Here is a 111,192-nt window from a genome sequence, read left to right on the forward strand (position 1 = left end):
CGGCGATGTCGAGTTTGTCGAGGGCGGCCTTGGCGCGGATGATGGCGGCGGAGTCACTGGCGGTGACGGCGCGGGCTTCAACGGCGGCGGCGGCACCGGCACCGTCGAGACGGTCCATGGTGGCTTCGGCGTTTTGGGTGGCGGTGGTGCCTTTGGTGGCTACTTCGCCTTCATCTTCTTTGTCGAATTCGTCCCAGCTCAGCATGACGTGTCGTCTCCTGCGTGAGGGCTCAAAGGTGCCCGTGTGAAACCGGATGGTGGGGTGTCACACGGCCCTGAGGCCGCGGTGGATCTTAAGGAATCGTTTGTTGCAGCTTGTGCACGCATTAAACGCAATTGGGTGTTCGGGTGCTCTGCGTGAGGCTTGAGGTGCGGAGCGGTGGATGCTTGCTCCAGCGGGATGCCTCAGGTCTGGCTCTCCATCCCTGTGTAAAGGGATATTGCAGGCCCGATTTACCCGCGCATTGTAGGGGAAAAAAAGCGGTTTGTGTTGGGGGGGATGGTCATGGATCGCGGACAAAAAGCCTGCTATTTGAGCCAGAGTGAGGGTTTACAGGGGGTTGGCGGGGTGATGGGCGGTGGAGGTATTTTGTTGGGGCTGGAGAATGGTGGCTTTTGCTGATTGCAGTGGTGTGGCGGCTATCGCTTTCGCGAGCAAGCCCGCTCCCACATTTGGATTGAGGTGTGGTCGGGATTGGTCCTTGGCCGCAAGAACGATTTCTTGCGGCGGCCAAGATCCGGGTTTGATTCTAACTTGAGACGTTATTAGCCGTTAGAGCAACCGTTGCCCATCACTTGATAATTAAGAATATGTCGCTGGCCGTGGGAATCTTCATATTCCATCTTCACCGGCACAACTTCGCATACTTCCGGAATAGTGCTCATGAATAAAACTTTGGCTACGTCGAGGTGGGTGCTGTAGGTGTAGTCCTCGACAATCGGGGCGTTCTGGCCGGCCAGTTCGGTCGGGGCTTCGTCGGCCAGGGCGGCGGTGGCGCACAAGCTGCTGAGGGCCATGACTACTAAAGCTTTCATTGCGTATTTACCTTTTTACGGTCGAAAGGGAGCACGGGCCCTTGTGAGGCCACGTGTGTAACTAGAGAGTTGGAAAGTTCGGATTAACGTTGCCTTCGTGGGGGCTGTTGCGTTGTTAATCGCGGTGCCTTGTTAGCGGAGTTGATTTTAGGCGTGCGGGTTATATTCATATACCCGTGCTTTTGATAAACACTGTTGGCCATTTTTGTAACAATCCCGTGGTAAAGCTTTTTTCATAAACCCGCAAAGCGCCACGGGGCGCGGGCCAGAGCGGCACAGGGGGATAGCAGGGCAAAATGTAGGGGCTTGTTACTACCATCGTCGAATGGTTCTATGGGGCGCCCCCGGCTACAACAGGGCCATACAACAACAACTATGTCACCGAGGTAAGAAAGATGAGTGCGGCTTCCCTGTACCCCGTTCGCCCCGAAGTAGCAGCCAACACGCTGACCGACGAGGCGACCTACAAGGCCATGTACCAGCAGTCGGTGGTCAACCCCGATGGTTTCTGGCGCGAGCAAGCCAAGCGCCTCGACTGGATCAAGCCTTTCACCACGGTGAAGCAGACCTCGTTCGACGATCACCATGTCGACATCAAGTGGTTCGCTGATGGCACCCTGAACGTTTCCTACAACTGCCTGGACCGTCACCTCGCCGAGCGCGGCGACCAGGCGGCCATCATCTGGGAAGGCGATGACCCTTCCGAAAGCCGCACCATCACCTACCGCGAACTGCACGAAGAAGTCTGCAAGTTCGCCAACGCCCTGCGTGGTCAGGACGTACACCGCGGCGATGTGGTGACTATCTATATGCCGATGATTCCCGAAGCAGTGGTGGCCATGCTGGCCTGTACCCGTATCGGTGCGATTCACTCCGTGGTGTTTGGTGGTTTTTCGCCGGAGGCCCTGGCCGGTCGCATCATCGACTGTAAGTCGAAGGTGGTGATCACCGCAGACGAAGGCATCCGCGCCGGTAAGAAGATTTCCCTCAAGGCCAACGTCGACGACGCCCTGACCAATCCGGAAACCAGCAGCATCCAGAAAGTCATCGTGTGCAAGCGCACCAATGGCAACATCAAGTGGAACCAGCACCGCGACATCTGGTACGAAGACTTGATGAAAGTGGCGGGCACTGTGTGCGCGCCCAAGGAGATGGGCGCCGAAGAAGCCCTTTTCATCCTTTATACCTCCGGTTCAACCGGCAAGCCCAAAGGCGTGCAGCACACCACCGGCGGCTATCTGCTGTATGCGTCCCTGACCCATGAGCGCGTGTTCGACTACCGCCCGGGCGAGATCTACTGGTGCACCGCCGACGTCGGTTGGGTCACCGGCCACACCTATATTGTCTACGGTCCGTTGGCCAACGGCGCGACCACGCTGCTGTTCGAAGGTGTGCCGAACTATCCGGACATCACTCGGGTAGCGAAGATCGTCGACAAGCACCAGGTCAACATTCTCTACACTGCACCGACCGCCATCCGCGCCATGATGGCCTCCGGCACCGCCGCCGTGGAAGGTGCCAACGGCAGCAGCCTGCGCTTGCTGGGGTCGGTGGGTGAGCCGATCAATCCGGAAGCCTGGGACTGGTACTACAAGAACGTCGGCCAATCCCGTTGCCCGATCGTCGACACCTGGTGGCAGACTGAAACCGGCGGCAACATGATGAGCCCGCTACCGGGCGCCCATGCGCTCAAGCCGGGTTCGGCGGCGCGGCCATTCTTCGGCGTGGTGCCGGCACTGGTGGACAACCTGGGCAACCTGATCGAAGGTGCCGCTGAAGGCAACCTGGTGATCCTCGACTCGTGGCCAGGCCAGGCCCGTACGTTGTACGGCGACCATGACCGCTTCGTGGACACCTACTTCAAGACCTTCCGTGGCATGTACTTCACCGGCGACGGTGCGCGCCGCGACGAGGACGGTTACTACTGGATCACCGGGCGCGTGGATGACGTGTTGAACGTGTCCGGCCACCGCATGGGCACCGCCGAGATCGAGAGCGCCATGGTCGCGCACCCGAAAGTCGCCGAGGCGGCGGTGGTGGGTGTCCCACATGACATCAAGGGCCAGGGCATCTATGTGTATGTCACCCTCAAGAATGGCGAAGAACCCAACGAAGCGCTGCGCCTGGAGCTGAAGAACTGGGTGCGCAAGGAAATCGGGCCGATTGCCTCGCCGGACGTGATCCAGTGGGCGCCGGGCTTGCCGAAGACCCGTTCGGGCAAAATCATGCGCCGTATCTTGCGCAAGATCGCCACGGGTGAGTACGAGGGCTTGGGCGATATCTCCACCCTGGCAGACCCGGGAGTGGTGGCGCATTTGATCGATACGCACAAGACCATGAACGTCGCGTAACACGAGGTTGGTCAGGTAAGGCCCCATTCGGTGTAAGCCGGGTGGGGCTTTTTTGTGGGGCGCAGTTCGATACCACTGAAAAAAACGGGTCCCATAGTTGGATTGCATTTCAAATCAGGGCCGGTGAGCTGTCTGACGGCCTTACTCAACACAGAGGCCAATAAATATCGGTTTCTCTCGTGGGAAGTTTCCGAATGTTACCGCCGACCCTGAATGTGTAACCCCACGCTCAAACATGAGGCAAAGTGCTACGCCTGCGCGTCTGAAAACCGCGTTTTAGACATGCCTGGAAATTAGATTAAACGCCAGACTTGCCGTGCTAGAAGGGTTTGCGAATAATAGGCCCGCAATTTGCAGCATCAGCAGGTTTAATGTCTTTTGTCTCTGCATAAAATCCAGGGACTGTCAATGAGCTGGATCCGCTTTCTCAGTGCTTCTGTAAATTGTTGTCGCATTGAGGAAATATCGGCTTCCGGCCTGTCGTTAGAATGCCGATCACTCGCTCGTCGTCTCCGGTGTGTATCCGGTGTAAGACGCAGCACCGCTATTCGGTTTCCCTTACGTCGCATCGTGGGCCATGGCTCATACTGCTGTTTTGCCCTATACCGATGGAGTCCCAAGATGAAGAAACTCGTGCTGTTGGGCGCCCTGGCGCTGTCCGTGCTGTCCATGCAGGCTTTCGCCGAAGGCAAGCCTCTGAAAATTGGTATCGAAGCGGCTTACCCTCCGTTTGCCTCCAAGGCACCGGATGGCAGCATCGTGGGTTTTGACTACGACATCGGCAATGCGCTGTGCAAGCAGATGGACGTCAAGTGTACTTGGGTCGAACAAGAGTTCGACGGCCTGATCCCGGCGCTGAAAGTACGCAAGATCGACGCGATCCTGTCGTCCATGTCCATCACCGACGACCGCAAGAAGTCCGTGGACTTCACCACCCGCTACTACCTGACCCCGGCGCGCCTGGTGTTGAAGGAAGGCACCACCGTCAGCGACAGCCTGGTCGAGTTGAAAGACAAGAAGATCGGCGTGCAGCGCGGTTCGATCCACGACCGTTTCGCCAAGGAAGTGCTGGCTCCAAAGGGCGCCACCATCGTTCCTTACAGCACCCAGAACGAAATCTACCTGGATGTTCAAGCCGGTCGTCTCGACGGTACCGTGGCTGACGCGACCCTGCTGCAGGACGGCTTCCTGAAGACCGACGCGGGCAAAGGCTACGCGTTCGTCGGCCCGGCGTTCACCGACGTCAAATACTTCGGTGACGGTGTCGGCATCGCGGTACGCAAGGGCGACAAGGAAAACCTGGACCGCATCAACGCAGCCATTGCCGCGATCCGTGCCAACGGCGAGTACAAAAAGATCCAGGACAAGTACTTCGATTTCGATATCTACGGCGCTGACGCCAAGTAAATCGTCGCAGCTGTCTGTCCCAAATGGCGCAAGCAACAGAATTCCTGAGGTTTGCGCCATTTTTTCATCCCCCTTTTCGAGGACCTGAATCATGTTGAAAGGCTACGGGGCCGTCATCCTCGATGGCGCATGGTTGACGCTTCAGCTCGCCTTGTCGTCCATGGCCTTGGCCATTGTTCTGGGTCTGATCGGGGTTGCATTGCGCCTGTCGCCGGTGCGTTGGCTGGCCTGGCTGGGTGACCTTTACTCCACGGTGATCCGCGGGATCCCCGACCTGGTGCTGATCCTGCTGATTTTCTACGGCGGTCAGGACCTGCTCAACCGCGTCGCGCCGATGCTCGGCTATGACGACTATATTGACTTGAACCCCCTGGCCGCCGGTATCGGCACCCTGGGTTTCATCTTTGGCGCCTACCTGTCGGAAACCTTCCGTGGCGCCTTCATGGCCATTCCCAAGGGGCAGGCTGAAGCCGGCCTGGCGTATGGCATGAGCAGCTTTCAGGTGTTTTTCCGGGTGATGGTGCCGCAGATGATCCGTCTGGCGATCCCCGGGTTCACCAACAACTGGCTGGTCCTCACCAAGGCCACCGCGCTGATTTCGGTGGTGGGCCTGCAAGACATGATGTTCAAGGCCAAGCAGGCGGCAGACGCCACCCGCGAGCCTTTTACCTTCTTCCTCGCAGTGGCGGCGATGTACCTGGTGATTACCAGCGTCTCGTTGCTGGCGCTGCGTCATCTTGAGAGGCGCTACTCGGTAGGCGTAAGGGCGGCTGATCTATGATCTTCGACTACAACGTCATCTGGGAGGCCATGCCGCTGTACCTTGGCGGCCTGCTGACCACCCTGAAACTGCTCGCCATTTCGCTGTTCTTCGGCCTGCTCGCTGCCTTGCCCCTGGGCTTGATGCGGGTGTCCAAGCAGCCGATCGTCAATGGCGCCGCCTGGCTCTACACCTATGTGATTCGCGGCACGCCGATGCTGGTGCAGCTGTTCCTGATCTACTACGGCCTGGCGCAGTTCGAAGTGGTGCGCGAAAGCGTCCTGTGGCCGCTGTTGTCCAGTGCCACGTTCTGTGCGTGCCTGGCCTTTGCGATCAACACCAGCGCCTACACCGCCGAGATCATCGCCGGCAGCCTCAAGGCCACGCCCAATGGTGAAATCGAAGCGGCCAAGGCCGTGGGCATGTCGCGCTACAAGCTGTACCGCCGCATCCTGTTGCCGTCGGCCCTGCGCCGTGCGCTGCCGCAGTACAGCAACGAAGTGATCATGATGCTGCAGACCACCAGCCTGGCCTCCATCGTCACCCTGATCGACATCACCGGTGCCGCGCGCACGGTCAACGCCCAGTTCTACCTGCCGTTCGAGGCGTATATCACCGCCGGTGTTTTCTACCTGTGCCTCACTTTCATCCTGGTGCGCCTGTTCAAGTTGGCCGAGCGCCGCTGGCTGAGCTACCTGGCTCCACGGAAGCATTGATATGGAACGTATCGATCACCTGTTGCCCTGGGGGCACCTGGGCTGCGAGCGCCAACTGAGCGTGTTTCGCTTCGGCAGTGGCGAGCGCAAGGCCTATATCCAGGCCAGCCTGCATGCCGATGAGTTGCCGGGCATGCGCGCCGCCTGGGAGCTGAAAAAACGCCTCGCCGAGCTGGAAGCACAAGGCGCCCTCAACGGCGTGATCGAGCTGGTGCCTGTGGCCAATCCAATGGGCTTGGGTCAGTTGCTGCAAGGCAGTCATCAGGGGCGTTTCGAGATTGGCAGCGGCAAGAATTTCAATCGCGATTTCGTCGAGCTGAGCGAGCCAGTGGCGGCGCGGGTCGACGGCAAACTGGGAGATGATCCCCACGCCAACGTGCGCCTGATCCGCCAGGCCATGGCCGACGTACTCGACGCGCTGCCCGAGCCGAGCAGCCAGTTGCAAGGCATGCAGCGCCTGTTGCTGAGCCATGCCTGCACCGCCGATGTGGTGCTCGACCTGCATTGCGATGCCGAGGCTGCGCTGCACATGTACGCGCTGCCGCAGCACTGGCCGCAGTGGCGTTCACTGTCGGCGCACCTGAACGTGAAGGTCGGCCTGCTGGCGGAAGACTCCGGTGGCAGCTCGTTCGATGAGGCCTGTTCGCTGCCGTGGTTGCGGTTGTCGCGCCTGTTCCCGCAGGCGCAGGTGCCTTTGGCTTGTCTGGCGACGACCCTGGAGCTGGGCGGTCAAGCCGATACCGGCCGCGACGAGGCGATCTTTCATGCCGAGGGCATCCTCGCGTTCCTCGCCGAGCAGGGCCTGATCAAGGGTGAATGGCCTGCGCCGCAACACGAACCCTGCGAAGGCGTGCCGTTCGAAGGCACCGAATTGCTCTTCGCCCCCCACGCCGGCGTCATCAGTTACCTGCGTCAAGCCGGTGATCGGGTGGAGGCGGGCGACCCCTTGTTTGAAGTGATCGATCCCCTGACCGACCGCGTGAGCATCGTGCGCGCGGGTACGTCCGGGGTGTTGTTTGCCGTTGAACGGCTGCGTTATGCCCAAGCGGGTTTCTGGCTGGCCAAGGTGGCGGGGCGCGAAGCGCTGCGGCACGGGCGCTTGCTCAACGACTGACCACCTGTTTTTGTGAGAACCGACCGCATGTACAAACTTGAAGTCCAAGACCTGCATAAACGCTATGGCAGTCATGAAGTGCTCAAAGGCGTGTCCCTGGCCGCCGCGGCTGGTGATGTGATCAGCATCATCGGTTCCAGTGGTTCGGGCAAAAGTACCTTTTTGCGCTGCATCAACCTGCTGGAGCAGCCCCACGCCGGCAAGATTCTGCTCAACAACGAAGAGCTGAAACTGGTGGCCAACAAGGACGGCGCCATGAAGGCCGCCGATCCCAAGCAGTTGCAGCGCATGCGTTCGCGCCTGTCGATGGTGTTCCAGCATTTCAACCTGTGGTCACACATGACCGCGCTGGAAAACGTGATGGAAGCGCCGGTGCATGTATTGGGCGTGTCGAAAAAAGAGGCCCGCGAAAAGGCCGAGCATTACTTGGCCAAAGTCGGCGTGGGTCATCGTAAGGATGCGTTCCCCGGGCATATGTCCGGTGGCGAACAGCAGCGCGTGGCCATCGCCCGTGCCCTGGCGATGGAGCCCGAGGTGATGCTGTTCGACGAACCCACCTCGGCACTGGACCCCGAGCTGGTCGGCGAAGTGCTCAAGGTGATGCAGGACCTGGCCCAGGAAGGCCGTACCATGGTGGTGGTGACCCACGAAATGGGCTTTGCCCGTGAAGTGTCCAACCAGTTGGTGTTCTTGCACAAAGGCATCGTCGAAGAGCGTGGCAACCCGCGTGAAGTGCTGGTGAACCCGCAGTCGGAGCGCCTCAAGCAGTTCCTGTCCGGCAGCTTGAAATAATCAAGGCTGCTTTTGTGCATTTAAGTAGTGCATGCTCCACAGTCTTGAGTTTGGCCTTGATCCCCTGTGGGAGCTGGCTTGCCTGCGATAACGGTCTATCAGAAACAGATTTGCCCACTGATGACCGCTATCGCAGGCAAGCCAGCTCCCACCTTTGATCGCAGTTTGTTTTGAGATTTGTTTTGGTTTCCGGGCTAGCATTGGCCTTTGTCTTCATTACCGTTACTCGCTTCGGATAGCACTCCATGACCGCCCATAAAATTGGTTTCCTGATCTGGCCCAGCACAAAGGCACTGACGCTTGCGCTGGCTGAGGAGGCCTTGCGCGTGGCGCAGCGGGTGCATCCGGAGGTGGTCTACGAGCTGTCGTTCCTGCTCGCCGAGCCTGCCACCGACGGCGCCTGGCAATTGCCGGGCGAGGCATGGGCCGGAAAGCTCGAAGGTTTCCAGAAACTGTTCCTGCTGGCGGACGAACCGCCGACCGTGGTCGCCTCCCAACTGAGCACCGCCCTCAAGCAGTTGGTGCGCGCCGGGTGTGTGATCGGCGGCTTGTCCGCCGGCGTTTATCCATTGGCCCAGCTCGGTCTGCTCGACGGCTACCGCGCCGCCGTGCACTGGCGTTGGCAGGACGATTTCGCCGAGCGCTTCCCCAAGGTCATTGCCACCAGCCATCTGTTCGACTGGGACCGCGACCGCTTGACCGCCTGCGGCGGCATGTCGGTACTCGACCTGCTGCTGGCGGTGCTGGCCCGTGACCACGGTGCCGAGCTGGCCGGGGCTGTTTCCGAAGAGCTGGTGGTGGAGCGAATCCGCGAAGGCGGCGAGCGCCAGCGTATTCCGCTGCAAAACCGCCTGGGCTCCAGCCATCCGAAGCTGACCCAGGCGGTGCTGTTGATGGAAGCCAATATCGAAGAACCGCTGACCACCGACGAAATTGCCCAGCATGTATGCGTGTCGCGACGACAACTCGAACGCATTTTCAAGCAATACCTCAACCGCGTCCCCAGCCAGTACTACCTGGAATTGCGTCTGAACAAGGCGCGCCAGATGCTTATGCAGACCAGCAAGTCGATCATCCAGATCGGCCTGTCGTGCGGCTTCTCCTCGGGGCCGCACTTCTCCAGTGCCTACCGCAACTTCTTTGGCGCCACCCCTCGCGAAGACCGCAACCAGCGCCGCAGCAGCAGCCCGTTCGAGCTGTCGTCGGTGCCTGCCGAGCGTGGCTGAGTCACCTCATTCTTCCTGCATCGGCGCAAACGGCTGTGGGAGTGGGCTGCCTTGTTCATCCCGTGTAGCTTCGTCCACCTGAAACTCAATGCCTGTGCGCTCGAAGTAGCGCCTGAGGTAGTTCAGGCTTTGGGCTGACAGCGGGTTACCGCTCAAATCGCAGTCGCCATCGAAGGGAGGAATCATTTCCAGCAGGTCGGCGGGGATCTCCGAGATCTGGTTTTGGCTCAAGTCCAGCGTTTGCAGTTCGGCCAGTTGGAACACTCCGGGCGGCATTGTGCGAATCTGCGTGCTTCGCAGGTGCAGGGAGGCCAGCTGGTTCATGCCAGTGACATCGGGGGGTAGGGTCAGAGGATTGTGGCTCATGTCGACGATGTCCAGGGTGCTCAAGTCGGCGAAAGCGCGCGCGGTGTCGGCTGTCAGGCTGATGGCGCAGTCGTTCAGTTCAAGGGTGGACAGTTTGGGCATGCTGAACAGTGCATCAGGCAACGTCCCCAGGGCGCAATGGTGCACGTTCAAGGTTTGCAGGTTGGGAAAACACCTTAGCGTGCCGTCCAGAGAAGTGGTGGTGCCGTTCCCGGTGAATTCGAATCGCGAGATATGTTCAAAACGCGCACTCAGTTGCGGCAACGCGCCCAGAATCGGGGTGTCGAGGCTCAGGCTATGGGTCAGTTCATCCTCGAGGTTTTCTTCGTCTTCCGCACTTTCGCGGCGCCAGGCTTGTTCCAGCAGGGTCTTGAAGTTACCTCGTTCCAGTTGTTCCCGGGCTAGGGCGGCGTCATCCAGCGCGACATCCAGGATCGGGTGACGCTGCGGTACATCCACGACCCATTCCTCAAGGTCTGTGGTCAGTTGTGCATACTCGGCCTCAAGGCGTGTGAGATGCCCGGCGACATCGTCCATGGCGCCGGGCAGCATGAAGACAAAACGATTCGCTTCGTTCTCCAGCAGCAGCGGGTAGAGCGCCTCGACTTTTTCGCGTTCGGCCAGCGGGCTTTGGATATTGAAAAACTCTCCGGTGCGTTGGCAGTAGGTCTTGATCAGCTCAAGGCTGCGGCGCGATAGCGGGTTGGCGTAGAGGTTGACGTTGTGGGTTGCCGTGACAGGCAGCGTGATGCTGGTATCGGGCAGCTCTTCGATGGCGTTGAAGCTCAGGTTGATGACTATGGACCGGTCTTGGCTCAGCAAACCTGGAGGAATTTGTCGTAGGCCGGTGTCTTGCAGCATGACACCCTTGAGGCGGGTCAACTGACGGAAGTCCGGCACGAGACCAAGCGGGTTGTGGGCCAGGTCCAGGTGTTCCAGGCGGGTCATGCCTGCCAGCGCCTGGCGGCTGGTCTCTGACAGGGTGACGCCGCAGCGTGACAGATCCAGGTGCGTGAGCGAGGGCAAGTCGAATACCGATGGTGGAATATCCCCCAGTTTTGCGTTCTGGATACCGAGAATATCCAGTGCCGTAAAGCTCTTGAGAAAGTTATTGGGCACTAAAGGACCGCGATTGCCGTCGATGCTCAGGTAGCCAATATGCTTGAACCTGGCACTCAGCGCAGGCAGGTCTCCAGCCAGGACCGGAGGCAGCGATAGCACATGCACCTGTTGTGTGTCCTGCGGCGTTTCCCGGCGCCAACTTTTTTCCAGCAGGCGATGCAGGGCCTGCCGTCTGGCTTGTTCAAGGTCCGGCAACTCTGCCTGGCTCGACCACTGGGCCAGCTCTTTGAGCAGGGTTTGCAACTCATCGGCCAATCGTGCCAGTTCGCGCCTGCCGGCTTCGATATCCCCGGGCAGACTGAAGATGAACTTGTTGACCTCATCGTTATTGAGCGAGGGGAAGAGCAGGCGTGTATCCCGCTGGTCGACGTCGGCAGCGTCGGCCTCCCAGTAAGTGGCATGACGCTGATAGTAGGTTTTGATGCGCTCCAGTGTGGGCAACGAAAATGGGTTGTCGGACAGGTCGAAACGCTGACTGATCGAGGGCGACAGATCGAACAGCGTGGGCGGGAGTTCGCGGATGCGGTTGCCACTCAGGAAAACCGTTTCCAGGTTCTGCAGGTTCAGCAGGCCGGTGGGTATTCGATCAATCCCGGTACTGGACAGGTCGAGTACTTGCAGATCGCGCATCGCTTGAACATCCGGTACCTGGCCCAGGGGGTTCTGGTGCAGGTTCAACGCTTCCAGGCGGCTCATCGTTGCCAGTTGCGCGGCGCTTTCGGCGGTCAGGGTGATATGGCAATTGTCCAGGCTCAAGACACGCAGGTTTGGCAACGTGTTGATTGCGGACGGCCATTCGGTGAGGGGAATCTCCCGGATTTCCAGGTGTCGCACACGAGGACATCGTTCGATAAAACGTGCGACCCCCAAGGTACCTTCGGTGCCCAGGATCGACAGAAGCGAGATGTGCGTCAGCTCATTGCCCAACTCGGGCAGTTCACCCAGGATTGGCCATTCAAGGCGCAGTGTGAACCCGTCACGCGCAGGGTCCTCGTAGTAGTTGTCGGCCTCGGTTTCGCGGCGCCAGCTGCGCCGTATCTGCTCGGCAATGTGGCGGCGGTTTTGCCGCTCGTAGCGGCGCCGGCCCGCACTGAGAGGGGTGCCGGTGCGGGGATGTTGCGCCGGAATGTTTTGCTGCCAGTCCGATAGCGACGACTCGAGTTGTGCGTAGTCGGCTTCCAGTTCCGTGAGGGCTGCATCCGTACCGCCGGGGTGCGCTTGCAAGTGATCGATCAACTGTTGGATCTGTTGCTCTTGCAGAATGGGAAACAGCGTCCGCGCGCGCTGTTGCAGTGTGGGCGGCTGGGCCGGGGCCGGGGCTTCGCCGGCGTAGCCTTCGGTGTTGCCGAGCAGTCGCAGGGTTTCGATGCGCATGGGTTCGGCCTTGGGTGTGTCGAGCAGCACGCGCAACGTGTCGCGTGCCAAGGGGCCCCGGGCCAGGTGCTGGCGCAGCTTGAGTCCGTCATGGATCTCGATGCCCAGTGCTTTTCGTTGTGCATCGGGCAGGGCGTGCAGAATGGCGCCGTACAGGTCGGTTTCGCCGAACAGTGCGTGACTGCCTTCGTACGGCGCGTACAGGCCCGAGTCGAGGCGAACCAGTGTCCTGCGGACAGGCGCGTCAGCCGGGCCAATGGCATTCCACAACGCGCCATCGACACTGAGGTGCCGGGCTTCCAGGTAAACCTGGTCCGACCAACCCGGCAGCAGTCGCAGGGTGTTAAGGGCCAGCCGGTCCGTGTCGACGCTCTGCTGCGAGTCCAGATATAGGCCTTCGTAGGCACGGTTGAGCCGCACTTCCTGGAGCGCGGCCTGGGCCAGGTCGGCCAGGCGGGGTGGGGTGCGTCGCTGGTCCATTGCCTCCAGCTCCGCGCCGCTTGCGTCGCTCACCAGCCGATCTGCCACGCTCACCGGCAACCCCGGCGTGCTTTCCAGCAACTGTCGGGTGTAAGGCGTTGTGGCGTAGCCCAGCACACCGTAACGTGAGTCGAACAACGACGCGCGATGGCGTTCGGCCTGTTCTGCCAGGCGTTTGCGCAGATGGCGGGTGCGGGTGTCCAGGCTTAGTTGCGGATCACCGATGCGTTCGCTGAACTGGGTACGCAGTTCATCCGGTGTCAGGCGTTCGAGGACCGCCCTGAGCAGATCGTCGTTTTTCAGCTGGGCCTCGTGGATTTGCACCGCAGGTTTGGTCTGATCGCCAAACCTCCAGGTGACTTGACCCTGAGCGTTGAGAACACGCAGCGATTTGCCGGGCGGCCAGTTGCCGTGGGTGGTCAGCAGTTGCAGCAGGTCCTGGGGGTCGATGCTGCGCCACGCCTCGGGGGCGTCACTGCGCAGGTTATCGATCAACTGCTGGAGCTCGCGGTCGATGCGCAGGCGCGCCAGGCTGTCGTCAAGCAGGGGCGGCACGGGTTGGCAATCAACGTGCATCTTGCGCAGCGCGTTTTCCTGCACGCCACTCAGGCTCAGGGCGAGTTCGCGATCTGCCGCGCTCAACCCCTGTGCCTTGTGGCCCAGGCGGCGCAACAGGGTGGCGCGGTCCCATTGCAGTGGGCGCTCCAGCTCGGTGTGCCAGGCGCCTGCGTGATTGTGACGCACCAGAGGGGCATAAGCGTCGGGGCGTGTGGGGTGTTTGATCCTGTAATGCGCGCTGTTGGCGGTTTTTTCCACGGCGTACAGTTTGCCCTCCAGTGCCAGCATCGATTCACTGCGTACACTGTGCAGGCCGTGCTCATTACGACTCGTGCCTGACGGCAGGCTGAGGTCACGTTGATAGGGTGACAGGTCAGGCTTCCAGTAGCGTGTATTGCCGTTGGCCAGGGTCACCGGCTTGAAGCGCTCGATGAATTTGACCACCTTCTCGGGCAACGCTTTACGTAACTCCGCCACGCCAATCGTGCTGCCGACGCCGAAGCCGCCCAGTTCCACCAGCGATTGGAGAACGCTCATCAAATGGCTGAAGGCCTCACGTGTATCACCTTCGGCCCAATCGACTACCCCCTCGAATACCTCGTCGAGCAGTTGATAGGCCATGTAGCCCAGCATCAACTCGCCCAGCCCGGGAATGAACGGCGTGACGACCAACAGCGCGGCGTTGAGGATCGATGCTGCCACGTTCACAAAGGAGTCCCACAGCGCCCAGCGGGCCTTACGATCGACATCGGCGGTCGCCACCGCCTGGCTGCGCGCATCGTTGAGGATTTGGTTGAGTTTCTGCTGATACAGGTGCAGCCACACGTCACCGTTGATCGGTGTGACGACAAATTGCAACTTGGGGTCGTCAGTCGGTTGCATTCGCCAGGGGGCCAGGCCGCTGCCGGGTTTGGGGGGATGCCAGGTGATTCGCCCCAGGCGTTGGCTCAGGCCGGCGAAAAACACACCACGGTGTTCGTGGGCGACAAAGCGGCTGAAAAAGGCTTGATAGTCAGGGTCGCGCAGTTGTTGCGTGATGGCCTGCTTGAAGGCCAATGGCGAGGCATATTCTTTGAGGGGATGCTGCGGGTCGTCGGGCACATAGGCCAGCAGGCGCGGTACTGAGCGGATGCGTTCCAGATCGGGGGAGAGCAACAGAATGCCGCTCAGCGGTGCCCCCATCATGGTCAAGTCCTGGCAGCGCAGGGGCAGGTCGCCCAGTTTCAGGTCGCTATGGCCCAGCAGTAAGCGTTCGATCTGCTGCGCGTAATCGTCCTGGATATCACCGCGCAGGCGTGCCAGTCGCAAGGCTGTACGCAAGGCGGCTTTCTGGCTGGCGACCACTTTGAGTTTCAGGACTGCCGCGCTGACCGGCTCGGTCATGCCCAATTGCTCGCGCAGATAACGCTGATATGTTGCACCGATGTCGAGTTCGCGGCACAGGCTGGTGAACGTGTAGACCGTGAGGGTTCGTCGCAGGGTTGGCAGGGTTTTGAATTGCCCGCTGGCGGAGGGGCGGGTGATGAAGGTGGAGGCGGGTTCGAACGCGCCTTCCACGGTTTCATCGTGTTCGAAGTTATGCAGCGCGGCATCCAGCAGGGACACGGTCCAGGTGCGTGCGCCGCCGGATGGGATCCCAAGCCAAGGTGTTTTAAGGGGAATGTAGAGGTGCAGAAAGGTCTCTGTGCTGTCGATGTCCAGACCGTAGCGGGTCGACAGCGCCTGTTCCAGCATCTCTTGGGCAAATGCCTGAGGGCTTTTTACGCTTTTGAGTGCGTCATCCACCGCATTTTGCGCCTGCCAGTGAGCGGCATTAAGGCGCTTGAATTCGACGTCTGGCGGCAAGGGGCGCGGCGTGGCTTGGGCCAGTGCTTGTCGTTTGGCGCTGGAGGCCATGCCCAGCCAGGCTGGAATGGCGCTTTTGAGGGGCTGATAGTGGCTGTCGGGTTGGGTGGGGGCAGTGGGTATAGGCATGCTGAAGCTCTGATGGACAATAAAGCGCCTCAGTAGATCAGCGTGTTTCACGCCGCCGGCCTTAGATAGTTAGTTTAAACTGCGCCATTGCGATGCTATTTGTCGCATTGGCGTAAACCCGCCAAAATCGCGGGTTGGCGCTATAAGAAGTTGTCGCTTGGCGACAAGGCCGCACTGAAAACTGTCCTTACAATCCCTGCATCGCCCGCCAGTTCCAGGCAGGCGTTCCTCTTCAGGAGACTCCGATGTCCGTTGAGCAAGCCCCGGTGCAACGTGCCGATTTCGACCAGGTCATGGTTCCCAACTACGCCCCCGCCGCGTTCATCCCCGTGCGTGGCGAAGGTTCCCGCGTATGGGACCAGGCGGGTCGCGAGCTGATCGACTTTGCCGGCGGCATCGCGGTCAACGTATTGGGCCACGCCCACCCGGCGCTGGTCGGTGCCTTGACCGAACAGGCCAACAAGCTGTGGCACGTCTCCAACGTTTTCACCAATGAGCCGGCCCTGCGCCTGGCGCACAAGCTGATCGACGCCACCTTTGCCGAGCGTGTGTTCTTCTGCAACTCCGGTGCCGAGGCCAACGAAGCGGCATTCAAGCTGGCCCGTCGCGTCGCGTTCGACCGCTTCGGCAGCGAGAAGTACGAGATCATTGCCGCGCTGAACAGCTTCCACGGGCGTACCCTGTTCACCGTCAACGTCGGTGGCCAGTCGAAGTACTCCGATGGTTTCGGCCCTAAAATTACCGGCATCACCCACGTTCCTTATAACGACCTGGCAGCGCTGAAAGCCGCTGTTTCGGACAAGACCTGTGCCGTGGTGCTGGAGCCGATCCAGGGCGAAGGCGGCGTGTTGCCGGCCGAGCTGGCTTACCTGCAAGGCGCCCGTGAACTGTGCGACGCCAACAATGCGCTGCTGGTGTTCGACGAAGTGCAGACCGGCATGGGCCGCAGCGGTCAGTTGTTCGCCTACCAGCACTACGGCGTGACGCCCGATATCCTCACCAGCGCCAAGAGCCTGGGGGGTGGTTTCCCGATCGCCGCGATGCTCACCACTGAAGCGCTGGCCAAGCACCTGGTGGTCGGCACCCACGGCACCACCTATGGTGGCAACCCGCTGGCGTGTGCAGTGGCCGAGGCGGTGATCGACGTGATCAACACCCCTGAGGTGCTGAATGGCGTCAAGGCCAAGCATGATCAGTTCAAGGCGCGCCTGGAGCAGATCGGCAAGCAGTACGGCATTTTCACCGAAGTGCGCGGCATGGGCCTGCTGCTCGGTTGCGTGCTGAGCGATGCGTTCAAAGGCAAGGCCAAGGACGTGTTCAACGCCGCCGAAAAAGAAAACCTGATGATCCTGCAAGCCGGTCCCGACGTGGTGCGCTTCGCCCCGAGCCTGGTGGTGGAAGAGGCGGACATCCAGGAAGGCCTGGACCGTTTTGAGCGTGCGGTGAAGGTGCTGACGCAAGGCTGATAGCGACACATTTATTGGCCGGACCGTTTCCAAGTGTGGGAGCGGGCTTGCCCGCGATAGCGGTGGATCAGCATCTGATCTATCAACTGACAAACTGCTATCGCGGGCAAGCCCGCTCCCACATTGGTCTTCGGGTGAGTCCCGACGGTGTGTCCGGTATTTTTTTCCTCTGTGAGTTTTCGAGTTAAGGAGTGACACCATGCTGGTGATGCGCCCCGCGCAAATGGCTGATCTGGGCGAGGTACAGCGTCTGGCTGCGGACAGCCCGATTGGTGTCACCTCCTTGCCGGACGATGTGGAACGCCTGAGCGACAAGATCGCGGCCAGCGAAGCGTCCTTCGCGGCCGAGGTGAGCTTCAACGGTGAAGAAAGCTACTTCTTCGTGCTCGAAGACACCGAGACCGGCAAGCTCGCCGGCTGCTCGGCCATCGTCGCGTCGGCCGGTTATTCCGAGCCTTTCTACAGTTTCCGCAACGAGACCTTCGTGCACGCCTCCCGCGAGCTGAAGATCCACAACAAGATCCACGTGCTTTCCCAGTGCCACGACCTTACGGGCAACAGCCTGCTCACCAGTTTCTACGTGAAACCCGAGCTGGTGGGTTCGCCGTGGTCGGAGCTCAATTCCCGTGGCCGTCTGCTGTTCGTCGCCAGCCATCCCGAGCGTTTTGCCGACTCGGTGGTGACCGAGATCGTCGGTTACAGCGACGAGCACGGTGACTCGCCGTTCTGGGACGCCATCGGTCGTAATTTCTTCGACCTCAACTACGCCGAGGCCGAGCGCCTGTGCGGGCTGAAAAGCCGCACCTTCCTCGCCGAGCTGATGCCGCACTACCCGATCTACGTGCCGCTGTTGCCGGATGAGGCGCAGGAAGCCATGGGCCAGGTGCACCCACGGGCACAGATCACCTTCGACATCCTCATGCGCGAAGGTTTCGAGACCGACCACTACATCGACATCTTTGACGGTGGCCCGACGCTGCACGCCCGGGTCTCGGGGATTCGCTCGATTGCCCAGAGCCGCGTGGTGCCGGTGAAGATCGGCGAGATGGTCAAGGGGGCGAGCCGCCAGTACCTGGTGAGCAACGCGCAACTGCAGGATTACCGCGCGGTGATGCTGGAGCTGGACTACGCGCCCGGCAAGCCGGTGACTCTGGACCTGGCAGCGGCGGAAGCCCTGGGCGTCGGCGAAGGCGCGAGCGTGCGCCTGGTAGCGGTTTAAAAGCGGAGTTTTGCGGGTGGCTGACAACAGCGGCCCGTTCGAGGAGATAGCATGATCGTTCGTCCCGTACGCAGCAGCGATTTACCCGCCCTGATTGATCTGGCGCGCAGCACCGGCACCGGCCTGACCACCTTGCCGGCCAATGAAGCGCGCCTGACCCATCGAGTGGGCTGGGCTGAAAAGACCTTTCGCGGCGACGCCGGGCGTGGCGATGCCGACTACCTGTTCGTGCTGGAAAACGACGAAGGCCGCGTGGTGGGCATTTCCGCCATCGCCGGTGCCGTCGGCCTGCGCGAGCCGTGGTACAACTTCCGGGTGGGCCTGACCGTCAGTGCGTCCCAGGAATTGAATATCTACCGCGAGATTCCGACGCTGTTCCTGGCCAACGACCTCACCGGCAATTCCGAGCTGTGCTCGTTGTTCCTGCATGCCGATTACCGCAGCGGGCTCAACGGTCGCATGCTGGCCAAGGCGCGCATGCTGTTCATTGCCGAGTTCCCGCAACTGTTCGGCAACAAGATCATTGCCGAGATGCGCGGCGTGTCCAATGACGCCGGGCGTTCGCCATTCTGGGAAAGCCTGGGGCGCCACTTCTTCAAGATGGAATTCAGCCAGGCCGACTACCTGACCGGGGTGGGCAACAAGGCGTTCATCGCCGAGTTGATGCCGAAGTTTCCGCTGTACACTTGCTTTTTGTCCGAGGACGCGCGCAGCGTGATCGGCAAGGTGCATCCCGACACCGAGCCGGCGCTGAGCATGCTCAAGAGCGAAGGCTTCAGCTATCAAGGCTATGTCGACATCTTCGACGCCGGCCCGGCGGTGGAGTGCGAAACCAGCAAGATCCGAGCGGTACGCGACAGCGAGACCCTGGTGCTGGCGATCGGCACGCCGGGAGACGATGCCACCCCGTTCCTGATCCATAACCGTAAACGTGAAGATTGCCGCATCACCGCCGCCCCTGCACGGCTGGCGGCAGGCACGCTGGTGGTCGACCCGCTCACCGCCAAACGCCTGCAACTGATCGCGGGTGATCAAGTGCGTGCCGTACCGTTGTCCGCTGCCCGGGAGTCCAAGTCATGAGTTCGTTGTATATCGCTGGGAGCTGGCTGGCTGGCCAGGGTGAACTGTTCGAGTCGCGCAATCCGGTTTCCCAGCAGGTGTTGTGGGCCGGTCATGGCGCCACGGTCGAGCAGGTCGAGTCCGCCGTGCAGGCCGCGCGCCAAGCGTTTCCGGCCTGGGCCCGGCGCCCGCTGGAAGAGCGTATTGCGATTCTGGAGACCTTTGCCGCCACCCTGAAAAGCCGGGCCGATGAGATCGCCCGGTGCATTGGCGAGGAAACCGGCAAGCCGCTGTGGGAGTCGGCCACTGAAGTCACCAGTATGGCCAACAAGATCGCCATCTCGGTACAGAGCTACCGCGAACGCACCGGCGAGAAGAGCGGGCCCCTGGGCGACGCCACTGCCGTGCTGCGTCACAAGCCCCACGGCGTGGTGGCGGTGTTTGGCCCCTATAACTTCCCGGGACACTTGCCGAACGGGCACATCGTGCCGGCGTTGCTGGCCGGCAACACCGTGTTGTTCAAGCCCAGCGAACTGACGCCGAAGGTGGCCGAGCTGACCGTGCAATGCTGGATCCAGGCTGGCTTGCCGGCGGGCGTGTTGAACCTGCTGCAAGGTGCGCGGGAAACCGGTATCGCCCTGGCGGCCAACCCGGGTATCGACGGTCTGTTCTTCACCGGTTCTAGCCGCACAGGCAACCATCTGCACCAACAGTTCTCGGGGCGCCCCGACAAGATCCTGGCCTTGGAAATGGGCGGCAACAACCCGCTGGTGGTGGACGAAGTGGCCGATGTGGACGCGGCGGTCTACACCATTATCCAGTCGGCGTTCATCTCCGCCGGCCAGCGTTGTACCTGTGCGCGTCGTTTGCTGGTACCGCAAGGCGCGTGGGGCGATGCCTTGCTGGCGCGCCTGGTGGTGGTCAGCGCCACCCTTGAAGTCGGTGCGTTCGACCGGCAGCCGGCGCCGTTCATGGGTTCGGTGATTTCCCTCGCGGCTGCCAAAGCCTTGATGGACGCCCAGGAGCTGCTGCTGGCCAACGGCGCGGTGGCGTTGCTGGAAATGACCCAGCCCCAGGACCAGGCTGCATTGCTGACCCCGGGCATCATCGACGTGACCGAGGTGACCGAGCGTGAAGATGAAGAGCTGTTCGGCCCGCTGTTGCAGGTGATCCGCTACGCTGATTTCGAAGCGGCGATTGCCGAGGCCAACAACACGCAGTACGGCCTGGCGGCCGGTTTGTTGTCGGATTCCGAAGCGCGTTACCAGCAATTCTGGCTGGAAAGCCGCGCCGGGATCGTCAACTGGAACAAACAACTCACCGGCGCCGCCAGTACCGCGCCGTTCGGTGGGGTCGGAGCGTCGGGCAACCACCGCGCCAGCGCGTATTACGCGGCGGATTATTGTGCATATCCGGTGGCGTCGCTGGAGACTCCAAGTCTGGCAGTGCCTGCGACGCTGACGCCCGGTGTAACACTCAAGTGAAGGTGGCACCGATCTAATGTGGGAGCTGGCTTGCCTGCGATACAGACGACTCGGTCTTTCAGTACAACCGAGGTGATGCTATCGCAGGCAAGCCAGCTCCCACAGTTAATCGGAATGACAGATATAGATCTGCAGTTGATGCCTATAAAAATACAGATGTTCGTGGAGCCTCGCCGATGAAATCCTATGAAGTCAATTTTGACGGTCTAGTGGGGCCGACCCATAACTACGGCGGTTTGTCCTATGGCAACGTCGCGTCCCAGAGCAACAGCCAGCAGTCTTCCAACCCGAAGGAAGCGGCGTTGCAGGGCCTGCAAAAAATGAAGGCCCTGATGGACATGGGTTTTGTGCAGGGGGTGCTGGCGCCGCAGGAGCGGCCTGATGTGGCGGCCCTGCGCAACCTTGGCTTCAGCGGTACCGATGCGCAAGTGATCCAGCAGGCGGCCAAGCAGGCCATGCCGTTGCTGGTTGCCAGTTGCTCGGCGTCGAGCATGTGGGTGGCCAACGCCGCGACCGTCAGCCCGAGCGCCGATACGGCGGATGGCCGCGTGCATTTCACCGCTGCCAACCTCAACTGCAAATATCACCGCAGCATCGAACATCCGACCACCAGCCGTGTGCTGGGGGCGATGTTTGCCGATCAGCAGCACTTTGCCCACCACGCGGCGTTGCCGGCAGTGGCGCAATTCGGCGATGAAGGCGCAGCCAACCACACGCGTTTCTGCCGCGACTACGGCGAGGCGGGCGTTGAATTCTTCGTGTTTGGGCGCAGTGCTTTCGATACCCGTTACCCTGCACCGCACAAGTATCCGGCGCGCCAGACGCTGGAAGCGTCTCAGGCGGTTGCCCGTTTGCACGGCCTGAAGGACGAGGGCGTGGTCTACGCCCAGCAGAACCCGGCAGTGATTGATGCGGGCGTGTTCCACAACGACGTGATTGCGGTGGGCAATGGCGAGGTGTTGTTCTATCACGAGGATGCCTTCCTTCAGACCGAGCAGATGCTCGCCGAGCTGCAGAGCAAGCTGGGCAAGCTGGGCGGCCATTTCCAGTCGGTATGTGTGCCGCGGGCCCAGGTCAGTGTCGAGGATGCGGTGCGTTCCTACCTGTTCAACAGCCAGTTGCTGAGCCGTGGCGATGGTTCGATGCTGCTGATCGTGCCCGAAGAATGCCGTGCCAACGAGCGTGTCTGGCAATACCTGCAAGGCCTCACCAGCTCCGGTGGCCTGATCCGCGAAGTGAAGGTCTTCGACCTCAAGCAAAGTATGCAGAACGGTGGTGGCCCGGCGTGCCTGCGTTTGCGCGTGGCCTTGAACGAAACCGAACTGGCGGCGGTCAATCCTGGCGTTATCATGACCGCGCCGTTGTACGACACGCTGACCCAGTGGGTCGACAAGCATTATCGCGACAGCCTGACCGAGTCCGACCTGGCTGACCCGCAATTGCTGCTAGAGTGCCGGACGGCATTGGATGAACTGACGCAAATCCTTAAACTGGGCTCGGTTTATCCTTTCCAGATCAATTAACGCCACTTTTTTACACCCATGGCTGAGAGCTATTTATGACCACCGACACCCTGAAGCTGATTCTCGAAGACACCGACGGCACCCAGCTGGAAACCTCCTGCACCCGCGTCGCCGTGGTCTGGCAGGGCAAGGAAATCTGGATCCAGCACGACGGTCGCGGCCAATTGCTGATCGGTGTGGACGTGGAAGAGGGTGACGCCGAGTACGCCAACCTGCTGATGCGTCCATTGGCCACCAACCTGATGAGCCTGCAACTGGAAATGGAACCCGCCGACCTCGAAGCTGACGACGATCACGTCCACGGCCCCGGCTGCAACCACTAAGGAAGCTGCTTATGCTCGCCCTCGGCAAACTGCTTGAACTGACCCTCGCCGGTCGTGAACCGGCGCAAAAAATTCAACTGACTGTCGACGGCGTGCAGATGCGCTGGCTCAGCGAGGGCGCGCTCGAAGTACGCCCGCCTGAAGCGAAGGACAACGGCAGCGACCTGTTGCTGTCGTCCGGCATCCATGGCAACGAAACGGCGCCGATCGAGCTGCTCGACCGCCTGTTGCATGGCATTGCCCGGGGGGAGATCAAACCCCGCACCCGTATTCTGTTCCTGTTCGGCAACCCCGAGGCCATGCGCCGGGGCGAGCGTTATCTCGAACTGGACATCAATCGGCTGTTCAACGGCCGTCATGAAAAAAACATCGGCCCCGAAGCGATGCGTGCCGCTGAACTCGAGCAATTGGCCCGCAGCTTTTTCAGCCTGCCGGGGCGTTCGCGCCTGCACTATGACCTGCACACCGCCATTCGTGGCTCCCGGATCGAACAGTTCGCGTTGTACCCGTGGAAGGAGGGGCGTCAGCATTCACGCCATGAGCTGGCGCGGCTGCGCGCTGCCGGCATGGAGGCGGTGCTGTTGCAGAACAAGACCTCGATCACCTTCTCGGCGTTTACCTACGAGCAGTTGGAGGCCGAGGCGTTCACCCTGGAGCTGGGCAAGGCGCGGCCATTCGGGCACAACCAGGGCGTGGACGTGTCACGCCTGGAAAACCGCCTCAAGCAGTTCATCGAGGGCAACGAGCCTACGTCCGACAGCCTGGAAGGTTTGCAGCTGTTTGCCGTTTCACGCGAGGTCATCAAGCACAGCGACGCGTTTATCCTGCACCTGCCGACAGACGTGGAAAACTTCTCGCCACTGGCGCAGGGGTACCTGCTGGCCGAAGACGTGGCCAAGACCCGTTGGGTGATCGAGGAGGAGGGCGCACGCATCATCTTCCCCAATCCGAAAGTGAAGAATGGGCTGCGGGCGGGGATATTGATTGTGCCGACCACCGAGGCCAGCCTGGCCTAAAAGAAAACCCGGTGCGTGCACCGGGTTTTTTATGCCTCAGACCGCGACGGCGCGAGGCTCGCTGCGACGGATCGCACGGACTTTCTGCAGGGTGTCGGCGCAGGTACGCGCGGCTTCCTGGCCCTTGTGCACGAAATGATCGTGGAAGAATGCCTGGTGTTCGCTGCCTGCGTGGAAGTGGTGCGGGGTCAGGGACACCGAGAACACCGGCACTTCGGTTTCCAGCTGAACCTGCATCAGGCCGCTGACCACCGATTGGGCCACGAAGTCGTGACGGTAGATGCCACCGTCCACCACCAGCGCGGCGGCCACGACGCCGGCATAGCGGCCGGTCTTGGCCAGCAGCTTGGCGTGCAGGGGCAGCTCAAAGGCGCCGCCGACTTCGAAGAAATCGATGTCCGATTCCTGATAGCCCTGGGCGATGATTTCGGCGAGGAAGCCTTTGCGACTCTGGTCGACAATGTCCTTGTGCCAGCAGGCTTGGACAAATGCGATACGTTCGCCGTGATGGTGTTTGGTCTTGCTGTCGATAGCGGTGGGTTGCATGTTCTGACTCCTGTTTAAGAAAAAAACAGGGCGTTATGAATCGAATGGGATTTAAGGGTACGCGAGCACGACAGGTGCGCGGCCCTCAGGTGCCAATCCCGTTCTCTCTTCATCCGGACTATGACCGTCGGCCCCGGGATCACACCGGGTCTGCTGACCTTGTCGCCGTCCTGCGTGAGCAGTTCGAGGCGCCAAGCGCTCGCGGGCTATGCACATTGCGCGCAATTACCGCCGGTGGGGAATTGCACCCCGCCCTGAGAACGTTGCCGCCAGAACCCTGGCGGCGGAGAGTTTTTAACACGGTTTTTCCAAAACTGCACCACCGCTGTATCGATAAGCTATATCGGTTTGTTTGGTTGGTATTCGATTGAAGGTGCCACGGGGCTTGATATTCCGTGGCGTTGCCCGCAGTAATCTGCCATAGAAAGGACTTTCCCATCCCCTCAGAGGCCTGCTCCATGACTGTGATTGACCTGCGCAGCGACACCGTGACCCAACCCACCCCCGGCATGCGCGAGGCAATGGCCGCGGCGCTCAGTGGCGATGACGTGTACGGTGAAGACCCCAGCGTCAACCTTCTGGAAGCCGAGTTGGCCAAGCGCCTGGGGCTTGCCGCCGCGTTGTTCGTGCCCACCGGCACCATGAGCAATCTGCTGGCGTTGATGGCGCATTGTGAACGGGGCGAGGAATACATCGTCGGCCAGCAGGCCCATACCTACAAATACGAGGGCGGCGGCGCAGCGGTGCTCGGTTCGATCCAGCCGCAGCCGCTGGAAGTGCAGGCGGACGGTTCTCTCGACCTGGACCAGGTATTGGCCGCGATCAAGCCCGACGATTTCCACTTCGCCCGCACCCGCCTGCTCGCCCTGGAAAACACCATGCAGGGCAAGGTGCTCCCCCTGGAGTACCTGGCCAGGGCGCGGGCGTTTACTCGTGAACATGGCCTGGCCCTGCACCTGGATGGCGCGCGTATCTACAACGCGGCGGTCAAGTTGGGTGTGGATGTGCGAGAAATTGCCCAGCATTTCGATTCGGTGTCGGTGTGCCTGTCCAAAGGGCTCGGTGCGCCGGTGGGCTCGGTGCTGTGCGGTTCCACGGCGTTGATCGCCAAGGCGCGACGCCTGCGCAAGATGGTCGGTGGCGGTATGCGCCAAGCGGGTTTCCTGGCGGCGGCGGGGCTGTATGCACTGGATCATCAAGTGCAGCGCCTGGTGGATGACCACGCCAACGCACAATGGTTGGGGGATGAACTGCGCAAGGCCGGCTACACGGTAGAGCCGGTGCAGACCAACATGGTCTATGTGCAGATCGGCGAGCGAGCGCAGGCGCTGAAGGCATTTGCCGCCGAGCGCGGGATCAAGTTGAGCGCCGCACCGCGCCTGCGCATGGTCACGCACTTGGACGTCAGCCGGGCGCAGATCGAGCAAGTCGTGCAGACATTCGTCGACTTTTCCCGAAAATGACAGTGCAGACCGTCTAATTGACTGTCTCTATCGCATAAACACGCTGTACCACCGGCAAAGGGCCGATATAATGCGGCCCTTTGCCGTCGCTTCGTCTGATGATGTTGCGCACTGGCCTTTGGCCGCAGCCTCCGTGGAAGAACCTAATGAAAAGCGCAGAAATCCGTGAAGCCTTCCTTCGCTTCTTCGAAGAGCAAGGTCACACCCGTGTCGCCTCCAGCTCCTTGATCCCAGGCAATGACCCTACCCTGCTGTTCACCAACGCGGGTATGAACCAGTTCAAGGACTGCTTCCTGGGCCAGGAAAAGCGCGCCTACACCCGCGCGGTCAGCAGCCAGAAGTGCGTGCGCGCCGGTGGCAAGCACAACGACCTGGAAAACGTCGGCTACACCGCCCGTCACCACACCTTTTTTGAAATGCTCGGCAACTTCAGCTTTGGCGATTATTTCAAGCAGGATGCGATCAATTTTGCCTGGACCTTCCTGACCGGCGTGCTGAAGCTGCCGAAGGAAAAGCTCTGGGTCACGGTGTATGCCAGCGATGACGAGGCCTACGACATCTGGACCAAACAGGTCGGCGTACCCGCCGAGCGCATGGTGCGTATCGGTGACAACAAGGGGGCGCCTTACGCGTCCGACAACTTCTGGACCATGGGTGATACCGGCCCGTGCGGTCCTTGCACCGAGATTTTCTACGACCACGGCGCCGACATCTGGGGCGGCCCGCCGGGCTCGCCAGAGGAAGACGGCGACCGTTATATCGAAATCTGGAACAACGTGTTCATGCAGTTCAACCGCACCGCCGATGGCGTGTTGCACCCGCTGCCAGCGCCGTCGGTCGACACCGGCATGGGCCTGGAGCGGATCAGTGCGGTGATGCAGCACGTTCACTCCAACTATGAAATCGACCTGTTCCAGAGCCTGCTGAATGCGGCTGCCAAGGCCATCGGTTGCGCCAACGAAGAACAGGCGTCGCTGAAAGTGGTGGCGGACCACATTCGCTCCTGCGGTTTCCTGATTGCCGACGGCGTGCTGCCGTCCAACGAAGGCCGTGGCTACGTGCTGCGTCGCATCATTCGCCGTGCTTGCCGCCACGGCAACAAGCTGGGCGCCAATGGCAGCTTCTTCTACCGGATCGTCGCGGCCCTGGTCGCCGAGATGGGCGAAGCCTTCCCGGAGCTCAAGCAGAACCAGGCGCATATCGAGCGCGTGCTGAAAGCCGAAGAAGAGCAGTTCGCCAAGACCCTGGAACAGGGCCTGAAGATCCTCGAGCAGGACCTTGCCAACCTGCAAGGTTCCGTGGTGCCGGGCGATGTGGTGTTCAAGCTCTACGACACCTACGGTTTCCCGATGGACCTGACCGGCGACATCGCCCGCGAACGCAACCTGACCCTCGACGAGGAAGGTTTCGAGCGCGAGATGGAGGCCCAGCGCGTGCGCGCACGTTCCGCCAGTTCCTTTGGCATGGACTACAACAGCCTGGTCAAGGTTGACGTTGCCACCGAGTTCACCGGTTACAGTGCCACCAGTGGTGTGGCCAAGGTGGTTGCCCTTTATAAAGAAGGCCAGTCGGTCGATGTATTGAACGAAGGCGACGACGGTGTGGTGGTCCTGGACCAGACCCCGTTCTACGCCGAATCCGGTGGCCAGATCGGCGACTGCGGTTTCCTCAAGGCGGCTTCCGGTCGTTTTGATGTGCGTGATACCACCAAGACCGGTGGCGCGTTCCTGCACCACGGTGTACTGGCTTCGGGCAGCCTGACAGTCGGTGCGCCGGTGGACACCCAGGTGGATGCCGATGTGCGCCACGCCACCTCGCTGAACCACTCGGCTACTCACTTGCTGCACGCGGCGCTGCGTCAGGTACTGGGCGAGCACGTTCAGCAGAAGGGTTCCCTGGTGGACAGCCAGCGTCTGCGCTTCGACTTCAGCCACTTCGAAGCGATCAAGCCTGAGCAGATCAAGGCGCTGGAAGATATCGTCAACGCCGAGATTCGCAAGAACACTGCCGTTGAAACCGAAGAAACCGATATCGAGACCGCCAAGGCCAAGGGCGCCATGGCGCTGTTCGGCGAAAAATACGGCGACAGCGTGCGTGTGCTGAGCATGGGTGGCGATTTCTCGGTGGAACTGTGCGGCGGTATCCACGCCAACCGTACCGGCGATATCGCCTTGCTGAAAATCATCAGCGAAGGCGGCGTGGCGTCCGGTGTGCGTCGTATCGAGGCGGTGACAGGCGCTGCGGCCCTGGCCTACCTGAATGCGGCTGAAGAACAACTCAAGGAAGCGGCCAGCCTGGTCAAGGGCAGCCGCGACAACCTGATCGACAAACTGTCCGCTGTGCTGGAGCGCAACCGCGCCCTGGAGAAGCAGCTGGAGCAGTTGCAAGCCAAGGCAGCCAGCGCGGCGGGCGATGATCTGTCGGCGGCTGCGGTGGACGTCAAGGGCGTGAAGGTCCTGGCCGCGCGCCTGGACGGTCAGGACGGCAAGGCGTTGTTGGCCTTGGTCGATCAGTTGAAGAACAAGCTCGGTCGCGCAGTGATCCTGCTCGGCGGTGTCCATGAGGAAAAGGTCGTTCTGGTTGCCGGTGTAACCAAGGACCTGACTGGCCAACTCAAGGCCGGTGATTTGATGAAGCAAGCCGCCGCGGCAGTGGGCGGGAAGGGCGGTGGTCGTCCGGACATGGCGCAAGGCGGTGGTGTAGACGCTGCCAGCCTGGACGCGGCCCTGGCCCTGACCGTGCCGTTTGTCGAGGCAGGTATTTAAGGCACTGATAACCGGCCCGTGGTCTAGTCGCGGGCAGGTTCGGTGCTGGTTGATTGGATATTAGGCGCCCCTTTACGGGCTGAGGCGGCTTAGAAATGGCTTTGATCGTACAGAAATTTGGAGGCACCTCGGTCGGCTCTGTCGAAAGAATCGAGCAGGTCGCCGACAAGGTTAAGAAATTCCGCGATGCCGGCGATGACCTGGTGGTGGTGCTGTCGGCCATGAGCGGCGAGACCAATCGCCTGATCGATCTGGCCAAGGCAATCAGCGGCGATCAACAGCCGCTCCCGCGTGAGCTGGATGTGATCGTGTCCACCGGTGAGCAAGTCACTATTGCCTTGCTGGCCATGGCGCTGAACAAGCGTGGTGTGCCGGCGGTGTCCTACACTGGCAGTCAGGTGCGAATCCTCACCGACAGCGCGCATACCAAGGCGCGAATCCTGCAGATCGACGATCAGAAAATTCGTACTGATCTGAAAGCCGGTCGCGTGGTAGTTGTAGCGGGCTTCCAGGGTGTGGACGAGCAGGGCAACATCACCACCCTTGGGCGTGGCGGTTCGGACACCACCGGTGTGGCCCTGGCGGCGGCCCTCAAGGCTGATGAGTGCCAGATCTACACCGATGTGGATGGCGTCTACACCACGGACCCGCGTGTCGTGTCCGTGGCCCAGCGCCTGGACAAGATCACCTTCGAAGAGATGCTGGAAATGGCCAGCCTCGGTTCCAAGGTGTTGCAAATCCGTGCGGTGGAATTCGCCGGCAAGTACAACGTTCCGCTGCGCGTATTGCACAGCTTCAAAGAGGGTCCGGGCACCCTCATTACTATTGATGAAGAGGAATCCATGGAACAGCCGATCATTTCCGGTATCGCTTTCAACCGTGATGAAGCCAAGCTGACCATCCGTGGCGTGCCGGACACCCCGGGCGTGGCGTTCAAGATCCTGGGCCCCATCAGCGGCGCGAACATCGAAGTGGACATGATCGTGCAGAACGTTTCGCACGATAACACCACCGATTTCACCTTCACCGTGCACCGCAACGAGTACGATGCGGCGGAGCGGATCCTGCAGAACACCGCGAAGGAAATCGGCGCCCGTGAAGTGGTCGGCGATACCAAGATTGCCAAGGTGTCGATCGTGGGCGTGGGCATGCGCTCCCACGCCGGCGTGGCCAGCCGCATGTTCGAAGCGCTGGCGAAGGAAAGCATCAACATCCAGATGATCTCCACGTCGGAAATCAAGGTGTCGGTGGTGATCGAAGAGAAATACCTGGAACTGGCTGTACGCGCGCTGCATACCGCTTTTGAGCTGGACGCTCCGGCCCGACAGGGCGAGTAACGCAAGGCCGGAAAGGCGCGGATTTCCGCGCCTTTCATTTTTTTGTGGGGCGCATGTTCTTTTGCGTGGGCTCGACAATACTTAGGCGGTAGGGCTACGGCTTCCGGGTTGTAGGTCGAAGGCCTTTTTTTTGCAGACTGTTGTTCCTGAACTGAAATGCGTGAGGAGAAAGGTATGCTGATTCTGACTCGTCGTTGCGCAGAAAGCCTGATTATCGGTGATGGCGAAATCACCGTGACCGTGCTCGGCGTCAAAGGCAATCAAGTGCGTATCGGGGTTAACGCTCCGAAAGAAGTATCGGTCCATCGCGAGGAGATCTACCAGCGGATCAGCCATGAGAAGAAAGAGAAAGAGCAACAGCAACGTCGGCAGCTGACCGACGAAAACGACGAAGAGAAGGATGATTGAGGGGTAGGGTACCAAGCCTTTAATTTTTATCGTTTTTTATGTTTGCAAACGGGGATGAACGTGGTTAATATACGCCCCGTGTTGCGGAGAGCTGGCCGAGTGGCCGAAGGCGCTCCCCTGCTAAGGGAGTACACCTCACAAGGGTGTCGGGGGTTCGAATCCCCCGTTCTCCGCCATTATTTGCTTAGTACGTTGCAATCTGGATTTTTCGGTAAGTTGTTGAAATTACTAGAAAAAATCGCTTTACATAGAGATTGAACGGCCTATAATGCGCGGCAACAAATGCACTCGTAGCTCAGCTGGATAGAGTACTCGGCTACGAACCGAGCGGTCACAGGTTCGAATCCTGTCGAGTGCACCATACAAACAAAAAGCCCGCCAAGTGCGGGCTTTTTGCCGTCTGGGGTTTGTGTAGGATTCGTCCCGGGTTTCATCTTTTTCTCCCTCCCCATGTGTTTTCATCTATGGCTGTGTCGTCGCAGTTTCATAGGTGTGGACAATACTTAGCTTTGGCTCGCAAGCGCTTGTTCTTTCCAGTTTTTTAACATTTAAAGCGGTTGGGCGGTGTATCATTGCGCCCGTCAGCCCCGCCGGGGCTTGTGGAATACCTCCATGGACTTACCCAGTAGTTACTCAGTACCCCGTTTCACCAATCATGAATTGACTGATTGATCCTTCCGGCGTGCCCCGCTGCTGGGAGTGGAGTTCGCCTATGACCGAAGTAGAAGTAAAGAAAACACAAGAAAGCCTGCAGGATCGCCTTGCTCAAGTCATCGAGCTGCTGCAGCGCCAGCGCGTGGTCGAAGACCTCACGCACCGCCAGGAAGGTCCTAATCAGGATCGCGTCGAAAACCTGGTTCATCGGCAAAACCTGGTCGAGCTGCAACGCAAGCTCGATGACCTGCACTCTGCAGACGTCGCCTATATCCTTGAAGCCTTGCCGCTGGATGATCGACTGACCCTCTGGCAGTTGGTCAAGGCAGATCGCGACGGCGACATCCTTCTTGAAGTATCCGACTCGGTGCGTGAAACCCTCATCGCCGACATGGACGATCACGAGCTCCTGGCGGCCGCCAAGGAGATGGATGCTGACGAACTGGCCGACCTGGCCCCTGAGCTGCCTCGTGATGTTGTGCATGAGCTGATGGAAGCCCTCGATGGTCAGCAGCGTGAGCGAGTCCGCTCCGCGCTGTCCTATGACGAGGATCAGGTTGGCGCCCTGATGGACTTCGAAATGGTCACCATCCGCGAAGACGTCAGTCTGGAAGTGGTGCTGCGTTACCTGCGCCGACTCAAGGAGCTGCCGGGGCATACCGATAAACTGTTCGTGGTCGATTACGAAGGCATTCTCAAGGGGGTGCTGCCGATCAAGCGCCTGCTGGTCAACGACCCTGAGAAGCAAGTGGCTGATGTTATGGCCAGCGATCCGGTGAGTTTCCACCCGGACGAAGACGCTTATGACGCCGCGCAGGCGTTCGAGCGTTACGACTTGATCTCGGCTCCGGTCGTCGACAAGAACGGCAAGCTGATCGGCCGTCTGACCATCGATGAAATGGTCGACTTGATTCGTGAAGAGAGTGAAACCGAAGTCCTCAACATGGCCGGTCTGCGTGAGGAGGAAGATATCTTTGCTTCGGTCTGGCGCTCTCTGCGCAACCGTTGGGCATGGCTGGCGATCAACCTGATCACGGCGTTTATCGCCTCTCGGGTGATCGGGCTGTTCGAAGGCTCCATCGAGAAGCTGGTGGCCCTGGCTGCGCTGATGCCGATCGTGGCGGGTATCGGTGGTAATTCGGGCAACCAGACCATCACCATGATTGTGCGTGCCATGGCGCTGGACCAGGTGAACACCGGCAACACCTCACGGCTGATGCGCAAGGAATTGGCGGTGGCGCTGATCAATGGTGTGGTGTGGGGCGGGGTGATTGGTGCGGTGGCCTACATGCTGTATGGCAGTTGGTCCCTGGGGGTGGTGATGACCGCGGCCATGACCCTCAATCTGTTGTTGGCGGCTTTGATGGGGGTATTGATCCCCATGACCCTGGCCCGCCTTGGACGCGACCCTGCAATGGGGGCCAGCGTGATGATCACGGCGATGACCGACAGCGGTGGCTTCTTTATCTTCCTGGGCTTGGCAACCATCTTCCTGCTTTGATCTTCCCGGCATGCCGGCTCCTTTGCAGGAGCTGGCTTGCGAGCGATCGCATCATCTCGTGATAGGTCAAGTCGCACGGGGCGCCAGCACGCCAATGTCTGCGCAAATTCCAGGCAAAAAAAAGCCAGCACAAGGCTGGCTTCGGCTTTCAGTTGCAGATCAATTGGCTTCTGCGGCCGCTTCAACGTCGTGCGCAATAAGCGAGACGAGAGCATTTTGCTGGCGGTGGGAGAGCTGACGAAAGCGCTGCAGCAGTTCGCGTTCGTGCAGCGACAGCTCGGGGCTGTCCAGGCGCATGCTCAACTCGTCGCCCAACGCACCTTCCTGAATAAGGCTCTGCTCCAGGCGCGCGATGATTTCGGAGTTCATGCTGCGGTGATGATTGCGAGCCACCTCGGCAATGCGTTCCCGCATTCCGTCTGGCAGACGTACGACGAACTTGTCAGCCGTACGGCTGGAATAAATTGCCTGTTTCAATGGGCGCATATATTTAACCGGTTAGTTCAGGGGAGCGGTTTTTGGAATTGGCCGCAAGATGTGTGTTAGGACAAGGCTTGCAGCCAAATGTTCAACCTGAATTGCAAAGAGGCCGCATCATGCCTCAGATTTGCCAGTTCCTTGGCGTCAAATCTGTGACAAATATTGAACTGCCTAAAGGCTTTATGCCAGCACTCATTTACATTTTTGCGGACTGGTTGGAAATCTTTTTCATCAGGACTGCCGTCAGTCAATCTTCACGCAAGCCCAGCCGCAACAGGGTCAAGGGCGCACATCCTATAGCAAAGTGGCCTTTTGCCCTTATTTTTAAGACTAGTGGCAATTTGCCGATTTACGAGGTTGAGGCGACATAAGGTATAGGCGTCGGCGGGAGGCAAAGGTTCAGCGCAAAATCGGGTCGAATTTGATTCGTCGGCCCATCACAAGGGCGATCAACAGCAGGCTGGCGCATACACCGCTTGCGATGAATGCCGTGGTCTGCACGTCCTCGGGACTGGTTGACAGGCCAAAGAGGGCGGTGCTCAGGGTCAGGCAAAGAAATAGCCAGGCAGGTTTGCTCATGAAAGCTTCCTCAGAAAACCCAGTGTTCAGTGGCGGGTGCTGACTGTGTGCCTTGGGTCTGGCGAATCGGCGATTGCGCGTTGGCGTTCATCACTGCCAGTTGCGGGCGTTGCTGAAGGTGATGAGGAACGGGTTGGCTGATCCGCGCCGTGTCATCGCTGTTCGCCGACTGGAAATGAAACATGACCAGCGCAGCCAGGGCCACGGTATTGAGGGCTAACAGGAGGGCGCTGTTCATGATCGAATTCTCCGCAGGCGGCGTTGCCGGATTGAGGTTGCAGGAGAAATATTGCAGATGCCGTGCCAAGACTTTATTCGAATAAAATCAACGAGTTAAGTCTATTTTTGAGGCGTGGCGGGTTGCAATTTGCAATACCTTGATTTTGCGGGAGTGCATTTTGCACGATCGCACCAAGCACCCGGAATTGCTGGGTAGAACGGGGGGGGGGCTGGACAAGGATCGGCCTACATTCAAAAAGCCTACGGACGACATGACAAAACTCACCCTGGCCGTTAACATGCACGCCGTCCGTCGCCGCGCCCTCTGGCCCGATGGCTGTCATTTGTCCCAGTAGCTCAATTGGATAGAGCATCCCCCTCCTAAGGGGAAGGTTGGCCGTTCGAACCGGCCCTGGGACACCATATAAATCAAGCCTTTTAGGCCGTCAGCCGAAATTGTCATTTGCTTCGTGACAGCAGGGTGACAGCATCAGGCACAGAAAGCCCCGCTAGGAAATCATCCTGCGGGGCTTTTTTCGTAGGAATGCTAGCTGCTGGCAAGGAGGCTTTATGAAGTACGGTAGAAACGAGCAGTGTTTCTGTGGGTCAGGAAAAAAATATAAGCATTGCCACCTGGGGCGCGAGCAAGAACCGCGTGTGAACCCTTGGGACATAAGTGCTGCTGTGAGAAAGGAATTCTCCGTAAAGCTTTGTTCTGCGCCTGATGTGATGCATGAAAAATGCTCTGGCAAAATAATTGCTGCTCATACCGTGCAACGCTCAGGAAGCCTGAGCGAGATCGCAAGGGATGGTCATGTTTTGACCTTTGTGCCCTCTTTTGAAAATCTCACAAAGCACAAGGGGCTCCTTCATCCCGAACTGGTTGGAATTCGTAAAGCTTCGACATTCTCCGGTTTCTGCTCGACGCACGACGACGAGCTGTTCGCACCAGTAGAGAAAGAGGTTTTTGGCGGGAGCCAGCAGCAGTGCTTTTTGTTGGCCTACCGGGCATATGCAAGGGAGATATATACGAAGAGGGCGGCTGCGGAGACAGCAAAGCTGCAGAAAGATCTTGATCGGGGCCGATCACTAGACACCCAAATGTCTATGCAGATGTTTAATTTCACCCAAGGGCTCGGCCTAGACGCAGCATTGAGGGATATCGAGCATCACAAACCGCGGTTTGAGGTGCCACTTCTCAGCGATGATTATTCCGTCGTTCGATCGTACATCATCGATTTAGAGGGGCCTCCACCAGTCATGTGTAGTGGCACCTACCCGCCTGAAAGAGATTTCGAAGGAAAGCGGCATCAAGATCTGGTGGATATCACTGTTACGCCTCACCTGCTTAGCGTGACGTCTTTCTATGGAGGTGAAAACGGTCATGTTGTCTTTACGTGGCTACCAGAAGACGATCCTGTCTGCCTTCCGGTGATTCAAACCCTCGAGAAGATTAGCGATGAGGATCTCTCCTCAAGGATCGTTTGCTTTCTATTCGAACACTTTGAGAACCTGCATATATCACCCAATTGGTGGGAATCGCTCGAAAAAGCCACTCAAAATGCGCTGATACAGCGAATGATGGGTGATATGCCTACTATGTTTGGTGCGCCGCGCTTGAGGCATGCGAAATGCCAGATACCTTCGTGGAACGTTATAAATCGTTACCGCGTCGGGTGCTGAGTGCTACGACTGGCGCTCACCCTTGCTCAGACATTTCTTTGATTCGAAGCACCGTAGTAGTCGAGCAATCCGCGTGCCTGGCTGTCGCCCGAATACCTAAACCAGCCTTGAGCAACTCCTTCACCCGCTTGTGCAAGTCGGCATCCACTGGCCGACCCTGGTACTTACCAGCGGCCTTAGCCCTCTCTATGCCCTGGGCCTGTCTATCGCGGCGCTGCTCGTAATCCTTGCGCGCGATCGCGGCCATCATCTCCACCAGCATTGAGTTGATTGCACCCAACATCCGGCCGGTGAACTCGTCGCCCTTGGTGTCCTGCATTCCCTGGTGGCTGGTCGGCAGGTCGAGCGCGACGATGCGCAGGCCCTTGGAGTCGATAGCGGCTTTGAGCTTTTGCCAGTCCTCAACCGGCAGGCGGGAGAGACGGTCTATCGACTCCACTAGCAGCACGTCACCCTTGCGCGCATCTTTCAACAGGCGCAGCAGCTCCGGCCGGTCGGCGGTGGCGCCGCTGGCGTTCTCCAGGTACACGCTAGCGATGACCTTGTTATGGTCGCTGGCGAACTGCTCGAGCGAGGCGCGGGCGCGGCCGGCGTCTTGCTCTTCGGTGGAGGCTCGGAGGTATGCGCGGATGAACATGATGGATGCCTGTATCAGTTAGGGCGTTCTACTAATACTGTTGCACTTTGGGTGTTACTTATCAAGCGGAAAGCCCGAAAAAGGCAAAATAAGGCTGTATCTGGATAGGCATACCCGGGATGACAGTGTGCTGTTGAAGCGAAGGGGGGGGGGCAAAGCGGAGGATTAAGCAGAGGGGCGGCAGCAAAGCCACCCCTATTAGCGATGTTAGCGAGGCCGCCTTGGAGGTTCAGGCGGGCGCGGCTGGCTTGGACGAGGCTTGTCGTCTCGCACAAATCTCATCGGTGGCGGTGGTGGTGGTGGCGGCTTCTGCGTGGTCATCTCGACTACCTATGGATGGTGGTACAAATAAAACGGTATGAACGATAGCAGGGCGAATAAGATTGTAGCTGCCATGAACGTCGACAGTTCATTCAAGTATTCCAAACGCCTATCATTATTAAGCGCGTTCGTAGTTGATCCAGTAACGTATTGATTATAGATGAAGATAGACATTTGTTTTTCTGTCTCTTCCACTCCGTCTTCGAATTCTGCGTATAGCTTAAGCATCGAGACCCTATAAGCCTCGATCTCTTCCAGTGTGGATAGGGCTTTGTCGAACACGCGGAGATTCCAAGCTCTCCAGAAATTCCATACGCCGACAGCCAAGCATATGCAGGCATACCAGTAGAAAATCCAGAAAAACACAGCCACGGTGCCGACAGTGCTTATTGGGGCCTTATCAAGCATGTAGGAGAAAAAGCTAAGTAGGGCCACCAATATCGCGAGTGGCAAACTCAGCCTCGCAATGAGCTTCTCTTTTCTTTCGAGCTCGTAGTAATAAACCTTTTCAGCGAAACTGAATCGCTCCTTGTCATCCATTTGACCAGTATCCATTTTAGTTATATGAGCGATTACAGAGACGAAGGTCGGATATCCGTACCATTCTGTGTGCCAGAGATTCGGTACTTCTGAACTTCGCCCGCGGTCAGTTCTGAGGCCGTTTCTTTAACAGGTTGTCCGATTTGCATTGCGCAAAGACCGCTGCCCTCATCGTCACCAGCTATCCCGACAATATGTCGACCTGGCTTAACCTGGAATTTCACCACCTCGCCGGTGTTGATGCGGGCGACCTTTTTCCCGTCAATGAGCACGGTCGCCATACAGCCACCCGAAGCCCAAAACCCGTTATCCCGGCTTACCACCAACGTAGCACCACCCGGGACGGCGGCCTGGTAGGCATAGACCCGATCGGCAGGCACGCGCTTGGCCGAACCAGGTTCCACCGGCGTGCTTGAACAGCCTGCCAGCAACACGGCAGCGGCGGTGAGCAGAATCCTGTGCATATTTCTTCCTCATGTGTTGATGGCTGACTTTATACCAGTCTGGCTACATCTGGTCTTCGGAGTAAATGCCAGCGCTGATTACCGCACTGCCAACGATCATCCGCCCGTATAGCAGCGGCACAGGGTTACCCTGAACACTGGTGTTGACCGGGCCGTTGAAGCTGTAGCTGGGCCGGTTATTGGGGCCGTCCTGGGTGCCAAGTCCTTTGGCTTGAGGGCTCAGCATCTGAATTACACCACCTGCAGTAAGGGCCAAGCCGGGGGCAAGAGTTGCTCCATTTGTGAATGGCGAGAGGGCGATCAGCACCACGCCAACAATTGTTTGCAGTAGGCCGGCGCGCTTAGATCCAGCGATCACCGGGACGATCCGAATTACGTCGCAACCTGCCGGCTTATCCAAGTCGCCATCGCCAATGTTTTGCTTGCCTACGAAAACGGCGTACCTGATGCCTCTTGATGCGCTCTCTGTCATGTGCCGCTCAAAACCTGGGAACTGTCGGAAGTACCCCATGACTGCGCGCACGGATGATCCTGCCTCCGTGCATATAGGGTGTCCTCGCTTGCCAGTGATACGGACGAGGCCACCCGATACGATGACGGTCTGCTTTTTTTCTGTGTGCGCTGACATAGGTCAATTTCCCTTACGCAAGATTGAGGTCTTTGGACAACCTGGCGCGGCTGGCCTGGCAGTCTTTGGTTAGTTGCGGGGTGATTGCGGGGTGGTCCTGATAGCTACAGCTGGTTGCCCTGGCGTTTCTGCATGACTTACGCAGTATCTCGGCCGAGATTGCCGCCTCTGCGTAGGTGAAGAACGGGCCGTCAACCTGGTGTTTCTGACCGTTGTTCGTGATCCGAACTTCGTAGGCAATATGCGCTGCTGCAGACTCATGGCGCTCCAGCGCTACAACTCCGCACGCCTCGGTAAAGCGCTCTTGAAAAGTCACTTGCTGGTACTCCCGATCGTTGGTGCGGTCGTTTCATCAAACACAGCACTGAGCGTGTCTTCTTTGCGGGCTTCGCCTCCACCAGCGGCCTCCGCGGCTAGCTCATCCATGAGGTCACTGATTGCGCGCACGTCCCTGTTGAATTGGGTGGTACCGGTCTGCTGGCGCAGCTTGGCCACCTGGCTACGGATGCTCATCGCTGCATACCATCCATCTGCTGGCGGAGCTCTTCGACGGCCTTCTGTAGCTCTGCTACCTCGATCACTCGCGCGACGGCACCCAGGCCCTCAATGAGGGAACGGCCTTGATCGGGAGGAAGGTTGCCTGCCGCCACTGCGCGCAAGATCGACTTGGCTGCGCTGGGTAGGTCGGTGTCGTCAAGGTCGAAACTGACCACCTCGGCGGTGGCCTTAACTGGCGGTACCAGTCTCTCGAGGATCAGGCGGCACGCCTGCATATCGCCCTTCTTGGCGGCTGCCAGGATCTTTTTGGTTACTGCGTCGGCACCCGCCGCGAGCTTCTCCCGGATGGCCTGGGTCTGGCCTGAGCGCCCACCAGGGTTGCCGGAATGACCGGGAGCGAATCGCCCCCCGGCAACTCGGCCGGGCGCCGCCTCTGCTGGTGGCAACGTCTTGGCCAATGCTTAAGCCTCCGCGCCCTGAATTTGCTTCTTGAGCGCCTCGTCGGCCTCTTCCTCTTCTTGCTTGACCCGCTCCAGGCGCTCTTGGATGCGCTCAATGGTGGATTCTGCCGGGCCCTGCACCAGCTCTTTTGCAGCCTCGCCGGCAGCATCGACACGCTCATCCAGACTGATACCTGCGTCGGCACTGATCAGGCCAAAGGCTGTGCGGAGCGCGTCCTGCGCGGCGTCTGCCGCTTCGGTCAGGTCGGCGATCTCTTGCGCTTCGCGTGGATTGGCGCGCACCAGGGCCTCCTTGGTGATTCGGGCATACCACTCGCTGCTGACTCCGCTCAGCTCGCGAGGGAGGCGAAGCGCGGCGTCAACGTAGGCTTTGTCAGTGCCCGCCAGAAGTGTCGCGTTGCGCTCTGGTGGGCTCATGGCGCGCAACTGGGCCGCCAGGGCCAGGTCGATCTGGACGGCGATAGGGTCGTTATCCCGGTACGGTTTAACGGCGGTCAACTTGTCGGCGCGCTCTTTGACCTTTTCCTTGTACTTCTGAAAGTCGCGCTGCAACTGCCCCAGGAAGTACAGCCGATCCTTCGCAGTTGCGCGGATGTCTTCCTGCTTCGCACTATCTGAGCGGCGGTCGTCGTTGGTGATGCCCATTGCCGCGATCTGCAGGCCCTCCACGTGATTTCGAGCCTCGCGAGCGACCGCGTACAGGTCTGCAAAGGGGCCGGTTTCGGGGAATTTCCACATACCTACCAGGCGGCTCTTACCACCAGATTCAGCGCGTAGTGTTTTCATCTCAGTTCGTTTCTCCAATTTTGTGAGGGTCAGTCCCAGCGCTTCGGCGCAAGGTCTTTAACGTCTACGTCCGCTAGGTCAATCACGCGGAAGTCGACGTAGCCATTACGGCCGTGGATGCGATACCCACCTGTAGGGACGGGATCAATGCTGATGCCGAGGAACTGGGCACGCCGGCGGACGATTTGGCGGATCTCTTCGACGCTGCTTTTCATTTGGTCTAGTTCCGCTATGCCGAAAGGGTGTCTGTGGTGGCGATCAGCGGGCGGTTTTCAACGAGCGCGATCAGAAGGGCGCTTGCCTGGACGCTGCCCTGGTCGGCCGCTGTGCGCAGACGCCCCCAAGCGGCTTTGACTTCGGCGCGGGTTGGTTTGGCCTGGTGGCCGCGGGGCTTGGTAGTGGTCGACATGATCAATCCTCTGTGAGCTGTTGAAAGCCTTGCAAAGCTCACATTAGGCAGTATCTGGCCGCATATCCAGTGCTTTTAGGGTGCACCTAAGGTGCTACACGGAACGGGATTGAATGGGACTGAAATAGTTGGTTTTGGCGGAATTGAAGAGGGTGTTTCTGTTGCAGTAAATCGAGAGTAGTCAAAGTGATACAGGGCCGGGATTTCGACTCAGTCCGACCTCAGATTGAGGATGGATCGGGGAGGGCTGAACTACCGTTTTGGTATGTCAGGTTTCCGCGCCACGTTTTGCAATATGTGAAAACGTGGCGCGGCGACAGGTCACTTATCCTGGATCTGGTTCGGCAAGCGAGTACCGTAATGATCTGGCGGGCTGTCTAGATTGCTTAGCAGATTTGAAAGCAAGTCGTAATCGGTTTCCAGCTCATAAAGCTTTTTGTAGCTGTGATTTTGATCACCGAGCGTGTCAAAAAAGCTGCTTTTTACCTCAGCTAAAAGCGTCTGCAGTTCTTCCAAGTCATCAACAGCGACGGCCAGGTCCTGTGACGAAAGGTAGACCAGCGTTCTATCGGGGTTATACATCGTCGGAAGCCGGCCATGACTTACGCACAGACCGCGCACCTCATCGAATTTAGCGTTCGCCGCATACGTGTCCCAGTTGAATTTTGGACGTGCCATCCTTTTGCTCCTTCTAATTAGCGATCCGTGAGGGTAGCAGTCAATATTCACATTTCAATATTGCAGCGATCTTTGGTGTTGCACCTGCTCCTACCTGCTGTCAGGCGTCTCTGAGTGGAGCCAGGACGAATTCAACCTCAACGCGGTCTGCTGGCTCGGTTTTGCCGGCGTCAGTCCTGGCCCTGCGACTGGTGTAGATGTCACCACACTCTTTGGCGGCCTGCTCCATCAGTTTCATCGCCATCACCAGGTGCCCGCGTGCCTCGGCCTCTTCAAGCATCCGTCCAAGCGCTCGCAGCCTCATGGATCGGTTGGCGATCGGCTCCTTGACCACCTCAGACCGGAAACCGCTCCTGGTGTCTTCGAACAGCGTCACCCAGCGCTTTGCCAGGCCTTTGCTGCTCCTGCGTGTCGGGTCGTGGGTCTCGACCTGCTGGCGCGACACGACCACGCCGAAGCCATCCTTAACAGCGGTCGCGACCTGTGAGGGAGAGTCGAAGCACGCCAGGGATTGGACGATAAAGGCTTTGATTTCGTTGTTGAGCGCGGCCATGGGCTGGAATCTGTCTAGGGTCTGTCAAGAATAGACCAATGGTTGCCCATAAAACCAAACGAGACAATGCCTAGTTTTCAGCAACCATTACTCGGAGTTCTAATGGCTCTATGCGGGAGCTCTAGCAGTGGGCGTCCACTGATTAAACCTGCTCCGTGGATCTGCATGAGAACGGAGCAGGTTTATTGATGGATATTACCAAGGTGTATTTTTAATTGCGTTAAATACATCTAGCTCTTCTTTGGTGGGCTTCCGCTCGGTTTCAGTTACGTATCCAAGTATTCGCCTGAAGTAGTCGGTTATGTTTATTAATTGGTCTTTTCCATTGTCGTTGCCCATCTTTCTTGATTTAACTAGTATGTCTGTTTGGGCGCCGGTCTTTGGATCGGAGAATGTGATGTTTTTTTGCTGCGGAATCGGGCTGTCTAGAATAAGAAACATTTCATCCTTAGCTCTCTCCGCACAGTCCAGCAGCATGATTGCGTTGGTGGTTCGTCCCATCCAGCCTACACCTGCATCCACGTAGCGCATCTGGCGGTGTGTGGCCACATCGTTGTAGATGCATTGAATCTCTGTCACGAAGGACATCTGAAGATTTTCAGAGCTTTGCATCAATATGTAATTGACGAAGTAGCTCCCGTCGAAAAGTCCATAGTCACAAGACCAGTCCACGTATCCCTCTGCGTCCTCAAGTCTGCTCTGCTCAGGGTTGGAAAATTGAGCTACTGACTCCAGCAAAGTAAACATACCGGCATCGAAATCAGTCCGAAAATCAGCATACATTTTGTCTCGCAAGAACATCGGTATCTTGCAGTCATCTAACAACACTGGGATCGTGACTACTCGCTTTTCGTCAAGCTCTCGAAATAATCCCGCAGTGAGCTCTTTTTTACACCATTCGGATTCGACCGAAGCTTTGGATAGCATAATAAGTAAAGCGCTAGAGCCCTCAACTGCCTCCTGAACCTTATTGATTATTGAATCGCCTGCTCGCAACTCCCATCGGTCAATCCATACGCTCGTTCTTTTTCGGACGAGGTGTCCAGCAATTAAATCAATTTTATCTTTGTCCGCGTGCGAATAACTAACGAAAATCGGCATACCTTTCTCATCCCTTGATCCAGCCCAGCGCCGGTTATCCGTGATACCTCAGTTTTGAAGCAAGTGCTAGTGGCTGACTGTTTCCCGGCCATACGGTCCGATTCGGCTCATATGGTCTGTTTCGCAGCGCTCGGAAGGCGTACTGAGAAAATCGGATCCACTACCAATCTGCCAGATAGACCAAACCGTCTCAGTGAGACCAAATCGTCACACAACGAGATAATTCACCGCCTTTTAGAGTGTATGCAGAGTTTTCACCTGGAGTTGCGTCGAGATACCCTGAGAAGTCAGGACATCTCAGGAGCCCCTATGTCAGTCATCGATTGCGATTACCTGCCCGATCCATCCAAGACCACATTCCCGCCCGAACTGGCGCTGCTGATCGTGCGCAAGGCTGCATCCATGGCCGAGGCGTTCGAACAGCAGGCCCTGGACCAGTTGACCAAGGATGCAATCTCAGCGATATCCGCCGGCGCCGATCCGCGCCAGGTCATCCGGCAGATGCGGCTGTAACTGCCGGCAAAGGCGAGTGTCGTTTCCAGGAACGAGACCCCTTTTACGACCTTCTCGCGAAACTACCGGATTCCAGCAGATAACGGCAAATCGGGAGTTCCCACTTTGCCGTCTACCTACGCTGTGTTGATGTAGGATTGCGGTCATCAAACACGAAGGGAGAATCGGAATGGATGAAGAGCTGATACGCCAGGTGCGGGAGTTAATCGATAACTTCCCACCGCGGCCGGACCTAGACGCGCTCATCGAAAGTGGCGATTTAATCAAGGTTGCTGGCGGGTACCAAGTACCGACGGAGAAGGGCCTCAAAGCAATTGAGAAGTATACAATCGGCGTCACGATCAGCAATAAGGGAAAGCCTCCGGTTTACCGCCTGAGTATCCAACGAAAGCGAAAACCCACCGTTTGACGCGTCGTGTCCGTCTCCTATGTCCTCAACGCCGAGTGCATGGGAGATGCGAGCATTACTGCTCACATCTCGCTGGCGTGGTGTCAAATTCTGAGCTCATCCTCAGAATGAGGCAGGAAGAGCTGGGCCCTGGGCCAGGACGAGTGTGCTGGCCTAGCTAGTTATTTCAGCCCCGCGCATCTCGTCCAGGTTCGTCCTCCTCGACCCTGAATCGCCAGTACCGATCCGGTTTGACCCATACGACGTTATCCGGGGTCAGCTTGCGGAATGCAGCGAGGACACTCTTTCCGAGAACCTGGTTTCCGTCTGCGTTCTCGGTCAATAGCTCTTCATGTCCAGATTTGACGAGACGGTCCACTACATCGTCTTGGTAGATGCATCCGTCACGCTCGATTTCTGAGAGCATCCATTGTGCGACTGCCGCGGCGTCCATCATTTGGCCTCAGGAACTACGCGTTCCAAAGACTCTGGGGGAAACCGACCGCTTTCGAGCTTCTTCCCCGCAAACCATTGACACCTGTAGATGGTGGGGCGGCTTTCCTGAAGCTGAACGGTCATATCTGGACCGCCTGACTTCAGTTTGACGATTTCACCAACTTCAAACTCGATTTCTTCCGCCATTGCTTTCAATCCTCGTAAGCAGGGGACATCCCTGTACTTCCCATATTGGGGCTGGCCATTTGCTTTCAAGTGGCATATGGCTGCAGTCGCTGGACCTGCAATTATTTTGCACTCTCCTATTGCGTGACTAGTAACGGAGGTATATCTTTGATTCATCGTAACTAGTAACAGGGTGGATAGATGACAGATCAAGCCAAGCCCCCGCGGTCAGCAGCAGCCAGGCAGCGGGACTACAAAGAACGCCAACGCGCGGCCGGCTACAAGCTGACAGCAGTGTGGATTCACGAAGAGACGGAGCAGGAGGGTAAGCAGGCGGCACGCGATGGGAAGCCACTCAATCCGATGGAGTCGAAAGACCCCTTGAGCTGGGCGGCAGGCTGGATCAGCGAGAAGGGTAAGCAGTAGGTGAACGGATCGTTCACCCCGGCAATCGGCTGAAGATCTAGCCGATTGAATCGATGGCTCAGTTTTGAGCCATCACAGAAGAGGTGCCAAGCCGCTGCGTCAACAGCGGCCTGGCGATCACACGACGAAGCTTAGAGGCACACGTCATGCAATTTAAACAGAATACCATCCAAATTCTGGATGCGCGCGGCCAGATCATCGCCACCATGGCGCTGCCGGCCAACATCAAGCTCACCGAGCTGGCCCCGTTGAAGATCCTGGGCGACATAAGTTTCAAGGTTCTGCCAGGCGCCGCCCCATCACGCGGGATCTGCTTAGGGGGTGTCGTATGAGCAACCTCCCGGCTGTTTTGGTGCTTGAAGGCGAGATCGTGCGCGACGTGTTCATCAGCTCCGAAGAAATGGCGCGCATGAATAAGGCTCGCGCCACTTTCAAAGAGCTGCACGCAATACTCATGGGTCATGTGATCCCGGCACTTGGCGGTTTCGATAACCCGGTCGCCACTGAGATCGAGCGCCGTCTCGAAACTATCACTTTCGCCAGCCGTAACTTTCTCTACCCGCATCGTTATTCTGGCGCTGCGCACGATGCTGTAAATGTTGGGGGTGACCTATGAGCGCCCAAGCCCGCACCATCCAAGAAGTCGCCCATGACGCGCTTGAGGACCTGGGCAGCGCACAGATCGTCCTGCGCAAGGTTGAGGCCATGCTGTGCGCAGCGTTGGCGAACAAGCGCACGGGCCAGCACGTCCGCAACCTAGTAGACGCTGCGTGGAACCTGGCCGCTGACGGTGCCAGCGCCGCCGACTGCAACTATGAGGCAATATCCGCCGCCCTGGCCGGGTGTGTTGCCCTAGGCGCCGAGCCCATGCAAACGCCGCCATTGCCTCACTACCTACTGGACCAGCGCAGCAACGAAGTGGCCGAGGCGATTTATGCCGAGCGCGCGCACGCTACCCGGTGGTGGACGCACTTGAACGAGATGCGGCGCCGCAAGGAGCTGCCGGAGTGGGTAGCGGCAGGCGTCGGCACGCATGATGAACACGACCAGATGCTGGAGAGCCGGAAGGCCGTCAATCAGGCCCTGTTCGGCTCGGATGACCTGGGCGGCGATCAGCCCTACAGGGCGATTCCACTGGGCCAAGCCTGAAACAACGAAACTTTCGCAGTATCGAGGGCACTACCCCGTCACAGGGTGGTGCCCTTTTTCATTGGTGGGCGGGTGGTGCCATCTCAGCAAAGTGGATCAGGGGGAGCCGTATGCCTCCAGCCACTCATCCATGCTTTGGTCCTGTGGTGGCTTAGGGGTGTGTATAGGGGAGCAAGGGATTACCTTGTTATCGTCCTTTCTTGTTAACTTGTTTTCGTGGTTTGAAGTACACGTAGTTGAAAACGGCTGTAGCCCACGAACTGCATGGGCTGTAGCTGTTTCCTTGTGTCCTGACCTTGTGCCCTCCTTGTGCCCTAGTTGTGCCTCAGTTGTGCCCAAGTTGTGCCCTAGAACTGCGAGGCGCACCTGGTCTTCGGTGATGGTCACAGGTTGGAGCGACTGCACATTAATCCGATCCTTCCTCACCTCCCCGGCCAGCAAGATGCTGGACAGCTTTCCCATGCATTTGTGGAATCGCTGCATCCGCTCAGGAAGTGGTAGACCGGTGCCCCGCCAGAACTTGTAAAACTGGCTTCGCTCTCCGACACGGAACTCACCGGCCGGAAGAGGTGCGCCAGCTTTGCCACCTACAGTTGTGCGTTTGCGGGTCAGTTCCACATTGAAAATGGCGTAGGCAGTTTCGCCAGTCAGTACCGATGTGAAACGCAGGGTCACGCCGGCCGATTTGTGCTGTCCGTACCGTCCCGCGCTATAGCCTTGATACCTGAATGCATCGACCCCAATTGCCGCCAGTACCGATCGGCAAATCTCCCGTTCTTTTTGATCCAGCCATTCAGCGGGCACAGGCTTGCCGCTCGCCGGTTGAATGACGAGCTGCCCACGCTCAATGCTCACCGCGTCGCCGCGGTTAAGTAGTTTTGTCGCTAGGCATTCCACTGAATCGACCTCACCGTAATTCGGCTGGATTACCAGCGGGCCGAAGCCCATCGGCATCTAGCAGGCAGGCGCAAGAGGTCGCCGCAAAACTGCGGAGACCTCTGCGTACTCTGGATTACGACGCTTCGCGCATCAGGATGTACTTGGCCACGCGGTGAGGCGGCCGGCCTGGCTCGGTGGACTGGTGCGTCCAGTAGGTGCGGATTTCGTGACCCTTCTTCCTGAGTCGGCGAATGGTGTTTGGTGGCTGGACGATATCCAGGTTCTTGGCGGCTTCGATGGTAGATACCGGCCCGTTTCGCAGGGCCTCCATCATCTTGCGGTCTTGCTCAGTTGAAGAATGGCGTGTCATAGTTTGCCCTTCACGTTGGTGCTACCCAGTGTGTTTTCGCTAAGGCGGTGCTCTAACACCGCCTTAGCAATCCCTCGCGCAGCCCTGCGCAATTCCCACTCCTTATTCTTTCCGCACTTCACCGTGCGCCCACCTTTGCTGCGCGCTCGATAAAGGCTCTCAGCTCGGATGCCAATGCCAGACGTCGACGTCCGATTTTGAAAGTTTTGATTTCGCCCTGAGCGATCAGCTCGTAGGTGGCAGAGCGAGAGATACCCAAGATTCGGGCAGATTCTTCGACGCTCACCGACAGCGGCGCCATTTGTTGCTGAGCTTGTTCCATGGTGGTCTCCCAAAAAACGAGGCCAGATAGGCGTCGTGTATCGCTAGCTTACAGCGCATAAAACTATCATTGCAAGCAATTGCTATACAGTAGCGTACTCGCATGGATTGACAGCAGATTGCTCGTCGCGCAAGCTGCGCCAATTGGGTCAGTTGGGCTGACCTCGCAAAGCAGATGGAATGGTATGGCGACGAAGACGAGTAAGCGAGTGGGCGAGTCGAGCACCACGGTGAGCGTGGGAATCAGGATTGATCCTAAAATTAAGTTCGCGCTGGACATAATGGGACGCCTGCAGAAGCGCTCATTAACCGCGGTAATCGAATGGGCAATCTCACAAGCAATAGCCCAGCAAGTACTCGATTTCGATGGAAATTCTCTGTCCACAGTACTCGATAAGGTCTGGTCAACTGATGAGTCGTCACGACTTGTTCAATTGGCGATCCACCTCCCCGAAGCGCTGACCTACGATGAGCTGAGAACGTGGGAGACCATAAAAGCTACTTCCTTTTTTTGGCATCCGTATGGTGATGGATCATGGGATGCCGTGCCTGCAAGGCTTATTCCTGAGAAGGTGCGCTCTGCATGGAAAGAAATATTGCTTCACGTAGAGCAGAACAAGGCATCGGCGACAATATTGCCTATGACTATCGATGACCTGATGCCAGATATTCCCTTTTAAATCAGCTCAACCGCCGCCGCCTTGGTCCCTGGCGCCAAGTGCGCGTAGCGCAGTGTCATTTTTATATCCGCGTGCCCCAGCAGATCCCGCACCGTGTTGAGCGGTACGCCGGCCATTACCAGGCGTGACGCAAAGTCGTGACGCATATCGTGCCAGCGGAATCCGTCGATCTGCGCCCGCTCAAGCAATTTGAGCCAGGCGCTTTTGACGTCCTCAAAGCGACCGCCGCCCTGACCTGGGAAGACATACGGCGACTTGCTCACCTGCTTCTTCCAGGCTTCCAGCACACCAATAGTCTCCTTGTTCATGGGGATGTGGCGCGTATCGCTTGTCTTGGTGGTGGCCCCGGCGACTGTGATTGTCTTCGTGTCGAAGTTCACCGCTGACCATTCCAGGTCGAACAGCTCTCCGCGCCTCATGCCGGTATTCAACGATATCAACACCATTGGCTTCAGGTGATCGGTGAAAGGCAGTTGCAGGAGGGTTGGCAGTGGCTCTCTGTGGCGGTCCGTCCGCCAGGTGTTTGCACTCTCGCGCTCGACCCTCATTTCATCCTGTCGAGCGTCCAGGGCATCGCGTAGACGCTTGGTCTCGTCAGCAGCCAGGTAGCGAATCACCCCCTTTGAGTCGACTTTGAGCTGTTTCAGCTTGGCCAGAGGATGCTCGTCGATGTAATCCCACTCGACCGCCCGGCTGAATACTCCGCTGATAGAGCCCATTTTCCGGTTGACCGTGGAGGGCTTGTTGCCGGCCTGCATCCATCCTGTGCGGATCAGCTCCAGGTCTCGCCCGGTGATCGCGTCCAAGCGCTGGGCCATGATTGGGTCGAAGTTATTGCTGAGGGTGTGCTGCGTCTTCTCATGGCCTTTGTGATGGGCTTTGAACCACGGCATATAGGTGTCGTCGATAAAGTCGCGCAGCGAGGGCAGGGCTGACCCCTTGCGGCCCTGGGCGATGGCCAGAGGCTCGCCATGGGCGTGCGCATCGGCTAAGTACTGGGCGGCCTCGGTTCGGGCTTGGTCAAGAGTAAGCACGCCGACACGCCCGAGGGTGGCGTTCTTGTTTCGGCCCCAAGTGACCATGTAGGACTTGTGACCGCTGGGCAGTACGCGAATGAAGAAACCGGGTTGCACGGTGTCATGCACGCGGTATGCTTTCGCGTCGGCGGCTAGGCTGCCAATTAGCTTCTGAGTGATTTTGGTTTTCAAGGGTTCGACCGTGACAGCAGGGTGGCAGCAAAAAGCACTATACCGCTCGATGTTCACGGACTCAATGGGACTAAAAGGCCCAGTAATTATGGGCTTGTGGCTGTCCTCATTGGGTCTAAATTGACCCTCCTAAGGGGAAGGTTGGCCGTTCGAACCGGCCCTGGGACACCATCTTCAAAGCCCCGCGCAGAATATTCTGGCGGGGCTTTTTTGTGTCTGGCAGGTCTTTTCCTGCGTGGGTCGAACCTTGCCGCTTATCGAGGTTCACAGAAGAAGTCGCGCGTATTTATCGCCGCGATGTACCTCGCGTGCCGTTCGGTGACGTCTGAGCGGTAGCCAATCGTTTTACGCAAAATAATCTCCGAAAACAGCGCCTGCCGCCTGTCCGGATCCGGCCACCCCGGACTATCATGCCGATAGCCCTGACCCTCACTGCAAGGAGCCGCTCGGAACGCCGATGCGCCAGATCTGGAAATCTTTTCGAGCCCTTTATTTCGCCTCCTTGATGATGCTGATCGGCTCCGGCCTGCTCAGTACCTACCTGGCCTTGCGACTGGCGGCCGATCACGTCGACAGCTTGTGGGTGGGTGCGCTGATGGCGGCCAACTATTTCGGCCTGGTGCTGGGCGGCAAGATCGGGCACCGCTTGATTGCCCGGGTCGGGCATATCCGTGCCTATGCCACCTGTGCAGGGATTGTCGGTGCCGCGGTGCTTGGGCATGGACTGATCAACTGGCTGCCCGCCTGGATTGTGCTGCGGACGATTGTTGGTCTGGGGATGATGTGCCAGTACATGGTCATTGAAAGCTGGCTCAATGAGCAGGCGGATGCCAAGCAGCGTGGCGTGGTGTTCAGCGGTTACATGATCGCGTCCTACCTGGGGCTGGTGCTGGGTCAGCTGATCCTGGTGATGCACCCCCAGTTGGGGCTCGAATTGCTGATGCTGGTAGCCGTGTGTTTTGCCTTGTGCCTGGTACCGGTAGCCATGACCCGACGTATTCACCCGGCGCCGTTGCATCCGGCGCCGATGGAGCCGCGCTTCTTTATCAAGCGGGTGCCGCAGTCGCTGAGCACGGTGTTGGGGGCCGGGGTGATCGTGGGTTCGTTTTACGGTCTGGCGCCGCTCTATGCCGCCCAGCAGGGCCTGTCAACGGAACAGGTCGGTCTGTTCATGGGGTGCTGTATTTTTGCCGGGCTGTTGGTGCAATGGCCGTTGGGGTGGCTGTCGGACCGCTATGACCGGGCCTTGCTGATTCGCAGCTTCGCGCTCTGCCTGGCGGTGGCGGCGCTGCCGTTGGCGGTGCTGAACAAGGTGCCGCTGGAGGTGCTGTTCGTGGCGGGCTTCGTGTGTTCGCTGGTGCAGTTCTGTCTCTATCCACTGGCCGTGGCGTTTTCCAACGACCATGTGGAAGGCGACCGCCGAGTGTCGCTGACGGCCATGCTGCTGGTGACCTACGGTGTGGGCGCCAGCGTGGGGCCGCTGTTGGCGGGTGTGGCGATGAAGCTCTTCGGCAGCCACATGCTGTACGCATTTTTCAGCTTGTGCGCCTTGATTCTGGTGTGGCGTATCCGACCGAAGGCGGTCACCAACCTGCATCAGGTCGATGATGCGCCGCTGCACCACGTGGCGATGCCTGACAGCATGTCCAGTTCGCCGCTGGTGGCGTGCCTCGATCCGCGGGTGGATGAAGCCGTGGTGCAAGAACAGATGCAGACCACTGTTGCGGACCCGGTGCCGGAAACCGAACCGGAGCCTGAGGTGCAAGAGCCGGTAGCGGACACGCCGCCCCAGCATCCGGACCCGGATGACCATCCCCATGACCTGAGCAGGGCGCGCCCCTGAATGCAAAAACGGGCAGATCCCATCAGGATCTGCCCGTTTTTTTTGGAGTCGGTATTTCCAGCGTTTAGAAATCGTCGTCCTTGTCGAAGCGCCGTGCTTCACGTTGCAACTGATACACAAAACGCTCGACCTGGCGCTGCACCAGACCGCTCATGTTGTGAAAGCGCACGCCGGCAAAGGTGGTGTTGATCTTCTCTTCGAAGTGCAGGTAACGCAGTTCCACCGAAGTGGTCATGCTGCCAAAGGGCAGGGCGGCGATAAAGCGGTCATAGACCTGGCCCAGTTGCAGGCGCTCGGAGATATCGCCTTCAAAGCGCAATTTGCAGCCGGTGGCGGAGATATCCAGCAGCTTGCCGTTGATCGGTGCCTTGAGTTTTTCGCCGCCCAGTTCGATGTTCACCAGTTGGGCCAGCTTCAGGGCGGCGCGGAAGGCATTGCGGCGCTGATGGTAGACCACTTCGTCGGGCATGCTGCCGGTGTAGATGCGGTGGCCATCCTTTTCGCTGATGCTCAGGCTGCCGTTGCTTTCCCAGGCGACGCGTACACCCTCATGGAAACCTTCGATGCGAAAGGGTTCGCCGTTCTCGAGGTAGCGTTCGCCATCGCGGGGGATCATTTCGTCCAGGGCCAGCGTCTTGCTGTCCCGGTCAACATCCACCAGGTAGCTCTGGAAGCGCTGGCTGCGTTCGTGGAAGGTGATGATCAGCGGATCATGACTTTCTTGCAGCATCCGCAAGGTGCCGGCGATTTCCAGAGGCGTGGTGAGGACCTTGGGTGGCTGCGGAGCATCTTCCGCATTAAGGGCGTTGAACACGGTTCTTCCATCTCCAGACAAAATACGACTACACGCAAGGGCCATCATTTTGCCAGTATGTGGCGCGCCTTGGATAGGTCGCGCTGCAAACGGGCGTCACGCTTGGCTGCGGGTGCTTGGCTTGACCAGGCGTGAGGTGGAACCCTGGGCGTTGTATAGCGCCGGTGGCTCTCCGCCGTGGAGTATACGCAATTGGTTGGCGGTCGTGGCTTGCTGGAGCTGGATCGACTGACCGTTGAGCAGGTTGGTTTCCTGGCACTGGCCGAGCAACGCGTTGAGTGCCTTGCTCTGGGACAGCAACTGATCGCCGACCGAGGAATGACTGGCCAATTGCGCGAGACCTTCATGGTCAGCGGGCAGGCCAAGGCTGATAAGGATTTCGCTGCGTTTTTTACCATGCTGTTCCAGCAGGATAATCAGCGATTGCTTGCGCGCCAGAATTTCTTCCAGCAACTGCATGTCCCGGCCGAACAGGGCCACGGATTCTTCCTTGAGCAGCTCGAGCAACTGTTGCGTCGGCGCCAGATCATCAATGATCAGTTGAAGCAGGTTTTCGTCGTGGTGCATGGCAGGCCTTGGGTTTTAAGCGTCCAAAATCCCGGCGCAGGCCAGTGCCTAGCGCTCGGCTTCGAAATTAAGCAGCTTGCTGGCTACACGGTTGCTGTCGACTTGATAGCTGCCATCGGCGATTGCCTGTTTCAATTCGGCCACGCGGGCTTTATTGACAACTGGCTGGTCGCGCAGCGAGTCAGTGACCTTCTGCAACTGCTGAGCCTCGTTGCTCAAGTGTACGGATTCCCCGCTTTGGCTGGCGCTGGTCTGTTCCGCCTTGGCGGGCAGGACCGGGGCCTTGGCATCTACGCTGTCCTTGGCACCGTTGGTGCGCGTATTGCCGGGCAATGCCGGGGTGTTATTCAAACGACTGAAATCGATGACCATGATAAAAAAACCTCTGGGTATTTGGACGCTTGCCATGTTTTCGGCCATACCCGGACAAACTTTAGGCACGAATGACAATAAACCTGCACAGGCCGACATCCCAGGCACAGTGTAGGAAAAGCTGGCGTCCGACACCAGTGATCTATAGTGCCACCTCCACTTGGCCAGGGGCCATCACTCGCGCCTTGATCACGCGGTTGGAGTTCAGGTTCTTGATGCGGATCTGTTCACCCATCCCGCCGTTGGACAGGGCTTCACCGGGCATCTTCACGTTGAGCGCACCGCTGCTGGCGGAAATCACCACCTGGTCGCCCTTGCGGATCACTTCGGCCTGTTCCAGATGCACCAGCGTCACGACCTGGTCGGTGACCATCGGCCGAGTGAGCTTTTGGCCGACGGCCTGGTCCAGTGATGTCAGGTAGCCCTGGTTGATCAGGCCGATGTCGCGCTCGCGCAAGGCCACATCCTCGAAGCCGATGATGCCGGTGCGTTTCAGTGGCCGGGTTACCACGACGACATCGCGGAACAGTTTGACCTGAGCCGGCACGAATACCGTCCACGGCGAAGCACCGTCGCAACGCACCCTGACCGTCACGCGTCCGATGGGCTGGGCCGGGCTTTCCAGGGTGGCTGTCAATTCCTTGTCGCACATCGGCATGCGCAGGCGCGGGTCCAACTGGTTGACCTGGATTTCATAACGCCCGGGTGTCTGGGTGGTGGCCAGATAATCTTCTACAGTGAATTCAAGAAAGCCCTGCGTGACGCCGATAAGCAGATCAGGCAAGGTGACGTTGTCTGCGCGGGCCGTGAGGCTGGTCCCCAGGGCGAGCAGCGCCGCAGAGACGCAGAGTGATCTGCGGATCCGTGGAAGGCGAAGGCGTCGGGAAACTGTCGTTTTGATATCCATGACCAACAAATAGCAAAGCTCGTGCCGTTTAGTATGGGGGGCACGCTGCCCTGTCGGTATGGCCCAAGGTTTCAGCGTAGGAGTGAAGGCATGGCAGGTGTAATGGATTCAGTAAACCAGCGCACACAGCTGGTAGGGCAGAATCGCCTGGAGTTGCTGTTGTTTCGCCTCGATGGCAAGCAGCTCTATGGCATCAACGTGTTCAAAGTGCGGGAAGTGCTGCAATGTCCCAAGCTGACGATCTTGCCCAAATCCAGTCCGGTGGTGTGCGGTGTGGCCAATATTCGTGGCGCGACCATCCCGATTCTTGACCTGGCCATGGCTACCGGCTCCTCCGGTCTGCAAGACCGCGAGAGCCCGTTTGTCATCATTACCGAGTACAACACCAAGACCCAGGGGTTTCTGGTGGGGTCGGTGGAACGCATCGTCAACATGAACTGGGAAGAGATCCATCCACCACCCAAGGGCACTGGTCGCGACCACTACCTCACGGCGGTGACGCGGGTCGACAACCAGTTGGTGGAAATCATCGACGTGGAGAAAATCCTCGCCGAAGTGGCGCCCACGTCGGAATCGATTTCCGTGGGCGTGGTGGATGCCGAAACCGCGCACAAAGCCATTTCCCTGCGGGTGTTGACCGTGGACGACTCATCGGTGGCGCGCAAGCAGGTGACCCGTTGCCTGCAAACGGTCGGCGTCGAAGTGGTGGCCCTCAATGACGGTCGCCAGGCCCTGGATTACCTGCGCAAGTTGGTGGATGAGGGGAAAAAGCCGGAAGAAGAATTCCTGATGATGATTTCCGACATCGAGATGCCGGAAATGGACGGCTACACCCTGACGGCCGAGATACGCAATGATCCGCGCATGCAAAAATTGCATATCATCCTGCATACTTCGTTGTCGGGCGTCTTCAACCAGGCGATGGTCAAGAAGGTCGGTGCCGATGACTTTTTGGCCAAGTTCCGTCCCGACGACCTCGCATCCCGGGTAGTCGACCGGATCAAGGCAGCAGATCACGGCTAGGGGAGCTTCCCCTGGCGGTCACATGATTTTTAGAGGCGGTATCATTGTCTACGGGTAATTTGGATTTCGAACAGTTCCGGGTCTTCCTGGAAAAAGCCTGTGGCATATTGCTTGGTGAAAACAAGCAATACCTGGTATCCAGCCGTCTCAACAAGCTGATGGAGCAGCAGGGCATCAAGTCCCTGGGTGAGTTGGTCCAGCGGATCCAGGGGCAGCCGCGCAGCGGGCTCAAGGAAATGGTGGTCGATGCCATGACCACCAACGAAACCCTGTGGTTTCGCGATACCTACCCTTTTGAAGTGCTCAAGAGCAAGGTGCTGCCGGAGGCCATCAAGGCCAGTCCTGGTCAGCGCCTGCGCATCTGGTCGGCGGCCTGCTCTTCGGGGCAGGAGCCGTACTCGATTTCGATGTCCATCGATGAGTTCGAGCGGACCAACATGGGCCAATTGAAGGCCGGTGCGCAAATCGTTGCCACTGACCTGTCGGGCACCATGCTCACCAACTGCAAAACCGGCGAATATGACAGCCTGGCCCTGGGCCGCGGGTTGTCCCAGGAACGCTTGCAGCGCTACTTCGACCCGAAGGGGGCCGGGCGCTGGGCGGTCAAGGCACCGATCAAGAACCGTGTGGAATTCCGCTCGTTCAATCTGCTCGACAGCTACGCCAGCCTCGGCAAGTTCGACATGGTGTTCTGCCGCAACGTGCTGATCTACTTTTCGGCCGAAGTGAAGAAAGACATCCTGCTGCGCATCCATGGCACCCTCAAGCGCGGTGGCTACCTGTTCCTCGGGGCTTCCGAGGCGTTGAACGGCTTGCCGGATCATTACCAGATGGTGCAATGCAGTCCGGGGATCATCTACCAGGCCAAGTAAGGTCTGTTCGCTCGAACCATTGGGAGTCAGGCTTGTGTGGGAGCTGGCTTGCCTGCGATAGCATCACCGCGGTCTGACTGAAAACCGGGGTGCCTGCATCGCAGGCAAGCCAGCTCCCACATTTGTTATGCGGCAACCCTTCCGAAAGCGGCAAACCCCGTTGCCGCTTTACTGGCACCGCGCGGAAACCGCTTGCCGCTTTTCTGGCATTGCCGCCCGGCAATACTTCCTACAAGGCCCGGAAATACGGGTTATCTAAAGATTGGCATACACCTTGCTATAACCCTGCTAACGAAAAGCAGGTCAGCCCTTGAAGGTTTCCGCCATGAGCATCAGCTTCGATAAAGCGCTCGGTATCCACGAACAAGCCCTGGGCTTTCGCGCCCAGCGTGCCGAAGTCCTGGCCAACAACATTGCCAACGCCGACACCCCGAACTACAAGGCTCGGGACCTGGATTTCTCTGCCGTGCTCGCTGCACAGCAGGACAAGACCAAGAACGGCACCTTCGCCTTGAACGTGACCAATACCCGTCACATCGAAGCGCAGGGCCTGGGCAATGGCGACGAGTCGCTGTTGTACCGCACGCCGATGCAGCCATCGATCGACCAGAACACCGTCGATGCGCAACTGGAGCAATCGGCCTACGCCGAGAACTCGGTGAACTTCCAGGCCAGCTTCACCCTGCTCAACAGCAAATTCAAAGGGCTGATGTCAGCCCTGCGTGGAGAGTAAGCCATGTCCCTGTCCAGTGTTTTCAATATTGCCGGTAGTGGCATGAGCGCGCAGACCACGCGCCTGAACACCGTCGCCAGTAACATCGCCAACGCCGAGACTGTGTCTTCGAGCATTGACCAGACCTACCGCGCCCGCCATCCGGTGTTTGCCACCATGTTCCAGGCCGGCCAGAACGGCGGCAGCGATTCGCTGTTCCAGAGCCAGGACGCCGCAGGCCAGGGCGTACAGGTACTCGGTGTGGTTGAGGACGACAGCAATCTCGAAGCGCGCTACGAACCCAATCACCCCGCCGCGAACGAAAAGGGCTATGTGTACTACCCCAACGTCAACGTGGTCGAGGAAATGGCTGACATGATTTCCGCCAGCCGTTCCTTCCAGACCAACGCGGAAATGATGAACACCGCCAAAACCATGATGCAGAAGGTCCTGACCCTAGGTCAGTGATAAGGGGCGCCAAATAATGGCCATTGTTGATACCAATTCGACCAATACGGCGGTTCAGGACCTTTTCAACTCCAAGGTCAAGGATTCGTCGACCAATAACAGCCTTGGCGATGCCTCCAAGCAGGCGACGGGCAACCAGGCGCTGGGCAAGGACGCGTTCCTGAGACTGCTGGTAACCCAGCTTAAAAACCAGAACCCGCTGTCGCCCCAGGACAACGGCGCGTTCGTGGCCCAGCTGGCGCAGTTCAGCAGCCTGGAAGGCATCAACACCCTGAATGACTCGGTGAATGCGATCTCCAGCAACTTCAGCTCGTCGCAGGCGCTGCAGGCTTCGTCGCTGGTGGGGCGTTCGATCGTCATCCAGACCGACAAAGCCATGGTCGATACAAGCAAGAGCATGACCGGCTCGGTGAACGTGACTTCGTCGACAGGCAACGTCACCGTGAAGATCACCGACAAAGACGGCAACGTGGTGCGCACCCTCGAAATGGGCGCCCAGAGTGCCGGTAACCAGAGTTTCATCTGGGACGGCAAGAACGACAAAGGCGAGGTCGCCCCGGCGGGCACCTACACCTTCAATGCCACCACCAAGAACGACAAGGGTGACTCCGTTGCCCTGGCGACTTCGTTGCCGGCCACGGTCACCAGCGTGACGTTGGGCAAGACCGGAGGCGACATGCTGCTCAACCTTGCGGGCGGCATGGGCAGCGTCAAGCTGTCGCAAATTCAGACTATCGGTACATAGAGCCGGCTAAACACGGCAGAAGGAGAGAAACATGTCTTTTAACATCGGTCTTAGCGGCCTCTATGCGGCCAACAAACAACTGGACGTGACCGGCAACAACATTGCCAACGTTGCGACCACGGGTTTCAAGTCGTCCCGTGCGGAGTTCGCCGACATTTACGCGGCGTCCAAGCTGGGCACCGGCCAGAACAGCATCGGCAACGGTGTGAACCTGGCGGCAGTGTCGCAGCAGTTCACCCAGGGTGACGTGAACAACAGCGGCGGCATTCTGGACATGGCGATCCAGGGCGGTGGCTTCTTCGTGCAGAAGGGCAGCGACGGCTCGCTGGAGTACACCCGCAGCGGTGCGTTCCGTGCCGACAAGGACGGCTTCATCACCAACAACACCGGTACCTCGCGCCTGCAAGGTTACGCGGCGGATGCGGATGGCAAGATCATCAAGGGCGGCCTGGTCGACCTGCAACTGAACCTGTCGAACCTGCCACCGAAGGCGTCCAGCAAAGTGGACTCCACCAGCAACCTGAATTCCTCGGAGCCGGTGATTGATCAGGTGGCCAAGCCGTTCAACCCGAGCGACACCAGCACCTTCACCACCCAGTACAGCACCACCTTGTACGACACCCAGGGCAACTCGCACACCATGGTGCAGTACATGGTGAAGACGGATTCCAACCAGTGGAAATCCTACACCCTGATCGACGGCCGCAACCCTGACGGCACTCCAATCAGCGGGACTGGCGCCGTGGCACCGGTTGCGTCGACCCTGTCGTTCGACACCGCCGGCAAACTCACCGGGATCGTGACCCCCCCGAGCACCGTCTCCAACACCACCCTGACCATCACCAACTGGACGCCGGGGACCGTGAAGGATGGTGTGTGGAAGGCCAACGGCGCCGCCGCGAACCCGGGTGGCATTGCTGTCAACATGTCCAATATTACCCAGTACAACTCGGCCAGCTACCGCAACCCACCGGTCACCGACGGCTATGCCACCGGCCAGATCACCGGTCTGAAAATCGACGGCAGCGGCGTACTGTTCGCCACCTTCAGCAACCAGCAGAGCAAGGCCATCGGTCAGATCTCCCTGGCCAGCTTCAACAACGAACAAGGCCTGCAGCCATCCGGCGGCACCACCTGGAGAGAGACCTTCGCTTCGGGCCAGCCGGGTTATGACACCCCGCAAGCCGGTACCCTGGGGTCGATCGTGGCCAACTCCCTGGAAAACTCCAACGTCAACCTGACCAACGAGCTGGTGGACCTGATCAAGGCCCAGAGCAACTACCAGGCGAACGCCAAGACCATCTCCACCCAGAGCACCATCATGCAGACCATCATCCAGATGACCTGATGCGATAGCGCTCTACAAGAAGCCCCTCAATCGAGGGGCTTTTTTGTTGTGGTGAGCAGTCTTGCCCTGCGCTGGGCTGCGAAGCAGTCCCCTATCCAAGAGCCTGCATGCACGGGCAAAAGAAAACCCCCGGCAAGCGTGAGGGCTTGGCGGGGGTTTCGGGGTAAGCGCTGTTACACGCCTACTGGCTCAGCTTATTGGCAAGCTTCGCAATCCGGCTCGTCGATCGCGCAGGCTTTTGGCACTGGCGCCGGGCCGGCCGGTGCGGCGAGCACCGAATCATCACCGTGGTTGCCGCCACTGGACACCGCGTTCAGCTTGCCGGTGTTGATGGTCGATTTCTCGGTGCTGGTCGCGGCCAGGGCACGGAGATAGTAAGTGGTTTTCAGGCCACGGTACCAAGCCATGCGATAGGTCACGTCCAGCTTCTTGCCCGAAGCACCGGCGATGTACAGGTTCAGGGACTGAGCCTGGTCGATCCACTTCTGACGACGGCTGGCGGCGTCTACGATCCACTTGGTGTCCACTTCGAAAGCCGTCGCGTAGAGCTCTTTGAGTTCTTGCGGGATGCGCTCGATCTGCTGCACGGAACCGTCGTAGTACTTCAGGTCATTGATCATGACCGAATCCCACAGGCCGCGGGCTTTCAGGTCGCGGACCAGGTACGGGTTGATCACGGTGAATTCGCCCGACAGGTTCGATTTCACATACAGGTTCTGGTAGGTCGGTTCGATCGACTGCGACACGCCGGTGATGTTGGCGATGGTTGCGGTCGGGGCGATGGCCATGATGTTGGAGTTACGAATACCTTTCTGCACGCGGGCACGTACCGGCGCCCAGTCCAGGGTTTCTTCCAGGTTCACATCGATGTACTTCTGGCCACGCGCTTCGATCAGGATCTGTTGCGAATCCAGCGGCAGCACGCCCTTGGACCACAGCGAACCCTGGAACGTGTCATAGGAGCCACGCTCGTCGGCCAGGTCGCAGGACGCCTGGATCGCGTAGTAGCTCACCGCTTCCATGGACTTGTCGGCGAAGTCGACCGCAGCGTCCGAGCCGTAAGGAATGTGCTGCAGGTACAGCGCGTCCTGGAAGCCCATGATGCCCAGGCCCACTGGACGGTGCTTGAAGTTGGAGTTCTGCGCTTGCGGCACCGAGTAGTAGTTGATGTCGATCACGTTGTCGAGCATGCGTACGGCGGTGTTCACAGTGCGTTGCAGCTTGGCGGTGTCCAGCTTGCCGTCGACGATGTGGTTCGGCAGGTTGATCGAGCCCAGGTTGCAAACGGCGATCTCGTCCTTGTTGGTGTTCAAGGTGATCTCGGTGCACAGGTTCGAGCTGTGGACCACGCCCACGTGCTGTTGCGGGCTGCGCAGGTTGCACGGGTCTTTGAAGGTCAGCCATGGGTGGCCGGTTTCAAACAGCATGGACAGCATTTTGCGCCACAGGTCTTTGGCCTGGATGGTCTTGAACAGCTTGACCTTGCCCGGGTACTCGGTGAGGGCTTCGTAGTACTCGTAGCGCTCTTCGAAGGCCTTGCCGGTCAGGTCGTGCAGGTCCGGTACTTCGGACGGCGAGAACAGGGTCCACTTGCCGTCATCGAAGACGCGCTTCATGAACAGGTCAGGGATCCAGTTGGCGGTATTCATGTCGTGGGTACGACGGCGGTCATCACCGGTGTTCTTGCGCAGCTCGATGAACTCTTCGATGTCCATGTGCCAGGTTTCCAGGTAGGCACACACGGCGCCTTTGCGCTTGCCACCCTGGTTCACCGCTACAGCGGTGTCGTTGACGACTTTCAGGAACGGCACAACGCCCTGGGACTTGCCATTGGTGCCCTTGATGTACGAACCCAGTGCGCGCACTGGCGTCCAGTCGTTGCCCAGGCCGCCGGCGAATTTGGACAGCATGGCGTTGTCGTGGATCGCGTGGTAGATGCCCGACAGGTCATCCGGCACGGTGGTCAGGTAGCAGCTCGACAACTGTGGACGCAGGGTACCGGCGTTGAACAGCGTCGGGGTCGACGCCATGTAGTCGAAGGACGACAGCAGGTTGTAGAACTCGATGGCGCGGTCTTCTTTCTGCTTCTCTTCGATGGCCAGGCCCATGGCTACGCGCATGAAGAACACTTGCGGCAGTTCGAAGCGGATACCGTCCTTGTGGATGAAGTAACGGTCGTACAGGGTTTGCAGGCCCAGGTAAGTGAACTGCTGATCGCGCTCGTGGTTGATCGCCTTGCCGAGTTTTTCCAGGTCGAAGCTGGCCAGCACCGGGTTCAGCAATTCGAACTCGATACCCTTGGCGATATAGGCCGGCAGGGCCTTGGCGTACAGGTCGGCCATTTCGTGGTGGGTGGCGCTGTCGGCGACGTTCAGGAAGCCCAGGCCTTCGGCGCGCAGGGTGTCCATCAGCAGGCGCGCGGTCACGAAGGAGTAGTTCGGCTCGCGTTCAACCAGGGTACGGGCGGTCATCACCAGGGCGGTGTTGACGTCGGTCAGGGCCACGCCGTCGTACAGGTTCTTCAGGGTTTCGCGCTGGATCAGGTCGCCGTCGACTTCTTCCAGGCCTTCGCAGGCCTCGGTCACGATGGTGTTCAGGCGGCCCAGGTCCAGTGGAGCAAACGAACCGTCGGCCAGGGTGATGCGGATCGATGGGTGAGCCTGTACCGCGGTTTCGGCCGGCGCGCGCACGGCACGTTCCTTGGCGCGCGAGTCACGGTAGATCACGTAGTCGCGAGCCACTTTCTGCTCGCCGGCACGCATCAGGGCCAGTTCGACCTGGTCCTGGATTTCTTCGATGTGGATGGTGCCGCCCGACGGCATGCGGCGCTTGAAGGTCGCGGTGACTTGTTCGGTCAGGCGGGCAACGGTGTCATGGATACGCGACGAGGCGGCTGCGGTGCCGCCTTCAACTGCAAGAAACGCTTTGGTGATGGCGACGGTGATTTTGTCATCGGTGTAAGGAACGACAGTGCCGTTACGCTTGATCACACGCAATTGGCCCGGTGCGGTGGCGGACAGATCCACGTTCGAATCGGCAGCCTGCGGCACGGAGCCTTGCGGGTTCTCGCGAGTTGTGTCGGTTTGCATGGGGGGTTGTCTCCACGTTCTATATTTGATTGCGAGTGCCAGGCTCTTCCTGCAACACCCGTACCGTTTTCCATATCGGGGATGGGAAACAGCTGCCATCCGCGTGAGCGGTTTGGTCTACTGAAAATCGGTTGGTTCCATGCTGCGCTAGCAATAAAACGCTTGAGTTTCGAGCCACTTGTGTGGTTGGGCGCCTTGGTCGAAAACCCTACATCTAGGGTCTTCCTCAGGGCCGAGGTACAAGATAATGCGTTTTTGAGGGGTTAGCAACGCAGTAACCTGTGGATAACGCTGTGAGTAAAATGTGTAAGAAAGGTCGAATGGCCGTGTAGGCCGCATTGCTGCTGGATTGCGCCGTTTGTCATTAAATGTTTCAGGCGTAAAACAGTCCGCCCATTTTCGAAGGGCGCGAACCCTATCACAAAAAAATGCGATCACCGAACGGATTTCCCGGCTTGTGTTTGAGGGTTGGGCCATGGCTACAATCGGTCGCATCGGGCGACTGATTTACCTGGATGATGCCCATCGTTTGTTACAGACATAGAGGTCACCCGTGGAGCAAGAAGCCTGGCAGGTATTGATAGTCGAGGATGACGAGCGCCTCGCCGAATTGACCCGCGACTACCTGGAGAGCAATGGCCTGCGGGTGTCGGTGGAAGGTGATGGTGCACGGGCTGTCGAACGGATTATCGGCGAGCAGCCCGACCTGGTGATCCTCGACCTGATGCTGCCGGGCGAAGATGGCCTGAGCATCTGTAGCAAGGTGCGTGAACGCTACGATGGGGTGATCCTGATGCTCACCGCGCGCACCGACGACATGGACCAGGTGCTTGGCCTGGACATGGGGGCCGACGACTACGTGTGCAAGCCGGTGCGCCCGCGCCTGTTGCTGGCGCGCATCCAGGCCCTGCTGCGGCGCAGTGAGCCCGCGGAGCCGGCCACGGTTGAAAGCCAGCGCCGTCTGCAATTCGGCCCGCTGGTGGTGGACAACGCCCTGCGCGAAGCCTGGCTGCATGAAGCGGGGATCGAGCTGACCAGCGCCGAATTCGACCTGCTGTGGCTGCTGGTGGCCAATGCCGGGCGCATTCTGTCCCGCGAAGAAATCTTCATCGCTTTGCGTGGCATCGGCTATGACGGCCAGGACCGCTCCATCGATGTGCGCATCTCGCGCATTCGCCCCAAAATCGGCGACGACCCGATCCATCCGCGCCTGATCAAGACCGTCCGCAGCAAGGGCTACCTGTTCGTCCCCGAAGCCGCTGCCGACATGCTGCTGTGAACTCGATCTTCCTGCGCATCTACGGCGGCATGTGCGCGGCGCTGATCCTGGTGGCGCTGCTCGGCGTACTGGCGTTGCACTTGCTCAACGAGGTGCGCAGTGGCCAGTACCGCGAACGTCTGGCCCACGGCACCTTCGCCTTGATGGGCGATAACCTGCAACCCATGAGCCCCATCGAGCGCCAGCGCGCCCTGGCCGTGTGGGAGCGTTTGCTCGGGATTCCGTTGGAGTTGCGGCCCCTGGCCGACGCCCAGCTGGACCTCGGCCAGCGCAACCGCTTGCAACGCGGTCAGGTATTGGTCGAGCAGACGGGACCGCATGCCGCCCGGGTATTGCGCCTGGTCAGCGAACAGGACCCGCTGGTCTTGAGCGGCGAAGTGCAGCAGATCAGCGAACAACTGGCCCGGGCGACGATCTACCTGTTGGCCGACGAACTGGTGCGCTACCCGGTGGCCGAACAACCGCAGCGTCTGGCCGATATCAAGGAGGCCAAGGGGTTCGGTTTTGACATGCACCTGATGGCCCTCGACCAGGCCGATATGGATGACGACCAGCGCCGGCGCGTCTCGGAAGGCGATACGGTGATGGCCCTGGGCAAGGGCGGTGATTCGATCCGGGTGTTTGCCGGCATGGTGGGCACGCCCTGGGTGCTGGAACTCGGCCCGCTGTATCAGATGAACCCTTACCCGGTGCAGTGGTTGGTGCTGATCGCCTTGATCGGCCTGACCTTGATCGGTCTGATCGTTTACTGGCTGGTGCGTCAGCTCGAACGACGCCTGCGGGGGCTGGAGGCCGCCGCCACGCGAATTGCCAAAGGCAATCTGGAAGTGCGCGTGCCGGCCCGGGGGGCGGATTCGGTGGGCCGCCTGGCCGCCGCCTTCAATGGCATGGCCGAGCACCTTCAGCAACTGCTGGCGATCCAGCGCGAGCTGGTGCGCGCGGTGTCCCACGAGTTGCGCACTCCGGTGGCGCGCCTGAGGTTCGGCCTGGAAATGCTCGGCGATGCGACCACCTCCGAAGCCCGACGCAAGTACCTGGAGGGCATGGACAGCGATATCCAGGACCTGGATGGACTGGTGGATGAAATGCTCACGTACGCACGGTTGGAGCAGGGCTCGCCGGAGCTGAGTTTTCAACGCGTCGATCTCAGCGCCTTGCTCGATCAGGTGATCGGCGAATTATCGCCACTGCGTCCCCAGGTTACGGTCAGCCGGGGAATTTGCCTGTCTTCCAGTCACTGGGACGATGCCTGGGTCGACGCCGAACCGCGTTACCTGCACCGTGCCCTGCAGAACCTGGTGAGCAATGCCATGCGTCATGCTCAAAGCCAGGTGCTGATCAGCTATCAAGTGGGGCAGGTGCGCTGTCGTATCGACGTGGAAGACGATGGCCCGGGCGTACCGCAAAGCGCCTGGGAGCGCATCTTCACGCCGTTCCTGCGCCTGGACGACAGCCGCACCCGCGCTTCAGGGGGGCATGGCCTGGGCTTGTCGATTGTGCGACGGATCATTTATTGGCATGGCGGGCGGGCGTTGATCGGCAAGAGCAACAACCTGGGCGGGGCGTGTTTCAGTTTGAGTTGGCCTAGAGATCAGGAAAAAGCTTGAGGTCGCCATCGCAGGCAAGCCAGTTCCCACATTTTGGCTGCATTCCGAAGTTGGAACTCGGCTGAATGTGGGAGCTGGCTTGCCTGCGATAGCGATCTATCAAGCTCTGATGGCGACCAGGCTCAACAACTGCCCCTCATCCACCGCAAACTGCCCATTCAACTCTTTGCCATGACACCACTCGGCTGACAGGTCCGTCAGCAACCGCAGTCGCACGCGCCCATCGTCCGACCACTCCACTACCTCGGCATGCTCAAAGTAAAAGCGTTTCTGCACAATCGGGTACAGCGCCTTGAACAGGCTCTCCTTGACCGAAAACGTCAGCGTCACCACCTGCGCGATCTGCTCACGGGGCAGGTTGGCCATGCGCAGCAGCTCAGCGGCGGTCAGGATTTCCCCGGCCAGGCGCTCCGCGCGGTCAAGGTCCAGCAGGTTTTCCAGGTCCATGCCCAATCCACGCCATTGCGCCTTGTGCCCGACAATCGCGGCGGCATGCCCGGCGCTGTGGGTGATGGAGCCGCTGACCTGGGCGGGCCATACCGGCGCGCGATCTTCACCGATGGCCGGGATGTAATCGAGGTGGTCAAGCTGCTGCAAGGCAGCGCGGGCGCAGAGCCGGCCGGCCAGAAACTCTGCCTGGCGCTTGGCGACCGAGCGCTGGATGCTCGCCGGTGGCGGCACCGCGCAGTGCTGGAAATCCCCGTCGGTCAACAGGGCCGTTTCGAAACGGGTACGCAGAAATACCGTGCCGGGCAGCGGTTCAGGCAGCGGCCAGCAGGCGTCGAATGGGGTACAGCAAGCGGGTAGGGGCATCATGCGCGGTATTTTGCCGAGTTGGCTCGCGGGTGGATAGCCCACAGTGGTTCAGGCGTGGTTCAGAGCCTGTTCAGGGGGAGTTCAGGGGGCGTTGCGTAGTCTGGGTTCGTACACAACAGCCTAACGCACAGAGGTATTGCCATGACTGCGATCAAGAAGCTGATGTTGGCGTTGACCATGCTCAGTGCCACCGCCGGGGTACAGGCCAGCGATGGTGCTTTCGCCGGTTTCGGCGCTGAAAAGACCAGGAAATCCAGCACGCTGATCCAGCGTGTCAGCTTCGAGGATGCGGGCAGCCAGCCCACACCCTGGGGCCAATCCCTGGGCTACAGCGTCCCGCAACCGGGCTATCGCACCGGCTATGAACACCTGACGGCCCAGTACAATGGCATTAAACTACGCCCGCAAGACCTGCAGGGCCGCTATGATATCCCTCTGTCGGACAGTTGAATCGCCTTGGAGAGCCTTATGAAATTGCTGGTGGTGGAAGATGAGGCGCTGCTGCGTCATCACCTGTTGACCCGCCTGACCGACAGCGGGCACGTGGTCGAGGCCGTGGGCAATGCCGAGGAAGCCTTGTACCAGACCGGGCAATTCAACCATGACCTGGCGATCATCGACCTGGGCCTGCCCGGCATGGGCGGCCTGGACCTGATTCGCCAGTTGCGCACCCAGGCCAAGACCTTCCCGATCCTGATCCTCACCGCTCGCGGCAACTGGCAGGACAAGGTCGAAGGCCTGGCTGCCGGCGCTGACGACTACGTGGTCAAGCCGTTCCAGTTCGAAGAGCTCGAAGCGCGCATGAATGCCTTGCTGCGCCGCTCCAGTGGCTTTACCCAGTCAACCATCGTGGCTGGGCCCTTGCTGCTGGACCTCAACCGCAAACAGGCGTCCCTCGACGAACAGCCTTTGGCGTTGACCGCCTACGAATACCGGATCCTCGAATACCTGATGCGTCACCATCAGCAGGTGGTCGCCAAGGATCGTCTGATGGAACAGCTCTACCCCGATGACGACGAGCGTGATCCAAACGTCATCGAAGTGTTGGTCGGTCGCCTGCGCCGCAAGCTGGAAGGCCCGGCCGGGTTCAAGCCGATCGACACCGTGCGTGGCCTGGGCTACCTGTTCAATGAGCGCTGCCGTTGATTCGCTCGCTTCGCGTGCGCTTGATGCTGGCGGCCGCCACCCTGGCCGTGCTGTTCATGCTCGGTTTGTTGCCCGCCATGCAAGGCGCATTCAGCCTGGCGTTGCAGGACTCCATCGAGCAGCGCCTGGCGTCGGATGTCACCACCCTGATCTCCGCCGCGCGGGTCGAGAACAACCGTTTGCTGATGCCGGCGCAGTTGCCGGACGAGCGCTTCAATCTCACCGATAGTCGTTTGCTCGGCTATATCTACGACCGTGAAGGCCATCTGGTGTGGCGCTCGCGGGCGACCCAGGAAGAAAACATCAACTACAAGCCGCGCTATGACGGGCGCGGCAACGAGTTTGCGCGAATCCGCGAAGCCAATGGCCAGGAGTTCTTCGTCTACGACGTCGAGGTCAAGCTGCTGGGCGGCAAAAGCGCGGCGTTCAGCATCGTCGCGCTGCAACCGGTGCGCGAATACCAGCTGACCCTCGAAGGCCTGCGTGAAAACCTCTATCTGGGCTTCGGCGCGGCGTTGCTGGTGCTGCTGACCTTGCTCTGGCTGGGCCTGACCTGGGGCTTGCAAGCCCTGCGCCGCCTGAGCCAGGAACTCGACCAGATCGAAGGCGGGACCCGCGAGAGCCTGACCGAAGAGCACCCGCGTGAACTGTTGCGCCTCACTGGCTCCCTCAACCGTTTGCTGTACAGCGAGCGTGAACAGCGCGCGCGGTATCGCGATTCCCTCGACGACCTGGCCCACAGCCTGAAAACCCCGCTCGCCGTATTGCAAGGGGTGAGCGAGGACATGGCCCAGCGCCCCGAAGATCGCGACCAGGCCTGGGTGCTGCAATCGCAGATCGAGCGCATGAGCCAGCAGATCAGCTACCAGTTGCAGCGCGCCAGCTTGCGCAAAAGCGGCCTGGTACGCCATCAGGTGCGCCTGGAGCCGGTGCTGCAAAGTCTGTGTGACACACTGGACAAGGTCTACCGCGACAAACGCGTCACGGTGTCCTTTGAGTTGCCGGAAGAATGCGACGTACCGATCGAGAAAGGCGCGTTGCTGGAGCTGCTCGGCAACCTGCTGGAAAACGCCTACCGCCTGTGCCTGAGCCAGGTGCGCATCAGCCTGACGCAAGACCTGGACGGCGCCGAGCTGTGCATCGAAGACGACGGCCCGGGCGTGCCGCCGGATCAACGCGCACGCATCCTGCAACGGGGTGAACGCCTGGACCGCCAGCACCCGGGGCAGGGCATCGGCCTGGCGGTGGTCAAGGACATCATCCAGAGCTATGGCGCGCAACTGACCCTTGGCGATTCAACGCTGGGCGGGGCGGCGTTCAGGATTCATTTTCCGGCAGTCTGATCTTTATTGACTGTTCTGGCTTCATCGCAGGCAAGCCAGCTCCCACAATTGATCGCGTTCTCACATGTCCTGAATTGTGAACACCATCCGCTGTGGGAGCTGGCTTGCCTGCGAAGAGGCCGGTACAGGCAGCCCCCTAATTCTCCTGCGCGCGATACGCCCCCGGCGTCAGCCCGGTCCACTTCTTGAACGCCCGATGAAACGCCGACGGTTCGGAGAACCCCAACTGCTCGGCAATTGCCTGCAGAGACAGGTCCGCCCGTCCCAGATGGTAAATGGCGATATCTCGCCGCAGCTCATCCTTGAGGGCCTGAAAGCTGGTGCCTTCCTCGCGCAGATGCCGACGCAGGGTTTGCGGGCTGACATGCAGGTGCTGGGCGACGGCGTCCAGGTCAGGCCAGGGCGTGCGGTCTCGGCTGAGCAGGCGGCGCAGTTGGCTGGTCAAGCTGTCGCCTTCGTCCGGCCGCGACAACAGGTCGGCAGGCGAGCGTTGGAGAAAAAGCTTGAGGGTACGTTCATCCTGCAACAACGGCAGACTCAGGTAGCGGGCGTGAAATACCAGGCTGCTGTTCGGTGCACCGAATACCTGGGGACAGGGGAAGAGCAGGTCGTATTCAGCGGCGTGGGCCGGCTTCGGGTAGCTGAAGGTGGCTTCGGTCAGCCGGATGCGCTGGCCGATCAGCCAACTGCCCAGACGATGCCAGATTACCAGCAGGCATTCGCTGAGGAAGTGGTCCGGGTCCCAGAGCTGAGTGTCGTCCAGGCTCAAGCGGGCCATTTCACCTTCGCGTGTCAGCTGCCAGCGCGGTCCTTGCGGGAATAGGCTATAAAACAATAAGCCGCGTTCCAGGGCCTTCTCCAGGGTGCGGCAGTGGATCAGCGCGTGGCACATCATGGCAAATGTGCCGCGCTTGCTCGGGCCGTCGGCAAACCCCAGGTACTCGTCATCCAGCGCCAGCCAGAGCCTTTGCAGCAGATGGGTAAATTGCTCGGGCGCCATGCGGGCACGGGGTTCGGTCAACAGTTCCGGGCTGATGCCCACTTGTTGCAACAGGCCCGAGTAGTCGTAGCCGGCCCGGCGTGCACCACCCAGGGCGGCGCGGGCATAGTGACTGGCGATGGTACGTTCGCGCATGAAGGGGCCTCGTCCATGGAATGACGAAGGGTAGCCATCACCCGCAGTGGCAACAAGGCGGATATCCGCCAAATTGTAGGACGAGATACGGCGAGTGGGCGGAAAACCGCCACCGGCTTTCGTGTGTCGAAGATCACCGAAAAACCCGGAGCCCTGATGTCTAAAGGCCTTCAGGGATTTTCGCAAAAGTGGCACGGCGTTTGCGATAAAGATCACAGCGCAAGCCTGTTCCTGCAGACTTCGCAAACAACAAATCCCTCCAGTGCAGGAGGGTTCGCAATTCAAGTGTCGTGGGCAATGGCGGATATTTGCCACACGGGACGATTGAGGAACTTTGCAATGACGACTCGTCAGCCACTGTACAAATCCCTGTATTTCCAGGTGATCGTTGCAATCGTTATCGGTATTTTGCTCGGTCACTTCTACCCACAGACCGGTGTGGCCCTCAAGCCACTGGGTGACGGGTTCATCAAACTGATCAAAATGGTCATCGCACCGATCATCTTCTGCACCGTTGTCAGCGGCATCGCTGGCATGCAGAGCATGAAATCGGTCGGCAAGACCGGCGGTTACGCGCTGTTGTACTTCGAAATCGTTTCCACCATCGCCCTGCTGGTAGGCCTGGTCGTGGTCAACGTGATCGAGCCGGGCGCCGGCATGCACGTCGACGTGACCAAGCTCGACGCTTCGAAAATCGCCACCTACGTGACCCAGGGTGCGGACCAGAGCGTTGTGGGCTTCATCCTCAACGTGATTCCCAACACCATCGTCGGCGCGTTCGCCAACGGCGACATCCTGCAAGTGCTGATGTTCTCGGTGATCTTCGGTTTCGCCCTGCACCGCCTGGGTGCCTACGGCAAGCCGGTACTGGACTTCATCGATCGTTTCGCCCACGTGATGTTCAACATCATCAACATGATCATGAAGCTCGCGCCAATCGGTGCCCTGGGCGCCATGGCGTTCACCATCGGTGCCTACGGTGTGGGGTCCCTGGTGCAACTGGGTCAACTGATGATCTGCTTCTACATCACCTGCGTCCTGTTCGTGCTGGTGGTGCTGGGCGCCATCTGCCGCGCACACGGTTTCAGCGTGTTGAAGCTGGTTCGCTACATCCGTGAAGAACTGCTGATCGTTCTGGGTACTTCCTCCTCCGAATCCGCACTGCCACGCATGCTGATCAAGATGGAACGTCTGGGCGCGAAGAAATCCGTAGTAGGTCTGGTGATCCCGACCGGCTACTCCTTCAACCTCGACGGTACTTCGATCTACCTGACCATGGCTGCCGTGTTCATCGCCCAGGCGACTGACACCCACATGGACATCACTCACCAGATCACCCTGCTGCTGGTGCTGCTGCTGTCCTCCAAAGGCGCTGCTGGCGTGACCGGTTCGGGCTTCATCGTACTGGCGGCCACCCTGTCGGCCGTGGGTCACCTGCCGGTTGCCGGCCTGGCGCTGATCCTGGGTATCGACCGCTTCATGTCCGAAGCCCGCGCGCTGACCAACCTTGTTGGTAACGCTGTTGCCACCATCGTTGTGGCCAAGTGGGTCAAGGAACTGGATACCGACAAGCTGCAAAGCGAACTGGCATCCGGCGGTACCGGTATCTCGGAAACCCGCGAACTGGATGACCTGGGCGTGGCCGAAGGCCCTGCACCTGTCGTCAAGTAAGCCGCTGATGGCGTGAGCCCACGCCGCAGCCCCCCAAACGCCCCGACTTGTTCGGGGCGTTTGCATTTATGCGCGGCCACATCCGGGCTTTTTGGTTTACATTAAGTAGATGCTCCATCAAAGGCCCGGTGAAGACCTGTCTTCACAAGAGAGCCTCCTTAGCCTGAGCCCATCTGTGCGCACCGAACCGGCATCACCCATGCGGCAGATGGCTCGCCCCTAAAACGCAGTGAATAGGCGGGCGTGTCCATGATTACCCTGAAACTCAACGGTCAAGACCATCCCTTGGACGTCACGGAAGATATGCCGCTGTTATGGGCGATTCGTGATGTGGCGGGTTACAACGGCACCAAATTCGGTTGCGGCATGGGCCTGTGCGGCGCTTGCACCATCCATATCGACGGCTCGCCGGCGCGCAGTTGCATTACCCCGATCGGCTCGGTCAAGGGCCAGGCCATCAGCACCATCGACAACCTGCACACCGATCCCATCGGCAAGGTCGTGCAGCAAGCCTGGCTGGACACCGCCGTGGCCCAGTGTGGTTACTGTCAGGGCGGGCAGATCATGTCGGCCACCGCGTTGCTCAAGACCAACCCCAACCCCAGTGATGAGCAAATCGAAGAGGCGATGGTCGGCAACATCTGCCGTTGCGGCACCTACAACCGCATCAAGACCGCGATCCGCCAGGCCTCCACCCACTTGCAGGAGGCCAAGGCATGAGCCAGCTTCCTGCGGATTTCGTCCTCAATAACCTCAGTCGCCGCGGTTTTCTCAAGGGCGTCGGCGCCACTGGCGCGCTGGTGATTGCCGCCAGTTGGGGCTTGCCCGATGTCTTCGCGGCGGATGAGGTCAAAAAATACGGCGGCGATGCCATGCCCAATGGCCTGATCGACGACCCCAAGGTCTACGTCAGCATCGCCACCGATGGCACCGTGACGGTGGTGTGCAACCGGTCGGAGATGGGCCAGGGCGTACGTACCAGCCTGAGCCTGGTGGTGGCCGACGAGCTGGACGCGGACTGGGCCCATGTAAAGGTCCAGCAAGCGCCGGGCGACGAGGTGCGCTACGGCAACCAGGACACCGACGGCTCACGCAGCATGCGTCACTGGTATGAACCCATGCGCCGCTGCGGCGCCAGCATGCGAGCGATGCTGGAGCAGGCTGCCGCCGACCAGTGGAAGGTCCCGGTCGGTGAATGCCGCGCGCAATTGCACAAGGTGGTTCACCAGCCGAGTGGGCGGGAACTGGGTTACGGCGCCCTGGCCACTGCCGCCGGGGCTCTGGCAGTGCCGGCGCGGGACGGTCTGCGTCTCAAGCAACCGTCGGAATTCCGCTACATCGGCAAGGAAGGCGTCAAGGCCATCGACGGTGCGGATATCGTCAACGGTCGTGCGGTGTACGGTGCCGATGTGCATTTCGATGGCATGCTCTACGCCACCATCGCGCGGCCCAAGGTCTATGGCGGCAAGGTCAAATCCTTCGATGCGGCTGCGGCGTTGAAAGTGCCGGGGGTGATCAAGGTGCTGGAGATCGAAAGCCGCCCCTTGCCCTCCGAGTTCCAGCCCCTGGGCGGTGTGGCCGTGGTTGCCAGCAACACCTGGGCGGCCATCAAGGGGCGCGAAGCGTTGAGCATCGTGTGGGATGACGGCGTCAATGCCGGCTACAACTCCATCGACTACCGTAAGGAGCTGGAGGCCGCCGCGCTGAAACCGGGCAAGGTGGTGCGCAACACCGGCACCCTCGATCAGGCCATGGGCGACGCCGACAGCACCCTGGAAGCCGCCTACTATCTGCCGCATCTGTCGCAGTCGCCGATGGAGCCGATGGTTGCCATTGCCCGCTTCGACAAGGGTGAATGCCAGGCCTGGGGTCCGAGCCAGGCACCGCAAGTGACCCGCGAGCGGATCGCTGAGCGCCTGGGGCTGCCATTCGATAACGTCACCTTCAATGTGACGCTGCTGGGCGGTGGTTTCGGGCGCAAATCCAAGCCGGACTTCATCATCGAAGCCGCCGTGCTGGCCAAGGAATTTCCCGGCAAGGCCGTGCGGGTGCAGTGGACCCGCGAGGACGATATCCATAATTCCTACTTCCATACCGTGTCCGCCGAGTACCTCAAGGCCGGGCTGAACAAGGATGGCCTGCCATCGGCGTGGCTGCATCGCACGGTGGCCCCGAGCATCACTGCGCTGTTTGCCCCGGGCATGAACCATGAGGCCGCGTTCGAGCTGGGCATGGGCTTTACCAACATGGCCTACGCGATTCCCAATGTGCGCCTGGAAAACCCCGAAGCGGCGGCGCACACCCGGGTAGGTTGGTACCGTTCGGTGTCGAACATCCCCCACGGCTTTGCGATCCAGAGCTTTGTCGACGAGTTGGCGCACAAGGCTGGCGAAGACCCATTGAAGTACCAGATCAAATTGCTCGGGCCGGACCGTCAGATCGATCCCAAGACCTTGAGTGATGAGTGGAACTACGGTGAATCCCCGGAACGCTACCCCATCGACACCGCCCGTATGCGCGATGTGCTGGAAACCGCAGCCAAGGCGGCCGGCTGGGGCCGTACGCTGCCCAAGGGGCGTGGCTTGGGCCTGGCGGTGCATTACAGCTTCGTGACCTATGTAGCGGCGGTGATCGAGGTGGAAGTCAAAGGCGACGGTACCTTGATCGTGCACAAGGCCGATATCGCCGTGGATTGCGGCCCGCAGATCAACCCGGAACGCATCCGCTCGCAATTCGAAGGCGCCTGCGTGATGGGCCTGGGCAATGCGGTGCTGGGTGAAATCAGCTTCAAGGACGGCAAGGTTCAACAGGACAACTTCCACATGTACGAAGTGGCGCGCATGTCCCTGGCGCCGAAGGAGATCGCCGTGCATCTGGTCACGCCCAAAGGCGAGGTGCCGTTGGGCGGCGTCGGCGAGCCGGGTGTGCCACCGATTGCGCCGGCCCTGTGCAATGCGATCTTTGCCGCGACCGGCCAGCGTATCCGCAACCTGCCGGTGCGTTATCAGTTGCAGGGCTGGCAGGAGGCGAAGGCCTGATGGACAGCGTGGATCTGAATGTCCTGCGCAGCGTGCTGGAATGGCGCCGCGCCGGACAGCGGGTGGTGTTGTACAGCGTGGTCCAGACCTGGGGCAGCGCGCCGCGTCCACCGGGGGCCATGCTGGCCTTGCGCGGCGACGGCGTGGTGATCGGTTCGGTGTCGGGTGGTTGCATCGAGGATGACCTGATCGCCCGTTTGCAGGATGGTCGCCTGGCGGAAGACGGACCGCCGGTGCAACTGGTGACCTACGGTGTGACCCGCGATGAGGCGGCGCGTTTTGGCCTGCCTTGCGGCGGTACTTTGCGCCTGACCGAAGAGCGGGTGGCCGAATGGGACTGGGTGGAAGCGTTGCTGGCTCGGTGTGAGGATCATCAGATCGTCGCCCGCGAGCTCAATCTCGCCACCGGCGAAGTGACCCTGAGTGCGGCGAGCAAGACCGATACAGTGACCTTTGACGGCGAGCGCCTGCGTGCCATCTATGGCCCGCGCTGGCGCCTGTTGTTGATCGGGGCCGGGCAATTGTCGCGCTATGTGGCGGAAATGGCGCGACTGCTGGACTTCGAAGTGTTGATCTGCGACCCGCGTGACGAGTTCGTCTATGGCTGGGAAGCGCAGCATGGCCGTTTTGTACCAGGCATGCCTGATGAGGCGGTGTTGAATATCCAGACCGATGAGCGCACTGCCATCGTGTGCCTCACCCATGACCCGCGCCTGGATGATATGGCGTTGCTCACGGCGTTGAACTCCACGGCGTTCTACATCGGAGCCCTTGGCTCGCGGGTCAATAGCCAGAAACGCCGGGAAAACCTCGCGGCCCTCGGGCTGTCGGCGGAGGCGATCGCGCGCTTGCACGGGCCCATCGGTTTGCATATCGGCAGTCATACGCCATCCGAGATCGCGTTGTCGTTGTTGGCCGAAATCGTGGCCATCAAGAATGGTGTGGCGCCCATGCAGAAGAAACCGTTGCCGGTGGTGGCTGATTGACCGTCACGGCGATTGTGCTCGCGGCGGGGCAGGGCAGTCGCTTCCGCGCCGAAGCCGGGGCGGAGCGAGATAAGTTATTGGCCGAATGTGTGGGCCGTGATGGTGTGATTCGACCGGTGATCGAGCAGGTGCTGGTGAATCTGCCGCGAAGCGTGGAAAAGCGCTGGGTGGTGACAGCCCCTGACCGTACGGACGTGATCCGGTTGGCCAGGGCGGATGGCTGCGAAGTCCTGCTGCTGCGATCGGCGGGCATGGGCGACAGCATCGCGGCGGCAGTCGCCGCCAGTGGTGCGGCGGAGGGTTGGCTGGTGGTGTTGGGCGATATGCCGTTCATTCAGACCGCCAGCATGGAGCGGGTGATCGAAGGGCTGCCGGCGGGAGGCATCAGCGTACCGGTGCACGAGGGTGAATACGGTCATCCTGTGGCGTTTGACCGGGCATTGGGGCCTGGCCTGATGGCGTTGAGCGGAGATCGCGGCGCGAAGCCATTGTTCGCACGGGCGACGGTGCGGGAGGTGAAAGTAGAGGATCCGGGCGTGTTGTGGGACGTGGATGTGCCCGCGTCATTGCATTACCCATAACCGAGCGCGCATAAAAAAGCCCCGCCTGATCGCTCAGGCGGGGCTTTTTATTGGCTGCTGGAATCAGACGAGCGGTTTGCTCTCTTGTTCTGCTTCCTGTGCGGCAGCAGCAGCAGCGGCTGCGGCTTCAGCTTCCTTGCGGCGACGGCGCACTTCACGTGGGTCGTTCGGGGCGCGGCCGTTTTCGGTCAGGGCGCTGGCCGGGGCGACTTCCACTACCGGGGCGATGACTTCCGCAACGACTGGGGCTTCCACCACTGGCGCTGCTTCAACGACCGGTGCTGGCTCAACCACAGGCTCTGGCTCGGCAGCCACGACTTCTGCGACCGGCGTCGGCACTTCTTCTACCGCAGGGGCAGGCGCTGGCGCTTCAGTTGGAGCGGCGGGCTCGGCGTTCCATTGGAAGGCGGTTTGTTCTTCACGAACTTCACGCACTTCTGGAGTCGCTTCGACGGCCGGTGCTTCAACGACGGCTTCAACCACTGGCTGAGCTTCAACCGCCGGGGCGGGCTCAACAGCGACCACTTCCGGCAGGGCTTCAGGCGCTTGCGCAACTTCCACTTCCGGAACCACAGGGGCTTCGATTGGGGCAGTTGCTTCTACGACAGGTGCTTCAACAACCGCGGTTTCAACGACCGGTGCTTCCATGATTGGCGCTTCGGCAGTCGGTGCTTCAACAATCGATGCTTCAACCGCTGGGGTTTCGGCAACCGGTGCTTGCACGGCAACGGTTTCCTCAACGGCAGCGTTCGCGCGCTCGGCTTGCTCATGGGCCTGGGCTTCAGCCGGTGCGCTGATGGTCGAGCTGGCAACGGCGGCCGTCACGGCCAGGCCGGCGGCCAGTTGATCGCCAGTCGGTGCGGCAGAGTTGGCTTCCGCGCTCTCGGCGGTCCCTTCGGAGCCCTCGATCACGTTGCCGTCGGCATCGCGTTGACGCTCGCGACGGTTGCTGCGACGACGCTGGCCACGGGAGCGGCGGCGTGGACGATCACCTTCGGCGCCTTCCTGACCGTCTTCCTGCGATTGCTCTTCGCCAGTCAGTACTTCCTCTTCAGCGGCGGCAGCGGCTTGTTCGGCACGTGGTTGACGTTCTTCACGCGGTGGTCGTGGGGCACGTTCTTCGCGTGGCGGGCGAGCCGGACGCTCTTCGGTGGTGGCAGCGGCAGCACCGGCGACAGCTGGAGCGGCATCCAGAGGCTCGCGCAGTTCACGCACGCGCTCTTCACGCTCGCCACGCGGCTTGCGATCTTCACGCGGTGCACGTGGGGTACGTGGTGCGCGCTCTTCACGCGGTGCACGTTCTTCACGGGCTACGGTTGGGGATTCTTCACGGGCTTCGCGAGGTGCACGTTCTTCACGCGGTGCGCGTTCTTCACGTGGGGCACGCTCTTCGCGCGGCTTGCGTTCTTCGTCACGGCGACCGTTGCGGTTACGGCTCTGCTGGCGACCGTTGCGACGTTCTTCGTTGCGCGCCGGGCGCTCGGCGGCGGGCTTTTCAACCACAACCGGAGCGGCAGGCTCTTCCTTGGTGGCGAACAGGCTGACCAGCGATTTCACCAGGCCTTTGAACAGGCTTGGCTCAGGCAGTGCGGCGGGCGCGGCAACCGGCGCGGCGGCTTCGCTTGGCACTGGAGCGTTGGCGCGGGCCGGCGCGGTCTTGACCGCTGCTTCCTGACGAACCAGGGTGCGGGTCGCGGCGGCTGGCTGGACTTCTTCCACTTCGGCAGCGGCAGCGGCGATTTCGTAGCTGGACTGGTTGTTGTGGGCTTCCGGGCTGTCGTCACGCAGGCGCTGCACTTCGAAGTGCGGCGTTTCGAGGTGATCGTTCGGCAGGATGACGATGCGGGCGCGGGTGCGCAGTTCGATCTTGGTGATCGAGTTGCGTTTTTCGTTGAGCAGGAAGGCTGCGACCGGAATCGGCACTTGTGCGCGGACTTCGGCGGTGCGGTCTTTCAGGGCTTCTTCTTCGATCAGGCGCAGGATCGCCAGGGACAGCGATTCAACGTCACGGATGATGCCGGTGCCGTTGCAGCGCGGGCAGACGATGCCGCTGCTTTCGCCCAGGGAGGGGCGCAGGCGCTGACGGGACATTTCCAACAGGCCGAAGCGCGAGATACGGCCAACCTGCACGCGGGCACGGTCGGCTTCCAGGCATTCGCGGACTTTCTCTTCCACGGCGCGCTGGTTCTTGGCAGGGGTCATGTCGATGAAGTCGATCACGATCAGGCCGCCGATATCACGCAGACGCAGTTGGCGGGCGATTTCTTCAGCCGCTTCCAGGTTGGTCTGCAGGGCGGTTTCTTCGATGTCGCTGCCTTTGGTCGCACGGGCCGAGTTGATGTCGATGGACACCAGGGCTTCGGTCGGGTCGATCACGATGGAGCCGCCGGAGGGCAGTTCGACCACGCGCTGGAAAGCGGTCTCGATCTGGCTTTCGATCTGGAAGCGGTTGAACAGCGGCACGCTGTCTTCGTACAGCTTGATCTTGCTGGCGTACTGCGGCATCACCTGGCGAATGAAGGTCAGGGCTTCGTCCTGGGCTTCAACGCTGTCGATCAGCACTTCGCCGATGTCCTGGCGCAGGTAATCGCGGATGGCACGGATGATGACGTTGCTTTCCTGGTAGATCAGGAATGGCGCGGAGCGGTCCAGGGACGCTTCTTTGATAGCGGTCCACAGTTGCAGCAGGTAGTCGAGGTCCCACTGCATTTCTTCGCTGCTGCGGCCCAGGCCGGCGGTGCGAACGATCAGGCCCATGTCGGCGGGAGCGATCAGGCCGTTCAGCGCTTCGCGCAGTTCGTTGCGTTCTTCGCCTTCGATGCGGCGCGAGATGCCACCGGCACGCGGGTTGTTTGGCATCAGCACGAGGTAACGGCCGGCCAGGCTGATGAAGGTGGTCAGGGCGGCGCCCTTGTTGCCACGTTCTTCTTTTTCCACCTGGACGATGACTTCCTGGCCTTCGCTCAGGACGTCCTTGATGTTCACGCGGCCTTCAGGGGCTTTCTTGAAGTATTCGCGGGAGATTTCCTTGAGAGGCAGGAAGCCGTGGCGCTCGGAGCCGAAATCGACAAAGGCGGCCTCAAGGCTGGGTTCGATGCGAGTGATACGGCCTTTATAAATGTTGGCTTTCTTCTGCTCGCGTGCACCGGATTCAATGTCCAGGTCGTAGAGGCGCTGGCCATCTACCAGTGCAACACGCAACTCTTCGGGTTGAGTTGCGTTAATCAGCATTCTTTTCATGTTGTACCGTCGGTTTCCGGGCTGCCGGAAACGGCGTTCGGCACACACGACTTCTCACGGTCGGTGTCAGGTGCGTCAAGAGTGGTTGGCCACTCCAGTGTCCAGCAAATACCAGTCAATTGGGCCGGTATCGCGACGGACGCGTCCTGCTTGTTAGCGGTGGTGACAAAGGCACCACTTCAACAAAAGCTAAGGTCAGGAGGAGGAATCAACCGGCGACTGTGGACGAGATGAAGCGTCTAAATATAAGCCTAGTGCTACACGGTCCGACGGTTGTGCATCTCCACCCTACACGTATCCCTGATAATTCGGGTGCTGCCGCGCGCAGAATCCGCAGCGGGTTGGCATTTACCGTGTTCTCCAATGGGGAGTCCACGCTCATGGCTAAACAAGACTAGGTGTGGGCGATTGCGCTCTCACTCAGCTCTTAACAGGCGTTGTTTCCGAAGCATTCGCCATGGTCTGGCCCAAGACTGACTGCACTTTGTGAACTGGCCGTAAATATCGGCGCAAAACGCGAGTATTCACTCTGCTTTCTGCACTCGCTTCAGGCCTCATGTCACCTGCGCTTGTTACAATCCCGGGCCTTCCAGGGCGGCGAAAGCCCCGTAGGACGGCCTCGCGTCCTGATGAATTGCGATGGTCAGGGTCGGCGGTTTGCCGTATGTCCTCTGTCCAGGCCGCTTTTGGCGGCGTTCGCGACTATAGCAGCAATGATTAAGTGCTTCAATTCCATAAAAAATTGTTATCATCGCCGCCATGACGACTCCCGACCCCCAGACCCCCAGCGTCCAGCTGCTTGAGGTCTCGCCGGAATATGCCGGCCAACGCATCGACAATTTTCTCCTGGCCAGGCTCAAAGGCGTGCCCAAGACCTTGATTTACCGCATTTTGCGTAAAGGCGAAGTGCGTGTGAACAAGGGCCGGATCAAGCCCGAATACAAGCTGCAGGCGGGCGATATCGTCCGTGTTCCACCGGTTCGCGTGCCTGAGCGCGACGAGCCCGTGCCGCTCGCCCAGGGGCTGTTGCAGCGCCTGGAAGCCTCGATTGTCTTCGAAGACAAGGCGCTCATTGTGATCAACAAGCCCTGCGGCATTGCGGTTCACGGTGGCAGTGGCCTGAATTTCGGTGTGATCGAAGCCTTTCGTCAGTTGCGCCCGGAGGCCAAGGAGCTGGAGCTGGTCCATCGCCTGGACCGCGACACGTCCGGCCTGCTGATGATCGCCAAGAAACGCAGCATGTTGCGCCATCTTCACACCGCCTTGCGCGGCGATGGGGTGGACAAACGCTACATGGCGTTGGTGCGGGGCAATTGGGCCAGTTCGGTCAAGAGCGTCCGCGCGCCGTTGCAGAAGAGCAACCTGCGCTCCGGCGAACGTATGGTGGAAGTGGACGAAGAGGGCAAAGAGGCCCTGACCCTGTTCAAGGTGCTGCGCCGTTTCGGCGATTTTGCCACCATGGTCGAGGCCAAACCCGTCACCGGGCGTACCCACCAGATTCGCGTGCACACCCTGCACGCCGGTCACAGCATTGCTGGTGACACCAAGTACGGCGACGAGGATTTCTCCAAGGAGATTCGCGACCTGGGCGGCAAGCGCCTGTTCCTGCACGCCTACATGCTGACTGTGCCGCTGCCTGACGGCGGTGAACTGAAGCTGCAGGCGCCGGTCGATGAGATGTGGGCCAAGACCGTGGAGCGTTTGAGTGTCGCACCTTGATTACAAACTGCTGATCTTTGACTGGGACGGGACGCTGGCCAATTCCATTGGCCGGATCGTTGAGTCGATGCATGTCGCGTCGACCCGTTCGGGCTTCGAGTTGCGCAGTGATCTGGCGGTCAAGGGCATCATCGGCCTGGGGTTGCCCGAGGCGATCCGCACCTTGTATCCGGACATTGGCGACGCTGAGCTGATCGCATTCCGCGAGCACTACGCCGATCACTATATTGCCCTTGAAGCCACACCCTCGCCGCTGTTCGAGGGTGTGGTGCAGTCCCTGACAGCGTTCCGTGACCAGGGTTATCACTTGGCCGTCGCCACCGGCAAGGCCCGTCGCGGTCTGGATCGGGTGCTCAAGGCCCATGGCTGGGAAGATTATTTCGACATCACCCGCGCGGCGGACGAAACCGCCAGCAAGCCCCACCCGTTGATGCTGGAGCAGATCCTGGCTCACTGCGGGGTGTCGCCGCGTCAGGCCTTGATGGTGGGAGATGCCTCTTTCGACCTGATGATGGCGCGCAATGCAGGCATGGACAGCGTGGCGGTCAGCTATGGCGCACAGTCCGCAGAAGCCTTGCAGCAATATGAGCCCAGGCTGACGATAGATCGTTTTTCCGAATTGCAGGCCTGGCTTGGCCAGGCTCGATAAGTCTTTGCTGGGGTTGATCGCATGAGTGACGAATGGAAAGCGCCCGAAAAACCCGAGGGCGCCGACGATAAAAGCTGGAAACTGCTGGAAAAGACTCTGCTGGCCAATGTCCAGGAGCATCGTCGTTCGCGGCGCTGGGGGATTTTCTTCAAGCTGCTGACCTTCGTGTACCTGTTGGGCATGCTTGCGTTGTTCAGTCCGCTGGTGAATGTGGAGAAGGGCGCGACCCGCGGCGCTCACTACACGGCGCTGATCGAAGTGCGCGGAGTGATTGCCGACAAGGAGTCCGCCAGTGCCGACAATATCGTCAGCAGCCTGCGCGCCGCGTTCGAGGATTCGAAGGTCAAGGCCGTGATCCTGCGCATCAACAGCCCGGGCGGTAGCCCGGTGCAATCGGGTTATGTGTATGACGAAATCCGCCGCTTGCGTGGCTTGCACCCGGACATCAAGTTGTACGCGGTGATTTCCGACCTGGGGGCTTCGGGTGCCTATTACATCGCCAGTGCGGCTGATCAGATCTATGCCGACAAGGCCAGCCTGGTGGGCTCTATCGGGGTGACGGCAGCCGGTTACGGTTTTGTCGGCGCCATGGAGAAGCTGGGTGTGGAGCGCCGCACCTACACCTCGGGCGAGCACAAGTCATTCCTGGATCCTTTCCAGCCACAAAAGGCGGATGAAACCCAGTTCTGGCAGGGTGTGCTCGATACCACTCATCGTCAGTTCATTGCCAGTGTGAAGCAGGGGCGTGGGGATCGGTTGAAGGATAAAGAGCATCCCGAACTGTTTTCCGGGCTGGTCTGGTCGGGCGAGCAGGCGCTGCCGCTGGGCTTGATCGACGGTCTGGGCAGTGCCAGTTCGGTGGCGCGGGATGTGATCGGCGAGAAGGAGTTGGTGGATTTCACCGTCGAGGAGTCGCCGTTCGATCGTTTCTCCAAGAAGCTGGGGGCCAGCGTGGCGGAGAAGCTGGCACTTTATATGGGCTTTCAGGGGCCAACCCTGCGCTGAAGCCCTGGGGCTTGCTCGCGAAAGCGGTGTTTCAGTCAGTGTATCTGTGGCTGACCTGCCGTATTCGCGAGCAAGCCCGCTCCCACATTTGATGGGGGCATTTAAGGGATTTGCACACCTTCGGCCAGCAGCATATCCACCAATCGAATCAACGGCAGGCCTATCAGGCTGGTCGCATCCGGCCCTTCGGTGCTTTGAAACAGGCTCACACCCAATCCTTCGGCCTTGAAGCTGCCGGCGCAATCATACGGCTGCTCGACACGCAGATAACGTTCGATCCGTTCAGCGTCCAGCTCGCGCATCTGCACGGTAAACGGTACGTAGTCGACCTGGCAGTGTCCGGTCTCGGTGTTGAGCAGTGCCAGGCCGGTCAGGAAACTGACGCGCTTGCCGCTGGCGGCCAGCAGCTGTGCGCGGGCGTTCTCGAAGGTGTGGGGTTTGCCGATGATGCGGCCTTCCAGTGCGGCCACTTGGTCGGAGCCGATGATCAGGTGTCCGGGGTGGCTGGCGGCGAGGGCGCGAGCTTTCTGTTCGGCCAGGCGCATGACCAGCTCCACGGCTGACTCATTCGCGCGATGGCTTTCGTCGATGTCCGGCGAGCTGCAGATGAATGGCAGGTGCAGTCGGCTCAGCAATTCCCGGCGATAAACCGAGCTGGATGCGAGTAATAAAGGCAGCATGGGCGTCTCCTCTGGGCAGCCGGGCATTCTAGCCGCGTGACCGGCTGACGCACAGGGCTGAATTTCCTTTGACATGGCCCGGTGCATCCCTATAATGCTGCGCCTATGTTGAATGACCCGATTCCACCTCACGTTGACCCGCGCAAATTGGCAGATCGTGGCACCACCCTTCAAGGTGCGTTGCCGTTGGCCGATTTGGAGAGACTCTGCGACCCGCTTTCCGATGATGTCGGTACGGTGCAGGCCAAATTCGTTTTTGAGCGAGATGAACGTAAATCTGTGGTAATCCACAGCTTTATCGACACCGAAGTCAAAATGGTTTGCCAGCGTTGTCTTGAGCTGGTCACCCTGCCGATCCACAGCGAGTGCAGTTACGCCGTGGTGAAGGAGGGTGCGAATACCCAGTCGTTGCCGAAAGGTTATGACGTGCTGGAACTGGGCGAAGATCCTTTGGATCTGCATGCACTGATCGAGGAGGAGCTTCTGCTCGCCTTGCCCATTGTGCCTGCTCATCATCCGGAAGAATGCCAGCAGCCGGCGGGCCTCGATGACGAGCCCGAACCGAGCGAGGACGAGGTAACGCGGTCCAACCCGTTCAGTGTATTGGCGCAGTTAAAGCGTGACCCAAACGTTTAGGAGTTAATCAATTATGGCTGTTCAGCAGAACAAAAAATCCCGCTCCGCCCGTGACATGCGCCGTTCGCACGACGCTCTCGAGGCAAGCACCCTGTCCGTAGAAAAGACCACCGGTGAAGTTCACCTGCGTCACCACGTATCGCCAGAAGGCGTATACCGTGGTCGTAAAGTGATCGACAAGGGCGCTGACGAGTAATCACTTGTCTGCTCTCGTCATCGCGATTGACGCAATGGGCGGGGACTTCGGTCCCCGCAACATTGTTCAGGCCTGCATTGCCAGCCTGTCTGCGACACCCTCGCTGCACCTGACCCTTGTCGGTCAACCCTCCCTCCTTGAAGAACTGATTGCCAGCCATCCGGCGGTGGATCGCGCGCGCCTGACGATTGCACCGGCCAGCGAAACCATCGGCATGGATGAAAAGCCGGCGGCTGCCCTGCGTGGCAAGCCTGACTCTTCAATGCGTGTGGCGTTGGAGTTGTTGCGCGATGGCAAGGTGCAGGCCTGTGTCAGCGCTGGCAATACGGGTGCGTTGATGGCGTTGTCGCGGCATGTACTCAAGACCTTGCCGGGCATCGACCGGCCAGCGATGGTGGCGGCGATCCCGACGCAGAAGGGTTATTGCCAATTGCTGGACCTGGGCGCCAATGTCGATTGCAGTGCCGAGCACCTGTTGCAGTTTGCAGTGATGGGCTCCGTGGCCGCCGAAGCGCTCGGTGTGGCCCGGCCACGTATTGCGTTGCTGAATATCGGTACCGAAGACATCAAGGGTAATCAGCAGGTCAAGCTTGCCGCCAGCTTGTTGCAAGGTGCGCGAGGCTTGAATTACATCGGTTTTGTCGAGGGTGACGGTCTTTACCGTGGCGAGGCGGATGTGGTGGTGTGCGACGGGTTTGTCGGCAATATCCTGCTCAAGTCCAGTGAGGGCCTGGCGACCATGATTGCGTCGCGTATCCGGGCGTTGTTCCAGCAGAGTCTCGCTTCGCGCATCGTGGGTGCCCTGGCGTTGCCCTTGATGCGACGATTGCAGGCAGACCTGGCGCCTGCGCGGCACAATGGTGCGAGCTTTCTGGGCTTGCAGGGCATCGTGGTGAAAAGCCATGGCTCGGCGGGTGTCGAGGGTTTTCAAAGCGCCATTGCGCGCGCCGTGATCGAGATTCAGGAAAACTTGCCGCAGCGCCTGCATGGACGCCTCGAGGACCTGTTGCCTTAGGCGAATCGGCCCGGGAATGCTTAAATGTGACCGGCCAGTTCAATTGACCATCCAACTTGTCAGTTTTGTGCGCTCCCAACGTAGGAGCGTCCTTATCCGACGACCAGATCATTAGGGGCTTGTTACATGTCTACATCCCTCGCATTCGTCTTTCCAGGGCAGGGTTCGCAGTCCCTCGGCATGCTGGCCGAGCTGGGCGCGCAACATTCGCTGGTACTCGACACCTTCAAGGAAGCTTCCGATGCCTTGGGCTATGACCTGTGGGCGCTGACCCAGCAGGGGCCGGAAGAACTGCTCAATCAAACCGATAAAACCCAACCGGCCATTCTGACCGCCTCCATCGCCCTCTGGCGTCTGTGGCTGGCTGAAGGCGGGGCGCGTCCGGCATTTGTGGCCGGTCACAGTCTGGGTGAATACAGTGCGCTGGTGGCTGCAGGCAGCCTGACCCTTGGCGAAGCCGTCAAGCTGGTGGAGCGTCGTGGTCAATTGATGCAAGAGGCTGTTCCGGCCGGGCAAGGCGGTATGGCCGCCATTCTCGGCCTGGAAGATGCCGATGTGATCGCTGCCTGCGCCGAAGCGGCCCAGGGCGAAGTGGTCAGCGCCGTCAACTTCAACTCCCCTGGCCAAGTGGTGATCGCGGGTGCCAAGGCGGCGGTCGAGCGTGCCATCGAAGGCTGCAAAGCCCGTGGCGCCAAGCGTGCCATGCCGCTGCCAGTAAGCGTGCCGTCGCACTGCGAGCTGATGCGTCCGGCGGCCGAGCGTTTCGCCGAATCTATCGCCGCTATCAACTGGCAGGCACCACAGATCCCGCTGGTGCAGAACGTCAGCGCCGCCGTGGCTGCCGACCTGGACACCCTCAAGCGTGACCTGCTGGAGCAGCTCTACAAGCCGGTACGTTGGGTCGAGTCGGTTCAGACCCTGGCCGCCAATGGTGCCACTCAACTGGTTGAGTGCGGTCCGGGCAAAGTCCTGGCGGGCCTGAACAAGCGCTGTGCCGAAGGCGTGTCGACCGCCAACCTCAATACCCCGGATGCCTTCGCCGCCGCTCGTGCGGCGCAGGCCTGACCCTTTATTCCGAACTCAGGAGAAGCCTGCATGAGTCTGCAAGGTAAAGTTGCACTGGTTACCGGCGCGAGCCGTGGCATTGGCCAGGCGATTGCCCTGGAACTGGGCCGTCAAGGCGCCGTTGTGATCGGCACCGCCACTTCCGCCTCGGGCGCCGAGCGTATCGCCGCGACCCTGAAGGAAAACGGCGTGCAAGGCACCGGCCTTGAGTTGAACGTGACCAGCGATGAATCCGTGGCCGCTGTGTTGGCCGAGATCACCGCGCAGTTCGGTGCGCCGGCAATTCTGGTGAACAATGCCGGCATCACCCGCGACAACCTGATGATGCGTATGAAAGACGACGAGTGGTTCGACGTGGTCGATACCAACTTGAACAGTCTGTTTCGCCTGTCCAAGGGTGTTTTGCGCGGCATGACCAAGGCGCGTTGGGGCCGAATTATCAATATTGGCTCCGTAGTGGGTGCCATGGGCAACGCAGGCCAAGTAAACTACGCCTCCGCCAAGGCCGGTCTGGAAGGTTTCAGCCGTGCACTGGCACGTGAAGTCGGTTCGCGTTCGATTACGGTCAACTCGGTGGCCCCAGGGTTCATCGATACCGATATGACCCGCGAACTGCCGGAAGCACAGCGTGAAAGCTTGCTGACACAGATTCCGCTGGGCCGTCTGGGCCAGGCCCAAGAGATCGCGAATGTGGTTTCTTTCCTGGCATCCGACGGTGCGGCCTACGTGACCGGGGCTACAATCCCGGTGAACGGCGGGATGTACATGAGTTAAATTGTGACGGATCGCTTCAAAAAAATGTCATACGAGCTGTCTAAAATCCGTTATAAAGCTGCAACTTAAATTTATAGGCAGATGGCCGAGCGGGTACAGGGTGAAGCTTTCAGTTGAAAAGCTGAAAAGCCTTTCTATACACTTACTCACTGGCCAGCTGCCTGAATTTGTCCATTAGGAGTGAAAACAAGGTATGAGCACCATCGAAGAGCGCGTCAAGAAAATCGTTGCCGAGCAACTGGGCGTTAAAGAAGAAGAAGTGGTCAACACCGCTTCCTTCGTTGAAGACCTGGGTGCCGACTCCCTTGACACCGTTGAGCTGGTGATGGCTCTGGAAGAGGAATTCGAGACCGAAATCCCGGACGAAGAAGCTGAAAAAATCACTACTGTTCAAGCTGCTATCGATTACGTTAACGCCCACCAGGGTTAATCGTTTGTAATCGTTGCACGCTGTCAGGGAAAAACCGCACTGCTGTTACAGCGTGCGGTTTTTTCTTTAGGCCTGATGCAAAGTCGTCAATAGAAAAAGGAGAGTGCTGTGTCGCGTAGACGCGTCGTAGTCACCGGTATGGGTATGTTGTCGCCACTGGGTACGGATGTGCCGAGCAGTTGGCAGGGCATTCTGGCTGGCCGCAGTGGTATTGGTCTGATCGAACACACGGACCTTTCTGCCTATTCCACCCGTTTTGGCGGCTCGGTAAAGGGCTTCAACGTTGGGGATTACCTCGACCTCAAGGAGTCGCGCAGGCTCGACCTGTTCATTCAATACGGCCTGGCAGCCGGTTTTCAGGCGGTGCGCAATGCTGGCCTGGAAGTCACCGACGCCAACCGTGAGCGCGTGGGTGTGGCCATGGGTTCGGGTATTGGCGGTCTGACCAATATCGAAGAAACCAGCCGTATTCTGCACGAGACTGGCCCGCGCAAGATTTCGCCGTTCTTCGTGCCCGGCTCGATCATCAATATGATTTCCGGCTTCCTGTCCATCCACTTGGGTGCCCAGGGGCCTAACTACGCCATCGCCACCGCCTGCACCACCGGCACGCACTGCATCGGTATGGCGGCACGCAACATTGCCTACGACGAAGCCGACGTGATGATCGCCGGTGGCGCCGAAATGGCCGCCTGTGGCCTGGGCATGGGCGGCTTTGGTGCCTCGCGCGCGCTGTCCACCCGCAATGACGAGCCGACCCGTGCAAGCCGTCCATGGGACAAGGGCCGTGATGGCTTCGTGCTGGCCGACGGTGCCGGCGCCCTGGTGCTGGAAGAGTTGGAGCACGCCAAGGAGCGCGGTGCCACCATCTATGCCGAACTGATCGGTTTCGGCATGAGCGGTGACGCTTACCACATGACGTCGCCTCCGTCCGACGGTGCCGGCGCCGCGCGCTGCATCAGCAACGCCCTGCGTGATGCCAAGGTCAATACGGACCAGGTGCAGTACATCAACGCCCACGGTACCTCGACCCCGGCTGGCGACCGGGCGGAAGCCGAGGCTATCAAGTCGGTGTTCGGTGAACATGCCTACAAGCTGGCGGTCAGCTCCACCAAGTCCATGACCGGCCACCTGTTGGGTGCGGCGGGCGCGGTCGAGGCGATCTTCAGCGTCATGGCCATCAAGGACCAGGTCGCGCCGCCGACCATCAACCTCGATGAGCCGGATGAAGGCTGCGACCTGAACTTCGTGCCACACGAAGCGCAGCCGATGCCGATCGATGTGGCGATCTCCAACTCGTTCGGGTTTGGTGGCACCAACGGTTCGCTGGTGTTCCGCCGGTTCGCCGAATGATGCACAGCTGGGTCGACGGTCATCCGGCGGACGCAGTGTCCCTGAAAGATCGCGGCCTGGCGTATGGCGACGGGCTGTTCGAAACCATCGCCGTCAAGACCGGGCAACCGGTGTTGCTCGACCGTCACCTGCGGCGCCTCGACGAGGGTTGCAGGCGGCTGGCGCTGGTGGTGGACCAAGAGCTGCTGCGCGGTGAAGTCCTGGCATACGCCGCCGCCTTGGGCGACGGCGTACTCAAGCTGATCCTCACCCGTGGCGACAGCCTGCGCGGTTATGGCACCCATCCAGGCGCGCCCGTGCGCCGTATCTTGCAGGGCAGTCCGCCTGCAACCTATCCCCCGGTCCATGGAACCGATGGCATCCGCCTGTTTCCCTGTGCCACTCGTTTGGCCGAGCAGCCCTTGTTGGCTGGCCTCAAGCACCTCAACCGCCTGGAACAAGTGATTGCCCGCGCCGAATGGCAGGACGCCGAGCATGCCGAAGGTCTGATGCTGGATCTGTCCGGTCGTGTCATCGAAGGCGTATTCAGCAATCTGTTCCTGGTGCGCAACGGCTTGTTACTTACCGCTGATCTGACGCGTTGCGGGGTCGCGGGTGTCATGCGTGCCGAGATCCTGGACCAGGCGAAAGCGCTGGGCGTCCCGGTGGCCGTGGCCGACATCAGCCTCGAGCAGTTGCTGCAGGCCGATGAAGTCTTTGTGTGCAACAGCGTTTATGGCATTTGGCCGGTGCGCGGGTGTGCTGCGATGAGCTGGTCGGTTGGCCCGCTCACCCGTAAACTGCAAGGCATTGTTCGCGCGCTATTGGATATTTGAGTTGATACGAAAACTTGTAGTACTGCTGCAGATCGGCCTGGTCTCGGCAGGCTTGCTGCTGGGCTATGGCGCCTGGAAGCTCGACTCTGCCCTCAAGCAGCCTTTGAATCTGGCCCAGGAGCAATTGCTCGATGTGCCGGCCGGGGTAACGCCGACGGGCACGTTCAATCGCCTGGAGGCCGACGGCGTGCTGGACGACGCGTTCTGGCTGCGTCTGTACTGGCGTTTCAACCTCGATGGTCAGCCCCTGCACAGTGGCGAATACCGCATGACGCCGGGCCTTACCGCGCAAGGCTTGATCGGCCTGTGGCAGCGGGGTGAAGTGGTGCAATACAGCCTGACCCTGGTGGAGGGCTGGAACTTCCGTCAGGTGCGCTCGGCCCTGGCCAAACATGAAAAAATCGTACAGACCCTGTCCGGCCTCAGTGACAGCGATGTGATGGACAAGCTCGGCCATCCTGGCGTGTTTCCCGAGGGGCGATTCTTCCCGGATACCTACCGCTTCGTGCGTGGCATGACTGACGTCGAATTCCTGAAAAAAGCCTATAACCGCCTCGATGATGTCCTCGCCCAGGAGTGGAGCAAACGCGCCGCCGATGCGCCGTACGCCGACCCTTATCAGGCGCTGATCATGGCGTCCCTGGTGGAGAAGGAGACCGGCGTGCCCGAAGAACGCGGGCAGATCGCCGGGGTGTTCGTGCGGCGCATGAAGCTCGGCATGTTGTTGCAGACCGACCCCACTGTGATCTATGGCCTGGGTGAGCGCTACAACGGCAAGTTGACCCGCGCGCACCTCAAGGAAGCCACCCCGTATAACACCTATGTGATTGCCGGCTTGCCGCCGACGCCGATTGCCATGGTGGGGCGCGAGGCGATTCATGCGGCACTGAACCCGGTGCCGGGCAGCAGCCTGTTTTTTGTCGCCCGGGGTGACGGCAGCCATATTTTCTCTGATGACCTGGATGCGCATAATGCCGCCGTGCGCGAGTTCCAGCTCAAGCGTCGCGCGGATTATCGTTCCAGCCCGGCACCGGCGGCCAAGCCGGCAGATGAGCCGACGCCAGCGGTCGAGGCACCCGTTGAGGCGCCCGCCGAACCTGCACCGGCCACCGCAGCGCCGCAAAGCCCGCAATGACTCTGACTAAGGACTGCCTGTGACTGGCTTGTTTATTACCCTGGAAGGCCCCGAAGGCGCCGGCAAGAGCACCAACCGCGATTACCTGGCCGAGCGCCTGCGCGCCGAAGGCATCGAAGTGGTGCTGACCCGTGAGCCCGGCGGTACACCGCTGGCCGAGCGCATCCGCGAGTTGTTGCTGGCCCCGGGCGAAGAACAGATGAGCCCGGACACCGAATTGCTGCTGGTCTTTGCCGCCCGCGCGCAGCACCTGGCCGAAGTGATTCGCCCGGCTCTGGCCCGTGGCGCCGTGGTGATCTGCGACCGGTTTACCGACTCTACCTATGCCTATCAGGGCGGTGGCCGAGGCTTGCCCCTGGCACGTATCGCCACGCTGGAAACGTTCGTTCAGGGCGAGTTGCGACCCGACTTGACGCTGGTGTTCGATTTGCCGGTGGAAGTGGGCATGGCCCGCGCGAGTGCACGCGGTCGCCTGGACCGTTTCGAGCTGGAGGGGCAGGCCTTCTTCGACGCCGTGCGCCGTGCATTCCTCGAGCGTGCCAAGGCGGATCCTGCGCGTTATTACCTGCTGGACGCTGCCCAACCCCTGGCTCAGGTGCAGCAAGCCATCGATAGCCTGTTGCCAAACCTGCTGGAGCGCGCCCGTGGCTGAAGCCTATCCGTGGCAAGACAGCCTGTGGCAACAACTGGCCGGGCGTGCCCAGCATGCCCATGCCTACTTGTTGCACGGTCCCATCGGGATCGGTAAGCGCGACCTCGCCGAGCGCTTGATGGCCAGCCTGTTGTGCCAGCATCCCGTCAATCTGGAGGCCTGCGGCGAGTGCAAGTCCTGTTTGCTGCTCAAGGCCGGCAGTCATCCGGACAACTACCTGCTGGAACCCGAAGAAGCCGACAAGGCGATCAAGGTCGATCAGGTGCGTGACCTGGTCAGTTTCGTGGTGCAGACCGCGCAGATGGGCGGGCGCAAGGTGGTGCTGATCGAGCCGGTTGAGGCGATGAACATCAATGCCGCCAACGCCTTGCTCAAGAGCCTGGAAGAGCCGTCCGGCGATACGGTGTTGTTGCTGGTCAGCCATCAGTCCAGCCGCTTGCTGCCGACCATCCGCAGCCGTTGTGTACAGCAGGCATGCCCGCTTCCAAGCGAGGCCATGAGCTTGCAGTGGCTGGGCCAGGCGTTGCCGGAATGCAGTGAGCAGGAGCGCATCGAGCTGCTGACCCTGGCGGCCGGCTCGCCGCTGGCGGCGGTCAAGCTGCATGCCCAGGGCGTGCGTGAGCAGCGTGCGCTGGTGGTGGAGGGCGTGAAAAAACTGCTCAAGCAGGAGCAGTCCGCCACACAATTGGCCGAGAGTGCCTGGAAGGACGTGCCGCTTCTGTTGCTGTTCGACTGGTTCTGCGACTGGTCGAGCCTGATCCTGCGCTACCAGTTGACCCAGGATGAGAGCGGCCTGGGGCTGCCGGACATGCGCAAGGTAGTGCAATACCTTGCGCAGAAAAGTGCCCAGGACAAGGTGCTGGACATTCAGGACTGGATCCTCGCCCAGCGTCAGAAGGTCCTCGGCAAGGCCAACCTCAATCGCGTGCTGTTGCTCGAAGCGCTGCTGGTGCAGTGGGTGGGCTTGCTCGGCCGTCGTTAATTTCCGTGGCCGACGGGTGTATCGTTGGCCAGACACTTTCCGTGACTCAAGTTGTAACTTCTTATGCTCGTAGATTCCCATTGCCACCTCGACCGCCTCGATCTCGCTCAGCACGGCGGCTCTCTCGACGCAGCCCTTGAGGCTGCCCGCCAGCGCGGGGTCGGGCACTTTCTGTGTATCGGCGTGAGCGCCGAAAACGCTGCCGACGTGAAGGCACTTGCCGAACGTTATGCCGATGTCGATTGCTCGGTCGGTATTCATCCGCTTGACCTCAAGCCCGGTGAGGCACCGGCCCTCGACTGGTTGTTGAGCGAACTCAATCACCCACGCGTGGTGGCGATTGGCGAAACCGGCCTGGACTACCATTACGAGCCCGAAGCCGCCGAGTTGCAGCAAGCCTCGTTCAGTCTGCACCTGCAGGCCGCCCAGCAGACCGGCAAGCCGGTGATCGTCCATACCCGAGGCGCCCGTGCCGATACCCTGACGCTGCTGCGTGAAGCGGAGTTGCCCCAGGCGGGCGTGCTGCATTGCTTCACCGAAGACTGGGATATGGCCAAGGCGGCCCTGGACCTGGGGTTCTATATTTCGCTGTCGGGTATCGTCACCTTCCGCAATGCCGACGCCCTGCGTGATGTGGCGCGCCAGGTGCCGGCCGACCGTTTGCTGGTGGAAACCGATTCGCCGTACCTCGCGCCCATTCCCCATCGCGGCAAGCCGAACCTGCCGGAGTATGTGCGCGACGTGGCGGATTATCTGGCGATGCTGCGCGGTGAATCGTATGAGCGCTTTGCCGAGCAGACTACCGAGAACTTCAAGCGGTTGTTCCCCCTGGCCCATGTAAGCGGCTAGCGTTGCCAAATCGCAGGCAAAAAAAACCCGGGTTCTGGGGGGTGAATCCGGGCTAAGACCATTAGGAGTAAAACAAGGGCACACAGTCCGTCGGTACCCAGGTCGACGCTTCACTTGGGGGAGATGTCGCGCCGACAGTTGAAGTATTGATCAGTATCCGATTCAGTCCAGTCGCGACTGGTCGTTTTTTAAACAGATTTGGAATACGCGCGCTTCGCTTGAGTTCTCATTAGCCCCATGCACACGACCCAATATCGCGTTTTATTTCTGACCGATAGAGGCTTATTCGTTGGTGTGAGGGCAATAAAGTGCGCGGCTTGTTCACATAGGCGTTGCCCAACGACTGTTCAGTCGGGATAATCCCTCGCACCGGGTCAATCGTATCGCCACGTAACCGTGGCCCTGCGCAACCCTCCCCATATTCACCTCTGCAGACGTCTTCCTCATGCACAAAGAACCCCGTAAGGTCCGTGAGTTTCGCCGCCGTGAGCAGGAAATTCTCGACACCGCGCTCAAGTTGTTCCTCGAACAGGGTGAGGACAGCGTTACCGTCGAGATGATCGCGGATGCCGTGGGTATCGGCAAAGGCACGATCTACAAGCACTTCAAGTCCAAGGCCGAGATCTACCTGCGGCTGATGCTCGACTATGAGCGCGACCTGAACGAGTTGCTGCATTCGGCTGATGTGGACAAGGACAAGGAAGCCCTGTCCCGGGCCTACTTCGAGTTTCGCATGCGCGACCCGCAGCGCTACCGCCTGTTCGATCGCCTGGAAGAGAAGGTGGTCAAGGGCCATCAGGTACCGGAGATGGTCGAGGAACTGCACAAGATCCGTGCCTCGAACTTCGAGCGCCTGACCCTGCTGATCAAAGGCCGCATCAGCGAAGGCAAGCTGGAAGATGTGCCACCGTATTTCCACTATTGCGCCGCCTGGGCGCTGGTCCACGGTGCGGTGGCGCTGTATCACTCGCCGTTCTGGAGCAATGTGCTGGAGGATCAGGAAGGCTTCTTCCAGTTCCTGATGGACATCGGCGTGCGCATGGGCAACAAGCGCAAGCACACCACCGAGCTGCCACCGGCTGGAACACCGGCGGCCTGAGCCACGATGATGGCCTAATGATTTACTGCCAGGTGCAGTGCCCCAGGAATATACTCAGGCAAGGATCTTGCTAAAAGCTGATTTATGAGTCAGCTTTTAGTGCGCCCGAATTATCCTCTGCCGGAGTGATCCATGATCGTTGATCGTCAAGGCAGGCGTTTTCGCAATTTGCGGATCAGCCTGACCTCAGCCTGCAATTATGCGTGTACCTACTGCGTGCCCAATGGCAAGCGGCTGGTGGCTGCCCAGGACGAACTCTCGGCCGAGGCCATGGCCCGTGGCGTGGAGTACTTGATTGAAGCCGCCGGCATTGATCGCCTGCGCATTACCGGTGGCGAGCCGCTGGTCAGTCCCAAGCTGGAAGCCTTTATGGGCGCCGTGGGGCAGATGGGGCTCAGTGATATCAGTCTGACCACCAATGGCCAGTTGCTTGCGCGCAAGCTGCCGTTGCTGGTGGCGGCAGGGATTCGGCGTATCAACGTGTCCCTCGACACCCTGGATGCCGATGCCTTCCGCGGTATCGCCCGTGGCGGCGATCTGGCCACTGTCCTCGATGGTATGGACCAGGCGCGCGCCGCCGGCATCAAGATCAAGGTCAATATGGTGCCGTTGCGCGGCCAGAACCTGGATCAGGTCATGCCGTTGCTCGACTACTGCCTTGAGCGCGGCTACGAGTTGCGCTTCATCGAATTGATGCGCATGGGCCACCTGGCCAAGGATTCCAACGCGTTTCTCCAGCAATTCGTCAGCCTGCAGCAATTGCTCAGCCTGATCGGCGAGCAACACGAATACCTGCAAGCCAGCGCGCCCATCGACGCGACCGCGGTTCGTTATGAAATCCCCGGCAAAGGTTATTTCGGCGTGATCGCCAACGAAAGCGTGCCGTTCTGCCGTACCTGTTCGCGGCTGCGCCTGTCGTCCACCGGCTGGTTGCACGGCTGCCTGTCGTCGAGCAACCGCCACTATGTCGGCGACCTGCTCGACAAACCTCGCCACCAGGCGCTGCCCGCGTTGCAGGGCTTGCTGATGAAAGCGCTGGGCGACAAGCAGGAAGTGGCATTCTCGGGCGGTGCGACGATCATGAAGATCATCGGCGGTTAGCGTCCCTTCAAGTCAACGCACACTTTTATTGTGGGAGCTGGCTTGCCTGCGATGACAGTGTGTCAGTCCCTCAATTCGGCACTGATACACCGCAATCGCAGGCAAGCCAGCTCCCACATTGTCAGGTGTCGCTGCTAAGTGGCGCAAAATCTGCATCTCACGCCCATTCGCCGGTTTTCCGTCACCGGCTTCTGGAGGATTGGGATGCGTAGTCTGGTTTTGTTGCTGGCGTCATTGACGCTGAGTGGTTGCATGACCGTCAGCGATATGGCCGAAGGCACTCGCTATCAGATGAGTGACGCCGGGTTGCTGGATCACAGCGATACACGCCGTACCGCGTCGGTTCGTATACAGCCGGATTCCTTTGTGTTTATTGCCCAGGGCGCGTTCGTGCCGCCGGGCAGCGCTTACCCGCGCCCCAATGTGGTGGCTGAAGAGGCATTCAACGGTTTCGTCGAGTATTTCCCCATGGTGCGTCGCGCCCGCCAGCCCGAAGGGCTTGAGCAGGCCATGTCCGAAGCCCGCGCAGCGGGTGCTCACTACCTGTTGTATTGCCGTTTTGCGGCGGCTGACGATCGTATCGGCAATGCCGATGAATGGGCTGATCAAGAGGCTCTGGACCGCGTGGGGCTGGACAGCGGCGTGATCCAGATCATGTTGATCGAGACCAGCACCCAGTATTTGATCGATACTGCACGAATTCGCAGTCGTGGCGGTTTGCTGACGTTCCACGACAACAAGCCACAAGATCTGATTGCACGCCCTCTGGCGCAATATGCCCGCGGCCTGTTGGGCATGAGTGATCAGTAAGCCACAGGAGACCCCCATGACCGATTCCGCCAAGGCCAATGACTTGTTGGCCCAACTGCCCAAGGGCAAGGGACCGGCGCCGGTACACCTTTGGAACCCGGATTTCTGCGGCAACATCGACATGCGCATCGCCCGCGACGGCACCTGGTTCTATCAGGGCACGCCGATCGGACGCAAGCCGATGGTCAAGCTGTTCTCCAACATCATCCGCCGCGATGGTGACGATTACTTCCTGATAACGCCGGTGGAAAAGGTCGGCATCGTCGTCGATGACGCGCCTTTTGTCGCGATCACGCTGGAGGTCGAAGGGCAGGGCGAACAGCAGATGCTGCGCTTTACCAGCAACGTCGATGAACCGATCGAAGCGGGCGTCGAACACCCGCTGCGGGTGGTGATCGACCCCGTCACCCAAGAGCCTTCCCCTTATCTGCGGGTGCGCTCCAACCTCGAAGCCCTGGTGCATCGCAACGTGTTCTACCAATTGGTGGAGCTGGCGGTAAGCCGTCCGATCAACGGTCAGAACTGGCTGGGCGTCTGGAGCGGCGGGGTGTTTTTCCCCATTGGGCTGGAGCCCTGAGAGCGGTTTTTTCATCTCCCTGAAATAATTCGCTTGCTGCAAACGGGCGCTATCGGTTATCAATTTGTACATGATTAGACATGTCCGATTTGATAAGAAAAAACGCGTCGTCGACGAGCTTATCCGCCGTATCGAGGGTGGCGTGATGGCCGACGGTTTCCTGCTGCCGGGCGAGCACCAACTGGCCGAAGAGTTCTCGGTCAGTCGCGGCACCCTGCGTGAAGCCCTGGCTGAGCTCAAGCGCCGCAACTACATCGCCACCCAGAGCGGCGTCGGCTCCATCGTCACGTTCGACGGCATGGTGCTCGACCAACGCAGCGGTTGGGCCCAGGCCCTGGCCGATACCGGCGCGCGGGTGACCACCGATATCCTGCGTCTTGAAGCGGTGACCCGAGCGGATCTGCTCAGCCGTTTTGGCAGTGACCAGTTCATTGCACTCGACCGCCTGCGGCGCACACCCGACGGGATCGCCGTGTCCCTCGAACGCTCACTGATGCCCGCCGTTGGTGGCCTGGAAAGCCTGCCGCGCGTCGGCCTGATCGATAACTCCCTGACCATCACCCTGGCGGCCTACGGCTACGTCGGCGCCGAAGGTGACCAATGGATCGGTGCCGAGCCCCTGAGCAACGAAGATGCCGAACTGCTCGGCCGTCCGGCGGGTACTGTGTTTCTCAAGGCCTCGCGCACCACCTACGACCGTCGCGAACGGTTCATGGAACACGTCGAAAGTTTGCTCGACCCGCTGCACTTTCGCCTGCACCTGCAATTTGGAGCTTCGAAATGACCCCGGACATTCGCGCGCTTGGCGCTTTCTACGGCCTGGCACTGGGCGATGCCCTGGGCATGCCTACCCAATCCCTGAGCCGCGAGCAGGTCAGGGCGCGGTTCGGCGCCATCACTGCGCTGGAAGATGCCGGCGCCGACCAGCCGATTGCACCGAACATGCCCGCCGGTTCCATCACCGATGACACCGAACAGGCAATCCTGGTGGGTGAGCTGCTGGTGGAAGGCCGGGGGTTGATCGAGCCCACGGTACTCGCCCAGCGCCTGATCGACTGGGAAGCGGTGATGCGCGCCAAGGGCTCCCAGGACCTGCTGGGTCCGTCCACCAAACGCGCGATCGACATGATCCTGGCCGGCCACACGCCGGAAGAGTCCGGGCGCTACGGCACTACCAACGGTGCCGCCATGCGCATCACGCCGGTGGGCATCGCGGCGGATGTGAGTGACCCGAAAGCGTTCATTCAGGCAGTGATCCAGGCGTGCCAGGTCACTCACAACACAACCCTGGGCATTTCCAGCGCTGCGGCAGTGGCGGCGGTGGTCTCCGCCGGCATCAACGGGGTGGACCTGGGCGAAGCCTTGAACGTCGGTGTCCAGGTTGCCCAGCAGGCCGAAAACCAGGGGCACTGGATTGCCGGTGGGCGCATTTCCACCCGCATCAGTTGGGCGCGGACTTTGAGCGTCGGCAGCGGCGACAAGGCGCTGTTCGCCGATCTGCTCTACGAATTGATTGGCACCTCCGTCGCATCCCAGGAGTCGGTGGTGGTGTCGTTCGCCCTTGCCCAGCAAGTGGCGGTGGGCGCGCTGAGCGCGTTCGAAGCCCTGTGCCTAGCCGCCAGTCTCGGTGGCGACACCGACACCATCGCCGCGATTCTTGGCGCCATGTTGGGGGCATGTCTCGGCATGCAGTGCTGGCCCGAGGCGATGATCGAACAGGTGAAACAGGTCAATGGCCTGGACTTGCAGCCGTTGGTCCAAGGGTTGCTCGAATTGCGTTGACCGCCATAGCTCAGAACTGTGGGAGCTGGCTTGCCTGCGATAGCAATCTTCGAGTGATTGCATCGGTGACTGACACACCGCCATCGCAGGCAAGCCAGCTCCCACAGGGACGGGAAGACCCAATAGAACTCTGCCACAACCACAACAATACAGGCACCAGGAGCACCCACTCATGAGCACCTCTTCTTCCGGCCAAGGCGCCGGGCAATTGGAAACACGCGGTATCGAACCGGTCCCTGAAGGAGAATGCAACGGTCATCCGTTGCAACTGTTCTGGGTGTGGTTCGCCGCCAACATCAGCATCCTCGGCTTGCCCCTGGGTGCGACGCTGGTGGCGTTTCGCGGCCTGGCGATCTGGCAGGCGATCATCGTCGCGATCCTCGGTGCCGCCGGCTCCTTCGCGGTGGTGGGCATCATTTCCATCGCCGGTCGTCGTGGCCGCGCGCCGAGCCTGACGCTGTCCCGTGCCATCTTCGGCGTGCGCGGCAATATCGGCCCCACCCTGGTCTCGCTGATGTCGCGTTTGGGCTGGGAAACCGTCAACACCACCACGGCAGCGTTCGTGCTGCTGTCGTTGTGTTCGATCCTGTTTCACTCCCCGGTCGAGGCAAAAAGCGCCCCGATCCTGACGCTGACCTTCATCGCTATTTTCGTGCTGCTGACCTTGTCCGTTTCCGGCCTGGGCCACGCCACTCTGCTGGTGATCCAGAAGTGGGCCACTTACGTGTTCGGCGCCTTGAATATCCTGGTGGGCGGTTTCCTCTGTGCCACCATCGACTGGAGCGCGGTGTTCAACGCCACTCCGGCACCCTTGAGCGCGATGATCATCGGCATCGGCACCATGGCCGCCGGCACCGGTATCGGGTGGGCCAACGCCGGCGCCGACATGTCGCGCTACCAGCACCGCAGCGTGAAAGCCGTGCGCCTGGTGGCATCCGCCGCATTCGGTGCGGGCATTCCGCTGGTGTTGCTGATCACCCTCGGCGGCCTGCTGTCGGTGGGTAACAATGACCTGGCGTCGGCCACCGACCCAATCATCGCGATCCGCGACATGCTGCCCACCTGGATGGCCGCGCCGTACCTGATCACCGCGTTCGGTGGGTTGCTGCTGTCCAACAACCTCTCGGTGTATTCGGCGGGCCTTACCACACTGACCCTGGGCTTGAAGGTCAAGCGTGTGCACGCGGTGATTGTCGACATCGTCGCGATTTTCGCCGGTTCCATTTACTTCATGCTGATCGCCGACAGTTTCTACGGCCCCTTCATCACCTTCATCTCGTTGCTGGCGGTGCCGATCACTGCGTGGGTCGGGATCTTTGTCGTCGACTTGATTCACCGTCACTACTACAGCGCCAAGGACCTGCTGGACGTCAGTCCGAGCAGCGCCTATTGGTATCGCGGCGGTGTGGAGTGGCGTGCGTTCGGCGCCTGGGCCGTGGCCATCGTGCTGGGTTTCAGCTTCACCACCATCGGCACCACCGCTGAAAACATCTGGTTCGCCGGGCCATTGTCCGACTCCTGGCTGGGCCACAACGGCCTGGGCTGGATCGTCACCTTCCTGGTGGCCGGCGGGATTTATGCGGTATTGGGCGGCGCGGCTGACCGTCGTCCGGCGTTAGTAGAGAGTCCCAATGTCTAGATTGCTGCACACCGGCCAAGTCATCGTCGACCTGGTCATGGCCCTTGATACCTTGCCCGCGACCGGTGGCGACGTGCTGGCGAAATCCGCCAGTTTCGAAGCCGGCGGGGGCTTCAATGTGATGGCCGCCGCCCGTCGCAACGGCCTGCCGGTGGTCTATCTCGGACGCCACGGCAATGGTCGCTTCGGCGATCTGGCCCGCGCAGCGATGCTGGCCGAGGGCGTGGAAATCGCCCAGGCGGCCAGTACGGACAAGGACACCGGGCTGTGCGTTTCGCTGACCGAAGCCAGCACCGAGCGCACCTTCATTTCCCACATCGGTGCCGAGGGTGACTTGAGCGCCGAGGATCTGGCGAATGGGGTGCCGCAGGCCGACGATTACGTGTACGTCAGCGGCTACAGCTTGTTGTTGGAAGGCAAGGCCCAGGCTCTGCTCGACTGGCTGTTGGCGCTGCCACGGGACATTCGTGTGGTGTTCGACCCGGGGCCGCTGGTGAAGGCGCCGGACTCGGCGCTGATGGCGGCGTTGCTGCCGCGCATCGACATCTGGACCAGCAATGGCCCCGAAGCGCTGGCGTTCACCGGTGCGGCGGACATTGCCAACGCATTGCCCGCGCTGAATCGGCACTTGCCTGCCGAGACCTTGCGAGTGGTGCGAGACGGGCCGAATGGCTGCTGGGTCGGGCGTGGCGGCGAGGTTGAACACGTGCCTGGTTTCAAGGTGACGGCGGTGGACAGCAACGGCGCGGGCGATGCCCATGCGGGGGTGTTTATTGCGGGGTTGGCCCAAGGGCTGGCACCGGCCCAAGCGGCACGTCGTGCGAACGCGGCGGCAGCGCTGGCGGTAACGCGTTGGGGGCCGGCGACGTCCCCTGGTACTGCCGAAGTCGATGCTCTACTGGCTGAATAAATCCGATTGAAAATGTGGGAGCCGGGCTTGCCCGCGATAACGGAGCGTCAGTCACCATTATGTTTGACTGACAGGACGCCATCGCGGGCAAGCCCGGCTCCCACACTGCATTGCAGTACGTTCTGGATTACTGGCTCGTCTCACCTTCCAGCTTACGCGCCTCATCCACACCAGCCGCCGTCAGCTTGATCGGCAAGTTCAGCGAATATTCGCCGTCATCGTCGGTGGTCACATGACCATCCTTGATAAAGCCGCGATCCTGCAGAAACGCCAGCACGCTGGCGACCACCTTTTCTCCGCGGTAGTTGTCCAGCACCTCCTTGCCCAGGCCATTCGGGTGGGCATGCAGCAGACGGGTGAGGACTTCCTTCTCAAGGTTTCTATCCACGTTCATGGGTACCTCTTCACTGGGAAATGAGCGGGGGAGCGGCGTTCAAGGCTCAAGGTGCAGGCTGTTTGGGCGCACCGGGCACGTTCGAATCATCACCTTTATTGACCTTCGGCTGATTCACCCCAGGGCCCATCTTGCCGTTGCCGACGGCGGCCGGTGCCTGACGCTGGGTGTCATTGCCCTGGGTGCGTGGATCGGCGCCCGGCTGGATGATCGCGCCACCGTTGGTGTCCATGCCGGTGCCCATGGATTTCTGCGACTCGGTGGTGGCATCGGGCGTCGGGTCGGTTGGGCCGGTGGTCGAGCCGGCGGCAAAGGCGTTCAGCGACGCCGCCGACAGCAGGCCGGTGAGGGCGAGGGCAGCAAACTTGGAATTTTTCATGAGGGTGCCTCCATAGGATTAATGTCCTTACCCTCTATTGGTCAGCCCCGCTTTCGGGTTCGTGCCTCGGTGGCGACGAACGGTTATAAGGTACCTGTAAGATTTTGTGTGTGCGGATGCAGGAAATTGCGCTGCAATCAGTCATGAATCCCCCTTAGTATGTGTGCTTTGACATTGCCAAGGCTCGCCCATGACCATCGAGATTCGCCCCGCCGTGCCCAGCGATGCTGCGCAGATCCTGACTTTCATCACCGAGCTCGCCGAATACGAAAAGGCCCGGCACGAAGTGATTGCCAGTGTGGTGGACATCGAGCGCAGCCTGTTCAGCGAGGGTGCCACCGCCCATGGCCTGATCTGTTTGCGCGATGGTTTGCCGATCGGCTTTGCGGTGTTCTTTTTCAGCTATTCCACGTGGCTCGGCAGCAATTGCCTGTACCTGGAAGACCTCTATATCAACCCGGAACAACGGGGCGGCGGTGCCGGCAAGAAATTGCTGCGCCACCTGGCGAAGATCGCCTTCGATAACGGCTGCGGGCGTTTCGAGTGGAGCGTGCTGGACTGGAACGAGCCGGCGATTGCCTTCTACAAATCCATCGGTGCACAGCCGCAGGAAGAATGGGTGCGTTACCGCATGGAAGGCGATGCCCTGCGCGATTTTGCCTTGGGCTGAAGCCACACCGAACTTCAACTCTGGAGAGAGGGCTTCTGTGGGAGCAGGCAAGCCAGCTCCCACAGAAGCCCTCTTCTTTTAATTTTTCTCAATATATGGGATGCAAATTTATATATTGAGATATTTCAAAAGATGGGTTTATAGTCCGCTGCATCAGCACTCACTACCAAAAATAAAACAGGTGAAGCGATGCAGGCCCAACCGTTGTCATTACCCGCAGTGCCCGAGCCGACTTATGGCGAGCGGCTGAAGAACAAAGTAGTGATCATCACCGGCGCCGCTCAAGGCATTGGTGAGGCGATCGTCGCCTGCTTTCAGGCTCAGCAGGCGCGCCTGGTGATCGGTGATATCCAGGGCGAAAAAGTCGAGAAGGTCGCTGCCCACTGGCGCGAGCGGGGCGCCGAGATCTATGCGCAAGCCGTCGATATCACCTCCAAGGATCAATGGCAGGCCTTGGTCGACCTGGCCATCGAGCGTTTTGGCCGTGTCGACGTGTTAATCAACTGCGCCGGCGTGAATGTGTTTCGCGACCCGCTGGAGATGACCGACGAAGACTGGCGCCGCTGTTTCGCCATCGACCTCGACGGCGCCTGGTTCGGTTGCCGCACGGTGCTGCCGCACATGATCGAGCAGGGCATCGGCAACATCATCAACATCGCCTCTACCCATTCCAGCCACATCATCCCCGGCTGCTTTCCGTACCCCGTCGCCAAGCACGGCTTGCTCGGCCTGACCCGCGCGCTGGGCATCGAATACGCGCCCAAGGGCATCCGCGTGAATGCCATCGCCCCGGGCTATATCGAAACCCAGCTCAACGTCGACTACTGGAACGGTTTCCCTGACCCCCACGCCGAGCGCCAGCGTGCCTTCGACCTGCATCCGCCCAAGCGTATCGGCCAGCCTATCGAAGTGGCGATGACCGCACTGTTCCTGGCCACCGATGAGGCGCCCTTTATCAATGCCACCTGCCTGATGATCGATGGCGGGAGGTCTGTGATGTACCACGACTAGAACTCGCAGCTCTTCAATAACAACAAGAGGTGGTTCATGTTCAAGAAAACACTAGGCACCCTGGCACTCGCCGTGGCATTCAGCGGTTTTGCATCGGCCGAGGAAGTGAAAATCGGCTTTCTGGTCAAGCAGGCTGAAGAACCCTGGTTCCAGACCGAATGGGCCTTCGCCGAAAAAGCCGGCAAGGACCAGGGCTTCACCGTGATCAAAATCGCCGTGCCGGACGGCGAGAAAACCCTGTCGGCCATCGACACCCTGGCCGCCAACGGCGCCAAGGGTTTCGTGATCTGCCCGCCGGACGTATCCCTGGGCCCGGCGATCATGGCCAAGGCCAAGCTCAATAATCTGAAAGTGCTGGCGGTGGACGACCGTTTCGTCGACGCCAAGGGCAAGCCTATGGAAGACGTGCCTTACGTCGGCCTGGACGCCTACAAGATCGGTCAGAAACAAGGCGAAGCCATGGCCGCCGAAGCCAAGCATCGCAACTGGGACTGGAAAGACACCTACGCCGTCATCAACACCTTTGACGAGCTGGAAACCGGCAAGAAACGCACCGACGGTTCGGTTGAAGGCCTCAAGGCTGCCGGCTTGCCGGCTGACCACATTTTGTTCAGCGCGCAGAAAACCCTCGACGTGCCAGGCAGCATGGACGCCACCAACTCGGCGCTGGTCAAGCTTCCCGGTGGCGCGAAAAACCTGATCATCGGCGGCATGAACGACAGCACGGTACTGGGCGGCGTACGCGCCACCGAAAGCGCCGGCTTCAAGGCGGCCAATGTGATCGGCGTCGGCATCAACGGCACTGACGCTATCGAAGAACTGAAGAAAACCGATACTGGCTTCTATGGCTCGATGCTGCTGAGCCCGGATGCGTCCGGCTATAAGACCGCCAGCGCGATGTACCAATGGGTGACCAAAGGCACCGAGCCTGCCAAGTTCACCGCCCTGGACAACGTGACCCTCATCACTCGCGCCAACTTCAAGGACGAGTTGAGCAAAATCGGTCTATGGAAATGACCGGCGCGGCCCTGCGTTTCAACGGCATCGGCAAGGAATTTCCCGGTGTGAAAGCCCTGGCGCAGATCAGCTTTGAAGCGCGGCCGCATTCGGTACACGCGTTGATGGGCGAGAACGGCGCGGGTAAATCCACGCTGCTGAAAATCCTCGGCGGTGCTTATCAACCGAGTAGCGGCACGGTGCAGATCGGCGAGCAGACCCTGGCGTTCAGGAACGCCGCCGACAGCATCGCCAGCGGCGTGGCGGTGATCCACCAGGAGCTGCATCTGGTGCCGGAAATGACGGTGGCCGAAAACCTGTTCCTGGGGCATTTGCCCACGCGCTTTGGTGTGGTCAATCGCAGCCGTTTGCGGCAGCAGGCACTGGCGTGCCTCAAGGGCCTGGCGGATGAGATCGACCCCCAGGAAAAACTCGGGCGGCTGTCCCTGGGCCAGCGTCAACTGGTGGAAATCGCCAAGGCGCTGTCCCGTGGTGCCCATGTGATTGCCTTCGACGAGCCCACCAGCAGCCTGTCGGCGCGGGAAATCGACCGTTTGATGGCGATCATCACGCGCCTGCGGGACGAGGGCAAAGTGGTGTTGTACGTGTCTCACCGCATGGAAGAAGTGTTCCGCATCTGCAACGCGGTCACGGTATTCAAGGATGGTCGTTACGTGCGCACCTTCGACGATATGAGCACCCTGACACACGACCAGCTAGTGACCTGCATGGTCGGGCGCGATATCCAGGACATCTACGACTACCGCCCGCGCGAACAGGGCGAAGTGGCGCTGAAGGTCGAAGGTTTGCTCGGCCCAGGCCTGCGTGAACCGGTCAGTCTCAAGGTGCACAAGGGTGAGATTCTCGGCCTGTTCGGCTTGGTCGGGGCAGGGCGTACGGAGTTGTTTCGGTTGCTGAGCGGCCTGACCCGCAGCAGCGCCGGCAGCCTGGAGCTGTGCGGTGAAACGCTGCAATTGCATTCGCCGCGCGACGCCATCGCTGCCGGTGTGTTGCTGTGCCCGGAGGACCGCAAGAAAGAGGGCATCATCCCGCTGTCCAGCGTCGCCGAGAATATCAATATCAGCGCGCGCGGTGCCCATTCCACGTTTGGCTGGCTGTTGCGCGAAGGCTGGGAGCGGGGCAATGCCGATCAGCAGATCAAGGCGATGAAAGTCAAAACGCCGAATGCGGAACAGAAAATCATGTACCTGTCGGGCGGCAACCAGCAGAAGGCCATTCTCGGTCGCTGGCTGTCGATGCCGATGAAAGTGTTGCTGCTGGATGAGCCGACGCGGGGCATCGACATCGGCGCCAAATCCGAGATCTACCAGATCATTCATAACCTGGCGGCCAGTGGCATTGCGGTGATCGTGGTGTCCAGCGACCTGATGGAAGTGATGGGCATCTCCGACCGCATTCTGGTGATGAGCGAAGGCGCGTTGACCGGTGAATTGACCCGCGATCAGGCGGATGAAGCACGGCTGTTGCAACTGGCACTTCCGCGGACGCGGGCTTGAAGAATTCGAGGTGAATGATGTCCGAAGTAAAAACCGCAAAAGGCTTCTGGCCAGGGTTCAACCAACGCAAGTTTCTCGATGATTGGGTGATGCTGCTCGCCGCGCTGAGCATCTTTGTGCTCAGCGCGTTGTTCATCGACAACTTCCTCTCGCCGCTGAACATGCGCGGGTTGGGCCTGGCGATTTCCACCGTGGGCATCGCCGCCTGCACCATGCTGTTCTGCCTGGCGTCGGGGCATTTCGACCTTTCGGTAGGCTCGGTGATCGCGTGCGCCGGCGTGGTGTCGGGGATCGTGATCCGCGACACCGACAGCGTGCTGCTCGGCGTGTCGGCGGCGTTGGCCATGGGCCTGGTGGTGGGGCTGATCAATGGCATCGTCATTGCCAAGCTGCGCATCAACGCATTGATCGCCACACTGGCGACCATGCAGATCGTGCGCGGCCTGGCCTACATCTTCTCCAACGGTAAAGCTGTTGGTGTGATGGACGAGGGTTTCTTCGTGTTCGGCAACGGCCAATTGATGGGCGTGCCGGTGCCGATCATCATCACCGTGCTGTGCTTCGTGTTCTTTGGCTGGCTGTTGAACTACACCACCTACGGGCGCAACACCATGGCCATCGGCGGCAACCAGGAAGCGGCACTGTTGGCCGGGGTGAACGTCGACCGCACCAAGATCATCATCTTCGCCGTACACGGGCTGATCGGCGCATTGGCCGGGGTGATCCTGGCTTCGCGCATGACCTCGGGCCAACCGATGATCGGCCAGGGTTTCGAGCTGACCGTGATCTCGGCCTGCGTACTGGGCGGGGTGTCGCTGAGCGGTGGCATCGGCATGATCCGCCACGTGATCGCCGGGGTGCTGATCCTGGCAATCATCGAGAATGCGATGAACCTGAAGAACATCGACACCTTCTACCAGTACGTGATCCGCGGTTCGATCCTGCTTTTGGCCGTCATCATCGACCGCATGAAACAACGCTGAAACCTGTCATATGGAGATCAGCCTGTGGGAGCTGGCTTGCCTGCGATAACGGTGTGTCAGCCGGCAAATTTATTGGCTGATCCTCCCTCATCGCAGGCAAGCCAGCTCCCACATGAAGTTCTGCTTTTGCCATAATGCCCGCGCTTTCACACTTATAGGCCCGACATGCAGGAAAACGCCTCCACTCCCGCCAAAGACGCCGCCCCCACCGGCACCCAGACTCTGTTGCGCGGCCTGGGCGTGGTGCAGGCAGTGGCAGCCGGCGCGCGCGATTTGAAAGAGATCGCCAAGCGCATTGGCACCACCCGCAGCACCACCCACCGCCTGGCCAGTTGCCTGGTGGAAGAGCGCTACCTGCGCGTGGTGCCTCAGGTGGGTTATTTGTTGGGACCGAAATTGATCGAACTGGGTTTTCAGGCGCGCGAAGAGCTGCCGTTGGTGACCCTGGCGGTGCCGTACCTGGATGAGTTGTCGGCGCTGACTGGCGACACCATCCACCTGGCCATTCGTGAATACGACGACGTGCTGTACCTGCACAAGAACCCAGGCCGCAACGGCCCGGAAATGCGCTCGCGGGTCGGCCATCGCATGCCGCTGGCACGCACCGGCATCGGCAAGGCGTTGCTGCTCGATGACACGGCCCAGGAGTGGCAGCGCCTGTACGAAGTCAGCCTGCCGGTGGGTGGGAAAAACCTGCAATGGCCGCAGCACCCGGAACAGTCCTGGGCGCAGTTCGAGCAGCGCATGCGCGAATACGTGACGGGGGGCTATGCGTTCGACCTGGAAGACAACGAACCGTCGATCCGCTGTGTGGCGGCACCGGTGCGCGATGCCAGTCGGCGTATCGTCGCCGGCATCAGCATCGCCAGTACGGTGCCCTACATGCCGCTGGAGAAAATGGCCGAGCTGATCCCTGTGGTCAAACAGGTCGCAGCGCGGCTGTCAGCGGAGCTGGGCGCGAAGGGCTGATCGATCGCTGTCAGGCCTTCAGGGTCGCCATGTCGATGACAAAGCGGTACTTCACGTCGCCGGCAATCATGCGGGCGTAAGCCTCGTTGATCTGGCGGATGTCGAGCATCTCGATGTCGCAGGTGATGTTGTGCTCGGCGCAGAAATCCAGCACCTCCTGAGTTTCGGCGATACCGCCGATCAACGAACCCGCCAGCACCTTGCGCCCCAGCACCAGCTTGGCGGCGTTGACCGGTGGGTCCACCGGCTCGATCAAGCCCACCAGAATATGTACGCCATCAAAGCGCAGTACGTCGAGGTAGGGGTCGAGGTCGTGCTGCACGGGGATGGTGTCCAGCAGGAAGTCGAAATGGCCGGCGGCGGCTTTCATCTGCTCGGCATCGGTGGACACGATCACATGGTCGGCGCCCTGACGACGGCCTTCTTCGGCCTTGCTCGCGGAGCGGGTGAACAGCGTCACTTCGGCGCCCATGGCCTTGGCGAACTTGATGCCCATATGGCCCAGGCCGCCCATGCCGAGGATGCCGACCTTGTCGCCGGCCTTCACACCGTAGTGCTTGAGCGGCGAGTAGGTGGTGATGCCGGCGCACAGGATCGGCGCGGCGCTGGCCAGGTCGAGTCTGGCCGGAATCTTCACCACGAAATGCTCGCTGACCACGATGCTGTCGGAATAGCCGCCCATGGTGTTGCTGCCGTCTACCCGGTCGGGGGTGGCGTAGGTCATGGTCGGGCCTTCGAGGCAGTATTGCTCCAGATCCGATTGGCAGGCTTCACAGTGGCGGCACGAGTCGACCATGCAACCCACGCCGACCAGATCACCGACTTTGTGCGCACTGACGCTGGCGCCGATGGCCGTGACCTTGCCGACGATCTCGTGGCCCGGCATCAGCGGGTATACCGCGATGCCCCATTCGTTGCGCGCCTGGTGGATATCGGAGTGGCACACGCCGCAATACAGGATCTCGATGGCCACATCGTCGGCGCGCGGGCTGCGGCGTGCGAAGGACATGGGGGCGAGGGGAGTGGTGGCCGACTGGGCGGCATAACCGATGGCGGTGTACATGGCGAAACCTCGCAAAAGGACTGATTGGAAGGCGGCGCATTTTCCGCGCCGATCCCGGGTGCAGCCATGGCGATTGCTCCGAGTCTCATGCCTATTCGTCCGGGAGTGCCGGGTGTTTGGATCCAGCTGGCGCCAGACCTGCGATGATGGTGTCATCCCTTTTTCACGAAGTTTTTTGCCATGTTGTTGACCCGCCATCTCGATGCCAATGCGGCGCTGGTTGCCTTGATCGAAGGGCTTGCGCCTTGTGACGGTTTTTCTCCCACCCACCTGCCCGGCGTGCAGGTGCTGCGCGCCAGTTGCGATGTGGCGCGCGGCCCGCAGATCTATGAACCCAGCCTGATGATCGTCGCCCAAGGCAGCAAAGTGGCGTACCTGGGCCCGCGTACCCTGGAGTATGGCGCCGGGCATTACCTGATCCAGGCCATGCCGGTGCCATTCGAATGCGAGACCTTTGCCCTGCCGAACGCGCCATTGCTGGGTGTGACGGTCGGTATTGACCGCGTGGTGCTGGGCGAACTGGTCATGGCCATGGGAATTCAGGCCGGGCCACCGCCGGCGGCGCAGACATTGGAGTCGATGAGTTCGGTGGTGCTGGATGACGCGATGCGTGGCTGCGTCGAGCGCTTGCTGGAATGTTTGCATGATCCGCTGGAGAGTCGGATCCTAGGGCCCGCGCGGGTACGGGAATTATTGTTCACCGCGCTACGCGGACCACAGGCCGATGTGCTGCGTGCGTTGGTGGAGCAACAGGGGCAATTTTCGCGGATCGCCACCTCGCTGAATCACCTGCATGCCCATTACGCCGAACCCCTGAACATCGAGACCCTGGCCGGGTATGCGCATATGAGTGCGTCGACCTTTCACGAGCACTTCAAGCGCTGCACGCTGTTGTCGCCGGTGCAGTACCTCAAGCGTCTGCGCCTGCTCAAGGCCCAGCAATTGTTGCTGGTGGACGGCCTGGGGGTGGCGCAGGCGGCGCACAGTGTGGGGTATCAGAGCACGTCGCAGTTCAGCCGTGAGTACAAACGCTATTTCGAACGCAGCCCGGGTGAAGAGCGGGCTGCCTAGGTCTTGTTGGTCTAACGGTCAATGTGGGAGCTGGCAAGCCAGCTCCCACATTGATGTGTGGTGACCATGAAAAAGGCTCCCGGTTGGGAGCCTTTTTTTGTTCAAGCAGCGCGCTTACATATTCGGGTAAGTCGGCCCGCCCGCGCCTTCCGGCGTGACCCAGGTGATGTTCTGCGAAGGGTCCTTGATGTCACAGGTCTTGCAGTGCACGCAGTTCTGGGCGTTGATCTGGAAGCGTTTTTCGCCGTCTTCCTGGGTGATCACTTCATACACGCCGGCCGGGCAGTAGCGTTGCGCCGGTTCATCGTAGAGCGGCAGGTTGGCGCCGATCGGGATGCTCGGGTCTTTGAGTTTCAGGTGGCAGGGTTGTTCTTCTTCATGGTTGGTACCGGAGATGAACACCGAGCTCAGCTTGTCGAAGCTCAGCTTGCCGTCGGGTTTGGGGTAGTCGATCTTCTGGCTGTCCTTGGCCAGCTTGAGGCAGGCGTAGTCCGGCTTGGTGTCGTGCAGGGTGAACGGCATCTTGCCGCCCAGGATGTTTTGGTCGAACCAGTTGAAGCCGGCACCGATGATCGGGCCGAACTTGTGCATCGCCGGGCCGAAGTTGCGGGTGGCGAACAGTTCTTCGTACAGCCAGCTGGACTTGAAGCTGTCGACGTAAGCGGTCAGTTCATCACCGCCTTCGGACTCGGCGAACAGGCGATCGGCCACGGCGTCGGCGGCGAGCATGCCGGACTTCATGGCGGTGTGGCTGCCTTTGATCTTGGCGAAGTTCAGGGTGCCGAGGTCGCAACCGATCAGTGCGCCGCCCTTGAACACCATCTTCGGCAACGAGTTCAGGCCGCCTTTGCAGATGGCACGGGCGCCGTAGCTGATGCGTTTGCCGCCTTCCAGGTATTGGGCGAGTACCGGGTGGTGTTTGAGGCGCTGGAACTCATCGAACGGCGACAGGAAGGCGTTGCTGTAGGACAGGTCGACGATCAGGCCGACGACCACCTGGTTGTTTTCCAGGTGATAGAGGAACGAACCGCCGGTGTTTTCGGCGCTCATGATGTCCAGCGGCCAACCGGCGGTGTGCACCACCAGGCCTGGCTGGTGCTTGGCCGGGTCGATTTCCCAGATTTCCTTGAGGCCGATGCCGTAATGCTGAGCGTCGGCGTCGCTGTCCAGATTGAAGCGCTGGATCAGCTGCTTGCCGATGTGGCCACGGCAGCCTTCGGCGAACAGTGTGTACTTGCCACGCAATTCCATGCCTGGGGTGTAAAGGCCTTCTTTCGGGTTGCCTTCGCGGTCGACGCCGAGGTCGCCGGTGATGATCCCGCGCACCACGCCGTTCTCGTCGAACAGCGCTTCCTGGGCGGCGAAGCCTGGGTAGATTTCCACGCCCAGGTTCTCGGCCTGCTGAGCCAGCCAGCGGCACAGGTTGCCCAGGGAAATGATGTAGTTGCCTTCGTTGTGCATGGTCTTGGGCACAAAGAAGCCGGGTACCTTGGTGGAGGCTTCGGGGCTGCGCAATACATAGATGTCATCGCGTACCACCGGCGTGTTGAGCGGGGCGCCGAGTTCTTTCCAGTCCGGGAACAGTTCGTTCAGGGCGCGGGGTTCGAACACCGCACCGGAGAGGATATGCGCGCCCACTTCGGAGCCTTTCTCGACCACGCAGACGCTGATTTCCTTACCGGCTTCGGCGGCCTTCTGCTTCAGGCGGCAGGCGGCAGACAGACCTGCCGGACCAGCGCCGACGATGACCACGTCGAATTCCATGTATTCGCGTTCCACAGGCTATCTCCTACTCAAGGCTCAACAGGTTTTTTTTTCTAATGGGGGTGGAGGTTCGGTGTCGTGTCTGTCATCGCTGCGCACGAACGGCAAGGGATGACCCACCTGTCTCTCTAGGTGGCGGAGTATATCTACACCACTCTCAGGGGCCAATACAAACGTTTGTTTGAATTGTTGGAGCGCTAGCAGAATCAAAACAACGCCGCGTGTGAGTGACCCTTTTGCTGTGTTGACCAGAAATGGCGTTCCGGTCA

The 111,192-nt window shown here is 60.1% G+C and carries 113 protein-coding genes, 3 tRNA genes, 1 pseudogene and 1 riboswitch; of the genes and pseudogenes, 78 read left to right on the top strand and 39 right to left on the bottom strand.

Annotated elements, in window-relative coordinates; genetic code table 11:
• Both ACW9IN_RS06540 and ACW9IN_RS06545 read right to left on the bottom strand, forming a co-directional pair.
• Positions 1-205 (bottom strand): annotated as a pseudogene (locus ACW9IN_RS06540) (ribonucleotide-diphosphate reductase subunit beta); the annotation flags it as partial.
• A gap of 560 nt (positions 206-765) precedes the next feature.
• Entirely contained in the window at positions 766-1,035 is a 270-nt protein-coding gene (locus ACW9IN_RS06545; RefSeq protein ID WP_457365114.1) for a DUF2790 domain-containing protein, read from the bottom strand.
• Between the two features lie 395 nt (positions 1,036-1,430).
• On the opposite strand from ACW9IN_RS06545, the gene acs reads away from it, so the two are divergent.
• The 7 genes from acs (at position 1,431) to argR (ending at position 9,401) form a co-directional block, all read left to right on the top strand.
• A complete protein-coding gene (acs, locus tag ACW9IN_RS06550; RefSeq protein WP_457365115.1) occupies positions 1,431-3,386 on the top strand; it encodes an acetate--CoA ligase in 1,956 nt (651 codons plus the stop codon).
• A 621-nt stretch (positions 3,387-4,007) separates the two neighbouring features.
• A complete protein-coding gene (locus ACW9IN_RS06555) occupies positions 4,008-4,793 on the top strand; it encodes an ABC transporter substrate-binding protein (protein WP_457365116.1) in 786 nt (261 codons plus the stop codon).
• Positions 4,794-4,884: 91 nt separating this feature from the next.
• Entirely contained in the window at positions 4,885-5,574 is a 690-nt protein-coding gene (locus tag ACW9IN_RS06560) for an ABC transporter permease (RefSeq protein ID WP_457365117.1), read from the top strand.
• Positions 5,571-6,269: an ABC transporter permease gene (locus ACW9IN_RS06565; RefSeq protein ID WP_457365118.1), complete on the top strand. Its 699-nt coding sequence runs from the start codon at positions 5,571-5,573 to the stop codon at positions 6,267-6,269. The genes ACW9IN_RS06560 and ACW9IN_RS06565 overlap by 4 nt, the downstream gene beginning before the upstream one ends.
• 1 nt (position 6,270) lies before the next feature.
• A complete protein-coding gene (locus ACW9IN_RS06570) occupies positions 6,271-7,383 on the top strand; it encodes a succinylglutamate desuccinylase/aspartoacylase family protein (protein WP_457365119.1) in 1,113 nt (370 codons plus the stop codon).
• A 27-nt stretch (positions 7,384-7,410) separates the two neighbouring features.
• On the top strand, positions 7,411-8,175 hold the full coding sequence (locus ACW9IN_RS06575; RefSeq protein ID WP_457365120.1) for an ABC transporter ATP-binding protein: 765 nt from the start codon (positions 7,411-7,413) through the stop codon (positions 8,173-8,175).
• Between the two features lie 245 nt (positions 8,176-8,420).
• Positions 8,421-9,401, top strand: coding sequence for a transcriptional regulator ArgR (argR, locus tag ACW9IN_RS06580; protein ID WP_457365121.1), 981 nt, complete (start codon positions 8,421-8,423; stop codon positions 9,399-9,401).
• Positions 9,402-9,407: 6 nt separating this feature from the next.
• Here argR and ACW9IN_RS06585 read toward each other — a convergent pair whose 3' ends face one another.
• Entirely contained in the window at positions 9,408-15,275 is a 5,868-nt protein-coding gene (locus tag ACW9IN_RS06585) for a dermonecrotic toxin domain-containing protein (protein WP_457365122.1), read from the bottom strand.
• A gap of 245 nt (positions 15,276-15,520) precedes the next feature.
• On the opposite strand from ACW9IN_RS06585, the gene ACW9IN_RS06590 reads away from it, so the two are divergent.
• The 7 genes from ACW9IN_RS06590 to astE all read left to right on the top strand — a co-directional run bounded on the left by ACW9IN_RS06590 (position 15,521) and on the right by astE (position 23,365).
• A complete protein-coding gene (locus tag ACW9IN_RS06590) occupies positions 15,521-16,741 on the top strand; it encodes an aspartate aminotransferase family protein (RefSeq protein ID WP_457365123.1) in 1,221 nt (406 codons plus the stop codon).
• A 199-nt stretch (positions 16,742-16,940) separates the two neighbouring features.
• Entirely contained in the window at positions 16,941-17,960 is a 1,020-nt protein-coding gene (gene aruF / locus ACW9IN_RS06595; RefSeq protein ID WP_457365124.1) for an arginine/ornithine succinyltransferase subunit alpha, read from the top strand.
• A 51-nt stretch (positions 17,961-18,011) separates the two neighbouring features.
• On the top strand, positions 18,012-19,040 hold the full coding sequence (gene astA / locus ACW9IN_RS06600) for an arginine N-succinyltransferase (RefSeq protein ID WP_457365125.1): 1,029 nt from the start codon (positions 18,012-18,014) through the stop codon (positions 19,038-19,040).
• Positions 19,037-20,503 (top strand): succinylglutamate-semialdehyde dehydrogenase, encoded by a 1,467-nt coding sequence (gene astD / locus ACW9IN_RS06605; RefSeq protein ID WP_457365126.1) that lies wholly within the window; start codon positions 19,037-19,039, stop codon positions 20,501-20,503. The genes astA and astD overlap by 4 nt, the downstream gene beginning before the upstream one ends.
• Before the next feature lie 176 nt (positions 20,504-20,679).
• Positions 20,680-22,026, top strand: a complete 1,347-nt coding sequence (gene astB / locus ACW9IN_RS06610; protein WP_457365127.1) for an N-succinylarginine dihydrolase — start codon at positions 20,680-20,682, stop codon at positions 22,024-22,026.
• 35 nt (positions 22,027-22,061) lie between these two features.
• The gene (locus ACW9IN_RS06615; RefSeq protein ID WP_457365128.1) at positions 22,062-22,349 is read left to right on the top strand and encodes a topoisomerase II; all 288 of its coding nucleotides are present in this window, start codon (positions 22,062-22,064) and stop codon (positions 22,347-22,349) included.
• Between the two features lie 11 nt (positions 22,350-22,360).
• The gene (gene astE / locus ACW9IN_RS06620; RefSeq protein WP_457365129.1) at positions 22,361-23,365 is read left to right on the top strand and encodes a succinylglutamate desuccinylase; all 1,005 of its coding nucleotides are present in this window, start codon (positions 22,361-22,363) and stop codon (positions 23,363-23,365) included.
• A 36-nt stretch (positions 23,366-23,401) separates the two neighbouring features.
• Here astE and ACW9IN_RS06625 read toward each other — a convergent pair whose 3' ends face one another.
• Complete coding sequence (locus ACW9IN_RS06625) at positions 23,402-23,911, bottom strand: 6,7-dimethyl-8-ribityllumazine synthase (RefSeq protein WP_457365130.1); 510 nt, start codon at positions 23,909-23,911, stop codon at positions 23,402-23,404.
• Positions 23,912-24,007: 96 nt separating this feature from the next.
• Positions 24,008-24,177, bottom strand: a riboswitch (FMN riboswitch).
• Between the two features lie 192 nt (positions 24,178-24,369).
• Between ACW9IN_RS06625 and ltaE the strand changes: the two genes are divergently transcribed.
• The 7 genes from ltaE to mgtE all read left to right on the top strand — a co-directional run bounded on the left by ltaE (position 24,370) and on the right by mgtE (position 32,039).
• Complete coding sequence (gene ltaE / locus ACW9IN_RS06630) at positions 24,370-25,374, top strand: low-specificity L-threonine aldolase (RefSeq protein ID WP_457365131.1); 1,005 nt, start codon at positions 24,370-24,372, stop codon at positions 25,372-25,374.
• A 146-nt stretch (positions 25,375-25,520) separates the two neighbouring features.
• Positions 25,521-28,139 (top strand): alanine--tRNA ligase, encoded by a 2,619-nt coding sequence (gene alaS / locus ACW9IN_RS06635; protein WP_457365132.1) that lies wholly within the window; start codon positions 25,521-25,523, stop codon positions 28,137-28,139.
• Positions 28,140-28,234: 95 nt separating this feature from the next.
• Complete coding sequence (locus ACW9IN_RS06640; RefSeq protein ID WP_010208327.1) at positions 28,235-29,476, top strand: aspartate kinase; 1,242 nt, start codon at positions 28,235-28,237, stop codon at positions 29,474-29,476.
• Positions 29,477-29,650: 174 nt separating this feature from the next.
• Complete coding sequence (gene csrA, locus ACW9IN_RS06645; protein WP_457365133.1) at positions 29,651-29,884, top strand: carbon storage regulator CsrA; 234 nt, start codon at positions 29,651-29,653, stop codon at positions 29,882-29,884.
• An 85-nt stretch (positions 29,885-29,969) separates the two neighbouring features.
• Positions 29,970-30,060: transfer RNA gene (locus ACW9IN_RS06650), tRNA-Ser, on the top strand.
• A gap of 108 nt (positions 30,061-30,168) precedes the next feature.
• Positions 30,169-30,245 (top strand) — tRNA-Arg (locus ACW9IN_RS06655).
• Positions 30,246-30,596: 351 nt separating this feature from the next.
• Positions 30,597-32,039 (top strand): magnesium transporter, encoded by a 1,443-nt coding sequence (mgtE, locus tag ACW9IN_RS06660; RefSeq protein WP_457365134.1) that lies wholly within the window; start codon positions 30,597-30,599, stop codon positions 32,037-32,039.
• Between the two features lie 159 nt (positions 32,040-32,198).
• On the opposite strand, the gene ACW9IN_RS06665 is transcribed toward mgtE, so the two are convergent.
• A complete protein-coding gene (locus tag ACW9IN_RS06665) occupies positions 32,199-32,525 on the bottom strand; it encodes an Arc family DNA-binding protein (RefSeq protein WP_003175643.1) in 327 nt (108 codons plus the stop codon).
• Between the two features lie 32 nt (positions 32,526-32,557).
• Here ACW9IN_RS06665 and ACW9IN_RS06670 point away from each other — a divergent pair, with 32 nt between their 5' ends.
• A complete protein-coding gene (locus ACW9IN_RS06670) occupies positions 32,558-32,890 on the top strand; it encodes a hypothetical protein (protein ID WP_457365135.1) in 333 nt (110 codons plus the stop codon).
• A 28-nt stretch (positions 32,891-32,918) separates the two neighbouring features.
• Here the strand turns inward: ACW9IN_RS06670 and ACW9IN_RS06675 are convergent, their stop codons facing one another.
• A complete protein-coding gene (locus ACW9IN_RS06675; protein ID WP_457365136.1) occupies positions 32,919-33,098 on the bottom strand; it encodes a PA3371 family protein in 180 nt (59 codons plus the stop codon).
• Positions 33,099-33,108: 10 nt separating this feature from the next.
• Entirely contained in the window at positions 33,109-33,336 is a 228-nt protein-coding gene (locus ACW9IN_RS06680) for a hypothetical protein (protein ID WP_457365137.1), read from the bottom strand.
• Positions 33,337-33,663: 327 nt separating this feature from the next.
• Between ACW9IN_RS06680 and ACW9IN_RS06685 the strand changes: the two genes are divergently transcribed.
• Together ACW9IN_RS06685 and ACW9IN_RS06690 are read left to right on the top strand one after the other, a co-directional pair.
• A tRNA-Arg gene (locus ACW9IN_RS06685) sits at positions 33,664-33,740 on the top strand.
• Positions 33,741-33,887: 147 nt separating this feature from the next.
• On the top strand, positions 33,888-35,000 hold the full coding sequence (locus tag ACW9IN_RS06690; RefSeq protein ID WP_457365138.1) for a YecA family protein: 1,113 nt from the start codon (positions 33,888-33,890) through the stop codon (positions 34,998-35,000).
• 16 nt (positions 35,001-35,016) lie between these two features.
• On the opposite strand, the gene ACW9IN_RS06695 is transcribed toward ACW9IN_RS06690, so the two are convergent.
• The 13 genes from ACW9IN_RS06695 to ACW9IN_RS06755 all read right to left on the bottom strand — a co-directional run bounded on the left by ACW9IN_RS06695 (position 35,017) and on the right by ACW9IN_RS06755 (position 42,076).
• Positions 35,017-35,637, bottom strand: a complete 621-nt coding sequence (locus ACW9IN_RS06695; protein ID WP_457365139.1) for a recombinase family protein — start codon at positions 35,635-35,637, stop codon at positions 35,017-35,019.
• Between the two features lie 330 nt (positions 35,638-35,967).
• Positions 35,968-36,498 carry a hypothetical protein gene (locus tag ACW9IN_RS06700; protein ID WP_457365140.1) on the bottom strand — a complete coding sequence of 177 codons (531 nt, stop codon included), beginning with the start codon at positions 36,496-36,498 and terminating at the stop codon, positions 35,968-35,970.
• A 32-nt stretch (positions 36,499-36,530) separates the two neighbouring features.
• On the bottom strand, positions 36,531-36,962 hold the full coding sequence (locus ACW9IN_RS06705) for a hypothetical protein (protein ID WP_457365141.1): 432 nt from the start codon (positions 36,960-36,962) through the stop codon (positions 36,531-36,533).
• 43 nt (positions 36,963-37,005) lie between these two features.
• On the bottom strand, positions 37,006-37,485 hold the full coding sequence (locus ACW9IN_RS06710) for a tail assembly protein (RefSeq protein ID WP_457365142.1): 480 nt from the start codon (positions 37,483-37,485) through the stop codon (positions 37,006-37,008).
• Positions 37,486-37,603: 118 nt separating this feature from the next.
• Positions 37,604-37,906 carry a hypothetical protein gene (locus ACW9IN_RS06715; RefSeq protein WP_457365143.1) on the bottom strand — a complete coding sequence of 101 codons (303 nt, stop codon included), beginning with the start codon at positions 37,904-37,906 and terminating at the stop codon, positions 37,604-37,606.
• Positions 37,903-38,103, bottom strand: coding sequence for a hypothetical protein (locus ACW9IN_RS06720; RefSeq protein WP_457365144.1), 201 nt, complete (start codon positions 38,101-38,103; stop codon positions 37,903-37,905). Before ACW9IN_RS06720 ends, ACW9IN_RS06715 begins: the two co-directional genes overlap by 4 nt.
• On the bottom strand, positions 38,100-38,546 hold the full coding sequence (locus ACW9IN_RS06725; RefSeq protein ID WP_457365145.1) for a DUF5681 domain-containing protein: 447 nt from the start codon (positions 38,544-38,546) through the stop codon (positions 38,100-38,102). Before ACW9IN_RS06725 ends, ACW9IN_RS06720 begins: the two co-directional genes overlap by 4 nt.
• Before the next feature lie 3 nt (positions 38,547-38,549).
• Entirely contained in the window at positions 38,550-39,335 is a 786-nt protein-coding gene (locus ACW9IN_RS06730; RefSeq protein WP_457365146.1) for a hypothetical protein, read from the bottom strand.
• A 29-nt stretch (positions 39,336-39,364) separates the two neighbouring features.
• On the bottom strand, positions 39,365-39,550 hold the full coding sequence (locus ACW9IN_RS06735; RefSeq protein ID WP_457365147.1) for a hypothetical protein: 186 nt from the start codon (positions 39,548-39,550) through the stop codon (positions 39,365-39,367).
• Positions 39,551-39,564: 14 nt separating this feature from the next.
• Positions 39,565-39,744 carry a hypothetical protein gene (locus tag ACW9IN_RS06740; RefSeq protein WP_044267641.1) on the bottom strand — a complete coding sequence of 60 codons (180 nt, stop codon included), beginning with the start codon at positions 39,742-39,744 and terminating at the stop codon, positions 39,565-39,567.
• Between the two features lie 321 nt (positions 39,745-40,065).
• A complete protein-coding gene (locus ACW9IN_RS06745; protein ID WP_212614621.1) occupies positions 40,066-40,422 on the bottom strand; it encodes a hypothetical protein in 357 nt (118 codons plus the stop codon).
• A gap of 100 nt (positions 40,423-40,522) precedes the next feature.
• Positions 40,523-40,975 carry a DUF2280 domain-containing protein gene (locus ACW9IN_RS06750; protein ID WP_212614620.1) on the bottom strand — a complete coding sequence of 151 codons (453 nt, stop codon included), beginning with the start codon at positions 40,973-40,975 and terminating at the stop codon, positions 40,523-40,525.
• Between the two features lie 195 nt (positions 40,976-41,170).
• On the bottom strand, positions 41,171-42,076 hold the full coding sequence (locus ACW9IN_RS06755; protein ID WP_457365148.1) for a toll/interleukin-1 receptor domain-containing protein: 906 nt from the start codon (positions 42,074-42,076) through the stop codon (positions 41,171-41,173).
• 309 nt (positions 42,077-42,385) lie between these two features.
• Here ACW9IN_RS06755 and ACW9IN_RS06760 point away from each other — a divergent pair, with 309 nt between their 5' ends.
• Positions 42,386-42,589 (top strand): hypothetical protein, encoded by a 204-nt coding sequence (locus ACW9IN_RS06760; RefSeq protein ID WP_044267637.1) that lies wholly within the window; start codon positions 42,386-42,388, stop codon positions 42,587-42,589.
• Positions 42,590-42,758: 169 nt separating this feature from the next.
• Positions 42,759-42,998: a hypothetical protein gene (locus ACW9IN_RS06765; RefSeq protein ID WP_457365149.1), complete on the top strand. Its 240-nt coding sequence runs from the start codon at positions 42,759-42,761 to the stop codon at positions 42,996-42,998.
• 166 nt (positions 42,999-43,164) lie between these two features.
• Here the strand turns inward: ACW9IN_RS06765 and ACW9IN_RS06770 are convergent, their stop codons facing one another.
• Complete coding sequence (locus ACW9IN_RS06770) at positions 43,165-43,434, bottom strand: DUF6953 family protein (protein ID WP_457365150.1); 270 nt, start codon at positions 43,432-43,434, stop codon at positions 43,165-43,167.
• Positions 43,431-43,619, bottom strand: coding sequence for a YodC family protein (locus tag ACW9IN_RS06775; RefSeq protein WP_457365151.1), 189 nt, complete (start codon positions 43,617-43,619; stop codon positions 43,431-43,433). Before ACW9IN_RS06775 ends, ACW9IN_RS06770 begins: the two co-directional genes overlap by 4 nt.
• 180 nt (positions 43,620-43,799) lie before the next feature.
• On the opposite strand from ACW9IN_RS06775, the gene ACW9IN_RS06780 reads away from it, so the two are divergent.
• From ACW9IN_RS06780 to ACW9IN_RS06795, 4 genes are all read left to right on the top strand, one after another.
• A complete protein-coding gene (locus ACW9IN_RS06780; RefSeq protein ID WP_457365152.1) occupies positions 43,800-44,024 on the top strand; it encodes a hypothetical protein in 225 nt (74 codons plus the stop codon).
• A 146-nt stretch (positions 44,025-44,170) separates the two neighbouring features.
• The gene (locus ACW9IN_RS06785; RefSeq protein WP_017529445.1) at positions 44,171-44,356 is read left to right on the top strand and encodes a hypothetical protein; all 186 of its coding nucleotides are present in this window, start codon (positions 44,171-44,173) and stop codon (positions 44,354-44,356) included.
• The gene (locus ACW9IN_RS06790) at positions 44,353-44,640 is read left to right on the top strand and encodes a hypothetical protein (protein WP_457365153.1); all 288 of its coding nucleotides are present in this window, start codon (positions 44,353-44,355) and stop codon (positions 44,638-44,640) included. Before ACW9IN_RS06785 ends, ACW9IN_RS06790 begins: the two co-directional genes overlap by 4 nt.
• Positions 44,637-45,173: a hypothetical protein gene (locus tag ACW9IN_RS06795; protein ID WP_457365154.1), complete on the top strand. Its 537-nt coding sequence runs from the start codon at positions 44,637-44,639 to the stop codon at positions 45,171-45,173. The genes ACW9IN_RS06790 and ACW9IN_RS06795 overlap by 4 nt, the downstream gene beginning before the upstream one ends.
• 96 nt (positions 45,174-45,269) lie before the next feature.
• Here the strand turns inward: ACW9IN_RS06795 and ACW9IN_RS06800 are convergent, their stop codons facing one another.
• The 3 genes from ACW9IN_RS06800 to ACW9IN_RS06810 all read right to left on the bottom strand — a co-directional run bounded on the left by ACW9IN_RS06800 (position 45,270) and on the right by ACW9IN_RS06810 (position 46,744).
• Positions 45,270-46,121, bottom strand: a complete 852-nt coding sequence (locus ACW9IN_RS06800) for a hypothetical protein (RefSeq protein WP_457365155.1) — start codon at positions 46,119-46,121, stop codon at positions 45,270-45,272.
• Between the two features lie 64 nt (positions 46,122-46,185).
• The gene (locus ACW9IN_RS06805) at positions 46,186-46,422 is read right to left on the bottom strand and encodes a helix-turn-helix domain-containing protein (RefSeq protein WP_148853753.1); all 237 of its coding nucleotides are present in this window, start codon (positions 46,420-46,422) and stop codon (positions 46,186-46,188) included.
• A gap of 118 nt (positions 46,423-46,540) precedes the next feature.
• Complete coding sequence (locus ACW9IN_RS06810) at positions 46,541-46,744, bottom strand: helix-turn-helix domain-containing protein (RefSeq protein ID WP_457365156.1); 204 nt, start codon at positions 46,742-46,744, stop codon at positions 46,541-46,543.
• A 184-nt stretch (positions 46,745-46,928) separates the two neighbouring features.
• Here ACW9IN_RS06810 and ACW9IN_RS06815 point away from each other — a divergent pair, with 184 nt between their 5' ends.
• Positions 46,929-47,423, top strand: a complete 495-nt coding sequence (locus ACW9IN_RS06815) for a hypothetical protein (protein ID WP_457365157.1) — start codon at positions 46,929-46,931, stop codon at positions 47,421-47,423.
• On the opposite strand, the gene ACW9IN_RS06820 is transcribed toward ACW9IN_RS06815, so the two are convergent.
• Positions 47,420-48,631 carry a phage integrase gene (locus tag ACW9IN_RS06820; RefSeq protein ID WP_457365158.1) on the bottom strand — a complete coding sequence of 404 codons (1,212 nt, stop codon included), beginning with the start codon at positions 48,629-48,631 and terminating at the stop codon, positions 47,420-47,422. The two genes, ACW9IN_RS06815 and ACW9IN_RS06820, sit on opposite strands and share 4 nt — an antisense overlap.
• Before the next feature lie 457 nt (positions 48,632-49,088).
• On the opposite strand from ACW9IN_RS06820, the gene ACW9IN_RS06825 reads away from it, so the two are divergent.
• On the top strand, positions 49,089-50,474 hold the full coding sequence (locus tag ACW9IN_RS06825; RefSeq protein ID WP_457365159.1) for an MFS transporter: 1,386 nt from the start codon (positions 49,089-49,091) through the stop codon (positions 50,472-50,474).
• Positions 50,475-50,538: 64 nt separating this feature from the next.
• Here ACW9IN_RS06825 and ACW9IN_RS06830 read toward each other — a convergent pair whose 3' ends face one another.
• The 4 genes from ACW9IN_RS06830 to flgA all read right to left on the bottom strand — a co-directional run bounded on the left by ACW9IN_RS06830 (position 50,539) and on the right by flgA (position 53,134).
• Positions 50,539-51,288, bottom strand: a complete 750-nt coding sequence (locus tag ACW9IN_RS06830; protein WP_457365160.1) for a flagellar brake protein — start codon at positions 51,286-51,288, stop codon at positions 50,539-50,541.
• A gap of 96 nt (positions 51,289-51,384) precedes the next feature.
• Positions 51,385-51,855: a flagella synthesis protein FlgN gene (locus ACW9IN_RS06835; RefSeq protein WP_457365161.1), complete on the bottom strand. Its 471-nt coding sequence runs from the start codon at positions 51,853-51,855 to the stop codon at positions 51,385-51,387.
• Positions 51,856-51,903: 48 nt separating this feature from the next.
• A complete protein-coding gene (flgM, locus tag ACW9IN_RS06840) occupies positions 51,904-52,227 on the bottom strand; it encodes a flagellar biosynthesis anti-sigma factor FlgM (RefSeq protein ID WP_457365162.1) in 324 nt (107 codons plus the stop codon).
• 142 nt (positions 52,228-52,369) lie between these two features.
• Positions 52,370-53,134, bottom strand: a complete 765-nt coding sequence (gene flgA, locus ACW9IN_RS06845; protein ID WP_457365163.1) for a flagellar basal body P-ring formation chaperone FlgA — start codon at positions 53,132-53,134, stop codon at positions 52,370-52,372.
• A gap of 90 nt (positions 53,135-53,224) precedes the next feature.
• Between flgA and ACW9IN_RS06850 the strand changes: the two genes are divergently transcribed.
• The 6 genes from ACW9IN_RS06850 to flgE all read left to right on the top strand — a co-directional run bounded on the left by ACW9IN_RS06850 (position 53,225) and on the right by flgE (position 58,302).
• On the top strand, positions 53,225-54,157 hold the full coding sequence (locus tag ACW9IN_RS06850; protein WP_457365164.1) for a chemotaxis protein CheV: 933 nt from the start codon (positions 53,225-53,227) through the stop codon (positions 54,155-54,157).
• Positions 54,158-54,201: 44 nt separating this feature from the next.
• Complete coding sequence (cheR, locus tag ACW9IN_RS06855) at positions 54,202-55,029, top strand: protein-glutamate O-methyltransferase CheR (protein ID WP_025854126.1); 828 nt, start codon at positions 54,202-54,204, stop codon at positions 55,027-55,029.
• 325 nt (positions 55,030-55,354) lie between these two features.
• On the top strand, positions 55,355-55,762 hold the full coding sequence (flgB, locus tag ACW9IN_RS06860; protein WP_178925516.1) for a flagellar basal body rod protein FlgB: 408 nt from the start codon (positions 55,355-55,357) through the stop codon (positions 55,760-55,762).
• 3 nt (positions 55,763-55,765) lie between these two features.
• Positions 55,766-56,209, top strand: coding sequence for a flagellar basal body rod protein FlgC (gene flgC / locus ACW9IN_RS06865; protein WP_457365165.1), 444 nt, complete (start codon positions 55,766-55,768; stop codon positions 56,207-56,209).
• A gap of 16 nt (positions 56,210-56,225) precedes the next feature.
• A complete protein-coding gene (flgD, locus tag ACW9IN_RS06870) occupies positions 56,226-56,954 on the top strand; it encodes a flagellar hook assembly protein FlgD (RefSeq protein WP_457365166.1) in 729 nt (242 codons plus the stop codon).
• Positions 56,955-56,985: 31 nt separating this feature from the next.
• A complete protein-coding gene (gene flgE, locus ACW9IN_RS06875) occupies positions 56,986-58,302 on the top strand; it encodes a flagellar hook protein FlgE (protein ID WP_457365167.1) in 1,317 nt (438 codons plus the stop codon).
• 194 nt (positions 58,303-58,496) lie between these two features.
• On the opposite strand, the gene ACW9IN_RS06880 is transcribed toward flgE, so the two are convergent.
• Positions 58,497-61,391 (bottom strand): ribonucleoside-diphosphate reductase subunit alpha, encoded by a 2,895-nt coding sequence (locus ACW9IN_RS06880; protein WP_457365168.1) that lies wholly within the window; start codon positions 61,389-61,391, stop codon positions 58,497-58,499.
• A gap of 553 nt (positions 61,392-61,944) precedes the next feature.
• Here ACW9IN_RS06880 and ACW9IN_RS06885 point away from each other — a divergent pair.
• Positions 61,945-62,670, top strand: coding sequence for a response regulator (locus tag ACW9IN_RS06885; RefSeq protein WP_457365169.1), 726 nt, complete (start codon positions 61,945-61,947; stop codon positions 62,668-62,670).
• Positions 62,667-64,277, top strand: a complete 1,611-nt coding sequence (locus ACW9IN_RS06890; protein WP_457365170.1) for an ATP-binding protein — start codon at positions 62,667-62,669, stop codon at positions 64,275-64,277. The genes ACW9IN_RS06885 and ACW9IN_RS06890 overlap by 4 nt, the downstream gene beginning before the upstream one ends.
• 99 nt (positions 64,278-64,376) lie before the next feature.
• Here ACW9IN_RS06890 and ACW9IN_RS06895 read toward each other — a convergent pair whose 3' ends face one another.
• On the bottom strand, positions 64,377-65,093 hold the full coding sequence (locus ACW9IN_RS06895) for a 4'-phosphopantetheinyl transferase family protein (protein ID WP_457365171.1): 717 nt from the start codon (positions 65,091-65,093) through the stop codon (positions 64,377-64,379).
• A 141-nt stretch (positions 65,094-65,234) separates the two neighbouring features.
• On the opposite strand from ACW9IN_RS06895, the gene ACW9IN_RS06900 reads away from it, so the two are divergent.
• The 3 genes from ACW9IN_RS06900 to ACW9IN_RS06910 are packed head-to-tail and all read left to right on the top strand — an operon-like array spanning position 65,235 to position 67,582.
• Positions 65,235-65,543, top strand: coding sequence for a hypothetical protein (locus ACW9IN_RS06900; RefSeq protein WP_457365172.1), 309 nt, complete (start codon positions 65,235-65,237; stop codon positions 65,541-65,543).
• An 18-nt stretch (positions 65,544-65,561) separates the two neighbouring features.
• On the top strand, positions 65,562-66,239 hold the full coding sequence (locus tag ACW9IN_RS06905; RefSeq protein WP_457365173.1) for a response regulator: 678 nt from the start codon (positions 65,562-65,564) through the stop codon (positions 66,237-66,239).
• Entirely contained in the window at positions 66,236-67,582 is a 1,347-nt protein-coding gene (locus ACW9IN_RS06910; protein ID WP_457365174.1) for an ATP-binding protein, read from the top strand. The genes ACW9IN_RS06905 and ACW9IN_RS06910 overlap by 4 nt, the downstream gene beginning before the upstream one ends.
• A gap of 136 nt (positions 67,583-67,718) precedes the next feature.
• On the opposite strand, the gene ACW9IN_RS06915 is transcribed toward ACW9IN_RS06910, so the two are convergent.
• Positions 67,719-68,717 (bottom strand): AraC family transcriptional regulator, encoded by a 999-nt coding sequence (locus tag ACW9IN_RS06915; RefSeq protein WP_457365175.1) that lies wholly within the window; start codon positions 68,715-68,717, stop codon positions 67,719-67,721.
• 339 nt (positions 68,718-69,056) lie between these two features.
• Here ACW9IN_RS06915 and ACW9IN_RS06920 point away from each other — a divergent pair, with 339 nt between their 5' ends.
• From ACW9IN_RS06920 to ACW9IN_RS06940, 5 genes are all read left to right on the top strand, one after another.
• Positions 69,057-70,388 carry a dicarboxylate/amino acid:cation symporter gene (locus ACW9IN_RS06920; protein WP_457365176.1) on the top strand — a complete coding sequence of 444 codons (1,332 nt, stop codon included), beginning with the start codon at positions 69,057-69,059 and terminating at the stop codon, positions 70,386-70,388.
• Between the two features lie 249 nt (positions 70,389-70,637).
• On the top strand, positions 70,638-71,108 hold the full coding sequence (locus tag ACW9IN_RS06925) for a (2Fe-2S)-binding protein (RefSeq protein ID WP_457365177.1): 471 nt from the start codon (positions 70,638-70,640) through the stop codon (positions 71,106-71,108).
• Positions 71,105-73,426 carry a molybdopterin cofactor-binding domain-containing protein gene (locus ACW9IN_RS06930; RefSeq protein ID WP_457365178.1) on the top strand — a complete coding sequence of 774 codons (2,322 nt, stop codon included), beginning with the start codon at positions 71,105-71,107 and terminating at the stop codon, positions 73,424-73,426. Before ACW9IN_RS06925 ends, ACW9IN_RS06930 begins: the two co-directional genes overlap by 4 nt.
• Positions 73,426-74,412, top strand: coding sequence for an XdhC family protein (locus tag ACW9IN_RS06935; protein WP_457365179.1), 987 nt, complete (start codon positions 73,426-73,428; stop codon positions 74,410-74,412). Before ACW9IN_RS06930 ends, ACW9IN_RS06935 begins: the two co-directional genes overlap by 1 nt.
• Positions 74,409-74,993 (top strand): nucleotidyltransferase family protein, encoded by a 585-nt coding sequence (locus ACW9IN_RS06940; protein ID WP_457365180.1) that lies wholly within the window; start codon positions 74,409-74,411, stop codon positions 74,991-74,993. The genes ACW9IN_RS06935 and ACW9IN_RS06940 overlap by 4 nt, the downstream gene beginning before the upstream one ends.
• Positions 74,994-75,056: 63 nt before the next feature.
• Here the strand turns inward: ACW9IN_RS06940 and rne are convergent, their stop codons facing one another.
• Positions 75,057-78,224, bottom strand: coding sequence for a ribonuclease E (gene rne, locus ACW9IN_RS06945; protein ID WP_457365181.1), 3,168 nt, complete (start codon positions 78,222-78,224; stop codon positions 75,057-75,059).
• 768 nt (positions 78,225-78,992) lie between these two features.
• Between rne and rluC the strand changes: the two genes are divergently transcribed.
• From rluC to ACW9IN_RS06960, 3 genes are read left to right on the top strand one after another with little or no spacing between them, the layout of a single operon-like run.
• Entirely contained in the window at positions 78,993-79,952 is a 960-nt protein-coding gene (gene rluC, locus ACW9IN_RS06950; protein WP_457365182.1) for a 23S rRNA pseudouridine(955/2504/2580) synthase RluC, read from the top strand.
• Positions 79,939-80,601 carry an HAD-IA family hydrolase gene (locus tag ACW9IN_RS06955; protein WP_457365183.1) on the top strand — a complete coding sequence of 221 codons (663 nt, stop codon included), beginning with the start codon at positions 79,939-79,941 and terminating at the stop codon, positions 80,599-80,601. The genes rluC and ACW9IN_RS06955 overlap by 14 nt, the downstream gene beginning before the upstream one ends.
• Before the next feature lie 21 nt (positions 80,602-80,622).
• A complete protein-coding gene (locus tag ACW9IN_RS06960; RefSeq protein WP_457365184.1) occupies positions 80,623-81,606 on the top strand; it encodes a S49 family peptidase in 984 nt (327 codons plus the stop codon).
• A 101-nt stretch (positions 81,607-81,707) separates the two neighbouring features.
• Here the strand turns inward: ACW9IN_RS06960 and ACW9IN_RS06965 are convergent, their stop codons facing one another.
• Positions 81,708-82,286 (bottom strand): Maf family protein, encoded by a 579-nt coding sequence (locus ACW9IN_RS06965; protein ID WP_457365185.1) that lies wholly within the window; start codon positions 82,284-82,286, stop codon positions 81,708-81,710.
• 105 nt (positions 82,287-82,391) lie between these two features.
• On the opposite strand from ACW9IN_RS06965, the gene ACW9IN_RS06970 reads away from it, so the two are divergent.
• The 20 genes from ACW9IN_RS06970 to ACW9IN_RS07065 all read left to right on the top strand — a co-directional run bounded on the left by ACW9IN_RS06970 (position 82,392) and on the right by ACW9IN_RS07065 (position 100,106).
• Positions 82,392-82,922 carry a YceD family protein gene (locus ACW9IN_RS06970; protein WP_457365186.1) on the top strand — a complete coding sequence of 177 codons (531 nt, stop codon included), beginning with the start codon at positions 82,392-82,394 and terminating at the stop codon, positions 82,920-82,922.
• Between the two features lie 13 nt (positions 82,923-82,935).
• A complete protein-coding gene (gene rpmF, locus ACW9IN_RS06975; RefSeq protein ID WP_003179396.1) occupies positions 82,936-83,118 on the top strand; it encodes a 50S ribosomal protein L32 in 183 nt (60 codons plus the stop codon).
• A gap of 4 nt (positions 83,119-83,122) precedes the next feature.
• Positions 83,123-84,133: a phosphate acyltransferase PlsX gene (gene plsX / locus ACW9IN_RS06980; RefSeq protein WP_457365187.1), complete on the top strand. Its 1,011-nt coding sequence runs from the start codon at positions 83,123-83,125 to the stop codon at positions 84,131-84,133.
• Between the two features lie 126 nt (positions 84,134-84,259).
• Positions 84,260-85,198, top strand: coding sequence for an ACP S-malonyltransferase (gene fabD, locus ACW9IN_RS06985; RefSeq protein ID WP_457365188.1), 939 nt, complete (start codon positions 84,260-84,262; stop codon positions 85,196-85,198).
• A 30-nt stretch (positions 85,199-85,228) separates the two neighbouring features.
• Positions 85,229-85,972, top strand: coding sequence for a 3-oxoacyl-ACP reductase FabG (gene fabG / locus ACW9IN_RS06990; RefSeq protein ID WP_457365189.1), 744 nt, complete (start codon positions 85,229-85,231; stop codon positions 85,970-85,972).
• A 193-nt stretch (positions 85,973-86,165) separates the two neighbouring features.
• Entirely contained in the window at positions 86,166-86,402 is a 237-nt protein-coding gene (gene acpP, locus ACW9IN_RS06995; protein ID WP_457365190.1) for an acyl carrier protein, read from the top strand.
• Between the two features lie 108 nt (positions 86,403-86,510).
• Positions 86,511-87,755, top strand: coding sequence for a beta-ketoacyl-ACP synthase II (fabF, locus tag ACW9IN_RS07000; protein WP_457365191.1), 1,245 nt, complete (start codon positions 86,511-86,513; stop codon positions 87,753-87,755).
• Entirely contained in the window at positions 87,755-88,570 is an 816-nt protein-coding gene (pabC, locus tag ACW9IN_RS07005) for an aminodeoxychorismate lyase (protein ID WP_457365289.1), read from the top strand. The genes fabF and pabC overlap by 1 nt, the downstream gene beginning before the upstream one ends.
• 1 nt (position 88,571) lies before the next feature.
• Positions 88,572-89,705, top strand: coding sequence for an endolytic transglycosylase MltG (mltG, locus tag ACW9IN_RS07010; protein ID WP_457365192.1), 1,134 nt, complete (start codon positions 88,572-88,574; stop codon positions 89,703-89,705).
• A gap of 19 nt (positions 89,706-89,724) precedes the next feature.
• Entirely contained in the window at positions 89,725-90,357 is a 633-nt protein-coding gene (gene tmk / locus ACW9IN_RS07015; RefSeq protein WP_457365193.1) for a dTMP kinase, read from the top strand.
• Entirely contained in the window at positions 90,350-91,339 is a 990-nt protein-coding gene (locus ACW9IN_RS07020) for a DNA polymerase III subunit delta' (RefSeq protein WP_457365194.1), read from the top strand. The genes tmk and ACW9IN_RS07020 overlap by 8 nt, the downstream gene beginning before the upstream one ends.
• A 63-nt stretch (positions 91,340-91,402) precedes the next feature.
• Positions 91,403-92,188, top strand: coding sequence for a TatD family hydrolase (locus tag ACW9IN_RS07025; RefSeq protein ID WP_457365195.1), 786 nt, complete (start codon positions 91,403-91,405; stop codon positions 92,186-92,188).
• Positions 92,189-92,633: 445 nt separating this feature from the next.
• Positions 92,634-93,287 (top strand): TetR/AcrR family transcriptional regulator, encoded by a 654-nt coding sequence (locus tag ACW9IN_RS07030; RefSeq protein WP_457365196.1) that lies wholly within the window; start codon positions 92,634-92,636, stop codon positions 93,285-93,287.
• Between the two features lie 132 nt (positions 93,288-93,419).
• Positions 93,420-94,388 (top strand): GTP 3',8-cyclase MoaA, encoded by a 969-nt coding sequence (locus tag ACW9IN_RS07035; RefSeq protein ID WP_457365197.1) that lies wholly within the window; start codon positions 93,420-93,422, stop codon positions 94,386-94,388.
• Positions 94,389-94,592: 204 nt separating this feature from the next.
• Positions 94,593-95,198 carry a DUF4823 domain-containing protein gene (locus tag ACW9IN_RS07040; protein ID WP_457365198.1) on the top strand — a complete coding sequence of 202 codons (606 nt, stop codon included), beginning with the start codon at positions 94,593-94,595 and terminating at the stop codon, positions 95,196-95,198.
• 16 nt (positions 95,199-95,214) lie between these two features.
• A complete protein-coding gene (locus ACW9IN_RS07045) occupies positions 95,215-95,775 on the top strand; it encodes a DUF1285 domain-containing protein (RefSeq protein WP_457365199.1) in 561 nt (186 codons plus the stop codon).
• A gap of 70 nt (positions 95,776-95,845) precedes the next feature.
• Positions 95,846-96,559, top strand: coding sequence for a GntR family transcriptional regulator (locus tag ACW9IN_RS07050; RefSeq protein ID WP_457365200.1), 714 nt, complete (start codon positions 95,846-95,848; stop codon positions 96,557-96,559).
• On the top strand, positions 96,556-97,557 hold the full coding sequence (locus ACW9IN_RS07055) for an ADP-ribosylglycohydrolase family protein (protein WP_457365201.1): 1,002 nt from the start codon (positions 96,556-96,558) through the stop codon (positions 97,555-97,557). The genes ACW9IN_RS07050 and ACW9IN_RS07055 overlap by 4 nt, the downstream gene beginning before the upstream one ends.
• Positions 97,558-97,729: 172 nt before the next feature.
• Positions 97,730-99,196: a purine-cytosine permease family protein gene (locus tag ACW9IN_RS07060; protein ID WP_457365202.1), complete on the top strand. Its 1,467-nt coding sequence runs from the start codon at positions 97,730-97,732 to the stop codon at positions 99,194-99,196.
• Entirely contained in the window at positions 99,189-100,106 is a 918-nt protein-coding gene (locus ACW9IN_RS07065; RefSeq protein WP_457365203.1) for a PfkB family carbohydrate kinase, read from the top strand. The genes ACW9IN_RS07060 and ACW9IN_RS07065 overlap by 8 nt, the downstream gene beginning before the upstream one ends.
• A gap of 127 nt (positions 100,107-100,233) precedes the next feature.
• On the opposite strand, the gene ACW9IN_RS07070 is transcribed toward ACW9IN_RS07065, so the two are convergent.
• Both ACW9IN_RS07070 and ACW9IN_RS07075 read right to left on the bottom strand, forming a co-directional pair.
• Positions 100,234-100,500 carry a hypothetical protein gene (locus tag ACW9IN_RS07070; RefSeq protein ID WP_457365204.1) on the bottom strand — a complete coding sequence of 89 codons (267 nt, stop codon included), beginning with the start codon at positions 100,498-100,500 and terminating at the stop codon, positions 100,234-100,236.
• 46 nt (positions 100,501-100,546) lie between these two features.
• Entirely contained in the window at positions 100,547-100,879 is a 333-nt protein-coding gene (locus ACW9IN_RS07075; protein WP_457365205.1) for a hypothetical protein, read from the bottom strand.
• 190 nt (positions 100,880-101,069) lie between these two features.
• Between ACW9IN_RS07075 and ACW9IN_RS07080 the strand changes: the two genes are divergently transcribed.
• From ACW9IN_RS07080 to ACW9IN_RS07105, 6 genes are all read left to right on the top strand, one after another.
• Complete coding sequence (locus ACW9IN_RS07080) at positions 101,070-101,549, top strand: GNAT family N-acetyltransferase (protein WP_010208407.1); 480 nt, start codon at positions 101,070-101,072, stop codon at positions 101,547-101,549.
• 189 nt (positions 101,550-101,738) lie between these two features.
• Positions 101,739-102,560: an SDR family oxidoreductase gene (locus ACW9IN_RS07085; protein ID WP_457365206.1), complete on the top strand. Its 822-nt coding sequence runs from the start codon at positions 101,739-101,741 to the stop codon at positions 102,558-102,560.
• A 36-nt stretch (positions 102,561-102,596) separates the two neighbouring features.
• Positions 102,597-103,577 (top strand): substrate-binding domain-containing protein, encoded by a 981-nt coding sequence (locus tag ACW9IN_RS07090; protein ID WP_457365207.1) that lies wholly within the window; start codon positions 102,597-102,599, stop codon positions 103,575-103,577.
• Positions 103,574-105,073 (top strand): L-arabinose ABC transporter ATP-binding protein AraG, encoded by a 1,500-nt coding sequence (gene araG, locus ACW9IN_RS07095; RefSeq protein WP_457365290.1) that lies wholly within the window; start codon positions 103,574-103,576, stop codon positions 105,071-105,073. Before ACW9IN_RS07090 ends, araG begins: the two co-directional genes overlap by 4 nt.
• Positions 105,074-105,090: 17 nt before the next feature.
• The gene (araH, locus tag ACW9IN_RS07100) at positions 105,091-106,056 is read left to right on the top strand and encodes an L-arabinose ABC transporter permease AraH (RefSeq protein WP_457365208.1); all 966 of its coding nucleotides are present in this window, start codon (positions 105,091-105,093) and stop codon (positions 106,054-106,056) included.
• A 165-nt stretch (positions 106,057-106,221) separates the two neighbouring features.
• Complete coding sequence (locus ACW9IN_RS07105) at positions 106,222-107,025, top strand: IclR family transcriptional regulator (RefSeq protein ID WP_457365209.1); 804 nt, start codon at positions 106,222-106,224, stop codon at positions 107,023-107,025.
• Positions 107,026-107,035: 10 nt separating this feature from the next.
• Here ACW9IN_RS07105 and ACW9IN_RS07110 read toward each other — a convergent pair whose 3' ends face one another.
• Positions 107,036-108,088 carry an NAD(P)-dependent alcohol dehydrogenase gene (locus ACW9IN_RS07110; RefSeq protein ID WP_457365210.1) on the bottom strand — a complete coding sequence of 351 codons (1,053 nt, stop codon included), beginning with the start codon at positions 108,086-108,088 and terminating at the stop codon, positions 107,036-107,038.
• A 180-nt stretch (positions 108,089-108,268) separates the two neighbouring features.
• Between ACW9IN_RS07110 and ACW9IN_RS07115 the strand changes: the two genes are divergently transcribed.
• Positions 108,269-109,159 carry an AraC family transcriptional regulator N-terminal domain-containing protein gene (locus ACW9IN_RS07115; RefSeq protein ID WP_457365211.1) on the top strand — a complete coding sequence of 297 codons (891 nt, stop codon included), beginning with the start codon at positions 108,269-108,271 and terminating at the stop codon, positions 109,157-109,159.
• Between the two features lie 114 nt (positions 109,160-109,273).
• Here the strand turns inward: ACW9IN_RS07115 and ACW9IN_RS07120 are convergent, their stop codons facing one another.
• On the bottom strand, positions 109,274-110,938 hold the full coding sequence (locus tag ACW9IN_RS07120; protein ID WP_457365212.1) for an electron transfer flavoprotein-ubiquinone oxidoreductase: 1,665 nt from the start codon (positions 110,936-110,938) through the stop codon (positions 109,274-109,276).
• Positions 110,939-111,192: the final 254 nt, after the last annotated feature.

This window comes from Pseudomonas sp. SDO5271_S396 (genome assembly GCF_054071795.1).

Bases quoted from the DNA above. Each gene is read 5' to 3' on its own strand.
- ACW9IN_RS06545 (WP_457365114.1), bottom strand. From the start codon at position 1,035: ATGAAAGCTTTAGTAGTCATGGCCCTCAGCAGCTTGTGCGCCACCGCC.
- acs (WP_457365115.1), top strand. From the start codon at position 1,431: ATGAGTGCGGCTTCCCTGTACCCCGTTCGCCCCGAAGTAGCAGCCAAC.
- ACW9IN_RS06555 (WP_457365116.1), top strand. From the start codon at position 4,008: ATGAAGAAACTCGTGCTGTTGGGCGCCCTGGCGCTGTCCGTGCTGTCC.
- ACW9IN_RS06560 (WP_457365117.1), top strand. From the start codon at position 4,885: ATGTTGAAAGGCTACGGGGCCGTCATCCTCGATGGCGCATGGTTGACG.
- ACW9IN_RS06565 (WP_457365118.1), top strand. From the start codon at position 5,571: ATGATCTTCGACTACAACGTCATCTGGGAGGCCATGCCGCTGTACCTT.
- ACW9IN_RS06570 (WP_457365119.1), top strand. From the start codon at position 6,271: ATGGAACGTATCGATCACCTGTTGCCCTGGGGGCACCTGGGCTGCGAG.
- ACW9IN_RS06575 (WP_457365120.1), top strand. From the start codon at position 7,411: ATGTACAAACTTGAAGTCCAAGACCTGCATAAACGCTATGGCAGTCAT.
- argR (WP_457365121.1), top strand. From the start codon at position 8,421: ATGACCGCCCATAAAATTGGTTTCCTGATCTGGCCCAGCACAAAGGCA.
- ACW9IN_RS06585 (WP_457365122.1), bottom strand. From the start codon at position 15,275: ATGCCTATACCCACTGCCCCCACCCAACCCGACAGCCACTATCAGCCC.
- ACW9IN_RS06590 (WP_457365123.1), top strand. From the start codon at position 15,521: ATGTCCGTTGAGCAAGCCCCGGTGCAACGTGCCGATTTCGACCAGGTC.
- aruF (WP_457365124.1), top strand. From the start codon at position 16,941: ATGCTGGTGATGCGCCCCGCGCAAATGGCTGATCTGGGCGAGGTACAG.
- astA (WP_457365125.1), top strand. From the start codon at position 18,012: ATGATCGTTCGTCCCGTACGCAGCAGCGATTTACCCGCCCTGATTGAT.
- astD (WP_457365126.1), top strand. From the start codon at position 19,037: ATGAGTTCGTTGTATATCGCTGGGAGCTGGCTGGCTGGCCAGGGTGAA.
- astB (WP_457365127.1), top strand. From the start codon at position 20,680: ATGAAATCCTATGAAGTCAATTTTGACGGTCTAGTGGGGCCGACCCAT.
- ACW9IN_RS06615 (WP_457365128.1), top strand. From the start codon at position 22,062: ATGACCACCGACACCCTGAAGCTGATTCTCGAAGACACCGACGGCACC.
- astE (WP_457365129.1), top strand. From the start codon at position 22,361: ATGCTCGCCCTCGGCAAACTGCTTGAACTGACCCTCGCCGGTCGTGAA.
- ACW9IN_RS06625 (WP_457365130.1), bottom strand. From the start codon at position 23,911: ATGCAACCCACCGCTATCGACAGCAAGACCAAACACCATCACGGCGAA.
- ltaE (WP_457365131.1), top strand. From the start codon at position 24,370: ATGACTGTGATTGACCTGCGCAGCGACACCGTGACCCAACCCACCCCC.
- alaS (WP_457365132.1), top strand. From the start codon at position 25,521: ATGAAAAGCGCAGAAATCCGTGAAGCCTTCCTTCGCTTCTTCGAAGAG.
- ACW9IN_RS06640 (WP_010208327.1), top strand. From the start codon at position 28,235: ATGGCTTTGATCGTACAGAAATTTGGAGGCACCTCGGTCGGCTCTGTC.
- csrA (WP_457365133.1), top strand. From the start codon at position 29,651: ATGCTGATTCTGACTCGTCGTTGCGCAGAAAGCCTGATTATCGGTGAT.
- mgtE (WP_457365134.1), top strand. From the start codon at position 30,597: ATGACCGAAGTAGAAGTAAAGAAAACACAAGAAAGCCTGCAGGATCGC.
- ACW9IN_RS06665 (WP_003175643.1), bottom strand. From the start codon at position 32,525: ATGCGCCCATTGAAACAGGCAATTTATTCCAGCCGTACGGCTGACAAG.
- ACW9IN_RS06675 (WP_457365136.1), bottom strand. From the start codon at position 33,098: ATGAGCAAACCTGCCTGGCTATTTCTTTGCCTGACCCTGAGCACCGCC.
- ACW9IN_RS06680 (WP_457365137.1), bottom strand. From the start codon at position 33,336: ATGAACAGCGCCCTCCTGTTAGCCCTCAATACCGTGGCCCTGGCTGCG.
- ACW9IN_RS06690 (WP_457365138.1), top strand. From the start codon at position 33,888: ATGAAGTACGGTAGAAACGAGCAGTGTTTCTGTGGGTCAGGAAAAAAA.
- ACW9IN_RS06695 (WP_457365139.1), bottom strand. From the start codon at position 35,637: ATGTTCATCCGCGCATACCTCCGAGCCTCCACCGAAGAGCAAGACGCC.
- ACW9IN_RS06700 (WP_457365140.1), bottom strand. From the start codon at position 36,498: ATGGATGACAAGGAGCGATTCAGTTTCGCTGAAAAGGTTTATTACTAC.
- ACW9IN_RS06705 (WP_457365141.1), bottom strand. From the start codon at position 36,962: ATGCACAGGATTCTGCTCACCGCCGCTGCCGTGTTGCTGGCAGGCTGT.
- ACW9IN_RS06720 (WP_457365144.1), bottom strand. From the start codon at position 38,103: ATGAGCATCCGTAGCCAGGTGGCCAAGCTGCGCCAGCAGACCGGTACC.
- ACW9IN_RS06730 (WP_457365146.1), bottom strand. From the start codon at position 39,335: ATGAAAACACTACGCGCTGAATCTGGTGGTAAGAGCCGCCTGGTAGGT.
- ACW9IN_RS06735 (WP_457365147.1), bottom strand. From the start codon at position 39,550: ATGAAAAGCAGCGTCGAAGAGATCCGCCAAATCGTCCGCCGGCGTGCC.
- ACW9IN_RS06740 (WP_044267641.1), bottom strand. From the start codon at position 39,744: ATGTCGACCACTACCAAGCCCCGCGGCCACCAGGCCAAACCAACCCGC.
- ACW9IN_RS06745 (WP_212614621.1), bottom strand. From the start codon at position 40,422: ATGGCACGTCCAAAATTCAACTGGGACACGTATGCGGCGAACGCTAAA.
- ACW9IN_RS06750 (WP_212614620.1), bottom strand. From the start codon at position 40,975: ATGGCCGCGCTCAACAACGAAATCAAAGCCTTTATCGTCCAATCCCTG.
- ACW9IN_RS06755 (WP_457365148.1), bottom strand. From the start codon at position 42,076: ATGCCGATTTTCGTTAGTTATTCGCACGCGGACAAAGATAAAATTGAT.
- ACW9IN_RS06760 (WP_044267637.1), top strand. From the start codon at position 42,386: ATGTCAGTCATCGATTGCGATTACCTGCCCGATCCATCCAAGACCACA.
- ACW9IN_RS06765 (WP_457365149.1), top strand. From the start codon at position 42,759: ATGGATGAAGAGCTGATACGCCAGGTGCGGGAGTTAATCGATAACTTC.
- ACW9IN_RS06770 (WP_457365150.1), bottom strand. From the start codon at position 43,434: ATGATGGACGCCGCGGCAGTCGCACAATGGATGCTCTCAGAAATCGAG.
- ACW9IN_RS06775 (WP_457365151.1), bottom strand. From the start codon at position 43,619: ATGGCGGAAGAAATCGAGTTTGAAGTTGGTGAAATCGTCAAACTGAAG.
- ACW9IN_RS06780 (WP_457365152.1), top strand. From the start codon at position 43,800: ATGACAGATCAAGCCAAGCCCCCGCGGTCAGCAGCAGCCAGGCAGCGG.
- ACW9IN_RS06785 (WP_017529445.1), top strand. From the start codon at position 44,171: ATGCAATTTAAACAGAATACCATCCAAATTCTGGATGCGCGCGGCCAG.
- ACW9IN_RS06790 (WP_457365153.1), top strand. From the start codon at position 44,353: ATGAGCAACCTCCCGGCTGTTTTGGTGCTTGAAGGCGAGATCGTGCGC.
- ACW9IN_RS06795 (WP_457365154.1), top strand. From the start codon at position 44,637: ATGAGCGCCCAAGCCCGCACCATCCAAGAAGTCGCCCATGACGCGCTT.
- ACW9IN_RS06800 (WP_457365155.1), bottom strand. From the start codon at position 46,121: ATGGGCTTCGGCCCGCTGGTAATCCAGCCGAATTACGGTGAGGTCGAT.
- ACW9IN_RS06805 (WP_148853753.1), bottom strand. From the start codon at position 46,422: ATGACACGCCATTCTTCAACTGAGCAAGACCGCAAGATGATGGAGGCC.
- ACW9IN_RS06810 (WP_457365156.1), bottom strand. From the start codon at position 46,744: ATGGAACAAGCTCAGCAACAAATGGCGCCGCTGTCGGTGAGCGTCGAA.
- ACW9IN_RS06815 (WP_457365157.1), top strand. From the start codon at position 46,929: ATGGCGACGAAGACGAGTAAGCGAGTGGGCGAGTCGAGCACCACGGTG.
- ACW9IN_RS06825 (WP_457365159.1), top strand. From the start codon at position 49,089: ATGCGCCAGATCTGGAAATCTTTTCGAGCCCTTTATTTCGCCTCCTTG.
- ACW9IN_RS06835 (WP_457365161.1), bottom strand. From the start codon at position 51,855: ATGCACCACGACGAAAACCTGCTTCAACTGATCATTGATGATCTGGCG.
- flgM (WP_457365162.1), bottom strand. From the start codon at position 52,227: ATGGTCATCGATTTCAGTCGTTTGAATAACACCCCGGCATTGCCCGGC.
- flgA (WP_457365163.1), bottom strand. From the start codon at position 53,134: ATGGATATCAAAACGACAGTTTCCCGACGCCTTCGCCTTCCACGGATC.
- ACW9IN_RS06850 (WP_457365164.1), top strand. From the start codon at position 53,225: ATGGCAGGTGTAATGGATTCAGTAAACCAGCGCACACAGCTGGTAGGG.
- flgB (WP_178925516.1), top strand. From the start codon at position 55,355: ATGAGCATCAGCTTCGATAAAGCGCTCGGTATCCACGAACAAGCCCTG.
- flgC (WP_457365165.1), top strand. From the start codon at position 55,766: ATGTCCCTGTCCAGTGTTTTCAATATTGCCGGTAGTGGCATGAGCGCG.
- flgD (WP_457365166.1), top strand. From the start codon at position 56,226: ATGGCCATTGTTGATACCAATTCGACCAATACGGCGGTTCAGGACCTT.
- flgE (WP_457365167.1), top strand. From the start codon at position 56,986: ATGTCTTTTAACATCGGTCTTAGCGGCCTCTATGCGGCCAACAAACAA.
- ACW9IN_RS06880 (WP_457365168.1), bottom strand. From the start codon at position 61,391: ATGCAAACCGACACAACTCGCGAGAACCCGCAAGGCTCCGTGCCGCAG.
- ACW9IN_RS06895 (WP_457365171.1), bottom strand. From the start codon at position 65,093: ATGATGCCCCTACCCGCTTGCTGTACCCCATTCGACGCCTGCTGGCCG.
- ACW9IN_RS06900 (WP_457365172.1), top strand. From the start codon at position 65,235: ATGACTGCGATCAAGAAGCTGATGTTGGCGTTGACCATGCTCAGTGCC.
- ACW9IN_RS06905 (WP_457365173.1), top strand. From the start codon at position 65,562: ATGAAATTGCTGGTGGTGGAAGATGAGGCGCTGCTGCGTCATCACCTG.
- ACW9IN_RS06915 (WP_457365175.1), bottom strand. From the start codon at position 68,717: ATGCGCGAACGTACCATCGCCAGTCACTATGCCCGCGCCGCCCTGGGT.
- ACW9IN_RS06920 (WP_457365176.1), top strand. From the start codon at position 69,057: ATGACGACTCGTCAGCCACTGTACAAATCCCTGTATTTCCAGGTGATC.
- ACW9IN_RS06925 (WP_457365177.1), top strand. From the start codon at position 70,638: ATGATTACCCTGAAACTCAACGGTCAAGACCATCCCTTGGACGTCACG.
- ACW9IN_RS06930 (WP_457365178.1), top strand. From the start codon at position 71,105: ATGAGCCAGCTTCCTGCGGATTTCGTCCTCAATAACCTCAGTCGCCGC.
- ACW9IN_RS06935 (WP_457365179.1), top strand. From the start codon at position 73,426: ATGGACAGCGTGGATCTGAATGTCCTGCGCAGCGTGCTGGAATGGCGC.
- rne (WP_457365181.1), bottom strand. From the start codon at position 78,224: ATGCTGATTAACGCAACTCAACCCGAAGAGTTGCGTGTTGCACTGGTA.
- rluC (WP_457365182.1), top strand. From the start codon at position 78,993: ATGACGACTCCCGACCCCCAGACCCCCAGCGTCCAGCTGCTTGAGGTC.
- ACW9IN_RS06960 (WP_457365184.1), top strand. From the start codon at position 80,623: ATGAGTGACGAATGGAAAGCGCCCGAAAAACCCGAGGGCGCCGACGAT.
- ACW9IN_RS06965 (WP_457365185.1), bottom strand. From the start codon at position 82,286: ATGCTGCCTTTATTACTCGCATCCAGCTCGGTTTATCGCCGGGAATTG.
- ACW9IN_RS06970 (WP_457365186.1), top strand. From the start codon at position 82,392: ATGTTGAATGACCCGATTCCACCTCACGTTGACCCGCGCAAATTGGCA.
- rpmF (WP_003179396.1), top strand. From the start codon at position 82,936: ATGGCTGTTCAGCAGAACAAAAAATCCCGCTCCGCCCGTGACATGCGC.
- fabD (WP_457365188.1), top strand. From the start codon at position 84,260: ATGTCTACATCCCTCGCATTCGTCTTTCCAGGGCAGGGTTCGCAGTCC.
- fabG (WP_457365189.1), top strand. From the start codon at position 85,229: ATGAGTCTGCAAGGTAAAGTTGCACTGGTTACCGGCGCGAGCCGTGGC.
- acpP (WP_457365190.1), top strand. From the start codon at position 86,166: ATGAGCACCATCGAAGAGCGCGTCAAGAAAATCGTTGCCGAGCAACTG.
- pabC (WP_457365289.1), top strand. From the start codon at position 87,755: ATGCACAGCTGGGTCGACGGTCATCCGGCGGACGCAGTGTCCCTGAAA.
- ACW9IN_RS07025 (WP_457365195.1), top strand. From the start codon at position 91,403: ATGCTCGTAGATTCCCATTGCCACCTCGACCGCCTCGATCTCGCTCAG.
- ACW9IN_RS07030 (WP_457365196.1), top strand. From the start codon at position 92,634: ATGCACAAAGAACCCCGTAAGGTCCGTGAGTTTCGCCGCCGTGAGCAG.
- ACW9IN_RS07035 (WP_457365197.1), top strand. From the start codon at position 93,420: ATGATCGTTGATCGTCAAGGCAGGCGTTTTCGCAATTTGCGGATCAGC.
- ACW9IN_RS07040 (WP_457365198.1), top strand. From the start codon at position 94,593: ATGCGTAGTCTGGTTTTGTTGCTGGCGTCATTGACGCTGAGTGGTTGC.
- ACW9IN_RS07045 (WP_457365199.1), top strand. From the start codon at position 95,215: ATGACCGATTCCGCCAAGGCCAATGACTTGTTGGCCCAACTGCCCAAG.
- ACW9IN_RS07050 (WP_457365200.1), top strand. From the start codon at position 95,846: ATGATTAGACATGTCCGATTTGATAAGAAAAAACGCGTCGTCGACGAG.
- ACW9IN_RS07055 (WP_457365201.1), top strand. From the start codon at position 96,556: ATGACCCCGGACATTCGCGCGCTTGGCGCTTTCTACGGCCTGGCACTG.
- ACW9IN_RS07060 (WP_457365202.1), top strand. From the start codon at position 97,730: ATGAGCACCTCTTCTTCCGGCCAAGGCGCCGGGCAATTGGAAACACGC.
- ACW9IN_RS07065 (WP_457365203.1), top strand. From the start codon at position 99,189: ATGTCTAGATTGCTGCACACCGGCCAAGTCATCGTCGACCTGGTCATG.
- ACW9IN_RS07070 (WP_457365204.1), bottom strand. From the start codon at position 100,500: ATGAACGTGGATAGAAACCTTGAGAAGGAAGTCCTCACCCGTCTGCTG.
- ACW9IN_RS07075 (WP_457365205.1), bottom strand. From the start codon at position 100,879: ATGAAAAATTCCAAGTTTGCTGCCCTCGCCCTCACCGGCCTGCTGTCG.
- ACW9IN_RS07080 (WP_010208407.1), top strand. From the start codon at position 101,070: ATGACCATCGAGATTCGCCCCGCCGTGCCCAGCGATGCTGCGCAGATC.
- ACW9IN_RS07085 (WP_457365206.1), top strand. From the start codon at position 101,739: ATGCAGGCCCAACCGTTGTCATTACCCGCAGTGCCCGAGCCGACTTAT.
- ACW9IN_RS07090 (WP_457365207.1), top strand. From the start codon at position 102,597: ATGTTCAAGAAAACACTAGGCACCCTGGCACTCGCCGTGGCATTCAGC.
- araG (WP_457365290.1), top strand. From the start codon at position 103,574: ATGACCGGCGCGGCCCTGCGTTTCAACGGCATCGGCAAGGAATTTCCC.
- araH (WP_457365208.1), top strand. From the start codon at position 105,091: ATGTCCGAAGTAAAAACCGCAAAAGGCTTCTGGCCAGGGTTCAACCAA.
- ACW9IN_RS07105 (WP_457365209.1), top strand. From the start codon at position 106,222: ATGCAGGAAAACGCCTCCACTCCCGCCAAAGACGCCGCCCCCACCGGC.
- ACW9IN_RS07110 (WP_457365210.1), bottom strand. From the start codon at position 108,088: ATGTACACCGCCATCGGTTATGCCGCCCAGTCGGCCACCACTCCCCTC.
- ACW9IN_RS07115 (WP_457365211.1), top strand. From the start codon at position 108,269: ATGTTGTTGACCCGCCATCTCGATGCCAATGCGGCGCTGGTTGCCTTG.